Raw genomic sequence first — 115,343 nt, 5'->3', positions numbered from 1 at the left:
ACAGGCGGGATTTTTCTTTTATGTCTAGCTGAGTTCAGTCCTACCCAAGCACAAAACGTCCCAATTGCAGATATGACCTTACCTGTTAATTCGGTGGTTAGCCCCCCCAAAGACAATATCACCACTATCACTGGGGGAACCGTGGCGGGTCGCAACTTGTTCCACAGCTTTCAGCAATTCAATATTGACGAAGCACAAAAAGCCGATTTCGTTAGTCCTAGCGCAGCTATCGAAAATATTTTAATTCGGGTGACGGGTGGTAGCCGCTCCCAGATTATGGGAACTCTCGGCACCTCTGGTCTTTCTAATCCCAACCTATTTCTAATTAACCCTAAAGGGATTGTTTTTGGTCCGAATGCCAAACTGGACATTCGTGGTTCGTTTGTAGCGACGACAGCTAATGCCATCGAGTTTAGAAATCAGGGCTTTTTCAGTGCTTCTGCTCCTAATAATCCTGAATTACTGATGGTGAATCCTTCTGCTTTTCTATTCAATCAAATTGCCAATCTGCCGATTAATTCTATTCAAGTAAATAGAGCATCTCTATCGGTTGATAATGGTCAGAATTTGTTGTTACTGGGCGGCAATGTCACCTTGGATGATAACGCAACTTTGGCTGCACCGGATGGTCGAATTGAGTTGGGAGGAGTCGCAGGATCAACAACAGTAGGGCTAAATGTTGAGGCTAATACTCTAGGTTTAAATTACCCTGCACAAGTGCAACGAGCAGATATATTACTTACGAATAGATCTCAAGTTAGGGTAACTGGCAAAGGAGGAGGTAGTATTGCAATCAACGCACAAAATTTAGATGTTTTGAACAACAGTAGTCTTGAGGCTGGGATAGAAAGTAATTTAAAGTCAGATGGCAGTCCAGCAGGAGATATTACGCTTGATGCTACAGAAGAAATGAAAATTTCCGGAAGCATGATCGAGAATGACGTGCAATATGGAGCCGTAGGTAACTCTGGCGGTATCCTAATTAAGGCAGGGTCGCTCTCCTTAACCGATAACGCTATACTCAGCACCACCGTCCAGGGCGTGGGGGAGACTAAAGGTATATTTGTGCAAGCTGATAAGTCTGTATCTATTGCAAGAAGTTTTATTACTACGAGTCTAGATGAACACACTGGCGTTGGCAATAGTGGTAACATCAATATTCAAACTGGGTCGTTAGACTTAACCGACGGCTCTGAACTGGATACCACCACCTCTAGAGAAGGGCGTGCTGGGAACGTGATTATTGATGCTCGAAATACCGTCTTTGTTGAGGATAGCTTAGTCTCCAGCGACACTTTTGGGTTAGGAGATGGTGGCGCGATCAATATCACGGCTGGGAAACTTACCTTAACCAAGGGTAGTGAAATATTGTCCAGAACCACTGGAGAAGGGAATGCAGGCAATATTAATATCTATCCCGTCAATGCTTTTAGCTCTGTCAACATTTCTGGGGTTAATGCAGATCCAAATCAAGGATACTCTAGCGGCTTGGTGACTTCTAGTGAGGACAAAGGCACTGGTCAGGGTGGCGATATTAATGTGACTACTGGGGAATTGCGCCTATTAGACGGAGGAGTTTTGACTGCGCGAACTAGAAGCGCATCCCCAGGTGGTAATATCACTGTTAACGCCAACACCCTTGAGGCTACTAATGGCGGACAAGTCATCACCAGTACCTTCAGCACCGGACGTGCAGGTGACATCACGGTAACAGCCACTGACAGCGTAAAAATTTCTGGGAGCGATCCGACTTACTTTAATCGGTTTGAGCAGCAATCCGATCCGACTATAGTTGATAATGATGGTTCTGCCAGTGGTCTGCTTGCTAGCGTACGAGGTAAGGAAACTGCTAATGCAGGTAATATTCGGGTACAGGCTCGCTCTATCAACTTAGACAACCAAGGAGTAATTTCAGCTACAACCACATTAGGCGAGGGCGGTAATATCGAGTTGCAACCGCAGGACTTATTGCTACTGCGCCGCAAGAGTGAAATTTCTACCTCAGCAGGCACTAATCAACAGGGTGGAAATGGCGGTAATATCATCATCAATGCCCCTGACGGCTTTATCGTCGCCAAACCAAATGAAAACAGCGACATCACCGCCAATGCCTACAATGGTAGAGGGGGAGCAGTCAGAATCAAGGCTACTAAGATTTTTGGAATTGCGTTACTAACTAGCGAAGACCTTAAAAGGTTGCGCCCTACTGATCCAGATCCAGATCCGGGTCAACTTCAGACAAATGATATTACGGCAATTTCTCAAATAAGGCCTAATTTAAGCGGCATTGTAAAAATTAATACCCTTGATGTTGACCCCTATCGAGGATTATTAATTAACTTACCAGCCGTACCAGTTAATATTCAAGTGTCGCAAGTCTGTCAAGCGGGTACAGCACAAAATAAGAGCAGTTTTACGATCACTGGACGTGGCGGTTTACCCCGCAATCCCTATGACCTTCTTTCTCCTAATGCAGTTCTGGTAGATTGGGTAACTCTCAACCCAAGGAATGAAAACCCCGTTAGTACAGATGTTTCTACTCAGGCAACTAGCCCGACACCAGCGCCGATTGTGGAAGCGCAAGGGTGGGTGAGAAATGCAAAAGGAGAGATTGTACTAATGGCTGATGCGCCCACAACCACGCTTCATAGTTCGTGGCAGAAACCAGCTAATTGCCGTAGCGATTTTTAGATTTTAGATTGCGGAGTGGGTAGTTGCTCTGTGACCATCAATTATACAACTAGCTCGCAAAATGAAATTTCACCATCTTGAGAATATTCAGGTTGTTGACAAACCTCATGATCACAAATCTGGTTGTCCAGTCCCAAGTCCCCAAGTCTCTTTCTTGAATAACCCTCTCCCCATTCCCCCTAAAAGGGGAGAATAGGGTTAGAGAGGATAACTCAAGGTAATTGCTAGTTTTCGGAAGTTTCCTGAGAGAACTTCTTATGGATAGTTTTAGTGGATTCCCCATCAGCAGCTACCGTTATCAGATAGTCCATTAAACCATCTGAAAAGGGGAGACGTAAGTGGAAAGTACCATCGGGTTTGATTTTGATAGTATGACCACCAATGTTTACATTTGTATTTGGTTGGGTTGCTCCGTGAATAATCAACTCAGCATCTGCCACAAACCAGAAATCTTCGTGGGAACGACTGAAAACGCGAACGTTAGGTGAACGGGCGATGAATAACCAACGATCGCCATCAGCCATATAGCCAATTTCAACCATGTAGTCGCGATCGCTCACCGGAATAGCCACAAAGCGTCCCTGTACTACCTCTTCAGATTCATACTGTTGTACAAGTTGGGGACTTTGATAACTCAAATCAATCTCAGTCACATTGTAGAGCCGCACTAGCAATTGGGAGCCGCCCTGTTGTTGCAGTGCTTCCTTCTGAGTCTTGGAAATATACCAAGAGACATAAGCCCACTTGGGAGTGCGGGGTGTGAGCGCAACACTGCTCTCTTCTTCACTGCTCTGTTGTTGGGTATCTACCAAGCCAATAGCTGTTTGGCTTGTTAACGCTACATTTTCAACGGTGGGAGCTGTTGTGGGATCTGGATGAACAGCACTAAAGACACGAACGATCGCAGAACGGGCGATGAATAACCAGCGTAGTTTACCGCCGTAGGCATCGCCATCAGCGACATAGCCAATTTCAGCTATGTAGTCGCGATCGCTGATGGGAATTTCCACAAAGCGATCGTGTGCTGTCTCTTCACATTCATGCTGCTGGACAAACGGAGGACTTTGATAACTTAGGTCTATCCCAGTTGCATCATAGAGCCGCACTGCTAATTGAGAGCCGCCCTGTTGACGCATCGCTGCTTTCTTGGTTTCGGAAATCTCCCAAGAGACATCAGCCCACTGGGGAGTGCGGGGTGTGAGCACAATACTGCTCTCTTGATCGGCATCTACCAAGCCAATAGCTGTTTCATCCGCAATCGGCACATGATCAACTATGGGATCTGGATGCACAGGACTGAAGACACGAACGATCGCAGAACGGGCGATGAATAACCAGCGTAGTTTACCGCCGTAGGCATCGCCATCAGCGATATAGCCAATTTCAGCTATGTAGTCGCGATCGGTGACGGGAATTTCCACCAGGCGTTCGTGTGCTGTCTGTTCCAATTCATACTGCTGTACTAGGTGGGGAGTTTGATAACTTAGGTCTATCCCAGTCACATCGTAGAGCCGCACTACCAATTTGGAGCCGCCCTGTTGTTGCAGCGCTGCTTTCTTGGTTTCGGAAATCTCCCAAGAGACATCAGCCGATGTATAAGTATGCGGTGTTAGCAGAATACTGCTCTGTTCATCTGCATCTACCAAACCAATAGCTGTTTCGGCTGCTGCTACGCCCGTCGTAGACATCGGCTGATGATCAATTAGGGGATCTGGATGCACAGGACTGAAGACACGAACAATCGCGGAACGAGCGATGAATAACCAGCGTAGTTTACCGCCGTAGGCATCGCCATCAGCGATATAGCCAATTTCAGCTATGTAGTCGCGATCGGTGACCGGAATTTCCACCAGGCGTTCGTGTGCTGTCTGTTCAGATTCATACTCCTTTACTAGGTGAGGAGTTTGATAACTCAAGTCTATCCCAGTCACATCGTAGAGCCGCACTACCAATTGGGAGCCGCCCTGTTGGCGCAGCGCTGCTTTCTTGGTTTCGGAAATCTCCCAAGAGACATCAGCCGATGTATAAGTATGCGGTGTCAGCAGAATACTGCTCTGTTCATCTGCATCTACCAAACCAATAGCTGTTTCGGCTGCAATTGGCACATTGTCAACCGTAGTATCAGTTTCTCCTTGGGCAGCTGATCCAATGGTAGCCCAGGCTCCAATCCCTGCGCCTGCTGCTAAAGCCGCAGCGGCGGCAAAATCTGTGGAGTCTTCAGCAATACCTTCCCCAACAGTCGGCTCTGCTGGAGATTCTTCCTCTGGCAAATCGGCAGTCGGTTCAGATGCGTCCGCTACCAGATTCAATATATCTTCTGGAAATTCTGGGAAATCGAGCAGTGAGGATGTTTGTGCCGCTGAGGATTCTATATCCGTTGCCACTTCGCCAGACTCTGGTAACGGCAATTCATCTACTGAGGCTGTATCTTCAGTTGAGGTGATACTCTCTAGCCAGTTCAATTCTGCCTGGAGTTGCTCATCTATCGGATCTTCACTAACTTCTGTGTCCCAATAATCAAAATCAGATGTTACTTCTGGCACATCTGGGAATTCGGGCAGTGGGGCTATGACATCAGATGCCTCTTCTGGAATATTAGCCAGGTGAGGATATGAAGTATTTACTACAGCCGCTGGGGCTTCTATGTCCCATGCAACTTCATCAGACTCAGGAGTGTTTGTCCCCGGATAATTATTTACTTTGTCTGTCTGAGCGATCGCATCTGTTTCTGTTTCTTTGTTGGTAAAGGCAGACCAGGTAGCCGTCCCGATGCCCGTTGCTAGAGCCGCACCACCGGTTAAAGCTGCGGCTCCTAAGTTGTTATTTTCTGATCCATTAGTTACGCCTGAGGTTGTGCCTTCATAGAGCTTAGAGGAGCCATTAGTTGCCTCTTTTTCTGAGCCATTAGCTACGCCTGAAGTTGTGCCTTCATAGAGGTTAGAGGAGCCATTAGTTGCCTCTTGTACTAAATTAGATGTCCCCTGAGTAGCATTCTGGGTCAGGTCAGATTGTGTTTGAGCATAGATGTTGAAAGGAGTGCGCTCAGGGGTTTCTTGCTCTTGGAAGTGTGGTACTGGCTGCTCTTCAAGCATCGCTCCGTTAAGGGAGGGATCTGTGCTGGCATCAAGCACCGCCATATCTACATCTTCTGTGCTGGGTGGACGAGGATTTGATTCTGGTAAGTTGTCTGTTTTCTCAGTGGGCAATGGGCGTTTTCCTAGAATCCACCATAGTAACCCTCCACCTACAGTAGTAAAAAACAAAGGTAGCAGCAACCAAAAAGGTGTTCCTTTGTTTACAATTGGACTGTTTTGTGCAGGTGCAGCCACAAACGGCTGTTCGCCAAATACAGAAGTAGTGGCACTAGGGGAAGGCGTCGCAGCAGGTGTCGTCTGGGCACTGGGGGAAGGCGTAGCAGCAGGTTGTTGTGATCCGCTGGCTGCGATCGCCTTTGCTTCAGCAGTTCTAGCTTGTTCTATAGCTTGCTGTCCTGGGGGTGCAAGGGTAAAGCCGAGAAAATCTACTATGGTTAAGCTAGGATTTTTTTTGTAAACGTAAACTAAAGGTTGCGAGAAGGGATATTTAGCATCATCTGGCAAGGCTTGATGTAATTGCAGAACTCGCACGCCTTTCAACTTCGATACCTGATTAGCTAATATATAGCTGATGCCGTCTTTGCCCAGTTGTTTGATGATTTCTGCGGTATTATCCTCACTTATTTGGGTAGCATTAGAGCCTGTAGCAAAGTCAGCAGTTTTGAAAGCTGGATAAGTACGAAGAGTATCGCGAGTTTCACTAGTGTTAGGGTGATCGATAAACCGAATCTTAAGAGAAGACCCTCCCAATTGTGACCAATTTGTAATTTGTCCCCGGAAAATCCGGGCGAATTGCTTACTAGTCAAGCTTCCTTTGAAAGGATTATCTGCACCAACCACGATCGCAATCTTCTCACGGCGCAAGCGAACTTGCTCTAGTCCTTGGGCTTTTTCTGCTGGCGTCAATCCACGCCCCATTGCTGCTATGTCGATTTTGCCAGCTAGCAAATCTTTTAGTGCGGTACTAGTGCCGTTAGCAGCAACTTCAACCTTTGTGCCGGAAAATTGTTTTTCAAAACTTTCTTTCAGGCTTTGGTTGATCGCAGCCAAGCTACTTGAACCGTCAATCCGCACTGTCGTCCCATTCTGCACTGTTTGTGGCAGTGAAAAAGAGGGAGCTTTAGGTGTAGATTGTGCCAGTATCGGTGCTGATACCACCATTACTGCCATCGGGGTTGTAGCTAAGGCAACCCATAATACCAGCCTGACTATCGAAGTATCTTTTTTTTCTTGTTGCCACATATGCCCCTTATTAAAGTAAAAAGTAGAAAGCCTGCCAGTCCTAAATCGCTATCTTTTTAGAGATTATGGAGGAGACGCGCTAATTATACATCTGAGTTATCTTTACTTCTTATTTCTTCAAACCACTTGTATTGATTGATACTTTGCTTTAGCTCGGATAGCATGATAATTTATACTCTAATTGCCAGAGTCTGTTTAATATAAATTTTTCCAAGTTATATTGCAACTTATACCAAGTTGGTAGCTTATGGCCACAATTATGAATTATTGAATTACTAAAACTGGTAAAGTGTAGCAAATTCAATATTATTTAACAATATTATTTTCAGGATTGCTGAGTACTGAGTATCCTTATGTTTGAATTGAGTACTGATTATTCAGCACTCAGCGGAATCTACTAGATTTTTGAGATAACAATGACAATCTGGCTTATCAATCAGTGACTCAACCAAAGCATTTAGGGCAGTAGCAGCTAAAGCGCCACCTCCTAAAGTCCCTTCAACTGTAATAAAAGGTATCCCTTGTTGCATCAGTTGTCGCTTGGCTGCGGGAGCATGGCTAAAGCCAATAGGCATTCCAATTACTAATGCAGGCTGAATTTTCTGGTTGGCAATCGCAACTGAAGCTTCCAGAAGTACTGAGGGAGCATAACCAACTACTAGGACACAACCCTTACTTACTTGCTGCAATTTTTCTAGCCATTCTCGATGCTGCCAAAAGGCAAGTTCCGCCTCTGTAGCGGTGGTAATATGGGGATTATCAATTAAGGTTTCGATGCGGCATCCCAAGTGAAGTAATCGGGTTTGATCCAAAGCAGCAGCAACCGTTTGGGTATCGACAACAATCTGACAGCTTGAAGATAGGGCTTCTCGACTAGCTGCGATCGCATCTCGACTCAACTTGATAAAGGACACCAAACTGACATCGCCACAAGCCAAAACCAACTGAGAAATTAAGTGCTGTTCAATTTCCGAACGGTGAGACAAATCAGGTAGTAAACGTTGTAGCGATTCTGTAAAAGCTTCCGAGTGGGTATGAATTTCGGCATCCAAGCCACTCCACAGGTTTTCCAATCCCCCCAATCCGGCTTGAGTTTCGACATCGAGTAACTTGAGTTGTGCCAAAACTTCCGCCTGGATAATTTGACAATGGCGATCGCGCCCCAATAATCCTTCTAGTGCTGATGCAGTTTGTCGCAGTTGGGAAATTTGTTGCATCACCGCCCGATATTGCTGCTGGAGTTGTCCCATGAGGTTAACAGTTGTGTCAGCTTCTGGTTCCACTTCCAAAATATTGCGGATATGGTTTAGCTGAAACCCTTGCTGCTTGAGTGCGACAATCCTTTGCAACCGGAGAACATCTTTTTTGGTGTAGAGACGGTAATTACTAGGCGATCGCACAGGTTGCGGTAATAGTCCCAATTGATGATAATGCCGTACCATGCGCGGAGTTAAACCGCCGCCCACTGCATCAGTGAGTTCTTTAATAGTTAAGCAACTAGCGTTCATAAGTTATTTAATAATGGTAAAAGTCTTTGTAATTCTTCACAAGCAGCTTGGAGAGATGGCGGTGCATTGTCATCCAAACTCCCTTGAGAACACTGGTTTGCTAATTGCTCAACACCAGGTTTACAAATTGCCTCATTTTTAGGGAATTTTGGATATTTGGATTTTTCTTCTTCTTCAACAACTTCTCCTGTTCGTAAATAATGTATCCAAGTTTCAATATTTCTTTTTGGCACGAAGATTGCTATTTTCTCATCAGGCTTACGAAGTTCCTGTGAATCTTCTATCAGTGCATCATCTAATTCTTTCAGTGTTGCCTTTACTGTTGCCGTATCTGCATCAATCAACACTACTAGCATTCCTGAAAGATAGTTTTTGCTGCGATATGCTTTGACCTCTGCGGGATAACGCTTTCTAACAAAGTGCTCTCCTGCACCTTTACCTTTTGGAGAAGTCCTAATTGTGAGGTTTTTTGGATTTATATTAAAGCCTCGCTTTTTCAAAAAATGATATGCAAAAACTTGCTGTTGTAGATCCTCACACAAGATTACTATCTGTACTCTATTCTGGGTCATACAGCCAGCCCCGCGCAATCAGTTCTGAAATTGGTAATCCAGAATTTTCAGTTTCTTCATTATTAATTGGTTTCACTCGTACAGGTGCATTACTTTGACGCTCAAACCAATAACCTATAGATGAAGCTAAAAGATAATTAATTGATACAGGATGATGGGAGATTAGTAAAGCTTGTATTTTTCCGTCAATACAGAAATCATAAAGTTGAATTAGCCAAGGTTGAATTTCCGGCAGTGCTAAAAAATTATCGGGTTCATCTATACACAATGTGTAGTCTTCAGATTCGGTACAATATAAAAGCGTATATAGTGCAATCAGCACTTTTTGTCCATCAGATAGTTCATTAAAGTAATAATCAATAATATTTGTCCGATCTGCATTTGTTGTAAATCGTAATTTTAAAGTTCGATAGCCTTCTCTAAACTGGTCAAATTTAAAACTTACAAAACCGTCTAAGACATCTTTCAAAATATTCATTAGTTCAGCAACTTTGCCTTGATCTTGTGAAATATAGCGATACCAAGAAACAAAATTCTCCATTCTAGGAGTCAATTGTGCTTCTTCTTTTTCACTACTATTAATTATTAGGTTAGGAATAATTTGTACAATAATAAATCGCTCCATGCGCTGTTTGAACCAGGTCAGTTTTGTGATGTCATTATTTGCCAGCAATAAAGGTAGTATGGACTGAAACCAATTAAAAGGAGGATATTTCGTCGGACTGACTAAATGATTGTCATAAAAAATTTGAACTTCGCCCATCTCGAACTTTAATAAAGGTTGGTTATCAAACCATAAACGCTCATATTGTACCTGGCTATTTTCTCGATTGTGTTCAATAGCAAGTTCATATTTATAATTGCCATCATTTCCATCAATTTCTATTTCAAAACGCTGAATTGGTAAAGTTTGCCAGCGAGTGCAGTCAAAAAATGGGAAAATTCCTTCTACCTTAGCAACGCCACTTATAAAAAGTTGAATTCTCCGTAAGACTTCAAAAACAGTTGATTTACCTGTTCCATTACCACCAATAAACAGGTTAATCGAGTCAAAATTCATCTCAAAATTTACCAAGCCGCGAAAGTTATCAATATATATTCGCTTTAGCATAAATTTTTTCCTCCTAGTGCAACTTTAAACCTAACAACTAAATCGTCGCATTTACCCACATCCCGCTTTTGAAAAACGCTCTCAGAAGACAGATAAAAATTCAACTTTGCGTACCTTTGCGCTTCCCTCAGCGCCCCTACCCTGCGGGAAGGCGAAGCGCCTATGCGTTTCAAAATCATTATAAACCTTGACATTAACATTGATGTCAAGGTTTAGCGTGAGAGAGTCCCTGTAAATTCATCTCTCATGCTCTATCCCCAACATTTCAGCCAATTTACCAGAGAACACGCAGATACCGTAGCAGCCCTTTTATGTGGGTTGCTACTATTTCTCGGATGGTTCGCCTTGCATCTTGGCGCTTTAGGATTAGCACTGCTGCTGCTACCTGCTGCTTACGTGATTGGTGGTTACGAAAGTGCGCGGGAGGGATTGACTACTCTTTTCAAAGAAAAAGAACTCGATGTAGATTTGCTGATGATTGTGGCGGCGATTGGTGCTGCTAGTCTCGGCTTATGGCGAAGAGAATATCATCTAATTATTGATGGGGCAATTTTGATTTTGATTTTTGCCATCAGTGGTGCATTAGAAGGCTATGCCATGCAGCGAACTGAGCGGAGTATCCGCAGTTTGATGAGTTTGACACCAGATACAGCACGGGTTTTGTTTCAGGGAAGAGAAGAGGAAGTTCCGATCACTCAGCTAAAAGTGGGTGATGAGATTGTCGTCAAACCCGGAGAGCTAATTCCTACCGATGGGATAATTTTATCTGGTTACAGCACGCTTAATCAAGCTGCAATCACAGGCGAGTCTTTACCTGTAGAGAAAACAGTGGGCGCAGAAGTATTTGCCGGCACACTCAACGGCTATGGTGCATTGCAAATTAAGGTACACAAACCAGCCCAAAGTAGTTTGATTGTGCGTGTGATTCGTTTGGTAGAACAGGCACAGACTGAAGCACCTCCTTCGCAAGAGTTTATTGATCGCTTTGAGAAGGGATATGCCAAAGTAATTGTAGTAGCCGGGATATTACTGGCAACTTTACCGCCATTTCTTTGGGGTTGGGATTGGGAAACGACGATTTATCGCGCTCTTACTTTCCTGGTGGTGGCTTCTCCCTGTGCGCTGATGGCTGCAATTATGCCCACCCTGCTTTCAGGAATCGCTAATGGTGCAAGACAGGGGATTTTGTTTAAGAATGGGGCACAGTTGGAGAAGATTGGCAAAGTCCGAGCGATCGCATTTGATAAAACTGGTACTCTAACAACAGGACAGGTGCAGGTATTTCAGGTAATTTCCGCTAGTGAATACACTCGAACAGATGTATTAAAAGCCGCTGCTAGTGTGGAATCTTCTTCTGAACATCCCATCGGTAAGGCAATTGTACAGGCGGCTGGTGATTTGGATTGGGTTGGTGCAATCCAAGTGCAAGCTATACCTGGACAGGGAATTGTCGGAATCGCTCAAGAACAACAGGTAATTGTGGGGAATGCCGTTTTTGTGCAGCAGTATGTCACAAATTTACCTGAAGAATTGCGAGAAATGGCTCAATCTTTGGAGCAAGAAGGTAAAACTGTGGTTTGGGTAGCGAAGAACCCCACCCCGCAAGCTCTTAGGGGAGCCGGAGCCGGGGTAAGGTGTTTTGAGGTGATGGGTGCGATCGCGATCGCAGATGAAGTAAGAGCGCAAGCAGCCGCAACTATTACCCGCTTAAAGAAACTGGGAATTGAGAAAATTGTCATGTTAACTGGGGATAATCAGGAAACTGCTCATAGTGTCGCTAAAGCAGTAGGAATTGATCGGGTATATGCTCAACTTCTGCCAGAAGATAAGCTGGATGTTATCCGCCGTCTACAGCAACAATATCAAACTGTAGCAATGGTAGGCGATGGTATCAATGATGCACCAGCTTTAGCGCAAGCATCTGTGGGTATAGCGATGGGAGTATCTGGTAGTGATGTGGCATTAGAAACCGCAGATATAGTACTGATGACAGACAGGTTAGAAAAAATTGCCGTGGCGATGCATTTGGGTAGGCTATCGCAAGTCATAGTCAAACAGAATATATTCGTAGCGTTGGGTTTCATTATGTTGCTTTTGGTGGGCAACTTTCTAGGAAATATTAACCTACCCATTGGCGTCATTGGCCATGAAGGTTCCACAGTGTTAGTTACCCTCAGTGGACTAAGATTGCTGAAATAAAACACTCTTCTCTCTTTTCCACCGAAGTTATAATCTAAGGAAGCCTGAGCTTCAGACTTCTCTGTGTGTCTTCTGCGTCTGGAGCGGTTCGTTAAAATTTGAACGCAACGGAGTTCGTAGCTTGATTAATCAGTATCAAAGACTCATTAAAGGAGTTCTGAACCTCATTAATTTAGTATCAAAGACTCGTCAACAGAGTTATGAGTTTAAATTTCTGATGCCGTTGCACTTTTGTCTAACTGTTTAATTAGCTCCATTTGCAGGAGATTCCACTCATTTTCAGAATAGGGTGTGCTAAACCAGGCATCTAAATATTTCTTTAGCGTAGGCGTAGCCCATCGTAGACATCGCTTCTGTAGTAGCACGTAAACTTAATACAAGGATAAATATCTGCTAATCTAAATCGTATAAGTTAGGCTATTTCTTCTAACTGTTGACTTCTGTTTTAGTTTTCCTTTGAGAGTTAAACCAGTGCCTAAAGCGCCAAAAGCTAGTAGAGCGAATGTGGAAGTAGATTCGGGAATTAATTTAGAAACTGGATCGGCACGGAAAACACCCGTGATAGTCTCACCACTGTCATCTATAAGCTCTGCAAAGAAGGGGATTTGACCTTAATTATTAATACTACCACTGAAAAAAAGATTCGTCACAGTGCCGCCTAAAAGAGAGTCTCCGATGCCAATCACCTTATCTGCAATGGGGTCTGGCCCTGTGAAGATGCCGTCGGTAAAAACCTTTTCTGCCCCATCACGTAATGTTGCACTGAAAGCTACTTCATTGTTGTCATTAATTGCGTTACCAATAAATCTACTAAAGGAGCTACTGGTGTCGGCAATAGTGGTAATTGTTTTACCATTGCCTGTAAATATTCCTTCTTTGCCGTCCTCTCGAAAAGCGTCAAATATTACTGTTCCTGTATTGTTAATGCTAAGCTTAACAAATCCACCCAAAAAGAGACTAGTATTATCAGCGATCGTTGTAATTTTGCCATCTTTGCTCGTGAAGACACCTTGTTTTCCATCTTTTAATGTAGCTTGAAAACCCACTACATTAGAGTCATTAATCGCAGGGGGTTGGTCGAAAAACTTAAATAGTCCGCTAGTGTCCACCACAGTTGTCAAAAGCCCACCATTGCCAGTAGCAATAGTATCGCCATTATCAAAGTCCTTTAAAAGACCGAAAACTAATGTGCCACTATGATTCAACGTGTCGGATGATACATTATTGAAAAATAAACCATCGCTTGGTGTAACAACTCTGGTAACGTTATCGCCGTTACTTATATAGAGTCCTTCTGGAGGATAACTATTAATATTTCGGAAGGCTACTGTATCACTATTGTTAATTGCAAGACCATTGATAGCATATGAGTATTGTGGGTACGGTTTGAGTGCAGTAGTAAACGCTCCGCTGCCGTTGCTAGTAAATATGCCTTGACCTGAAGATGTCGTAGCAACAAAAGCTACTGTGCCATTATCGTTGATGGGGCAACCATCGATATTGAAGAAGTCCTTATTATCCCTATTGTTAACGATTGATGTAAAGGTAAAGTTGCTAGCTTGTGCTAAGTGAACGTCTATCGTTACTAAACTTAAGAAAGTACCAGCTATAGCAGCTAAAATTTTTGGAGAACTATTCATGTCAATAATTGCTTTTTTTGACCAAATTACCTGATCAGAAAAGTAGAGATATAGTTTATATTCCGACAGTAGTAAAACGGTGATGTCTCCAACACCGATTCTAGCAGGGTAGCATTCAAATAGCCAAACAAATCAATATTACTAAATCAATTTGACAGTAAACATCATCAGAAAATGGCTAGATAGAAATTTAGCATTGGTAGTTATCGATTGGTAAAAATATTAAAAGCTCCGACTACCCACTTCTTCAGGAGCAGGAGTGATAGGAGCGTTATTGCTTAGGCTGAGAATCCCGGAAACAACAATTTTGTCCCCAGTTTTTAGTCCTTCGATAACTTGATAATTATTTCCCTGAATAACTCCCAATTTCACGGGCTTTTGTTGAGCGACTAAAGATGGCGCTCCAGCTTGAGGCTTTTGTGCCGATGCTTCAGCTTGAGGCTTTTGTGCTGGCGCTTTAGCAGCCACAAACACAAAAGTTTCCCCACCCAAGCGAGATATTGCTGTAACTGGAATTAAAATTCCTGGACGTTCATCCCAGATTACTCTGGTTTGCACTGACTGAAGATTAAGCAGTCGATTTCTCGAATTGCCAAAATTGGCTTTCACCAAAACTGTCTGCGAATCTAAACTAGCATTTGGGGAGATAAAACTCACCTTACCCCTTGCTATGGGTTGGCCTTGGGCGTTCAGCATTTGCACAGGTAAACCCAAGCGCAGCTTTTTGGCTTGATTTAGCGGAATGGATATATTCAGGTCTAAAGAGTCGTTTTTGGTCAATGTGGTGAGTTGATCCCCTTGTCCTACATACTGTCCTACCTTGACTGGGATATTACCAACAATACCTGTGAAAGGAGCTAGGACTTTTGTGTATTGCAGTTGGACTTGAGCCGACTGGACTTCAGCCGCTGCTTGGCTTACTTGCGATCGCCCTTGGGCAATATCTTCTGGGCGGTTGCCGTTCACCTGTTGCCTATAGAATTGTTTCTGTTGTTCTAAGGCAGCACCTAGCTGCTGGATATTAGCAGTTCTGTTTTTGCGGAGTTCCTCTAAGTTTTTCTGGGCTGCAACCACTGCCGCTTCAGCACTAGCTTTGTTTTTGACGTATTCATCTAGGGTATCTTGGGAAGTTGCCCCTTGTTTTGTTAATTCTTCGTATCGCTTTGCTCGTGCTTGTGCTAGTACTAAATCGGATTTGGCGGAATTAACTTGAGCTTCAGCCTGCTGAATTTGCTGTGGTAGCGATCCAGATACGGCATCTTGATATTTTGCTTGGGCCTGATCTAGCTGGGCTTTGGCTTGGAAAACTACTTCTGTTCGAGTCCCTGCTTTGAGTTCGGCAAGATTTGCCTGTGCTTGTTGTAGTGCTGCTTGTTTTTGTCGTAGCAGGGCTTGGGCATCATCACTTTGCAGGCTAATAATGACTTGCCCTTGTTGAACACGGTTGCCCTCTTGGATGAAAATCTCGGTAACTCGCCCTCCAACCTGTGGCTTGATTGGTACAGAGAGTGATGCCTCTAAGGAGCCAATAAACTCCGAACTTTCCTGCACAGTTTCATTTTGCACTGTTGCTAGCTTGACGGGAATTGCCATAGGTTGACCAGCACCTGCTCCAGCACCATCGGGTGCATTCCTAGCATTACTAGTTTGCCACCAGCGCCAACCAAAACCAACACCTGCAATTAACAAGATAATTCCCAACACCAAAGGCCAACGCCGCTTTCGAGGTGGCTTAGGCGATCGCTTTGGCAATGGTTGCGACTCTTGACTAGAATCAGTAACAGCAGGCTGTTCTATTTCAACCGGAAGGTGAGAGTCAGGGAACTCAGAATGGGACATCTTTATTTTCTCGTCTTGTGGATTTAAACTTGGGCAATCTACTCTTCGCTAAAAAAGCATTATTTGAATAGTTTGTTAGCCCTTTTTTCTCTATGTTGGTGACAAATATATTCTTTGGGTATTTGGGCGATCGTTGACGATATCCAGCACCTTAAACGAATAAATATCGTTCACCACACTATGGTTAATTTGTATATTGCCTAACTCCTATAAATTATTTATAAGTGTAATTTATGAAACTTAATTAATAAGTATAAACCCTTAACAATGGCTCAGAGATCAAGCACACTTAAATGTCAGGTTTATCTTGTTGCAGGCGAATCAACTGAAACTCCAGCCTCCTTCAATGGCAAACTGCTAATACCGCGTACAAATAAATTCACACAAGTTTCAATGTAGCATTCACGACTATAGCCTAGTGTAGTAGGTGTATCGCTAAAACGCAGCCTTCTGTACACAACTAGTTGTTCGGGCAGCGATTTGTCAGTATCGTATAAGATCAGACGGGCGGCTTGGGGATGTCGCTTTGCTTCTCCAATAAATATCCGAATTAGGTCTTCATGCTCCTCCATCATCTGGTTGCAAAGCCTTAGATCATTCTTGAGGTCAATGTATAGGTTTTGAGTCCAGTTGTCGTGATCAGCTAAGGCTTGGGCCTGTAAAGCGATCGCTTCAGTAATCACAGCAGCTAGTAGTTGCTCTTTGTTCTGGAAATGACGATATAAAGTTACCTCATTGACCGCAGCAACACGAGCAATTTCTCGCGTTGTAGCTCCGGTTAAACCTGCCGTTGCAAACACCTTAGTTGCTGAATTGATCAAGCGTGCACGAGTTTGTGCCCTCCTTGATCCTAAGTTTTATCTGAGAGTTTGCAAGCGCTTGCTTACATCTGTAAGTGTTTGACTGCATTATAACCACATAGGGGAAAATATTGGTATAAGGTACAAATGAGTTTATCGCTCTTAAGTTATAGTGAATACTGATCTTAGGGAAGAAAAAGGCATGGAGCGATGCCTTTTCTACAAGACGCTACGCGTAGCTTGCTTCCCCATAGGGGTACGGCGGGCTACGCTTACGCTGATTAATTCAGCTTTATTAATCAAGGTTGCGAGTTTCATTGAGTTATCCTCACCAAGAACGACGTGCAATCAATCAGTGTACTCTAGAGTCCTATTTTTCAGCAGTCTTAACTTCCTACACTTAGGTCACCCGATCGGTTGATTTTTAACTCACCCGAATGGGTGATTTAATTTATCCTAATCAGGGTTGTGGATGTGTAGCCGAGCCAGCAATCCCTAATCTCCTTCAACCATCTACAACTGATTTTTTAGAATCCAATTTTGGTAAAATACCCACAGTTGATTTTCGGTTAGCAACAATATGAGAAAAGAGCCACTCATACCGATCAAGTGCTTGCTCCAAGGAATAGTTTTCTTCGGCAAACTGTCTTCCTGTGTTACCTAGCCTCGCCCCGAGAGTAGGATTAGCATATAAATCATGCACCGCAGCAGCCATTGCATCAGGTGATTCTGGCTCAACAATTATCCCACCACCACTAAGTTGGATTGCTTTAGCAGCAGTACCAGTGGCGGGAACTGAACCCACAATCGGGCGACCACTTGCCAACAGCAGTGGTATTTTTGAAGGCATATTGAACGAAATCACATTGCGCTTTTGCACAATCAGCCCTACATCAGATGCTGCTAGCATTTCGGGTAGTTTGTCTCGCGACTGCAACGGTAGCAGCAAAACATTATCTGCACCATTTAATAAACAATATTCTTGCAACCTTTGCAATGCTCTTGATTCGCCAACGATGACAAAGACAATCTCCCTGATATGACGCAAGCAAACTGCTGCTTCTATTACTGTTTCTAAACCTTGCGTTAGAGCAATGTTGCCTGAATAAAGTACTACAAATTTACCATCCAGTTGATGGCTAGATATCCAGGCGTTGTTCTCTTTTGGTAAAGGGCGGATGAAATTTACATTCACCCAATTGGGAATACAAACGATTTTATTTACAGGTACTCCTTTATTGACTAAATTCTCACGAAACCCATCAGCGATGACACTAATAGTGTGTGCAGTCCGATATGCAAATTTCTCTAGGGCTGCAAGAGTTCGGATCATCCACTTGTTTTTCAATAGCCCAATACGCACGGCAGCTTCTGGTAGAATATCCTGCACATTCAGAACTACTGGGCAGTTGTATAACCAACCAAATATTGTTGCTGGTAACGTACCGAATAGAGGCGGAACTGTTAAGATAATCACATCGGGGCGTCCGCCTTTAAAGGCTTGGGGTAAGCTGGTAAAAACAAAGCTTAACTCCAGCAACAGCCGATCTAAGAGGTTAGGTTTAGACTTAATTCGGAGGTAACTTCGTTGAATGGTGACACCATTTTTTTGTTCAGTAAGGAACCATTTACCCCGATACTCATCGTAAATCTCACGCTGAGGATAGTTGGGCATTCCGGTAATCACCCGCACTTGGTGACCTCGCTTTACTAGTCCTTCTGCCAATTCAGTCATTAAGGGAGCAATTCCAATCGGCTCTGGATGATAATTGTAGGAATAGATCAGAATGTGCATGAGCTATTTGTGAATTTCGTGAAGACAGCCTCAGATGAGCGGATTTATTGCTAATTCCAGTAGGCGCTGCTACTTTTATTACTTAATTTAGGTTATGAGCAGGTCATGATTTTTTGAAACCACAATTGCAATCAAGACTGTTTAAGACTTTTTAAGGTGAATTTTAAGAGTGATCAATTATTAATTATTAGTTATCAGTTACCAATTACCAGTGTTCACTGATAACTGTTGACTAATTTAAGTCTCTTAGCATACGCATAACAAGTTTTCACTAATTTGAAGAAGAATTCAGAATCAATATAGTAGAGAATTCAGCGGAAAGTCAAAGCTGCGGCTGACGCCGATTTAAACTTTCCACTCTAGATTCGCTACTATCCTAGAAAGTGACGCTCCTACGTCGCTAACGCTGTACTAACAGATGCCTGCGGCAAGCAACAAAGCTTATATGAAGGAAGCCTCCGCTCTGACTTGGCGCTAATTGTAGACCACCAAATTTTCAATTTGGTGGGGGACTTAAACCCGTTTATTCATCCGTCAGTCACACATAATACAAGCAAGATAATTCTGGCTACTGACTCCTGAATTCTATTTTGTTAAGAGTGAATCTAATGCTTAAATTTAGACTTAAGGGATTGTAGCATTATATTTCATCTCGTGCATGAAACCCACATTCCAGCTTCTAAAGTGGCACATGAAGTATTTTTAAGCAAGTCATCAGTATTGAATTTATTAGTGAGCATCCCACTTTTTTGAGTAGTTCAAAGGCACTAACTATTCAATACTAGCGTCCTGCGTAGCTTCGGATTTGAAGCTGTTAGCAAAGAAAAAAACTGCGATGCATCACAACATCACCTTGCCAGTTAAACTTGAAATCAACAGCTTTCACTGGGCTGTAGCCACCAGCAGCGATGCCTGCGGCGGTCACTGAGCTTGTCGTACCACTTCCCTACGGGACGCTCCGCGAACGTGGAAGCAAGCTACGCGCAGCGTCTAGTAGAGAAGTGCGGGCTACACCTATGCAACAGTAAAAATAGCACTGATTGCTGTGGTAAGGGCGATTTTGGCGAAAATCTTTTTCATTGTCATGACTCGAATACTTATGTCAATAAGTATTCGAGCGATCGCCAACCGATAGGTTAAATGATAAACTCACCAGTTCATTGAACTATTGGGGCTAGAATAGAGATCTATTAAACTAAATTTGGCAACCTCTGACTAGGAAGCCCTACTTTCTAACAAGAGGCTTGCTTTTTCTTCAGAGTTGAACCTACACCCAACATCCCAAATGCCAGTAAACCCAGGATAGAAGCAGGTTCAGGGACTTTAGCTACGTTAAAATAACCAGAATTTTGATCTAATATTGTTGAGTTTCCTTGTTGATCGATATCCTGAAGTAATTGCAAAGAGTCGCCACCCGTTCCAGAAAAGAAGTATTCTCCCATTGCACCCGTTCCTCCTCCTATATCTATGGAATCAAACAATGTCTGAGTGGAAGTATCAAAGTTGAAAACGAAGAAATCAGATTGTGACACCCCACCACTAACGGTGTTATAAGTTCCCAGAAGATTTTTAGATGGGTCTAAGAAGGAGACATTCAAGGATTGTAAAAAATTGGTCGTTCCACTACCACTTTCTGAAATAATTTTCGGTGCTGTAGCCTGGTCGTAGCTGAATGAACCTATTGCAGAATAACCAGCATTACCTTGCCAGTTAAAGTTTAAATCAATAGCTTGAGCTGGGTTGTTAGCACCAGCAGCGATCGCAACACTAAGAGCAGCACTGGTTGCTGTGATCGTGGCGATTTTGGCGAAAATATTTTTCATGGTCATAACTCCAAAGTTGATTGACATCATGCAGATATCAATTTATAAACAGAACTAACTTTACGATAAAAATATGTATAAGTAAATACTGCATGAAACTACGGAAGGAAATGTAATAAATCAATGAAGAAAAACACTTTTTTTGTGAAGTTTTTCATAAAATGCCAAGTCTATCTAACAAACCTAAGCTCGACTTTATCGATTTTAGAGATGTATGTGGCAAGGCTTACTAAGTGATTTTCCAGCTTGGTCAACTGTTTACGATTATTTCTGGAGGTGGAGCAAAGATGCTACATACATAGTTAAAGATTCACGAGAAACATCCAAGCTGTAGTACCGCAAGGCGGAAGTCAAAAGTATTATGGAATAAGCTCTTTAGGGCTTTTCAATGGTCTGCTTATTTACGCCGTGCTGTACTAGTTACCTAAAAATCACGAGCGATCGCCAGATAATAACTGATAAAGTTGAGCTACGCAAAGTTGAAAACAGTGTCTTATGCCTGGGTTTCTATTAGAAGTTGGTACAGAAGAACTACCTGCAAGTTTTCTCAGTGATGCTTTAGTGCAATGGCAGGAACGCATTCCCCAAAGCCTGGAAGCAAACAGCCTCAGGGGCGAAAGTGTCCAGGTGTACGGTACTCCCCGGCGGCTGGCGGTAGTGATTAAAGGTCTACCATCTCAGCAACCAGACCGAGAAGAAGAAATTAAAGGGCCCCCCGCCCAAGCCGCCTTTAAAGATGGTCAGCCGACAGCAGCAGCAGCAGGCTTTGCCAAAAAGCAAGGCGTGGAATTGGATGCGCTGTTTGTTCGCCCCACTGACAAAGGGGAATTTGTCTTTGTGCAAAAAAGATTTCCCGGTCGTCCTGTGGCGGAAATTTTGACAGAACTTGTCCCCCAATGGATTTGGGGTTTAGAAGGTAAGCGGTTGATGCGTTGGGGGAATGGGGATGCGAGGTTTTCCCGACCAATTCGTTGGCTGGTAGCTTTGTTAGATCAAACGGTGCTACCCCTAGAATTAGTGAATGGTTCTAAAACAATTCAGAGCGATCGCATTTCCCAAGGTCATCGTGTCTTGCATCCTGAACCTGTGACAATTGCCCAAGCTACTGATTATGTTACCGCCCTCAAGTCTGCTTATGTCACCGTTGACCCAGAAGAACGGGCAAATCTGATTAAAAAGCAAGTAAATGCAGTAACAAAGAATTTAGGCGGGTATACAGTAATTTACCCCGATTTGTTAGAAGAAGTAACTAACCTTGTAGAACATCCTTCCACAGTTGTCGGTAAATTTGAACCAGAATTTTTGGAATTACCGACTGAGGTAATTACTGAAGTTATGGTTACTCATCAGCGTTATTTTCCTGTATTCAAACCAGATAGTTTTGAGCAAGAATTATTGCCCAATTTCATCACCATTTCTAACGGTGATCCCAAAAAATCAGATATTGTTGCTGTAGGGAATGAAAGGGTAATTCGTGCCAGATTAGCTGATGGCAGATTTTTCTACGAAGCTGATTTAACTAAGCCTTTAGAAAGCTTTTTACCACAGTTAGAAAAAGTCACTTTTCAAGAAGAATTGGGTTCGGTGCGTGCCAAGGTAGATAGAGTAGTCAAGATTGCCGAGCGAATAACCACTCAATTAGAATTAGAACAAGACCAAAGCCAAAGAATCCAACGTGCTGCTTTATTATGTAAAGCAGATTTGGTTACCCAAATGGTCTATGAATTCCCAGAATTGCAAGGTATTATGGGAGAAAAATATGCCTTAGCCAGTGGTGAAGATGCCGAAGTAGCAAAGGCAATTTTTCAACATTATTTGCCAACGGGAGCGGGTGACATTTTACCCGCAACACTCACGGGTCAAATTGTCGGTTTGGCAGATAGATTAGATACTTTAGTGAGTATCTTTGGTTTAGGTTTAATTCCCTCCGGTTCCTCTGATCCCTTCGCCTTGCGTCGTGCTGCCAATGCTGTAGTTAAAATTACTTGGTTTTATAATTTACCCATAAAACTAGATGATTTATTGGCACAAATAGCCACAGACTTTGCAGCAACATATCACAAAGATCAGGCATCATTAACCGCAGCATTACAAGAGTTTTTCTTACAACGCATCCGCACTTTACTGCAAGAAGAAAAGCAGATTGATTACGATTTGGTAAATGCAGTTTTGGGAGAAAATGACCCAGAATACACAGAACGGACGTTAAAGGATTTATTGGATGTACGCGATCGCGCCTTATATCTACAACAAATCCGCAACGATAGTACCTTAGATAACATCTACGAAACTGTTAACCGTTCCACACGATTAGCCGCGCAAGGTGATTTGGATACAAAACAGCTAGAACCGACAGCCGTAATTCGTAAAGAATTATTCCAAAAGCCCTCTGAAGAAGCTTTGTATAATGCCCTAATCGAATCAGTACCCCAAACTCAAGCAGCACAGCAGACACGAAATTATCAACTGTTAGTAGAAGCATTAACAAAAATTGCTCCGACAGTTAGTAACTTTTTTGATGGCCCAGATAGCGTTTTAGTTATGGACTCCGATCCAGAAGTTAAGCGTAATCGATTATATCTGCTGGGATTAGTTCGCAATAATGCCCGTGTTTTAGCTGATTTTGGCGCGATCGTCAAAAATCTGTAGCGTAGGTCAACAAAAAATTGTGTAATTTTTGCCAATAGACGCTACTATAGGGAGTGCTTAACCAGGGACTCTGCTGCAATCTATGCCTAGAGCTACTGTAATTGGATTAGGAAAGTCCGGTGTTGCTGCGGCAAGATTGTTGAAACGGGAAGGTTGGGAGGTAGAGCTAAGTGATGGCAACACCTCCGAAACCCTCCTACAACAACAACAACAACTTGCTGCCGAGCAAATAACCGTTAAACTTGGCCAATCCCTAGAATTGAATGGTGGTAATTTACCCCAATTAATAGTCGTTAGTCCTGGCGTGCCTTGGGATATTCCTGTATTAGTTGAGGCACGCCAATTAGGTATTGAAACCATTGGGGAAATGGAACTCGCTTGGCGAAATTTGCGATGGCTACCTTGGGTAGGAATTACTGGCACTAACGGCAAAACTACTACCACAGCTTTAATTGCTGCCATTTTCCAAGCAGCAAAATTAAATGCACCCGCGTGTGGTAATATTGGCTACGCCGCTTGTGAAGTCGCCCTATCTTACAGGACAGGGACAGAAACTCCAATCCAAAATCCAAGTTGCGCTGGAAGCGCACCAAAGGTGCGACCTAAAATCCAAAATTGTATTGATTGGGTGATTGCAGAAATTAGCAGCTATCAAGTAGAATCTTCAAGTACTCTTGCACCACGTATCGGTGTTTGGACGACTTTCACACCCGATCATCTAAGTCGCCATCAGACTTTAGAAAACTATTACAACATCAAAGCCAAGTTGTTGCGTCAGTCCGAGTTGCAAGTGTTCAATGGCGATGATGCCCACTTGAGTAAGCTAGGTCTAAGTGCTTGGCGTCATGCCTATTGGACAAGTGTGAGAGGAAAAGATTTTTTGATTAGCGAAAAAGGCTTTTACATCGAAGACGACTGGGTTGTGGAAAAATTAACTGCAACCTCTGCACCAGAACCGATTGTGAAAGTATCTACTTTGCGGATGGTGGGAGAGCATAATCAGCAAAATCTCTTGATGGCAGTAGCAACGGCAAGATTAGCCAGAATTAATCGTGATGCGATCGCGCGTGCGATTCGAGAATTTCCTGGCGTTGCCCATCGTTTGGAGCATATCTGCAATTGGGAAGGTATTGATTTCATTAACGATAGCAAAGCCACCAATTACGATGCTGCGGAAGTTGGTTTAGCATCCGTGAAAAGTCCAGCGATTTTAATTGCTGGTGGAGAAGCTAAAGCAGGTGATGATACTGCTTGGCTAGCAAAAATTCACTCCCAAGCTGCTGTCGTTTTATTGATTGGCTCTGCTGCGCCAGCGTTTGCCAAACGTCTCCAAGAGGTGGGTTATTATTCATACCATATTGTGGAAACTATGGAAAGGGCAGTCCCCAGAGCGGCGGAATTAGCCAAGGAGTATCAAGCGCCTGTGGTGTTGCTATCTCCGGCTTGTGCGAGTTTTGACCAGTATCCGAATTTTGAGGTGCGGGGCGATCGTTTCCGTCAATTGTGCCTGGCTTGGGCGGGAGGAGAGAAACTGCAACACCCGATTCTTTCATCCTCCCTGCATAGTGCTAATTAAGTGATTTTCTATAATCATGTTTTGATGTAGTTTGCAACTTCAACCTCATGAGCGATGCTTGTAGGTTTAGGAATAGGTAAACCATCTTCTAGCATTCCTTGTAGATGAAATTCAATAGCTTCTGCAATCATCTGCTTAACTTCTTCTAAAGTTTCACCCACAGCTATACAACCTGGTAAATCAAGGACATAAGCGCCGTAGCTAGTTTCTCCCTTTTCAATCACAACTGTATAATGCATCAGTCTTCCTCCAATTGAGCTTGTCTCCAGATATTTTTAAGAGTACTAATTGGCACATTTACATTTGGCTTACCAGACACTGTTACAGTACTGGGTTTATCTGAATGTTTGAACTGTCGATGACTACCTTTGGTTCTAGCAAGATACCAACCATCAGCTTCTAGTTGTTTAATGACTTCGCGTACTTTTATGGTAATACTTATCTGTAGAGTCGAAATTTCTGTTACAGATATCGCTAATTGAGAAGTCAAAAGTCAATCAGATTTCCTATTTTCGGGAAATTTCCTCATTTAGGGAATATTTTATAGGGTGCGTTACACTTCGTTAACGCACCTTTCTACTGCAAACGCAGCCCAATCAAACCGTTGGGGCAGTTGAGTTTTTAGCGATGCCTGTGATAGTTTAGAAATAAATTGGCTCGAAAACGCTTCAAGGTAAGTCGCCAGCGTTAAAACTTTGTTGTTTTTACAACAAAGTTATTATTGATGTCTAGCGACCCCGTGGCGGATGAAGACTTGAAAGTGCAAAATATGGTGAGCTAGGCGCAGTTTTGCAAAAAAGATACTTTTGCAAGCAGCGTGTTGATTTTTTATCCCTCTTCAGAATCTCCAGATCTCTAAAGTGAATAATCAAGCTTTTCCAGAGCTACATTCCCTCTCTCACAGATAAAATTTATATATGAACGCTACACAAGAAAAACTAAAAGTTCAGCTTGAACAGGCTTTAGTCGCGGCTTTTGGCGCTGACTTCGCTGGAGTAGATCCAATTTTGGTTCCTGCTAGCAATCCTAAATTTGGTGATTATCAGGCGAATGTGGCTTTATCCCTGAGTAAAAAGTTAGGAAAGCAACCAAGAGCGATCGCAGCTGCGATCGTTGAGAAACTAGATGTATCCGAAGTCTGCGAACTGCCCCAAATCGCTGGGCCAGGATTTATTAATCTGAAACTGAAAACGGCATACCTGCAAGCACAACTGAACGAAATTCAAGCTGATCCCAGACTGGGAGTTCCAGCCGCGAAAATGCCAAGAAAAGAAATTGTGGATTTTTCCAGTCCGAATATTGCTAAAGAAATGCACGTCGGACACTTGCGTTCTACGATTATTGGTGATTCCATCGCCCGGATTTTAGAATTCCAAGGACACGATGTGCTGCGGTTAAATCATGTGGGTGATTGGGGTACGCAGTTTGGGATGTTAATCGCCTATCTCCGGGAAGTCTACCCAGACGCGCTTACCACCGCTAATGCTTTAGATATTGGTGATTTAGTCTCTTTTTACCGCAAAGCCAAACTGCGGTTTGATACAGATGAGGCTTTTCAACAAACAGCACGGCAAGAAGTCGTCAGATTACAAGCAGGTACAGAGGATACAATCCATGCTTGGAAACTGCTGTGCGAACAGTCGCGGCAGGAATTTCAAATAATTTATGACTTGCTGGATGTCCAGATAATTGAACGCGGGGAATCTTTTTATAACCCTTTATTATCTGGCGTTGTAGAAGATTTAGAAAAATCTGGATTACTGGTAGAAAATCAAGGGGCAAAATGCGTTTTTTTGGAAGGATTTACAAATAGAGAAGGTGAACCTTTGCCCTTAATTGTGCAGAAATCAGATGGTGGTTATAATTACGCCACTACGGATTTAGCATCCCTACGCTACCGAATTCAGCAGGATGAAGGAAAGCGGATAATTTATGTAACAGATGCTGGACAAGGAAACCACTTTGCTCAAATTTTCCAGGTTGCACGCAAAGCCGGATGGATTCCCGATGATGTGGAATTAGTGCATGTTCCCTTTGGGTTGGTATTAGGAGAAGATGGTAAAAAACTCAAAACTCGTTCTGGGGATACTGTGCGGTTGCGGGATTTATTAGATGAAGCTGTTTCTCGTGCCCATGCAGACCTAAAAACTAGATTACAAGAAGAAGAACGCCAAGAAACTAAAGAATTCATTAATGAAGTTGCTAGAGTAGTTGGGATCAGTGCAGTTAAGTATGCAGACTTAAGCCAAAATCGCACCAGTAACTACATCTTCAGCTACGACAAAATGCTGGATTTTAAAGGTAATACTGCGCCCTATATGCTATATGCTTATGCGCGGATTCAGGGGATTAGCCGCAAGGGTGATATTAACTTTGAGGAGTTGGGAAACAATGCCGTCCTATTGCAGCATGAAACAGAATTAGCACTGGCAAAATATTTACTTCAACTGGATGAAGTTATTAGTAGTGTAGAGCAAGATTTGCTGCCTAATCGTTTGTGTGAGTATTTGTATGAACTGAGTAAAAAGTTTAATCAATTTTATGACCGCAATCAGGGAGTTCAGGTGTTGGATGCACAGGAACCGCAGCGAACATCTCGCTTGGTTTTATGTGATTTGACTGCTAGAACCCTGAAGTTTGGACTATCTTTGTTGGGAATTCAGGTATTGGAGAGAATGTAATATTTTTTTAACGTAAAGGTACGCTGAGGTAACGCAAAGGTACGCAGAGTAAGAGTTAAGTTAATTTCTTCTTGGTGTCCTTTGTGTGCTTTGCGGTTCGTTAATCATAATTTTTGGACTTGGAGGCGATCGCAAATGGTACGGACACCATCAAAAAACATAACTTTGGCAGAGTTTCTAATATTACCGGAAACTAAGCCTGCTAGTGAATACATCGATGGCCAAATTATTGAGAAACCTATGGCACAGGGAGAACATAGCACTATTCAGGGTGAACTAATTATTTTTATTAATGCTGTCTTGAAACCCCAAAAAGTTGCACGAGCATATCCAGAACTGCGGTGTACATTTGGTGGCAGATCAATTGTCCCGGATGTAGCAGTATTTACTTGGGAGAGAATACCTCGCAAAGAAAATGGCAGGGTAGCAAATTTATTTTCAGCAGTTCCCGATTGGACTATCGAGATTCTATCGCCTGACCAAAGACAAACGAAAGTTACAAAAAATATTCTACATTGCCTGAATTATGAAACACAAATGGGTTGGCTGATTGATCCAGAAGAACAAACGGTATTTGTGTACATCCGCAATCAACAGCCAATTATGTTGGATGAACTACAAGCTTTACTGCCTGTGCCAGATTTTGCAAGTGAGTTGCAGCTGACAGTAGGAGATTTATTTGGTTGGCTGTTGGAGTAAACCCAAGCATGTCAAACCCTGACGAATTGAATGAGGAAATAGACCAAGTGCAACCGATTTTATGGGTTGGAATCGGTTGTAAACGGGGAACCTCATGGCAGTTGATTGATCAGGCAATTAGGCAAATATTTCGAGAGCATCAACTTTTTCAAAGTGCGATCGCAGGTATTGCTACCATTGACACTAAAGCTTCGGAAGTTGGTTTAGTAGAACTTTGTCGCCTACGCAGTTTGCCCTTAAAAACCTTTTCTGCCCAAATCCTCCGCTCTGTCTGTGTCCCCAACCCTACCACAATTACTGACCACAAAGTAGGTACACCGAGCGTAGCAGAGGCAGCTGCTATTCTTGCAGCCGCTCAACTCAGATCGTTGACTGTTTTCCCCTTTACAAGCATAGAGGAATTGCGGCTGAGGTTCTTAGTTCCTAAACGAATTTTTCAGGTACAAGGGCAACCAGGAGCGGTAACGCTAGCTGTTGCCCAAGCCTCAAATATGATCAGTACTACAGAACTTCACTAATTTTTCTAGTCAACAACTCTCAACAAATAGTTAATTATGCTAGAAACAATAGCTAGCACAATTGAACCTAATAAAGCAGGTAAAAAGCCCTGAATCTCAAAACCATAACCAGGAGTTAGGGCACTTGCCAGCCAAAGGGTTAAGGCATTGATCACTAATGTAAATAAACCAAAGGTGAGTAAGGTAATCGGAAACGTCAAAATCTGCAAAATTGGTCTAATAAATGCATTAACCAAACCAATAACAAGGGCAGCGACCAAGGCAGTCACAAAATTCTTGATAAAGAATCCCGGAACGATATTAGCAGTAAGAAATAACGCCACCGCACTACCGAGCCAAGTTAATAAAAAGTGTTGCATAAGTTTTTTTAGAGGAATTAGCAGTAAGTTGAATTAATTTCACTATTGGCAGTTGTGATCTGTAATACTATCAGGTGTCGTTGTGCTTGACTCCTAAAGTTGCTATCATCTTTTGTCAGCCAAAAAGCAATGTAATTTTTCAGTGCTGGCATAGAGAGATACTTCTAATCGGTATATCTTTATCGTATTGCAGGATGTACCGGATTAAATTCATAAAAAATGCTGGGAAGCACAAAACTCCTACAGAGGTTTCTCGAAGTTGAAAAACCTCTGTACCTTGGGGATTTCCAAGAAATAAGTTATTCAGTTTTGTCGGGTAAAGAGAAGTCTGTAGACGCTTCTGCGGTGAGGGGGTCACAGTCTTCTCTACGAGAAGCGGTAGCGACAGTGCGTAGCGTCTTGCGATCGCGTAGGGTGGCTCGGTTTCCGACATCAGAACTTCGGAGCATGTTGCCCACACCTTTGGTTACAGGCAAAAAAGACGCTGGCTATGCTCCCTAGTACTCCTAACGCCGCAAAAGAACCTCCCAGGTAGAGCCACCAACTACACCGTCAGCTTCTAAACCATAACGCTTTTGTGCAGCTTTCACAGCTGTCTCGGTTGTGACGCCAAAGTCTCCATCGGCATCGCCTTTCAAGAAACCAAGCTTTTTCAGTTGTTCTTGCAACTTAACAACTTCAGAACCACGTAACCCCATACGCAAAATTGGCAATCCTTCTGAGGTGTATTGAATACCAGGGGTTCGCTTAGTAGTTGTGTTTGACTGACTTTGAGTAGTTGATCTAGTACGATTCGGTGTTTTCTGTGTGCTTGAAGTTGTTGCTTTTCTTGGGGTAGCAGGTTTTGGCTCAGGGCTGGTCGCAACTTGTCTTACAGCTTTTTTTGGGGTAGCAGGTTTTGGCTTAGGGCTGGTCGCAACTTGTCTTACAGCTTGTCTTGGGGGGGTGGAGTTGGGATTTGCAACGTTGGTGACATTGCTAGGCTGGGTTGGAACCGGAAAATTCGTGGCTGAGTTAAATCTTGGCTGGGATGAAGGGATGGTTGATGCTACTATCGGTTCTTTTGGAAAAAGTCGTTGCCAAGTGCTGGCATCAACAATGCCATCTGGATTCAAGCCAGCTGCTTGTTTAAACCGGGCAACAGCACTGGCCGTATTTTCACTATATGTACCATCTACGGCACCAGAGTAAAAACCCAAAAGTTTCAGAGCTGCCTGAAGTTCAGACACGCGTTCGCCTTGGCTACCAACTTTCAGGATAGGGCGGTTGATGCTATCTCCAGGATTTATTTGGGCAATTTTTTGTGGTGCGGCTATTGATACTACAGAAGAGAAGGCAATCAGCAGAGGTGTTGTGGAGAACAAGAGCATTTCAATGGCTGATAAAGATTTAGACCTCTTTGGCCACCAACCCTTTTGCCGTTTTTCCATTCTACAGCGATTTACAGTTGGGTCTAGTAATTTTAAGTAACTCAAAATACTTGCTGTCAGGCTGCTTTGCATGGAATTTACTCCCAGAATATTCTCATGCTAATAGTACAGCCGCTTGGTCTAAAAAACAGCTGTATTTACGATGTCTTCAACGGGCGTAGCTGCGGCACATAATAATATGCTTTGCTTCAGAGCTCCTCTCTAACCCTGATAAAAAAGGAAGGAATTAGAGCAAGCCTATGCGTAGGCTCCGCCCGTCGTAGACATCGCTTGATTAATTGCTTCTTCTTGACCAACCAAAGACAAGTAAGGTGATTTTAAATACTTACAAGCTGCGGCGATCGCATCTTTGGCACTTACAGCCGCAATCAATTCTTGGAACTTTGTGTCAAAATCAATTCCTAAGCCTAAAATTTCATACCAGCCATATATTTGAGCAATTTGCCCGTTCGTTTGTTTACCCAAAGCGTACTGCCCCAAAATCTTGTTTTTAGCAGCTTGGAGTGCGCTTTCGGATACTTCCTCGGTACACAATAAATCTACTTCTGTACGCAGTACCTCTAAAGCAATGCTGGTATTTTCCGGTGCTGTACCCATGTAAACTACAAACGATGCTGGAAATAGCCTTGTGGAGTAAAAGGCAGATACTTCGTAAGCTAAACCTCGCTTTTCCCGCAATTCCACAAACAAGCGACTAGAAAGCCCATTTCCCAAGTAGGTACACAGCAACTTCAGTGGGGCGTAGTCAGGATAACTCACCGATGTTCCCAAATAACCAAGCATCACGATTGATTGTTGTGTCTGTAATGGCTTCAGCCTTACCTGCGGTTCCACCTTAATCTCAGATAAATTCAGTATTGGCGGTGCTTGCGCTGGCGCTTGCCAATCACCAAAAACTTCTTCCACCAACGCCACTGCATCTGTAGATGTGACTCTACCAGCAATACTAATTACTAGATTATCTGGACGGAAATAAGTCTGGTGATACTCCACTAAATCCGCACGAGTTAAGCGGCTCATGGTAGTTTCATCTCCCAGCACTGACATAGCATAGGGATGATTTTGGTACATTACCTGCCGCATTTGTTCAAAGGCGACGGTGAACGGTTGCTCTTTTTGGGAGCGAATATCTTGGAGTGCTAGACGCCGTTCTAGTTCCACTTGAGTTTCGGGAAAAGTAGGCGATCGCAAAATCCGCCCTGCCAATGTTAAAATTTCCCCAAAATCGGATGTTACCGTTTTGAAAGATAGCAAAAAATAATCAGTACTGGCATCTGCACTCAAACTCGCCCCTACAGACTCGACAATTTCGGCAATTTCCAAACTAGAAAGTCCATCGCATCCCTTTGTCATCACTGCTGATAGTAAATGTGCCAACCCTGCTTGCTCCCGGTTTTCCTGACAACTACCGGCACGCACAAAGATTCGCGCCGCAGTAATGTCCGCAGCCGGGTTTTCTGCCACCAGCACTACAATCCCATTGTTCAATACGGTGCGATGGATAGGCGATTTTTGCAGCAAGGTTGTCATTTGTCATTTGTCCTTTGTCATTTGTCATTTGTCATTTGTCATTTGTCATTTGTCTTTGGTTAATGACTAATGACTAATGACTAACAGGGCTTAAGTACAGTAACCGCGTAATTCTCTGGGGAGAGATACTGTTTAGCTAATTTTTGCAGTTCTTGGGCATCAAAAGACTGAATCTGCTGAGGATATGTCACAGCTAATTCAGCTTGGGCGATGGTATTGTAATATCCATAAAGCCCTGTAAGTTGATTTGGCGTTTCCGTAGAAAAGGCATACTCATTACATAGCAGCCTGCGTGTACGAGCAAGTTCCTGTTCACTAATTCCTGTAGTCTGCAAATCATCCAAATGAGCGCAAATTAAAGACTCAACTTCCTCCAAATTTTCTGGTTCCAACCAGGCACTAATTGTAAATAAACTCGATTCCCGTTGTAGAGAAAAACTACTGTAAATCCCCTGTACCAATTGCAAATTTTCTCGTAAATCACGTACTAAACGCGAAGTCCGCCCTTCTGCCAATAACACTGACAATAAATCTAAACCAAAGCCAGCGCGGATTTCTTCTACTCCAGGAACCAGCCACGCCATCAATAATCGCGCTTGTTCTATGCGTGGTAAATACAGTTCTTGACGATGAATACCTGTTATTACTGGCTTCGCCACTTTCTCAAACTGCGGACAATTCGAGCGTTCGGCAAAATCAGCAAATGAATGATTTACCATTTCCCAAGCTGGTTGCTGGGCTATACCTCCTGCAATTACCACCGTCATGTTTTCCGGCTGATAGTGAGTGCGGTGAAAACAGCGCATTGCTTCTGGCGATTGCTGCATCAGTTCTTGCTCAGTACCCAGCACCGAACGTCCATAAGGGTGATGCGGATAGATGCTTTGAATCAGCGCTTGAAAGCCTATCCAGTCAGAATCGTCCTGACAAGAGCGAATTTCTTCTAGCACCACGTCTCGTTCCCGGCTAAATTCATCTTCAGGAATTGCCGCATTGAGCAATATTTCTCCTAAATACGGTAGAGTATCTTTTAAATAAGGGGCAGCTGTGGTAAGGGAATAATGAGCATAATCATAGCTTGTCGCCGCATTACTCACGCCTCCTCGGTTTTCAACTTTGGAATCGAACATTCCAGGGGGTAGCGTCGCTGTACCTTTAAAAATCATGTGTTCTAAAAAGTGCGCCATGCCAAACCACGGTTCTGGCTCTAGGCTTGCTCCAGCACGCACCCAAACATCTGCCACAACTACAGGAGTAGTGGGAATTTCTTGATGAATAAACGTTAAACCACTGTCTAGTCGGAAGATCGAGGCTGGAAATACTGTATTAGTTAGTTGCTGTGACAATTTTCTGTAGCTTTAACCACAATTTTAGATAATTTTGTCATCTTAACTCTGAACGATACCTAATTTAGAATCAAGTTATACAGATTTTGTTTTTATCAGCAAGTATTGCTAAATTTAAGTCCTTTGTAGTGGATGCACAGATGTGCATTTGTGTCAAATTAAGGCGGAAACGTTTGTTGACAAAGATATAAGATACCCCAACCCCCTTAAAAAATATGACTGTTTCATTCTATCAGAGAGGGATTTTTTCAAGAGTATGAGCGAGAATTTCCGATAAAATTTAATTGAATATTCAATTAAATGAGCTTACCTTGAGATAAGACAAATGCAGATAAATAATCAGACTTTAGGAAATTTCATAACCATCATACAAACAAAAGACATCCAAAACTTTATTCCTCTTTTAAAGGAGTTAGAATTTGGAGATAAATTTACTTTATCAGTACTTCGTTGGTGTAGAATTAAAGAACGTCAGAAAACTCTCGCTTTTTGACAAGTTTATTTAGCAACCCTGGAAACAGAAACTATAGGTGTTATGGGTCTTTACCAGAGGGTGAATAACTCTCCCAATATTGTATGGGTCGGATGGTTTGGTTTACGTCCTAAATACCGACAGCAAGGGCTAGGAACAGTGATGATGAATCTATTAAAAAAATATGCATTAGAATTTGGATTTAAGCAGCTTTGGGTATTTACTAATACTAATAATTTTGCAGCCCTATCCTTTTATGAAAAAGCTGGATTTATTAAATTGGGTTCTGCTGAAGAAATTTGTCCAGATAAAACATATAAGTTGTCAGATATAATTTTCAAATATGAATTGGAAGAAGCTCATGAACAGTAGTAAAAGTTCAGGAGGTAGGGGTAGGAATATCTTCTTTTTAGACTGGGTTTTATACTATGATTAATTTGTACAGTACGTAAGTCGTAAATTAATAAAAATAGCCAAAATACTTAATTTGCGTCGGTTAAAACTTTTTGTTTTCTAGTTTTAAATTTATGATTTTTCCCATAAGCTTTACTGATTTAAACAATTAAAGCTCCTAAGTTCTAATTGAACTTTAGGAGCTAATAATTTTAAGTTCACCGCGACGCCGTTTTACCTAAGTTTATGACCTGGGTTTATCCAGGTGGGAACCTAAATTCCTCGTTTAAAGTTTCCGGGTACATGCCCGGTATACTGCCACGAGAACAGTTGACTCCCTTGTCATTAAAGGCATAGATCAAAAAACTTGATGGCAGTCACCAACGTCGTAGTGCAACTCACTCATTATAGCTTTTCAAAAGATGTTGTGTGTTGAACATCGAAAGTTTCTGAAAAATTTACCTGGGATACCAGATGGATTCTATAATGTGGGCGATGGCGATCGCTTGCTCTCTATTTTGATTATCCAGCAAAATGGTAACATGTCCCAACTTCCGCCCAGGACGTGATTCGCTCTTCCCATACCAGTGAAGGTGCGCCTGGGGAATCTCTGCTATTTGTTGACACTGGCTTTGGTAGTCGCTGTGAGAATTTTCATACCCCAAAAGGTTGACCATCACAGCACCAGCGCACTGCAAAGCTGGATTTCCTAAAGGTAAACCACAAACAGCTCTCAGGTGTTGCTCAAACTGAGAAGTTTCACAGGCGTCAAGGGAAAAATGCCCAGAGTTGTGAGTACGGGGCGCAATTTCATTTACCAGGATTTTGCCATCAGCACTGATAAATAGCTCAATTCCAAAAATTCCCACTACTTCTAGGCTATTTAATAGAGTATGTGCGATCGCTTCGATTTCTGCTAGTTGATTGGGCGTAATCTGGGCTGGCGCAATCACCCGCCGACACACTTGTTGTTCTTGTTGGGTTTCTACCACTGGATAAGTTACAATTTCTCCCTCTACAGAACGAGCTGCAATTATTGCTAGTTCTCTTTGAAAAGGGACAAATTCTTCTAACAAGAAAAGTGATTGATTTAAAGTTTTTGTTGTAGTTTCATAACTTAGCTTTTGCTCTAAAGTAGCAAAATCCGGAATGATGAAAGTACCCTGACCGTCATAACCGTGGCGTCGAGACTTAAGGACTGCTGGAAAACCTAGATATTCTATTTTTGATTTGAGATTTTCCGTCTGGTCAAGGGCGAAAAATTGAGGAACTGGTAATCCTAAATCGCTTAAATAGCAGCGCTGATGATATTTATCTAAAAGAGGAGCTAAAGCTTTTAATCTGGGACGGAAACAAGCACCTTGCTGTGCTAAAAGAGATAAAGCTTGCAGGTTAACAAATTCGTTTTCAAAGGTGATGACATCACATTTTTTAGCTAATATCTCTGTAGCACTGGCGTCATCTACCGGAGCGAAAACGATTTCCTGAGCAATTGACACAGCCGGGTCGTGTTCACTAGGAGTTTGTATTACTAATTCTACTCCTAGCTTTTGTGCTGCATCCGCCATCATCCAGGCAAGTTGTCCCCCACCAATTACACCAACACGTTTCATTGACATCCTAGAGAATCACGAGTTTGCACGCCTGTTTTGGAATTTACACCACTGGCTTTACCGCACAGTTCTTTGATTTGCGCCCTATCCAAAATTGCATCAGTAAAATCTGCACCGTCTATATTCACATCATTAAAGATGGCGCGGAGCAAAAGAGCTTCTTTAAAAACTGCATCGCTCAAATCTGCCTTAGTCAAGTTTACCTGATCAACCATTGCATTAGTTAAATCCGCTCCGTGGAGATTTGCTTTTGTCATCACCGAAGCACTCATGACTGCTCCTCGCAAATCAGCATTTGCAAAGTTAGCCAGTTCCATATTGGCGTTAGAAAACTCCGCAGCTTGCAAACTATCACCAGAAAAATCACGTCTTGACAACTCTGCATTGCTAAATGACAGTGGATGAGTCCAGTCTACTGCCAGTGCGGGATCAGCCACGCACCAGATAATAATCCCTAGAAGGAACGCCAACCCTTGCCGCCAAAATATATCGAGAGCCAATTTGGTGTCTAATCGCTGCATTTAAGCTTACCGCATTTGAATATTAGCAAGACTGGCTTATCCTAATTGAGACTCGCAGCCTTGCTACTGGACTTGGGGGATGTGTATTTCCCTTGCTTAATATTTTGTAACGCAAAAAGGGCAAACGCTTTTCACCTTAGCAAAATTATCCCTGCGACTTTAGGTAGACGACAATCTAGGAGCGATCGCACTCAATATATCAAGAAAGTTATTACCAACTACTGATGCCAATGACTAAGTAGGAGTTACTTTTGACCTCAGGCAAGCTTTAGCAGAACATAGCAAAGAGCAGAACCTATCGCTCTTGATAAAGGTCAAACTTGAAATTTCCAATTCTAAAGGAATAGTTTAGCCGGATAAAACAATGTCTACGACGGGCTATGCCTACGCTTGTTGATTTTTTAACAATTCTTCATTTTTAGATTTGAATTTCAGGATATAAAAAGTTTTATTGAGCAGTAATACTCACCGAATTATTTACAATTCTTGACTTTCAATTTTTCAAGTAAAGTTTATTGTCTTTTTAAAGTAACCAGCCACTATCGACTGCTAATCTTTTAATTAATGAAAGCAAGGATTGAGCCTAACTATATGTGTCTCAACTGCTTAACAAAGCTTAAAATTTTGATAATTAGCGTTAATTTTATAGCGGTTAGTTAGTTCTTCAGGAATCTCCAAGAGTTTACATTAACCAAGTACACAACTTCCACAAACCGAACTCTGAAAGCCGATGATGAATCACTACTCACTTCAATGGATTGAGGCATGGTGCCAAGAAAATGGCTGGACAGATTTATTTGTCGAGCGACGTAACAACTTCTGGGCTTTTCCTCCGGGTGGGGTAATGCCAGAACCAATCCCAGTTCATGTTCTCAGATTAATTAAAGCTGAAAAGGGATTGACTTTTGAAGAACGATTGTGGTCGATGTCCGCAGTAATTGGCACAATCCTAGCTGTTCTTTTTACCTTTTGGTTTCAGTCGCCGATGCCATTAGTTTTAGCTTTTGCTTTTAACGCCGTTACGGTGGCTCAATTTGAACTTGAAGATGCCTAAATTATTATTTTGGGCTGTGCAATTAAAAACTGCTCTTGTCTAGTTTCAGCAAGAGGAGTTTTTAATTTAAGTAAAAGTATTGCTTATTAGATATAACTTACTAGTATCTAGTTTTGTCTATGTCGTGGCACTTATGACAAAAATTCAGATCAAACTTCCAGGCGTTTAGGAGATGCAGATATTTTGTAACTCTTGTACCACAAGACTTTATGGAGTTTTCTTTCTTATATCTTCTGCCCTCTGCCTTCTGCCTTCACCATCACCAAAAGCTGACAAGACCCCATTTGGGCTTAATTTTTGTTCAAGTCCTAATAAGCAAAAAGTAAACAACTAAATTTTCGCGCCTTCCTCAAAAGCCTTTTTCAGCAATGCTTTCAGCAGCCAATGCTGTTTACCTTTCTTACGCGGCCGTAGTTAATTCAAACGCTCTTGCATAATTTTCCAATCAATCTGTGATAGATTAGGACTTAGGCATTGACAGAAAAGTCAAAATAGCAGTTACGATTTTCAGCGGTTCTAGCCTGATTTTTCTATTCCTCACCAAGCGCTCGCAACCAACGAACGGGCTTTATAAAAGCCTGAAATAACGTATTTGCGTTGATACACAAGATAATTCGTTTGTACAGTGCGTAAGTCCTATAGATATAAGTGTGAAGCAAGTTCTACTTTAAAAGATGTATGTAATTAGAAAGAAACGGACAACAAATCTACTTCTATTACTTATAATCACTAAGGATTAACTATGGACCCTATCACTACAGTTATTGTGGCTGCTGTTAATACTCTGGGCAAGGGTGTCATCGAGGACGGTTACAATGCCCTCAAAAATGCTTTTAAAAAAAAATTTGGGGAAAAAAGTGACCTTATAAATGCAGTCGATGGATTAGAAAAAAAGCCAGACTCTGAAGGTCGCAAAGCTACACTGCAAGAAGAAGTCGAAATTGCTAAGGTCAATGATGACCCGGAAATTCTTCAATTGGCTCAATATTTACTCGACAAGATAAAAGAACAGCCTGGCGGACAGGAGATAATCAAGCAAACTCAAACCAACACGGTGAGCGGCGTAAATGTTGGTGGAAACTTTGAATTTAAGCCAGTTCAAGAAGGCAAGAAGAGTTAAGGAAGCGGAATCTAACTTTAGATAAAACTTGACCACTTAAACAACGATTAGAAGGGGTGCTGGCTTTAGCTGAACCTACAGCATAAGTTGCCTCTTTGGTCGCTAAAGCATGGGAGATGCCACTACTATGATCGAACCAATTCCAGAGCGCCAATCTCAAGAACAAGATAACCTTGTTAAGGATACTAACATTGGTCGTGACTTGACCTTCGCACCGGTTCAGAACATCATCGAGACTCAGATCATCCAGTCTTCGCTTGAGGTGGTCACGCAGCGAAAACTGAATAAGAATTCACCTTATCAGGGACTCAAAAGGTTTAACTTTAAAGACAGAGATCGCTTTTTCGGTAGAGATAAGCTTATTACTAGATTATTTGAGGCAATGAATCGAAGCAGCCTGAGTTTGGTTTTAGGAGCTTCTGGGAGTGGCAAATCTTCTGTTGTGCGTGCGGGGTTAATTCCTGAGTTGAAGAAATCTCTGGAGTCTCAAATATTTTATGACTTCATCTTTACGCCCAATCAAGATCCCTTTGATTCCCTGTATCGTTGTTTACTCAGTGAGGAGAAGGACTATAGCTTCAGTAAATCGTCAGTCGAGGTTGCCCTAGAAGCAAAGGCAGATACCCTAACTAAAGTGATTAGCACCTTAAAGAAGGAGGAAGAACGGTGGCTAATTTTTGTCGATCAATTTGAGGAATTGTTCACTATTTGTGATGATGCAGACAAACGCAAAAACTTTATTTCAGGTCTTGTCCAGGTTGCCAAGTCTGGGAATAGTTCTGTCAAGATTTTACTGGCAATGCGCTCTGACTTTCTGGAGCAATTTAGTTTCTATCCCGATCTAGGTATTATTGCCAATCAAAATAATATTCATCTGGTGACTGAGATGTATCCAGATGAACTGCGACAGGCGCTCGAGCAGCCAGCACTCAAGCATGGGGTCGTGTTTGAAGAAGGGTTGGTTGAACAAATTATCAAGGTAACTCTATTGCAAAACCTATTGAAGCACACGTATATGGTGTCAGTTCACTGGCTATCAGCCCCGATGGAAAATACATCGTTACTAGCGGTCTAGATGGCAGAGTCAAATTGATAGATTTTCAGCAAAAAACTATTATAGATAAATTTATCCCTGAAAGCGATATTGTTTCGGTTGCTTTCAGTCCGGATAGTAACTCTATTGCCATTGCCCGTGGGAACACTGTGCAAGTGAGAGATTTGGAAGGGAAGTTGATTGGACAACCCTTTTTAGGGCATGACGAGAAAGTTACCTCAGTTGCCTTTAGCCCGCGAGGTAAAGATTATATTGTTACTGGAAGTTGGGACAAAACAGTACGGTTATGGAATCTCAGAACTCTCAACGAAGAAGTTTCTAAATCGGAAGATTATAAAGCTTCGTTAAAACTAGCGTGCAATAGATTACTTTTCCATTCTGTTCTTGTTAAAGCTGAAACTGAAGAAGCTAGAGATGCTAGCAAAGCTTGCCAGAAATACGGCTGGGACAACATCGAAACAGCCCAATTTTTAGTCAATCAGGGTAAAGCAATGGCACGACTTGGCAATCTTGCGAAAGCCGTGGATAGTTTCAAACAAGCCCAAAAGGTCAATTCTAATTTACGCATTGATTCAGAAGCCGAAGCAAAAGCACAACAACAAGCTGCTATGGCTTCAATTGATAGTGAAGAACAAAATAATACTGAAGTAGCTCTACCTACAATATCTAATTATGCAACTTATGGTCAACTGAAGCTCACTGATTTTACACTTAACAACAAAAGTAATGTTATAAGTGTTGCTCCTGGAGAAAAGATTAATGGATCTACTAATTACATTTATGATTGTCCTGAGTGTCAGCCGAGATCTATTAATCAAATTATTGTGGGTATCGTCGGTCAAAATAGCGCTCAAGCCTGTATTTACGATCAACTCGGTACTAAAGGAGCAGGCTCAAATAAATTCACGCTAACCGCACCTAATGAACCTGGAATTTACTACATTCGCTTCCGCTATGCCCAAGCTTATGGATGCGAGCAGGGGGCTTTAGGTTGGTGGCGAGTCGGTAATGAGCCTACTGCTGAAGCCAATATAGGAGCAATTGTTGTGGGACAAGGAGTAGTGTTGCGGAAGCTGTCATCAGGGGCAAAGCAGCCCTAAAGTCTTTCCTGGATAAGCCTTCAAACTTTTCAATGTAAATGGGCACGCAGTAGTGCCAGCTTTTAAAAATCCAGCTTTCACTCTTTTTCTGTACTTGCCCAAAAAGTACCGAATTTTCTATGGGAGTGTGTAAAACTTGTATTTAAATATACTTATTCTTATAAACTTGTGATGATCATTTCCTAGATGCTACCTTCTACAAGGTGACACAGGATTTGGAGTGTTTTTTTGAATCATGAAGCGCAGACACAAAGTAGCTTACAGCTTGACATCGCTAATCAGCCTCAATTTAATATCTAGCTTAGTTGCATTTGATAGAGCGATCGCCACACCACCGAGAACCCCAGACAAAAGTGTCAATTGCGAGATTTTAGTTGTAGGTGGTGGACTATCCGGCGTCGCCACAGCTTACGAGGGGTTGCTAGCAGGACGAACGGTTTGCCTCACGGAAATTACTGACTGGCTAGGAGGACAAATTTCTGCTCAAGGGACATCTGCGTTAGACGAACGCCCAACCCAGCGAGCTCTCAAATTCTATTCTCGCGGCTACCTAGATTTGCGAAACCGGATTGAGCGCAAATACGGTAAACTTAACCCCGGTAACTGTTGGGTAAGTGAATCTTGTTTTCTTCCTCGCGATGCTCACACTATTTTGACCCAGATGCTTAAAGATGCCGAAAAGCGGGGCAAAGGGAAGTTGCAATGGTTTCCCAACACGGTAATTAAGGATTTAGAAATCGCTGCTGATGGCAAAATAATTAATAGTGCGATCGCTATCCAACATCAACCAGCAAAAGGCGCACCACCTCTCAATACTTTTACTTTATCTCAAAGTATTGAAGATTCTTATAGCTACGAAAACTCATCTCGGTTTACTAAAACTATTTTTCGTTTTATCCCCAAGGCAGCGAAAGGGGATGCTCCAAAATGGTACGTCGTAGACACCAGTGAGACTGGAGAAATTATCGCCCTTGCTGATGTTCCCTACCGATTAGGCATTGATGCCCGTTCCTACCTGGAACCTTCTGCTTCTAGCACCAACAACGACCCTTATTGCCCTCAAGGCTTTACCTACACCTTTGCAATGGAGGCAACCAAGGAACCACAACCGCAGACGATGCCCCCATTTTATTCACAATACGCGCCATATTTCAGCTATGAATTAACCCGACTGGCTAACTTTGATTTGGTTTTCACCTATCGGCGCATTTGGAGTCCAAACAAAGGGAAACCAGAAAAATTTGGCGGTATAAATTTTACTGCTCCTACGCCAGGGGATATTTCCATGCAAAACTGGACTTGGGGTAACGACTACCGCCCCGGAACAGCCAAGGATAACCTAATTTATACTCGCCAACAGTTACAAGCTACTGGGCAGTTAAAACCAGGGGGCTGGATGGGAGGACTGCGAACAGAAACCCTCCGCAACGCTGAAGAAAATGCCCTATCTTTCTATTACTGGTTAGTAGCTGGAACTACAGATTCCCAACTGGGGGAGGGTGTAAAGCAGCAGCAAGCCAATAACCGCTTGTTGTCAGGGCTAAATTCCCCAATGGGGACAGTGCATGGCTTATCGAAATATCCCTATATGCGCGAAGGACGGCGCATCATTGGCCGCCCCAGTTGGGGGCAACCCGAAGGCTTTGGTATTTGGGAAATTGATATTTCTCGCCGAGATTACAATGATGAGTATTACTCCAAGACTCTGCCAGCAGATATGTATCGTAGACTACGAGCAGCACTTGCAGGTTTGGAAGCAGTATCAGTAATTGACGGTAAAGTTTCACCAGACAAAGCAATGCGGCGGACTCGTTCTACCGTCTTTCCCGATGCTGTGGGTATTGGTCACTACGCTATAGATTTCCATCCTTGTATGGTGAATAGTCCCCCGGAAGCCCCTGGTAATACAGAACATCCAGGTGAAAGACGTGGTGCTGGCCAAGCTTATCCCTTCCAAATTGCTCTGAGGGCAATGATTCCCCAGAAAATTGACAATTTGCTGGTAGGAGGCAAAAGCATTGCTACTAGTCATATTGCTGCTGCTGCCTATCGGGTACACTCTTTTGAATGGTCAGCTGGCGCAGCTGCGGGAACTGTTGCTAGTTTTGCGCTCAAAAATGCGATCGCACCTTACCAACTAGTCGATGACTTACCCAAACAAGAGCCACAACTGGAAGCACTCAAACGGCTTTTGCAACAAAATGGTAACCCGACAGCTTTCCCAGATACATCTATTTTTAACGAAAACTGGGATAATTGGCGATAGGGGCTGGGATTGGGTATGGGGCATTGGGGAGCCACTGCGTTGGGCGATGCCGACTTAAAGCAAGTGGCGTCATTGGGGCATTAGTTATTCTCCCTTGTCCCCCTTGTCTCCCTTGTCTCCTCATCTCTCTACTCCCCAGTTCACAGTCCCCAGACAATGGACTAAACTAATTGTTTGTAGTGTAGTTTTGTAAAATTATCTTGACCAATTGTTCTATGGTTACGACACTTTCAGCAGATGTTTACGGGATGGCCACAGCACCAAGTATAGCTCCTAAACAGTCTGATCAAGTTACCCGTAAGACTTATCCGAATTACAAAGTGATTGTATTAAATGATGATTTTAATACATTCCAACATGTGAGTGAATGTTTGATGAAATATATTCCCGGAATGAGTGGCGATCGCGCGTGGGATCTGACTAATCAGGTACACTATGAAGGTCAAGCGATCGTCTGGGTCGGTCCCCAAGAACCTGCGGAACTCTATCACCAGCAGCTGCGCCGAGCAGGTTTGACAATGGCACCTCTAGAAGCAGCTTAATTATCATGGGCAAACCCACCGTAGATCCCCTCCGAGCGGCTTCGCAAAAAGCTGGCAGATTGGTTTGGAATCACTCGACACACCTTTCTGGTCTCATTCCAATTTTAGAACGTCTTTGTCAGCAGGATGGCATCCAAACAGTGACGCCGGGAGTGATTGGACGGTCAAAAGGTCATTGTCCAAAAATGCAACTGCGTATTTCAGTACCAATTCGCGGCGGCTATAAAGTAATTGCACGGCAGGGGAAGACGGTACAAGAGGTGTTTATTTTGACCCCTTTGGCGCAGTCAGAACTGGAAACGGCATTAGCGATCGCGATGAAATCTTAATCATGCCCAATTCCCAATCACACCAGTTGCTATCATAGCGGGAACGCTAAGAGCGAACAAGTCGGGAAACCTGCCCTTCGCGCCTGGCTCCCCTATGCCCCATGACTATTCCTCAACACGGTGGACTGCAAATTTGTGTAGTGGCAGACTAACAATGCAAGAAAAAGTTAAAAAATATGACAGAGCAGTAGTTATTCTCAAAGTCATTATTACAGATTCCCAGTCGGGTAAAACTATTTTCTCTATACCAAAAGCTACACAGTAAACTAGCCAGTAAGTAAAGCTCATTCTAAATAGAATCTGCTCTGTTACTTCCACATCATTTTTTTGCTGCTTACCGTCCCACAGTAACACCAGTCCAATAATGCAAGCTACAAAGGAAACAGCAACTACAAATTCGTGACAAAATATATTTAACGAATGCATTTGTGTTTATCCCCACATTTTTCAGTTGAAATTCAGTCTAAAGGAATATTCCTTGCACAAATACAAAATATTTACAAACCTCAATAGAGTCATCCAGATGTAAACAAATACAACAAAAATTGTTGTTTTGCAAATCTAGATATTTTTAATGAAAATTAAATATTTTTGTTAAGCAGGCGATTGCAGATTGAAGCAGGAAATATCAATTCTGGGGTTCAACAAGCGATCGCGCTGCTAACAATTCCAGAGTTTCTAATCCGGTTTTAGTAGCCATTGACGCTCAGAATCGCATTTTATTTTAACTAAAGTTAGGTCAGCAGCCTTCTGGTTATAAAACAGCACAAAAAGCCCTGAATCGATTTCTTGAAGAAATAAAAAGAATTGTTGACAGTTTATGATTCAATCCGGTTTAGTTCAAGCCAAAAACCTGAAAAATGTGATCCATTGGATCACATTCTGCCGACTACCGAACGCCAAGTCAGACCTATGACTTGGCTGGAACCCCACGAACAACAAGAAGTGTGGCTAACAGCAGTTGAAGTTACTGGTGGGAAAGTTCCCACAGCTAGAATCGTCAAAGACGTAGTTCAACGGATCATGTAACGCACAAAAGTACCAAACACCTAACAAATTGGCGAAGTTTGCCAAATTTTAGCCAAGGACAATCCCGAACTCAGAGGTAGAGGTGGGTGGTGGGCGCGGTAAAATTGATAGCATTCAACTGGGTCTTCAAGATGTTTCGGCTCAGTTTTAAATTCCTCAAAAGCTGTATGGACGAGACAAAGAAGTGGCTATGTTACCAGAACGAATTGAAATTGCTAGATTAAATTTAATCGCGGATCAGAAAGCAAAAGCAGCAATCGCTTTCGATTTAGAGGCAGTGCTGAAAGCATCTCAGACGATTTCGAGTGAAATTGAACTGGATCAGTTGCTCCATTCTTTGATGCAGATATTAATTGAAATTGCTGGCGCGCAAACTGGATGCTTGATTTTAGAACGGTTAGGAGAATGGGTAATTGAAGCATCGACTGAACTCAACGGTTCTGATGTTGAGAATGCCTACACCACACAGGTGTTGCAATCCGTTTCAATAGAAAATTGCTTACCTAAATCAATCATTCAGTATGTAATTCAGACTCATGAACCTGTGATCTTAAATGATCCAACTCGCGAAGGTAATTTTATCCATGACTCCTACATTCAGCATAACCAAATTCAATCCATCTTCTGTTTACCGTTGGTGAAGCAGGGCAAGCTCGCCGGTGTGCTGTATCTAGAAAACCAATTAGCAACTGGAGTATTCACACCAAAGCAAGTGCAAGTGTTGCATCTGTTATCGACCCAAGCAGCCATTGCAAAAAAGACGGCACAGTGATAGATGTGGAAATTACGTCTAGCACGATTGTTTGGTCAGGAGTGGCTGCTCGATGTGTTCTGGTGAAAGACATTACTGAACGCAAACGCACCGAACGCCTGCTTTTTAATTACAACCAGACGTTAGAGCAACAAGTTGCAGACCGAACGGCAGCTTTACAGGAAAGCGGACAAGCGCTGAAGATTTCCATATAGTAAATTCATGCTTGTTGCAGAGTTTAACAAACTTATACCGCAGCATCGCTTTTTTTAAATCGACTGAATGGATGGATCAGCCAGACTATCCAAATCAATCGCTGCTGGCGATCGCTCCCGACGATCACTGGCAAGGTGCAATCGATGCACCTACAACCTTGATTGAGTATGGAGACTACCAATGTCCTTATTGTGCAGAAGTTCACAAGATGATTAAAACTATCCAACATCGACTCAATCATCAACTCTGCTTTGTGTTTCGCCACTTTCCTCAAAGGCAGTTTCATTTCCAGGCGCAAAAAGCAGCCGAGGCAGCCGAGGCAGCCGCCACCCAAGGTCAGTTTTGGCAAATGCACAATCTTCTGTTTGAGCGTCAGAGATTCCTCAATGATGGAAATTTATTGGAGTATGCCAGCGAGTTAGGGCTGGATCTCAATCAGTTTCTACGGGCGATCGCTGAACACCAGTATGCTGACCGAGTCGCTCAAGATATCTACAGCGGCAATCAATGTGGAGTCACTTCTACCCCCGCCTTGTTTATTAACAGAAATCGCTACAACGATGCTTGGGAAGTTGAGCGATTGACCACAGCCATTCAGAACCGAGAGATGTAATAGACATCTGGGAAAATTAATTAAATTATGCGTTCGCTCAAACTCTTGTAGAGACGCGAAATTTCGCGTCTCTACATTCTTTTCTGGAGATGTCTAATCGCGCTTTGCGAACAGCATTTCGCGATCGCATACTCAAGCACTCTCTAGCTGATCCAATTTCTGTGGGAGTGGTAGATTTGTTCACCCTAAAAAGGTGAATCAAGTGTTCTCTAAATTATAAGAGGTTTATGTCATGAAAATTGTTGTCATCGGCGGTAGTGGGCTTATTGGTAAGAAACTCGTGAACGGGCTACGTGAGCGCGGACACGAGGCAGTGGCAGCATCCCCTTCTGCGGGAGTCAATGCCGTCACGGGTGAGGGACTCACTGATGCGCTGGTGGGCGCTCAAGTTGTTGTTGATGTCACGAACTCACCGTCCTTCGAGGACGGGCCGGTATTGGAATTTTTCGAGAAGTCATCCCGGAACCTGCTTGCAGCAGAGGCGATCGCGGGTGTAGATCATCACGTTGCGCTGTCGGTCGTTGGAGCCGATCGCATCCCCGAAAGCGGTTACATGCGTGCGAAAGCTTCTCAAGAGAAGCTGATAAAGTCTGGAGGAGTACCTTATACAATCCTTAGTGCCACGCAGTTCTTCGAGTTCATGGGTGCGCTCGCCCAATCTGCCACCGATGGGCAAACGGTTCGCTTGCCGTCTGCCTTTATACAGCCCGTCATGTCAGATGACGTAGCTGCCGCGCTAGTCGATATTACCCTGGGAGAACCCGTGAACGGCATGGTTGAGCTAGCGGGTCCAAACCGATTCCATTTTGACGAACTCATCCGCCGATTCCTGAGCGCAAACCACGATCCCCGTCAGGTCGTCACAGACGCCCACGCCCGCTACTACGGCACAGAACTGAACAATTAATGCTCCCTCGGTTGGGGTTCCTACCACGCTCCACTGTCCGTCTTGCCATTCAATGCGAGAATCATTGCAGAGTAATCCCGCTTCTAGGCATTCTCGAAGAGCAACATGTCCATCGGCATTGAGATCAACGGTCTGTTGATTGATCAAAATTTCACCGTCTGGGGCATAACCAATACCACTCACAGCGTAGTGTTTATTACCTGTATAAATTGCCTGAACCGTCATTTGATTCTCGGTCAACGTCCCAGTTTTGTCAGAACAGATAACAGTTGTACTTCCCAATGTTTCAACAGCGGGCAGTTGGCGAATAATGGCGTGTTGCCGTGCCATTCGGGAAACTCCGAGCGCCAAAGTGACGGTGACGATCGCAGGCAATCCTTCTGGAATCGCGCTGACGACCAGAGCCACACTCGCTTTGAAAACATTAATCAAAGACCCACCCTGTCCTAATCCGACTGCAAATGTCAGGGCAGCCAACCCTAAGATGACGTAAAGTAAGGTTTTGCTAAACTTGTCGATTTTTCGGGTCAGCGGTGTTTTCAACCCGGTGCTGCCTTCAATTAACTGCGAGATTCGACCCGTTTCGGTGGTATCTGCGATCGCTACGACAATTCCTTCTCCTTGTCCAAAGGTGACGAAACTTCCCGTATACGCCATATTGCTTCGTTCGGCTAACGGTGTTTCGACATCCAACAATTGGGTTGCTTTCTCAACCGGAACGGATTCGCCTGTTAAGGCAGACTCGTCAACTTGCAACCCACGTATACTTAACAACCGCAGATCCGCAGGCACTTTATCCCCAGATGCCAGCAGTACCAAGTCACCCGGAACAAGCTCAGTTGAAGCCAGACGAGTTTTTTGACCATTGCGAATCACAGTTGCTTCGGTAGTGACAGCTTTGGATAGAGCAGCGATCGCCCCTTTTGCTTTCGATTCTTGAATGTAGCCAATGATCACGTTAATCAGTATGACAGCAAAAATTACTCCTGCATCTATCCAATCTCGCAGCAGCAGCGTCACTATTCCCGCCGTTAGCAAAATATATAGTAGTGGTTGATTAAATTGCTCTAGAAATCGTAGCCAAGGACTTTTTCCACCCTTACCACTTAGTTGATTTGCACCTATCTGTTGATGCCGCGTGGCAGCTTCTTCATGGGTCAAACCTGCTTCTGGATGGCTGGCTAAAGTTTTTACAATCTGTTGTTCAGCGAGAGTATGCCATTCATAGTTGAGTAAATCTTTTGTTGTTTGGGCAAAAGAATTTTTCGCGATCGTATTTGTTGCCATCTCCGTCTCCAAATTAAAAAAACCGTTTTCTTGAAAGCGTTATTTATAAAAATCTTTTGCTAATAGGATTTACGCAAGAACTCTAGTCGATCGCTGACTGAAGGGGCAAAGCTTACCGTTCAGTTTCAACCTCCGGGTACAGATGGCATGACCTTTCGACCTACAGTGCTTACGGTGGAACCCAATCGCAAATTGCGCTGGCTATTTCACTTTTTGATACCAGTATTTAACGGCTATAAAAGAAAAGTTACAGCATTATATAAAGCTTGTATAAACTTAATTTTTGCTTGATAATTGATGTCTTTAGCTTACATATAAAATTAAGTTATGTCTTTTTCAGTCAATCATATATCACAAAATTATTTCTGCTAGAAGAAGAAATTGCGTTTTTATCAAGAATAAAACAAAAGTTCACAAGATATCGAATTTTAAATAAGCGAACAAAATACATCTCTGCGAAGGATAAATTTTCGTTGATAAATATTTATACATATATTTAAATGTATTAGATTTTACAAAAATTCACATGTTGAAGATTAGGTAAAGCAGTTTTATTGACTTTGGAATAGTGATAAAAAAATAAGTGTGTTAACTAAGCTAAATAAAACACTCGAAAAACTAATTTAAATAAGCTGTTTCAATTAGTTTTTGTAAATTCTTCAAGTTCCTCAAATTTAGCCTTTAATTTAAAAGTGTCAACAACCAACGCAAATCACAAAGAGTAAAATTATGTCTGCACAACGAGCTAAATTTTATAATACGCTTGTTACAACTATTGCATTTATTGGCATCGGTCTTCCCCTCAACAGCCTGCTACTCGATAAGGCAGCAATGGCACAATCTTTAATACCTAATAAGGCAACTTATGGTCCAGTGACACTGAGTAATTTCACACTTAACAACAACAATAGTAATGTTGTAATTGTTAATCCTGAAGAAAAGATTAATGGATCTACTAATTATAATTACCTTGTGGGGGGACAAGCGGGATCTATTAATCAAATTATTGTGGGTATCGGAGGTCAATATAACGCTCAAGCCTGTATTTACAATGGTTCTACCCAAGGTTCCGGCTCAAGTACATTCACGTTAACAGCACCTAATGTACCTGGAATTTACTACATTCGCTTCCGCTATGCTCAAGCTTATGGATGCGACCAAGGGGCTTTGGGTTGGTGGCGAATCGATAGAGTGCCTACTCCTGAAGCCAATATAGGAATAATTATTGTCAGAGAGCCTACCGCAATATAATAGTGACAGGTTAAGAAAACTGCGCTTTTGTCAAGTGGGTATTGGGAAAAGGTGATAAATCTATTTTGGGTATAGGTTTTCGGATGGTTTTGACTACCCTTAAATCTTGATTTTCAGCGGAAGCAAAATATTTCACGTTCATCTGTCGCCTTGCCTTTGTTATAAGCAACGCTGAAATGGTACAAACCTCGATAGACCATTTCTAAAGAAATACGATCAAACGGTAGTTCCAATTCCGGGGCGATCGCGTCACCTAAATCGACCAAGATAGAGTTGTGTCGCTGTATATGGTCAGCGATTGCACTGCATCTTTTTGGGTATGGTGTCATTCAAACTCCTCAAGGTTTGTTTGACACCTCTACCACTACTAAATATTTAAGCAAAATTCCTGATTGACAAATAATACATAGCCTTAACCTGTCATGAATGATGTTCGCCAAGGGTTTGAAGCCATAAACCAAACATTGAAAACCAAGGCGGAACACATTTATTAATGTTAATCTACAATCTCATAGCGCACTAACTTCCTCACATCCTCACGAGGTAGCCCTAGTTCTTCGGCAATTGTCGCTTCTATCTGGCTAAATTCTATCGTTGGCAGTTCTAATTCCAATCGCTTCAGGATGGGATCTGCTGTTTTTACTTCAACCTGGGTAATTTTCTGAGTTCGGTTGACAGCAGCGTTAATCAGCAATACGTTGACTGATACCCGTGCCTCCAGTTGGGTATCTGACTGAAGTTTTGTCTCTGTAGAGTAGGATTGGCTTAACTGTTGAGCAGCTAGGAAACTACAGCCTAGCCAAAACACAACCGCCACCAGTGGCAAAGGCAACCAAAACTCTAATCCCAGTCCTCGCAGCCAACTTTTGCTAATCCGCCACACACTACACTTGCCTCTGATTTTGCCAAGTTATACTTACAGCTATTTTCAGGTAAATAGACCATGCGGTAGGGGCACAGCAATGCTGTGCCCTTACGACAGATGTGGTTCAAATACATTAAAACTGCTGTAATCACACATTCATTCTGACTGATGAAAGAAGTTCACATTGCTTCAATGCATTATTATTAATAAGCTCAATTGCACAAAGGTGATGAGAATCTTACTGGTCGAGGATGATCCGAAGCAATTAATGCCGCTGCAAACGGTTCTCTCCCAGGCTGGACACAAAGTTGATGGTGTCAAGGATGGTGAAACCGCTCAATGGCTTTTGGCTGAAAAAGAATATGACCTGTTGATTTTGGATTGGATGTTACCTCGGATTAGTGGGGTAAGTTTGTGTCAACAGTATCGGGCTGCCGGGAAAACCGCTCCCGTCTTAATGATTACGGCCAAAGATACCACACCTGATAAAATAACTGGATTAGATGCAGGAGCAGATGATTACCTAGTCAAACCAATTGATATTATGGAGTTCATGGCACGGGTGCGGGCATTGGGAAGGCGATCGCCCCTGTCTGCGATTTTAACCAATGCCCAAGTCGGGCTACTAATGGCGGCAGACCGTCCCCAGATTCATCCCTCACTGGAGAATATCATCGATAGCGCAAAGTCGATGAGTACCTTAGTTAATAATTTACTGCTGTTGGCTCGGCATCAAGGACAATTACCTCCAGAATCTCTCAAAAAGGTAAATCTGAATAGCTTGCTGGAGAATTTAGCTATTCATTACACTACTGTTGCTGCAAAAGAATCGCTTAAGTTGATCAGCCATTTACCAGAACAACAAATTGAGTTGTGGGCTGATCCCGATTTGCTCAGGCAAGCAGTCGAAAACTTGCTCAACAACGCCTGCAAATATACTCCGTCTGGGGGAACAGTCTGGTTACGCTTAGAACCTCACTCAGATCGAGTCGTGATTCAGCTGATCGATACCGGAATTGGCATTCCAGAGGCAGATTTACCTCACATTTTCAATCGCTTCTACCGAGTTGATACAGAACGGGCAAGAGAAAACGGCGGATTTGGGTTAGGATTGGCGATCGCTCAACAAATTGTTGAGGCTCATGGCGGTCACATCTATGTAATGAGCAATGAAGGTAAAGGCTCGACGTTCCAGATAAAATTACCGCTTAGGAGCCATTCTTAAATCACCTTTTCACCGACGACTATAGTACTATCTTTAAAAGAGAATCTGCGATCGCTGACAAGATTCTCACATTGAATGGTAGTGGCGATCGCAGCGTCTATGTCTGCCAGAATGCTGCGGTTTTTTCTGCAAATGGATCAATGTCATCCAGCAACTAGCGCAGCACACATCATAGTTTGCTAATTGCTGGATGAATTGCTGCGTGTTCAATAATCTCGGAAATTTTAACAATTTTCTGCTGATGTTTCACAAGCGCCAATACTCACCCAGCTGCTAGAACCATCTTCCCAATGTTCTTTTTTCCAAATGGGGGCTTGGTGTTTAAGAGTATCAATAGCATACTGGCAAGCTTCAAATGCCTCCCTCCGATGAGGACAACCCACTGCTACTAAAACGCTAATTTCTCCAACTTGCAAACGTCCGGTGCGATGATGAATCACTACCCGATTCACATCAGACGTAGATAAGCGAATATCAGCAGCAATTTGATAAAATATCCGCAATGCCATCGGTTCGTAAGCTTGATACTCCAGAGCAATTACAGGTTTACCATCAGTTTGATTGCGAACCACGCCACTCATCATAACCACAGCACCGTTGGCTGGATCGTCAGACTTGGCATAGATTTCTTCAATAGACAATGGTGCAAAGCTAATGGCAAAACTATCTTCGGCTCTTGGTTTAATAGCAGAGGCAAGTGTAGTCGTCATAACTGCGTTGATACTATGTAGGCTTTTTCTATTGTCTCTAAACAAAACGCTACTGGTGTATATTTAGTTGCTCTTAGTAATACTTTTAAAATAGATTTGACCACAAATTGTCAGGTAGGTATTACCCACAAAAGCCTATGTGATGGACATTTGAGATATTGGTGGCAATGCTCAACGCCAGTTGTTTTACTTAATGACTGGAGTTTAGACTAAGCAATGCAAAAAGACCCAGCACTGCTGAGTTAATAAGAAACTGGCAGAGAGTATGAATAATCTTTGATATTAAACAGCTACAGATGCTTCTTTCCGAGGTGGAGTTGCTGTCTTTTTAACTGTAGGGAAACGGTTTTTACGTAGACGAGGTTTTCCTGGTGTCCAGCCTGGGGACTTTCCGCGAGGTTTAGGTGGAAGGGCTGGAGTACCAATGACCGCGAAAACTCCTCCCATTGATTGAGCAACTCTTCCAGGGGTCAAATTATCGATTGATTTCTGCCAGGGTAAAGGGTTGTCAGTGACGATATCACGAGCTAACCACAACTCCCAAGTCATGAAAGGCATTAAGTCACTCCAGCGCTCACATTGTTTAGGAGTGCCTAGCTTCGGAACAGTCCAATGTAGACGTTGCTTTAAAAAGCGATACCAGTGGTCAATGGTAAACCGACGCAAGTAAAGCCGCCAAACTGACTCTAAGGGTGGTATTTGCTCTCCCACCCAAGCTAACCATAACCACAAAGGTTTTGATACCCTCAAGTTACCCTGAATGTCAAGACGTTCAACTCTGAACAGTGACATCGGACGTGTTGCCGCTTTACGGAAATGCAGATTTTTCCATAGGCTAACCCGTTGTAGTTTCGGATCATCTACCTCGAAGACAGATGCAGTTTTACCCCAGGTTGTTGGTTCATTCAACTTGAATTTATCACCATGTTTCTTGGGACAGCCCAAACCCTTATAAGCTCCTGGTTCGCCCCATAAGCAAAGATTTGAACGCAACCGTACAAGAATGTCACATGGAATGTTGGCCGTCTTCAAAATGAAAGGAGCGCAGCCATATTCACTGTCCCAAACTGAAATTGGTCTTGTACTGTATTCTTACTTACCTTGAATCTTTCTGCTACTTTCCGAATAGATGTATTTCCCGTTTCGTAAACGCTAATAATTTTCTTCCGCAGGTCTACTGAGTAGGGTTTCATCTGATTTTTTACTTTTATCTTCTCAACTACTGTACCAAACCGTTACACAAAGTGCTGTAAGCATCTTGGGCTTAAAGTACATTCCTGTTTCATTGCTACCAGAACCCCTAATGTAACTTTTTATTTTTCTTTCAAAAACGCATAATCAAAAATGAAAATATTAAATTGAGTTTTTAATAAGTTGAATATTTTCAAATATTAATTTATTATTCACCAGCCTCCGAAAGCTTGATTTATTTTCTGATTTTTCTAAAATTCAGTGACAACTGTATAAATAGGGAATTTATAAAATATGCAATTGAAAGTTATCGCAAGAAATTTAATAAAATTAAATCGGATCGCTACACTCCTAGCAGTTGGAATAACAGTTTCTACAGGAGTACCTGCATTAGCTTATTCAACAACTACGGATGTACCCAATACTTCTGGGCATTTTATTAAAGGTGGGACTAATCTTGGTAATACATTGTATATTTGCACTGCTCAAGTTAATGGGCAGGATACACCTGGAAAATACTATCCACCAGATCAAGCCTGCTACGTACCTTATGGAGGTAAAGAATTTTCCTTCATTAGCTCCATCACCTTCTACAAAAGTGATAACTGGAGATGGATAGCTTTTCAGGACAAGATCACTAATAAGAATGTTATTGGTGGCATGGATAATGATGACCCATTATATTTTTGCCGAGCAAAAATTTTCACAGGGGAGTATACACCAGGGAAATACTATTCACCAACTAAAACCTGCTACGTTCCTTATGGTGGACTAGAATACCAATTCACATACGGTTATTCAGATTTCCAGATTCTAATTGCAAACTAAATTAACTAGCTTCCAGACTGCCTAAAAAAAGCCACTAAGCACGTCCTACCCAATCAATCAATCCATTGGTCATTTTGCATGGCTTAGTCTAAACTCCAGTTGGTCAAGGATACAGTACAATTGCATGGATACCAGAGGATTCAGGTAGTTGGGCATTACCTTTGAGGCATGAGCGGATCACCAGTTGGGAAAATCCGATTGAAAAAGCAGTTTGGCAACTAAAACAGGTGTGTGAGCATTTACCCACCAGACCGATTTCAGTTTGGGACAGTGAGTATGGATGTGCGCCTTTTTTCTTAAAAACAGCTAACATTGCAGTAGATATTTTAGTCCGGTTGCGTTCAAATTTGTGTTTATGGGGTGAACCAGGAGCTTATTCTGGCAAGGGCTGTCCCAGAAAACATGGTGATAAATTCAAGTTGAATGAACCAACAACATGGGGCCAAGCAGCATCCGTCTTGGAGGTAGATGATCCGCAATTAAAACGGGTACGGGTTAGCCTGTGGAAAAATTTGCATTTCCGTAAAGCGGTGACACGACCGATGTCACTTTTAAGAGTTGAACGTCTCGATGCACAAGGTAACTTAAAAGAGTTAAAACCTTTGTGGTTGGCTTGGGTAGGAGAAGAGATGCCACCCATAGAACAAGTCTGGCGACTTTACTTGCGTCGCTTTACCATTGACCACTGGTATCGCTTTTTAAAACAACGTCTACATTGGACTGTTCCCAAGCTAGGTACTCCCAAGCAATGTGAAAGGTGGAGTGACTTAATGCCCCTGATGACTTGGGAGTTGTGGTTAGCCCGTGATATTGTGACTGACAATCCTTTACCTTAGCAGAAGTCCCTTGACAAATATTGTTTAGTCTAAACTCCAGTAATGAATTCCAAGCCTTTTTATCCAAAGCCTAGACAATGCAAGAATTATTGAAAACCCTATATGCAATTATTAGTCAATAGTATAATCTGCATTATCTAGACGATCACAGTCATATCTACCTTTAATCTCTTGATTGAAAAAGCTACCAACTGAGTCAGAGGAATGTAAATCTTCCCAAGTATCCTCGTCTACGCCTAAGTACTGATAAACAGATCCACTTTGAAACTCAACTTGCAAAATGTGTTCGTTGTGATCGTAGCCTACAGCCATAGCCATTGAAGAGACAACTGGTAGCATGACAATTGGTTCTTCTTCAAAGGGTAGTGCAGTCGTTTCAGTGATAACCTCGTTCAGTTCTTGCAATCCTTCATAAGCTTGTATCGGCGCGGGAATTTCCAAAAACTCCTGTTCCTCGCCTTGGTCGAGCAACAACTGCAAATATCCATCAGAGTGAGCGATCGCTACCAAACTGCTCAAGTCTACCTTAGATAGCTTCATTTATTTTTTGCTTTCCTGTTGGCATAGTCGGGAGTGTTAAAGTTTTATGCAACACTTAAGTGCCTTTATAGTACGAAAATACTATAAAGGCACTTTGCTGTCAAGTTTTTTTCACCAAGCGAGAATTTTAGGTGTGTAGAGACGCGAAAGCATTGCGGTACGTTAGCGTAGCGGGGCGTAGCGGGGCGTACTCCTACGGAGAAGCAAGCTAGCAAGAGCGTCTCGTAGAGAAGCTTAGTGCAATTTTGCCTCTCTACGGGATTTATCGGTAAGTGTATTTCTGATCTGAACTGTATTAGTCTAATGAAAAAGACCTCTCCCTGGTTTGACTACGCAAAACCGTCCCTCTCCGAGTCGGAGAGGGAAGATTTGAACTTTAGTTCAAGTCAGGGAGAGGTTAATCGAACTCACGTGTATTAGTCTATTGGCTTGCAACCAAAGGTATAAAAAGTTGTGATATCGTTCCAAATACCTTGTTGCGTTACCAATACTGCCAATTCTGCTTCAAATTCCGCCTTAAGTTTCTCCAATTGCCCAGATGAGAGTTGGTTCATGGGATTTGGAAATTGTCCAGGTGCTGGATGAGAACCTCCAGACCACATCCGCTTTGCCTGTTGTAGGCTAATATAACTACCGTCTTGCTCAGACTTAATTTCAATCGCCTCAAAGCCTGCTGTTTTTAGTAGGTCATGGCACTTTTCAATAGTGCCTGTCGGTTTACTGAATGCGAGTGAAACGCCATACTTTTGGGCGACTTTTTGCATAGTTACCCCTCCCACAAAAGCGGTGTCTGCGAATGCATGAAACCCAATTAGCCCACCAGGTTTGAGCAATTGATGCCAAAGGCGTAATGCGGCAAGAACGTCAGCCATCCAAATCAGGGCTGAGGAACATAGGACAACATCAAAACTGTTGGCTGGAAAGTGCAGTTTCTCAGCATCCGCGAGTACAAGCTCAAGATTATTCAGCCCCAACGCCTCAATCTTGCGTTCTGCCTGTTCAAGCATCCCAGTTGAAATGTCCACTCCAACAACTCGACCTGTAAAACCAACAAGCTGTGCTGCTTTAATCGCCACCATACCTGTGCCAGTTGCAATGTCTAAAACATGCTGTCCTTGGCTAATTTGTGCATGTTCAACCAGACGATGAGCAATTCGAGGATGCCAATCGCCCTGATCATAAGTTTGGCCTCTACAGCTGTATAAATCCGCAATCTGTTGTTTATATTCATTTAGATCAAGTTGTTGATTCATAATTCTCTTACAAACAGTGTTTTTTGTCTGACATAATGCTAGAACACTGATTCAAAGAGGTAAAGAACATGTCAGAACAGACTTTTATTCAAACCGACTTTGAGCTACCGCTGGACATTGAGCAGTTTCCTGGTGCTAAGTTTTTACCTCTAGCCGAGCCTGTATCACAAGGTTCAATACACCTACTGACAATGAAGGCGGGTACAACGATTCCTATTCATACTCATCCTTGTGATGAGTATGTTTATGTGATGAACGGAGTTGTGGAAACTGGGGGAAAGAGTTGTTCGGCTGGAATTTTTTGGTTCCTAATACCTAATTTTCAATACTAATACCCACTACCTTATGCCCAATGCCCTTAAAGCTTGCTTCTTGCATCAAGCTATGAGATATTGCATATAAATAACAGTAAATCTATCGAATTACCGTAGTTTAGAATTAAATGCTTCAGTCTTTAAGTATAAAGGAGTAATTAAAATGACAATTGCCCGACAAAACACAGCAGCATCCTTACCAATCACCATTCAGGATTCCGAAAGCGTGGATATAGGCAGCCTGTGGAAGCTTGTGCGACTAGGTGGATCACAACTAAAGGGATTTTGGTGGCGCACTAAGACATATATAACTATTCTGGGCGTTATGCTGCTGACCTTGGTAAGTTTAATTTTCCTAAGTATGCATTGGTCTTACCGCCGACTGTTCCCATTTATCAGCCATCAAGTCATTGGTAGTGATCATGGGATAAGCAATTAAAAATTAAAAGCTAGACATGAAGTTGGCTCGCCGATAGCGTTAGCGAGTCAGACGCTACGCACAGTCGCTAAGGCAATGCTTACGAGCGTCAGCATCTTCTCTACCTTGGGCTGCGCCAACGAGTCTTGTCTGCGACACGCTGTTCGCGTTCGAGCGTCACAGCCCATCGTCTTAATCGCCTGATTTTGCTTCCTTTACATTACTTTAGAGACAGTCTTTGAAAACTCAGCTTAATTCTTCTAGTAGAGGAGAGAGCTAATTAAAAATGCATATACTGCTTTTACCAAGCAATAGTTTGATCAGCTCCTAGTTAAAGACCTACTAGGAGCTTTTTTTTAATTGATTATCTACCTCAATGGAGGCATATATCAAAAAACCTGGTTGCGATTAAACTATTCCTTATGGATATTCATAATTAATTCTGATGGTAGATGGAGTCAAAAGATTAAGATTGCTAATATTTAGTTGTGAGTAAAAACGTTTTAGCGAATTAAAAACAATGAATATTCTTGCTTGGATTGTTTTAGGTCTAATTGCTGGTGCGATCGCTAAAGCTATCTACCCCGGTCATCAAGGTGGCGGAATTCTGGCAACAATCTTACTCGGAATCATCGGTGCTTTTGTTGGCGGTAGTTTAGGTGTATTTTTCAATACAGGAACGTTAGCTTTAGCAGCTCCTGGTCTTAGCATTCCAGGTATTGCCCTAGCAGTTGTTGGTGCAATAATTGCAGTTTTCCTATGGAATTTATTAACCAACCGCAGTGCTGTATAAAAACAAAATTGCGGACAATGAACTAGAAAAATTTAGGGAATTCATTTAACTATTTTTATCTGTGAATTAAATCAAAAAAATAGTGCTAGCATGTAATTAAGGCTGGCACTATTTTTTTAATTAGTGATAAATAAAATAATAATTGATGGTAATCTAATGCGGTGCGATCGCAGTTAAGAAATTTCCATTTAAAAAAATATCCATTAATCGTAGGGTGTGTTAGCGATAGCGTAACGCACCACGAAAGATTAAGATGATGCATGGTGGTCGATTACGAATTTTATTAAGAGTCTTAATTAGCTCTAAGAATTCCTATACCAGCTTCTCTTTCAATATAATCTGCTAAATTGATAAAATCTTCACGCGGGTAGCATCTTCCGCCAACCAGATCAAACGCTAATCTACTAGCAGGATTTTCTGGGTTTTCGAGTATATGTATACCCCAGTAGTAAAGTAGGTCGCTAGCCCGAATACAAACTTCTTCTGGATCTATACAATGAAACTTATTATCTATTTTGCTAATTTCCTTATAAGCATTAGAATAAACTACTTTTAAAAGCCTTAAACGCTTAATGCCAGGATCTTTAAAATTGTTAACTAGCACAAATAAATGAGCTACATTATTGATTTTACGTATTTGTGTAACAGTTTCTTGAATAACTTTACCATGCTTACTTATTCCTAGTGGATTGAAGGTTGTTGGGATAATACAATAATCTAATCGCTTAACTAGCTGCGGGGGATTACGTTCTAGTGCTGGTGAGCAATCGCAAATTACTATTTGACAGTCACGGGCAGCATCTTCATTCCAATCATCTCCATCAAACACTTGAATAGTTGTACCTATACCTTTAGGATTGGGAACAAAAACACCCTCACCTACTAATTTTTGCAGATTTTGTTCCGGGTCTAAGTCCACAAGCGCCACATTAAATCCTTGCAGCGCTAATGCTCCTGCTAAATGCCCTGCTACCGTTGTTTTTCCTACTCCGCCTTTACATGTAAAAACTCCAAAATAAACTTTTTTTGGCGTAGTTTCTTCGTTAAGCTTCGTATTATATCCGTCACCAATCTCGGAACCGCCATCAATGGCAACCAGCTTATTTTCATGGGCAATCCCACAGCGAACTTTAGTATCTTTACCCCAGGTTCTAATTAATGCCAATGCTGGGCCGCTAAATCCTTTTGTCGTTATGAACCAACCAAAATTAAATTTTTTGCTTTCGTCAGAATCTAAAAAGTCAGCAAACTTTAAAAGCTGCGGCGTTGTTACGTTAGCTTTTAGCCATTTAACCTGAACAACACCAACTAGGTTTCCTTTGGTGACCACTAGATCATAGCCAGGTTGATTGGTCTTTGCAGTTTCAACTGTCCAATCTGCTTTATGGAGCAGTTTTGCTACGTGCTGCTCAAAGTGGGTAAAATCCTGGATGAATTGTGGCTCTAATGGTGATGACATAAACAGCTTTAGGTGTTTTGGTTGAATCCGGTAGTATGTACTACAGTATACTCTACCAAAATAAACCCTGACCGTATAGTTGATTTATATACGTAACATGAATCACTACTCTCCTGTCTTTCAGAGAAATGCACTATACTCTCACATAAATTAACAGCATTACGTCTGATTTAAACTAGTATAAATACACTAAAATCTAGAGGTTTAATGAAATTTTCAAGAAGTTGCACTGGTCACTATACACAAATCGACAAATGTTCAGTTAAGCTGTAAGCGCTATGATTGAGCTTTATTGAACGTCTTATGCATTGGTTATTATCTGGGCCGTTGAGTATAGAGAAATTGACGGTTAACATTGCAGGTTTGCCTGCATCGTTACAAGGTAAGAAGCTGGTGCAGTTGTCAGATTTTCACTACGATGGTTTGCGGCTGTCGGAAGACATGTTAGAAAAAGCGATCGCAGTTACTAACGAAGCTGAACCAGATTTAATTCTATTAACTGGTGATTACGTAACAGACGATCCGACGCCGATTCACCAACTGGCACTTCGACTCAAACATCTGCAAAGTTGCAGTGGTATTTATGCTATTCTTGGCAATCACGATATATATTACAGACACGCAAAAGCAGAAGTTACACAGGCGTTAACTAGCATTGGAATTCACGTCCTTTGGAACGAAATTGCCTATCCACTAGGAAAAGAATTGCCACTTGTTGGACTGGCGGATAGTTGGTCACGGGAATTCCACCCCGCACGAGTCATGAATCAACTAAACCCTGACACACCCTGCATCGTTTTATCCCACAACCCAGATACTGCGGAGATACTGCAAGCATGGCGAGTTGATTTACAATTATCTGGTCATACTCACGGTGGTCAAATCGTGATTCCCGGAATTGGCCCTGCGGCGTTGTTTTACGAAAAGCTTGTAAAAAAAATACCCAAAAAAGTGCGGCGTCGAGTCCCATTTTTGCAAGTAAATGTTTCTGTAGTCAGCCATTGGGAATGGGTACAGGGTTTCCATCGGCTAGGAAAAAATCAGCTATATGTCAATCGTGGTTTGGGAACTTACCTCCCAGGACGCTTATTTTGCCGCCCAGAAGTTACTATAATCACCCTACAAGGTGAATGATCATGCAGGAGGTGGTCAGTGAGCGGCTAGTGAGCGCAGTCGAACCATACCGTACCACTTCGTGGAAGCAAGCTACGCGCAGCGCCTCGTAGAGAAGTGTAGAAGGAAAACCCTATAACTAAATTCAGGGATTTCAAATAAATTAATTAGTTAATTGTATCTGGAGTATCTGATATAAATTCTTGCAGTTTCTCAAGTTACATTTTGATTTTTGGTAAGCTGTAAGCGCTGGTATGAGGAGTATCGGTTGTCTTATGCATTGGTTGTTTACGGGACATTTAAGAGTAGATAAAATAACGGTTAAGATTGCGGAACTTCCAGCATCTTTACAAGGTACAACGCTAGTGCAGTTGTCAGACTTTCACTACGATGGTTTGCGGCTGTCGGAAGACATGTTAGAAAAAGCGATCGCACTTACTAACGAAGCTGAACCGGATTTAATTCTATTAACTGGTGACTACGTAACTGACGATCCGACGCCAATTCACCAACTGGTGCTTCGACTCAAACATCTGCAAAGTCGCTGTGGTATCTACGCCGTACTTGGTAATCACGATATCTATTACAGCCATTCAAAAGCAGAAGTTACACAGGCGTTAACTAGCATTGGGGTGCATGTGCTTTGGAATGAAATCGCCTATCCACTAGGAAAAGAATTACCATTGGTAGGACTAGCTGATTATTGGTCACGGGAATTCCACCCCGCACCAGTCATGAATCAACTAGACTCCGTTACACCCCGCATCGTTTTATCCCATAACCCAGATACAGCCAAGATATTGCAACAATGGCGCGTAGATTTGCAACTATCTGGTCATACCCACGGCGGTCACATCGTAATTCCGGGCATTGGCCCTGTAGTATTTTATTATAAAAAACTACTCAAACAAATTCCCAAAAAATTACGGCGTTGGGTAACATTTTTCCTGGGAGACTGCTCGAAAGTAGTGCGATATTGGGAGTGGGCGCAAGGGTTTCACAAAGTGGAAGAAAATCAACTATATGTCAATCGGGGTTTAGGAACTTATAAACCAGGACGTTTATTTTGTCCGCCAGAAGTGACTGTAATTACCTTAATTAGTCATTAACAATTCTGAACTTTTTAGCTAACTCAAAGCAGAAACCGCCTGAAGCTACGATGGATAAATATCAGCAGCTTGGGGCGGTTTCTTGAAGATTAGATAATTCAGAAGTAAATAACTTAAACTTTGGTGGACAGTATTCGCTATCGCTTTACTCAGAATTGCACATCCTTATATTCCAACTAGGCAGGCATTTTCTGGCTGTGCGTTCTAAAACCTCCAAAACAACTCATTGAACTCAAGGCAAAAACACATTCAATGGATGCTACAACTTCAGAGTGATGTCTACGACGGGCTATGCCTACGCAAGAATATTAGAGCAGGAGGCACAGGCTCTAACTTGAAAGTTTTCGTTTAACTTTTAACCTGTTTGTACCTGGCTCTTAATCTAGCATTCTGTTTGTTCAGTTACACCACATGTTTACTAAACTTGAATACCATTAATCTATTGCAACAATTCAGAAATATTGCTTAAAATTTTTCCCACTTGTTAGATGTTGGCGTTAATGCCAGCATTATCAAGTGGGCTGAAAGTTCAGAAGCCGTTATTGAGCAGAACCGCCTGTAGTACTATCACCTGCGGTAGAAGAACCGCTATTAGATTTACTATTTGACTGGTCTACTCCTTGAGGTGGAGTGGTTTTAGAGGTATCACTTTTCGTATCTGGAGCGACAGTCTTAGTAGAAGTATCGCCTTTGCCCTGCGAAGTCGGAGTATTACTCGTTGGACTCGTCGGGCTTTGTGTTGCTTTGGGAGTTGGCTGAGTTGCAGAAGGTGCTTTTTGTGCCGCAGGCTGCTGGGGTGGAATAGTAATGTTAATATCCGGTTGGCGAGGTGCAGATGGAGGTATAACCTGCTGTTGTGGAACAGGAACAAGAACAGGTACTTCCTTAGTTCTTTCGATTATCCTCGTTTGTGGTTGAGGAGATGCACTGGGGGTTGGACTACTCTTACTCGGTACAGGAACCACGACCGGCACAGTATTGTTAACCGCTGCGTTATTCTGCTGGTTAAAGTACCAGACCCCACCTATAACCAAACCAAGCAGGGAAGTAATGATAATACCCAACAGCAAACCACCACTAGCATTGTTATTGTCACGCTCGGCTAAATCGGCTTGCTGATTGCTACGCTCAGTATTTCGACCTTGTACGTAACCGTTAGCGTAAGAGTTGGGATTAGCTGTGCTGTTCTTGACTGTTTCAGTGGTTCGCGTCAAGTCAGTGTGAGTATTACCATTAATATCAGTGTAAGATTCTTGCTTAACTTCACTGTTTTTCCTTTCGTGTTCATTGGGAATAGACATAGCTGTTGATTTAACTCCTCAGATACGATATTGACAAACTAAAGCTTTGTAAGAACAAGAGGTTTTTAAGAGTTGAAAAATGTATGTTGCTGATAAATATTGAGTTTTATTTGCTACCCAATTGCTGGTAATTCTCAGGATAACCTCTGTAATCAGCAAGTGGCTCTACCTCTAGGGAGTTAATACTTAATCAAAAGAAAGAGTACCTCCAAAGATAGATGTTATTAAACTGCCAGGTGATGCATTGATAAAAAATCTAGTAATTTACTGAAATCATCTAAATTTTTAATTTGTCGTTAGACATCGCAGCGGCAAATTTTAATTGTCATGTCTCTACTACCACTAGCTAGGGTTTTGCCATCGGGACTGAAAGCGACAGAGTTAACCCAATCCGAATGGTTATCGAAAGTGTAAAGATTTTGTGCAGTGCTAACATCCCATAGCTTCACAGTATGATCTGCACTACCACTAGCAAGATGCTGACCATCGGGGCTAAAAGCTACAGACCAAACATAATTATGATGTCCCGCAAGTGTGTTAATTAGCTTACCTGTACTGATGTTCCATAACTTGATAGTCTGGTCATAACTGCCACTAGCTAAAATTTGCCCATCAGGGCTAATGGCAACACAAGTCACCCAACCTGAATGCCCGTTGAGACTTTGTAGCAATTTCCTACTTTTAAAATTCCACAGCTTAATGGTATTGTCTGCACTACCACTGATTAAAATCTGCTGCCTTGGGCAAATAGCAAGGGAGTAAACTAAGTAGGAATGACCTTTGAGGACGTGCAACAATTGTCCCATGCCTATATGGGAAATCTTGATAGTGGTGTCTCTACCGCCACTGAGGACAGTCTGACCATCCGGACTAATGATCACACAAAAAACTGGGGTTGAATGTACTTTGAGGGTGCTGAGTAATTTCCCGGTAGACACTTGCCAAATCATCATGCTCCCGTCATCACTGCCACTAACGAGAGTTTGGCTATCTGGGCTAAAGGCTAGGCATCTTACCCATTTTGTATGACCAGTGAGAGTATGTAGCAATTTTCCTGTGTCAAGATGCCAAATTTTGATAGTTTTATCAGTACTTCCACTAGCCAGAGTTTGCCCATCTGGACTAATTACAGTGGTAAAAACCCAATTCAGATGAGTTAGGGTGTGTACACATTTCCACGGTGAAGGTTGAGGTGGTGGTGTTGGTGGTTTTGGCGGTGATGATGCAGGTTTGGGTGGTGCTTTTTTCTCTTTCAGTTCCAGTTCTGCGGCATTTTTAAAATCAGACCAAGCTCTATTTTCATATCCTAGTTTTGAGCAAGCAAGCCCTCGGTATCTGTAGGCTTCAACGTAGTTAGGGTTGAGACGAATTGCTTGGGTAAAGTCTTCAATTGCTTCACTATATTTACCTCTTTGAGCTTTCTCCATTGCCTGCTTGTAAAAACTTTCAGCATTATATGGAGTGGAATCAATTTTGGTAGAAGTAGAAGTAGAAGTAAAAGCAGATTGATTTATCTCATTTGGCTGATAAGACTTTAACCTTGCATAAGCTTGATTAATTTCTTTGATTTTTTCTTCCGCTTCTAGCTTTTGCTGCGGTTCAAGAAAACAATCTGGATGCCAAGTCTTAGCCATCTGGCGGTAAGCTTGCTTGACCTCATTAACAGATGCACCTGGTTTCAACCCCAGGATATTGTAAACATAATTTATATCGAGGCGATCGCTCATACTCGGAAGACTAAGAAATCAGCAGCAAATCAAACTATACTTAGTATTCCCAAGTATAAGTATTATCTAACTCAAGATATGGTGTCGCCGTCTGAAGCAACACGCACTCTTGGGCACAGCAATGCTGTGCCCCTACGAATGATATATATTCCGCTTCTTATCTCCAACGTCGATTTAGCCGCAGTAAACTTTTTATCCTCTGACAAAATCTTTCTACCAGAGGTTTAGGTTTAGATCCAGGTCTAGCTGATCGTGAACTACGTGCAGCGCCCGGATTTTTTAACTCTTGTTCTATTTGTGCAGCTTTATTTAAATCTGAAGCGGCTCTATATTCGTATCCCAGTTGAGAGCAAACTAGCCCACGATATTTATATGCGTCAATATAGTGAGGATTGAGGCGAATTGCGTGGGTAAAATCTGCGATCGCCTCCTCATATCTTCCTTCTGTAGCATTCTCTACTCCCCAAGTATAGAATGTTTCTGCATCCCAACGATTGACAGATATTTTTGTGGGATTTGTAGGCGAAGATGAAGATGGATTTTCACTAGTGGAAGGCTCGGATGGACTTTCAGATTTGAGCTTGTTGTAAGCTGCGTTGATTGATTTGATTTTTTCTTCAGCTTCCTGCTTTTGCTCTTGTTCAAGAAAGCGATCAGGATGCCAAATTTTCACCAGTTGACGGTAAGCTCGCTTCACCTGTGCTGGCGACGCACCGGGTTCCAACCCAAGAATTTCATAAGCATGATTGAGATCAAGGTCATCGCGCATACTGAGAAATAGGCAACTATGTAAATCTATGTTAACTATTCCCCTAAATCTCCTTCAATCAACCCAAACCCCCCATTCTGGTTATCACTGGGATGGTAGTAGTCGCCGCTTCTTTGAAGGCTGGTATTACCGCGTCACTTTGCCGGAAATTGGGCAAACATTCGCCTTTATGTACTCCATTGAAGACCCCATCGGCGGTAAACCCCACAGCGGCGGTGCAGCCCAAATCCTCGGCCCGGATGACGAGTATTTATGCCGTACTTTTCCTGATGTAAAGAAATTTTGGGGTAGTCGAGATGTCCTGGGTTTAGGTCATTGGGGTAAAACGGATTTGCAAGTTTCTCCCCTATACCTCCTGCCAGCAGAGTTTGAGCATCATGTTCAAGAAGGATATCAAGCCACAGCCACCTTGAATCAGGGAATAATTAGCGATCGCGCCACCAATAATTATTGCCGTTGGCAGTATGAAATTCAATCAGTATACGGTTGGGGCAATCAAAATAGCATTCAGCAATCAACCGCAGGCTGGCTATCGTTCTTGCAGATTTTTGAACCGGGATGGCAAATTTTAATGGCTCACGGTTTAGCCAGTGGGAAGATTGACTGGAATGGCAAAATCTACGAATTCACCAATGCCCCAGCCTACGGCGAGAAAAATTGGGGTGGTGCTTTTCCCCAAAAATGGTTTTGGATAAATTGTGATTCCTTTGAGGGCGAACCCGACTTAGCATTAACTGCTGGCGGTGGACGGCGGGGTGTGCTGTGGTGGATGGAATCTGTAGCGATGATTGGCTTGCACTATCAAGGCAAGTTTTATGAATTCGTTCCTTGGAATTCCCAAGTAAACTGGGAAATTCAGCCTTGGGGTAGATGGCAAATGAAAGCTAGTAACTACAATTACGAAATTGAATTAACAGGAACTACGCATCTACCTGGTACACCTCTACGTGCGCCCACAGCAGAAGGTTTAAGATACTGTTGCCGAGACACCATGCAAGGAAAGTTAAATTTAGAATTACGAGAATTAAATGGCAGAAAATCTCAAATAATCCTGAAAGCAGAAAGTTTTCTTTGTGGTTTAGAAGTAGGCGGCGGCTCTTGGGATAATTGTTGGCAGTCTCGCTAAAAATACTGCTATGATTATATATGCTTCATAGTTGGGGTTGTAGCTCAGTTGGATAGAGCGGACGCCTCCTAAGCGTCAGGTCGTGCGTTCAAGTCGCACCAGTCCCGTAAGCAAAAAATCCCTAAGACCTTAACTAATAGCAGGTCATAGGGATTTTATTTTTTACTGTAGTCGCCAGAAAAGAGTAAAAGTATTCTAGATTTGAACCGCAATCCCCGCTAGGGGCGCACAGCTAGCTGTTCGCCCCGACAGTATGGTTTAATTACCTAAAAATTGCTGTAACAGAACTCTATATTCAAAAACACTCCAAAATTGTACCTAACAGTACCTTTTTTTGGATTAGATATTTTTATGATTGATAAGATAAACTTATTTTGTATCCGAAATTTTTGGAAGTATTACTTCTAGTAGTATTTCTGCTTATTTAAAATAAAATATCAGGATTGCCTTGTGCTAGATGAAACCTAGATATGAACAATTATCCGGAATACTGCTAATTTAGTTAGTATTTTGAGTTAGATGTACTTAAATTAAGGCAGAAATTTCCTAAAACCAATATATTTATTCAGTAGATTTTGTCATCCCCATTCCTGAGTGAACTCGATTAGTTATGCTCCTAGATTTAGAAAGATTTTATCAAGCTTGCAATCCGAGCAGACCTCTAATCATAGGAAATGCCAGCGATCGCCGATACTATATCGATTTTGCTGCGGTGCGGGGTGGTAAAATCATCGAAGCTTTGCAGCGCACGATCGCTCGAATCTCGCCGGATGCACCAACTTGTCAGCTATTTACAGGACATCTCGGCTGTGGGAAATCAACGGAGTTGTTGCGCCTCAAAGCTGAGTTAGAGGAGCAGCAATTTCATGTAGTTTACTTTGAGTCTACCCATGTCTTAGAAATGGCAGATGTGGATGTGACTGATATTTTGTTGGCGATCGCCGGTCAGGTGAGTGAAAGCCTAGAAGCGATGAAAATTAGGCTCAAACCTACCTACTTTACCAAGTTGTTTGGTGAACTTGTGGATTTCTTGCAAACGCCAATTGACCTTGGGGTAGAAGCAGAGTTGTCTGTGGGAATTGCCAAAATTACAGCTAAAACTAAAGAAAGCCCCCAATTGCGGCGGCGGTTAAGAGATTATCTAGAACCGCGAACAGCAAATATTTTACAGTCAATTAATCAAGAATTGCTAGAACGTGCCAACAAGGAACTGAAAGCCAGGGGTAAAAAAGGACTAGTAGTTATTGTTGATAATTTGGATAGAGTTGCAATTCGACCTTTACCATCCGGGCGATCGCTGCCAGAATATTTATTTATTCAGCGCGGTGAACAGTTACGCAAACTGAATTGTCATGTAGTCTACACTATTCCCTTAGCCCTGACTTTCTCCAACGATAGCGCCGAACTTCAACATCGTTTGGGGGGAGGAGTAGCACCAAAAGTGTTACCGATGATACCTGTGCGTCTGCGCTCTGGGGAGATTTTCCCGCAAGGGCTAACAATGTTGCGGCAAATGGTGCTAGCTAGAGCTTTTCCAGACATTTTGGCCAGCGATCGGTTAGGCTTAATTACAGAAGTGTTTGATAGTCTGGAAACCTTAGATCGATTGTGCTTGATTAGTGGTGGTCATGTGCGCGACTTGCTAGGTTTACTGTTTGACTGTTTGCGAGAACAAGATCCACCCTTTGAGCGGGAGTGTGTCGAACTGGTGATTCAAAGACAGCGGGATTACCGAACTAACGCCATCGATCCCCATGAGTGGGAATTAATCTTTCAGGTGGTGCAACAGCAGAGGGTTAGAGGTGATATAGAATACTACACTCTCTTGCGAAGTTTATTTGTATTTGAATACCGTGATCATCAGGGAGCTTGGTTTGCCGTCAACCCAGTTTTAGCAGAGACAGAAAAATTTAAATCATGGTTGAACGACACCCACAAGCAGATATAACAGCAGCTAACGAGCGGGCTCTGCGGAGTTTAGGGAGAGCAATTGCCCTTTCTAGCGGTCAATTCTCCCTGGTTTTGGTGTGCTGCAATTATCGAGTTTTGCAAGAGCTAATGCTGCAACAACTCGAAGAACTCTCTTCAGGAGTACACCAAATTCAAAAGGTAGTTCTGCCGCATAATGCTAGAAGCCTTTACACAAGTATTCATTTACAACTACTAACTAAAAATAATCCGCCATCGGCGTTGATGATCTTGGGTTTAGAGTCAGTAGATGGACTCGATGATCTACTTAGGTCTATCAATCATATTCGGGATGAATTTCGCAAACGCCACCCATTTCCAATGATTTTGTGGGTGAATGAAGAAGTGTTGCAAAAGGTGGTGCGTTTAGCACCAGATTTCGCTAGTTGGGCGGCTACACCGATTCAGTTTGAAATGACAACTCAATCGCTGCTGCAATTTCTGCAACAGGAAACTGACTCTTTATTTGCCACGGTGTTACCAACCAATGCTGCACCACACCAACCTCCGGAAGTTGCAAAGCATTATTCAACTGTAGAGCAAGTCTGGAAACATAGCTATGAACTCCACTTTGGCATTAGAGAGTTGCACAATCGTGGTATTACCCTAGAGCCAGAATTGCACGCTAGTTTAGAATTTGTTTTTGGTTTAGATAATTATATTAGCGATCGCATCAATACAGCTTTAAGCCATTTTCAGCAAAGCTTGCAAGTTTGGCAAAAGTTGGTGGAGACAGGGGATGAGGGAGCAGGGGAAGCAGGGGAAGCAGGGGGAACAGGGGGGGATGAAGAAGTATTTTCTTCCTCATCTCCTCCATCTCGCCCATCTCCCCTACTTCTGCGACAGGGAGTTTTACTGTTTTATATTGGGCTGTGTTATTGCCGTTTTGCAGAGCAAAATCAAACAGAAAACCGCCGCCATTGGTACACAGCTAAATCTTATTTTCAGCAGTGCTTGAATGTGTTACAGGTGGCTGGGCGTTCAGATATAGTTGCTGGATTTATTGGTCAACTCGCAGAAGTTTTACAATATCTGCAAGAGTGGGAAGAGTTGCAGACGGTTGCTCAAAAGTCTCTGGAGTTACATCAAACTTATGGTAGTCAAATCCAATTAGCTTGTGACTACGGTTTTCTGGCGCAAGTGGCTGTGCAGCAATCGCGGTGGGTACAGGCGAGTATATTAGCACACGTATCACTGCTGAAATTAGGTGAAGCGCAAAAGCACAACGACCCTTATAACTGCTTCTTTCCATTATTAATGGGGCAGATTTACTATTTAGTTTTAGCGAAAGCACAGCGAAAGTTAGGTGAGCTAGAAGTAGCTCGTGAATACCTGGACAAGGGGACACAAGAACTGCCGGCAGCCTTAGAAAGCAGTGCCCATCAATACGATGCCCATCGTTATATTCGCCTATTGCGGAGACTGCGATCGCTGTACTTTGAAGAAGGGCGCTATTTGGAAGCCTATTACATTCGACAGAAACGGCGTTCTGTTGAGCAGCAGTACGGTTTTCGGGCTTTTATCGGTGCAGGGCGTTTGCAACCGCAAAGACAGGCGACAAACCCAGCATTGATGTCATCTTCTGGGAGTAGCAGCGTTGCTTTAGAAATTGCTGCTTCTGGTCGGGAGCGTGATATTAATAACTTAATTGGCAGAATTAGCCGCGCCGATCAAAAGTTGACGGTGATTCATGGTCAGTCAGGGGTGGGTAAGAGTTCTACCGTGACTGCGGGTTTAGTTCCAGCACTGCAAAATCGAGCCATTGGCGATCAAATAGCCGTACCTGTAGTACTGCAAGTTTACACCGACTGGGCACGGGAATTAGGAAAATCTTTAAGTGAGGCGATGTCTAGTGACGCATCCCTTGCCATCTACGCTGACATCATACCAGAAGTAGCCATTGAACCGGAAGCTTTGCCCTACTCTGCTACACCTATTACCATCGTCAGAATTTTACAACAACTCCAAGAAAATGCTGATAACCATCTGATCACAGTTTTAATTTTTGACCAATTTGAAGAATTTTTCTTTGGTTATAGCGATCGCAATCAAAAGCAAGAATTTGATAAATTTATTAGTGACTGCCTCAAAATCCCCTTTGTCAAAGTTATCCTTTCCTTGCGAGAAGATTATTTACATCGGTTATTAGACTTTAAACATCTTTCGGCACTGGAAGCGATTAACAACAATATTCTCGACAAGCATATTCGCTACCAGTTAAATAATTTTACGCCAGAATATGCGAAAGCGATTATCCGAAAGTTAACTGGGCGATCGCAGTTTAATTTAGAACCTGCTTTAATTGATGCCTTAATCGAAGATTTATCAACAGAATTTGGAGAAGTCCGCCCTATTGAATTGCAAGTTGTGGGAGCGCAAATCCAAGATGAGCGAATTACTACACTAGAAGAATATCAGCCATATAGACCTAACAAACTTATCGAACGATATCTTAAGGAACTGATCAAAGACTGCGGCCCAGAAAATGAACGAGCCGCGTTACTTGTCTTATACTTATTAACAGATGAAAGTAATAACCGACCTTTTAAAACTCGTGCTGAGTTAGCAGCACAGCTAGCAGAGTTAGAAGATGCTAGCAAATTAGATTTAGTATTAGACATTTTAGTTAGCTCCGGTTTAGTAGTACTATTCCCTGATGTACCAGAACGCTATCAACTGATTCACGATTATTTAGTAGACTTGATTCGCTACCTGCAACAACAAGAATCGAGCTTACAAGTACAACTAAATCAGCTGCGCTACAAAGTAGAACAGAGTCAAGCTGAGATTGAGCGACTTAAGAGCGAACTTAGCCAAAAAAAGCAGCGTTCAAAATCGGTAGATCCTCATCCCCAACCGGGATTGGACTTATTAACAGAATTGCGGGAATTACAGAAACGCGAAGAATTGAGCCAGTTAGAAATTGAGCAATTGCGAGCTGAACTCAAAGAGAAAGAATTAACCGCTAAACTCGCAGAAAGTCAAAAGAAACAAAGGCTTAGTGAAGCTCAATTAAATCGTTCGCTAAAAATTGCCCTGACTGCTTCTGTTCTCGCCATATTAGGATTAAGTGTTTCTATAGTCACAGCAGTAGATAGCGAAATTAAAACCCTCAGTGCATCCAGTGAAGCCCTCTTTGCCTCGCAAAAAGGTATTGATGCTTTAAAGGAAGGTTTAAAAGCGGCGAGAAAATTACAACAAACAGTCTGGGTAGATTCCTATACAAGAGAGGAAGTACAGACGGCACTCTATCAAGCAGTTTCTGGGGTAAGAGAGTATAACCGCTTAGAAGGGCATATATCTGGGGTAAATAGTGTTACATATAGCCCTGATCGCTCTTTAATTGCCTCAGCCAGTGCGGACACTACAATTAAACTTTGGCGTCCTGATGGTAGCTTGGTCAAAACCTTGTCAGGGCATGAAGATGTAGTTAATAGCGTCAGTTTCAGCCCAGATGGTCAAATCCTTGCTTCCGCCAGTCAGGACAAGACGGTGAAACTTTGGAGTCGAGAAGGTCAATTGCTTGCTACTCTATTAGGGCATCAGGGTGTGGTGAATAGTGTCAGTTTTAGCCCTGATGGTCAGATTATTGCCTCCGCGAGTACAGACAAGACAGTGAAACTGTGGAGTCGGGATAACAAGCTGCTCAAAACCTTACAAGGACATGATGGTGCAGTTTTAAGTGTCGCTTGGTCGCCTGATGGTCAAACCATTGCTTCCGGGAGTGCTGACAAGACGGTGAAATTATGGAGTCGAGATGGCAAGTTGCTCAAAACCTTGCAGGGACATGATGATGCAGTCAAAAGTGTAGCTTGGTCACCCGATGGTAAAACTATTGCTTCTGCTAGTTTAGACCAGACAATCAAACTGTGGAATCTGGAGGGTAAGCTACTGCGAACCTTATCAGGGCATAGTGCTGGAGTCACCAGTGTCAGTTTTAGCCGTGATGGTAAGACGATCGCTTCCGCAAGTACCGATGAGACAATCAAACTGTGGAGTTCTGAAGGTGTGTTGCTTGGCACACTGAAGGGACATAATAATTGGGTTAACAGTGTCAGTTTCAGCCCAGACGGTCGTACCCTCGCTTCTGCAAGTCGGGACAAAACTATTAAACTCTGGCATTGGGACGATGTGCTGCTGCGAAAGCCCAAAGCTGATAATGATGACTGGGTTACTAGCATCAGTTTTAGCCCAGACGATCGCACCTTGGCAGCAGCAAGTCGAGACAAAACTATAAAACTTTTCAGTCGAGACGGGAAACTACTCCGTATATTCACGGGGCATAAAGGTCAAGTTTGGGGAGTTAGTTTCAGCCCTGATGGTCAAGCGATCGCTTCGGCTAGTAAAGATAAAACGGTGAAGCTTTGGAGTAGTGACGGTAAACTACTCAACACTTTACAGGGTCATAATGATGCCGTTTTGGGTGTTGCTTGGTCACCTAATGGTCAAATAATTGCCTCGGCTAGTAAAGATAAAACGGTGAAGCTTTGGAGTCGGGACGGTAAACTGCTCAACACCTTGCAGGGACATCAAGATGCGGTGAACTGGGTGAGCTTTAGCCCTGATGGCAAGTTGCTAGCCTCAGCCAGTGATGATAAAACCGTGAAAATCTGGAGTGTAGATGGTAAATTACTATACACTTTAACTGGTCATAGTCGCCGCGTAAATGGGGTTGCTTGGTCACCTGATAGTCAGGCGATTGCTTCAGTTAGTATTGATAGTACAGTGAAGATTTGGAGCCGGGACAGTCAGCTGTTAAATGATCTTGCGGGGGATGGCGATAGTTTTATCAGTGTGAGTTTTAGCCCAGATGGCAAGACTTTAGCAGCTAGCAGTGATGACAAAGTGAGGATTTGGAACCGCGAAGGGACGTTGCTGATTGCTTTGAAAGGTGATAAGCAAGAGTTAACCAGCGTCAGTTTCAGTCATGATGGCAAAACTCTGGCTGCGGGTAGTGGTAATGGCACAGTAATTTTCCAGAATTTGGCAGGTATCCAACTCGAAAATTTACTGGCACAGGGTTGCTATTTGCTACACGATTATTTGCAGACTAATCAGAAAGTGATGAATAGCGATCGCGCCTTGTGTTCTGGTAGGTGATGGAGATTTTGTTCCCATTCAGATCGTTAATTTAAAATGAACGTCAAGCTTTGAAATTACTTAAAGCAATTAGCACCCAAATTCTTCTCTAAGCCTGCGCCTTAAATCTCCAGAGATAGGTAGCCAGCTAATTTCTTGGCAGATATTATTACGAGTTTCCCCATTATTGCAAGCGCTGTCTATAGATGGCTATTAACAACGCTTCTAGACCAAACCTAGATAACATGTCAGCTGCCAAGCCTATTATTCCCAGCAGAACTATACCACCAATCATCCCTCCTGGCCCCAACATTGCTAAAGCTGCTGTAATAGCAGCAGCACCAGTAAGACCTGTAGTAGCCATTGTAATTAGAAGTATAATTACAGGCAAACCTATTCCAGCAGCTTTTCTTACGAATTCATCCATACTATATCCTCTGGTAAATACTTGTAAGCTGTTGCGTATTTAATTTGTATATGCGACGCGGGCAAGATGCCCGCACTACAATAATTTTACATTTTCGTCTTATACAATTTAGCTGCACATCAGCTTATAACAGACTCATTGGGGTTTCAAGTTTAGTGTTCCCCAAAATTTGTACGGCTCAACATTAAATAACAATTGTTCTATAGCGCAGTGATTTGAGGTTGGTTATGGGGAAATATTACAACAGTACAATTTCTAGCAGTTATAACTGTAATTATTTATCAGTATGCTTGTATTCTTTATTCATGGTGTCAACACTCAGAATTCTAGATATGCTGACGCACTCATAAAAAAAATCCGCAAAAAGCTAGCAACCCCTGCCAACTTTTACTCAAGTTTCTGGGGAAACTTATTCAACAATAAGAAACATCAAACTATTGAATGTCTTGAAAAAGATTTTTCTAGAGTTTGTGAACACCATAAAGAATATAAAGGTTCGTATGATGATATTTACAGATACAAAAAACGAAGAAATGATATAATCAATAATTTTTTAGGTGATTTTTTAATCTATCAAAATCCCGATCGCGGTAAAGCAATACGTAAAACTATCGTTGTACAACTGAGTCAGTTCTTAAATGACCACTCCAATCAACAAGAAATTCATTTGATTGCTCATTCTCTAGGTAGTTTTATTATGTGGGATCTGATTTTTTCAAATACTTTAGACAACGATGATCCAGCTTTTATTTTTCGTGAGAAACTAAATCTGTTAAATTTAGCTAGCATTACGACACTGGGTTCTCCTCTCTTATTCCTTAAGCAAATGCTAGATATTGATTTCTCAGTTATCAATTATTATTTTCAAAAATTTAATAAAGAAGAAACTGCTGGATTGCAAAAATTAAGATGGGTAAATATAATTCATTCCTCTGACTTAATTGCCTATCCTCTGAAAGCTGCGATAGAAGATGAAATTAGCTCGAATTTATTATTCTGCGATCAGTATGTGTGGCAGTATGCAAACGCGATGGAGAAAACATTAAAAAATATGGGTCAATCAGATATGGCAATGGTTGTTGGAGCAGAAGATGCTCATTCTTCGTACTTCTACGATAATCTGGATGGTGATATCACATCAGACATTATTGCATCTAATTTGTTAGGAAAGACTCAAAAACTTTTAGAAAGGTGTGTCCATCAAAGACCTATGGCATGATTGAAGCCATAGACAAAGCTGTACATCTTGGTAGCATTGAGTGAAGTACCTGTCAGCAAAGGAGCGAGGGCGATGTACGCAACCGTCACACAACCACTGACTTTTGAAGAGTTTCTTGCCTGGGACAATGGTTCAGGCAGAAACTTTGAGCTATTGGATGGGATTCCGGTGCCATCATCAGAACCAAATGCAAATCATGAGGATTTGATCGAGCGACTGTGTACCTACTTAGAAAATCACTGCCAAGAAAATGACCTGCCTTACGTGTCGCGCCAGTCCAAGCAGGTTCGGCTCAAAACAGCACCAGGAGAAAAGGAAAAAAGCCGGAAAGCAGATATTGTCATATTTGCTAGAGAAGAATGGCAGAGGATGAAAACTAGCTCTAGTTCTGCTGCTGCATATATTCCACCACCCGGAATCATTGAGGTTGTTAGCAACAACTGGAAGGACGACTATCTGACAAAACTTGCTGAATATGTTCGCGTAGCGTCTCGTTCGCGTAGCGTCTCCGACAGGAGAAGAGAGGACTTGGGCGTTTTAGAGTACATCATTGTGGACTATGCTGCTTTTGGTGGCATTCGGTTCATTGGCTCTCCCAAGCAGCCAACCATTACAATCTACCAACTTGAAGATGGAGAGTATTTACCCCCAAAGGTGTTTCGAGGGCAGGATCGAATTGATTTTAGATTGTTTCCGAACATTCCCTTAACGGCTGAACAGATTTTTGCAATGAGTCGCTGATTAGCATTTCAGTCTTAGATAATGTTAAAGCTGTCAGTTTAACTTCTGGCGGCTCCACATTCTCTATTATTGGAATTTCTGGATGATTTTCTGACATCAGTCAAATTCATGCAACATTTTGAGCTGATGGTTTATTTAGTTAGTTATCTAGTGGATTCGCTATTGCTCAAGTTCACACCAATGCACTGCTGTGCGCCTACCGTATATTGCATCCAAATGAGAACCACTATATAGCCGATTTCAGTTGTGTAGAATACAGGTCGTAGACGCACAATGGCAATTGACCCAATCAACTTTAGTTCAGAGTTACTTTGTAATCTACAACCCCATTGTGTATAAAATTATCCGGTCATGCAGATGATCGGGCAAAATATGCTTCAGCACAGCTCCAATTTTGGCATCTTGTCCAACGAGATAGCGTGTCTTGGGTTGTTTTGCAGTCAGCGCATGGACAACAGCCTGAGCAACAATATCCGCAGAAATTCCCTTAGATGCGATAATCTGCATTTTCTTCCGGACAATATTCATCGCCTGACCGTAGAGATTTTGTGCCCATTGTGGTAGATCCTGCTGTGCTATTTCAGATTGATTTAGGGATTTTTCCCAGATTGGAGTAGCGATCGCACCAGGTTCGATAATGGAAACGGAGATTCCCCAAGGACGTAACTCCATCCGCATTACATCATTGAGTCCAACGAGGGCAAATTTGGAAGCATTGTAAGCTCCCAGGAACGGCGTTGGACTTATACCAGCAATTGAACCCATATTGACAATTCGACCCCGACTTTGGCGTAATAGACCAAGAAATGCTTGTGTCACTGCTAATTGTCCGGTGACATTAACCTGCATCTGGTGTTGAAATTCTGCGATCGGTAATAATTCTAAGGGACCTGGGACAGCAATTCCGGCATTATTTACTAAACCTAAAATTCCCGCACCACCGACTGCATTTGTGACCTTATCAACCGCAGATGCGATCGATTCGGCGTCAGTAACATCTAAAAAAATCGGAATGAGCCTTTGTGAAGCTTTCTGTTTAAGTGTTTGAGCATCAATATCTTGACGCACGCCAGCAAAAACAGAGAAGCCCAACTGGTCTAAAAGCAAAGCACACGCCTGACCAATTCCTGTTGATGCTCCTGTAACCACTACTGTAGATTGATTTTCTGCAACCATTAACTCTCTCCGTACTATGATGAAACTGCTATAATTACGAATTAAAAATTACGAATTTAGTATCAATCTCTGCAAGTACCAGCGCGAAGGCAATCTTCGGTTTGGTCATCTCTAGCTGATATTTGCCACGGAAAGTGTGACTGAGTATTTGTGCTATAAACGATTAGAGCAGTTATTCTGGAAAGCTGGTTTTCGACAATTGACACGTCACTACTACAAATATTGCCTAGTTCAGCATTGTATAAATAAATAGGCAATGCCATTAGTCCAATGCAAATTGTCCGATTCATAAAACCTCAGCTAAAAATTTCCGATTGCGCTATGTATAGATGCCACCTTGATGAACCGGATTTTCAAAACTGAGTATTATATGTTGATGTTGTGTCAATTTACTCAGCGCTAGTAGCCGCAGAGACGTGATTTCTAAATTATCGGTTCCACCCTTTTTAAGGTTAGGCATTGCCTACAAGATGGCCTCCTACTAACTTATGCAGATGCAACCCCAAAAAACAGGACAAAAAACCCACAGCACCCAAAAACATATCTTGGTAACTGCATTCCCCGGATAAAATAATGAAGAGTGCTGAGTTAAAAGTGCTGAGTCACCGAAATAGACGATGACCGACAAAGAAAAGGATACAAGCCCATAAATAAATGATGCTGTTGGTCAATTAACTCTAAGTCTGACCCTTCACCACTAAACTTGGGGATTTGGAGGAAATATTTGCTCAAATTTTCTCCCCCTGCCTCCCCTGCCCTTGGTGTAACCCCCGATTAATTCGCCAACAACATCATAAATTTAGGGGATTGTTAATTTTGAATTTTGGGGAAGTTTGATCGGAGGTTTCCTCCGATCAAACTTTCCAAGACGAATGCGTGAATTTTGAATTCGGAGCGAAGCGACGTGACGCCTTCACAAGACGTAGATACTGTAAACGTTCCCAACATCGACCCAGAAGGATATGGCAACTCAGACACCGATCCTCTTGATGAGTTGCCAGGTGAAGTCGAAATGTCCCTTTTCGACCACCTAGAAGAGTTGCGACAGCGGATTTTCTATTCGCTGATTGCCGTAGCGGTGGGTATTATTGGCTGTTTCTTTGCCGTTAAGCCGATTGTCCAGCTACTTGAGGTTCCAGCACAAGGAGTAAAATTTCTCCAACTTGCACCTGGAGAATATTTCTTTGTCTCTCTCAAAGTTGCAGCCTATACTGGCTTCGTACTTACTAGTCCTTTCATTCTTTACCAGATTATCCAGTTTGTGCTTCCAGGACTGACTCGCCGCGAACGCCGTTTACTGGGGCCTGTGGTTTTGGGTTCAAGTGTGCTGTTTGCGGCGGGATTAGTATTTGCCTATTTACTCCTCATCCCCGCAGCTTTGAAATTTTTCATCAGCTACGGAGCAGATGTAGTCGAACAACTTTGGTCAATTGATAAATATTTTGAATTTGTGCTGCTACTGTTATTCAGCACTGGTTTAGCATTTCAAATTCCCATCATCCAACTGTTGCTCGGTAATTTGAATATTGTCTCCTCTGAGAGGATGGTTTCTGGTTGGCGTTACGTGATTATGGGAGCAGTGGTTTTAGGAGCCGTTCTTACACCTTCTACTGACCCCCTAACTCAAAGTCTCTTAGCAGGAGCAGTTTTAGCGCTTTATTTCGGTGGTGTTGGACTGGTGAAGCTCACAGGTAAATGACGATTGCATTGGTTCAATTCCAAATTCCAAAAAATCTCAACTTAGTTAATTAGTGCAGTTAGTAAGATCCTAACCACTATTTCCAACTCTTCGGTCACTCGATAAAGGTTGATTGCTTGCTCAATATGCTGTGTCTGTCGATATAATCTGCCAAATTGCCAAACATTACCTGTTGTTACTGCTCCTAATATTTCTGTTTGAGTGGAATCAGTCCACCGATCAAGAGCTATCATCTCAGTTGCCAGTTGTATAAATCCCCTATTTATATCTGCTTGCTTGGCTTCAATCACAATTAAATTAGTTTCTGTTCTGAGAAAATAATCAAAATTACCTTGAAGTCGATTATCAACTTTGATAGTGTATTCAATTCGTAATTTAGCGCGGGAATAGTGAATTAAATCAGTAACAATGGGCGCAATTAGCATTTCCCGGCGTGTAGCTTCATTCTCCAAATCTACATACGGTAAAACTTCCTCAATTCGCTGCTTGAGGTCACCAAGTCGGTCTAATGTGCCAGAATATTGTGGTAAATTAATAAATTTTCGCTCGAAGGAATAACCAAATTCCGCAACTAAATCGTCAACCGCAAACCCTAACTAAAAGTAATTACTAAAAATATATGAGCGATTTGGGTCTAGCAATGGTTGGCGGCTCATTTGAGTTTCCTCTAATTTGTCAAAGCAATAGCGGGTCATAATATCCATTCCGAAGAACGTTCACCCAAATCTAGAGGAATGCTAACAGCTTTACCGAGCCGAGGGCGATCGCGTGTTTGGGCAATAAATTTTTGTACCTGTGTTGACCCACCCAAGGCATGAAGATAATTAGCAATGCTATCAAGATGCTCTTGGTACTCTGTCTCGCTCAAGGGAAAAGAAGCTTGCTCCAAGTATTTCCACATTACTTGCAAAAATATCTTTCCCTGTGCCCGCCGGAACTGGACATCGTAAGAATATCCCCACTTATCAAGCAACATCTGGCGTAATTCCTGTCCTGTCATAGCTTTTCTCAATCAGATTTTACATTTAGTTATGATGTTAAGTTCCGTGACTCCAGTATGATAATGATATAAAGAAATGTAATGCTAACAGAAAAGATGCTAAATATATCTTGGAACAGAGAAGTATGGCATCGTTGTGAGCGCTAGCATTTCGACTTAGACAAGAGTTCCTCAAGTACTAGTACTTTTGTCAAAATGCTTAACAAAATACACAAAGAGCGCGTAGATTATGGCTCAATTTTCTGAATCAGCAGATGTGCCCGATATGGGGCGTCGTCAGTTCATGAATCTGCTCACTTTCGGGACTGTCACTGGAGTGGCTCTGGGTGCATTGTATCCCGTTGTCAAGTACTTTATTCCACCTGCAACTGGTGGTGCTGGTGGCGGTGTAACGGCAAAAGACGAGCTAGGTAACGATGTTAGCGTCGCTAAATTTCTAGAAAACCGGAATGCAGGCGATCGCAACCTAGTCCAAGGCCTAAAGGGAGATCCTACCTATATTGTGGTCGACAGCAAAGAGGCGATCAAAGATTATGGCATTAACGCCATCTGCACCCATTTAGGTTGTGTCGTCCCCTGGAACGTTGCTGAGAACAAATTTAAGTGTCCTTGTCATGGTTCCCAGTATGACGAAACTGGTAAGGTTGTTCGGGGCCCAGCACCTCTGTCTCTGCCTTTGGCGCATACCAATGTAAACGACGACAAAATCGTTTTGACCCCTTGGACTGAAACCGACTTCCGCACCGGTGATGCACCTTGGTGGGCTTAATAATTTTGTCCTTAGTCCTTAGTCATTTGTCCTTTGTTTAGGGCTTAATGACTAATGACTAATGACCAATGACTAATGACTAATTAAATCGTTGTCCTTATTAGAGATGAGAAATGTTTTCATAACAGCGAGGTTAACTCGCAGTGCTAGAGCGATTGTAAAAACATTGCTCATAGCGATCGCTACCGTGACATTTTTCTTCACTAGCGATGTAGCCCTTCCCCAATCAGCTGCCGCCTATCCCTTTTGGGCACAGGAAACCTATCCCGAAACCCCCCGCGAACCAACTGGGCGGATTGTTTGTGCTAACTGTCACCTAGCGGCCAAGCCTACAGAAGTGGAAGTTCCTCAATCGGTGTTACCTGACACTGTATTCAAAGCTGTGGTGAAAATCCCTTACGATCTAAGCGCCCAGCAAGTTGGTGCTGATGGTTCCAAGGTTGGCTTGAACGTCGGTGCTGTACTGATGCTACCTGAAGGCTTTAAGATTGCTCCCGAAGACCGTCTTTCCGAGGAACTTAAAGAAGAAGTTGGCGACACTCCCTTCCAACCCTACAGCGAAGACAAAGAAAATGTCGTCATCGTCGGGCCTTTACCTGGTGAACAGTATCAGGAAATCGTCTTCCCGGTTCTTTCTCCCAATCCCGCAACCGATAAAAACATCCACTTCGGTAAATATTCAGTTCATTTAGGTGCTAACCGGGGACGCGGACAAGTTTATCCAACTGGCGAAAAGAGCAACAACACTGTTTACAACGCTTCCGCTACTGGCACAATTACCAAGATTGCCAAAGAGGAAGATGCAGACGGTAACGTTAAATATCTAGTCAACATCCAACCGGAATCTGGTGATGTTGTCGTTGATACGATTCCTGTGGGGCCAGAACTGGTTGTTTCCGAAGGGCAAGCAGTTAAGACTGGTGAAGCTTTGACCAGCAATCCAAATGTTGGTGGATTCGGTCAATCAGATGCAGAAATCGTATTGCAAGACGCCTCTAGAGTCAAATGGATGATTGCGTTCATCGCTCTTGTAATGTTGGCTCAAGTTATGCTGGTGCTGAAGAAGAAGCAGGTTGAGAAAGTCCAAGCTGCTGAGATGAATTTCTAAATTCTTTGTTTGCTAAATCATTACTTCTGAGACAGGCAAGATGCCTGTCTTTTTTATGTGTTATGGTTCCAAGTCTGTATATAAAACTCAGAGGTTTATATGCATTTCCTGAAAGTATTGATAATCTGCTTGCAGAATGTGAGTTAGAAAATACTGGCGAGCAAAAAGAAGATTAAAATAAGTTAGACATCGCAAATCTCACTACACTGAAATCACACATTAAACTGATTAGCAAAACAATTATCCTCTACCTACCACTGATAGAATACTCAACCGAACGAGGGTTATCCATGCGTTTAGAAGCGTCTATTATTTCCAATCCTACTATGTTTCCAGCTTCGTCATAGTCTAAAATTATTCCTGGGTTATCTTCATCACTTTCTTCAATTGGCGTATTACTAAATATAATTCTTAAAACGTCAACATCTGGGTCGTAGGTAATCTTCATGGTTGTCTCCAATATTTATCAATTTTCGTAGTTCGGTAAACAGTAATTACAACTTTAGGATCAATATCATCTGCAACAATAACACGTAGTAAGAATAGTTTGCCGTTACCAAAGTCAACTTTTGATTGATATACTTTGCGCCCATCTCTTTCTAGTAAAATTTGCTGAGGATTTTCTAAAACAGATTCAACTAAAGAAAGAAAAATTCCTCGTCTTTGCATTTCTGTTTGCGCGTGACGAGAAATTTTGTATGTCATTTAATCTCTATATTAATAACTTTATCTATTCTGCGTTTAGCACAAGATTTACTTCTGCTATTGAAAGGGTCAAATTTATCTTTATGACGGCGATTTACCGTTATTGAGCCGTAATCGACTACGGGGCGTAGTTTACCGCCGTAGGCATCGCTACCTTAATTGGATTAATTTTATATCTTACAGTTTAGAAGTCTCGATGCGAGAGAAGATATCCAGTCCCACCCATGACCATTACCCCAATCTACGCCACCACTGTAGAGACTATTAAAAGTATCTACAGAATGAATATATAATGTCCACTTCCACACGGGGAGGTGTCCTTTTGGTACTTTTATATCAAAAGTAATAGTATTATAATTAACCCACCCACATCTCCATAACCCGCCTCTATTCTTCCAGCCTACAGCCTCACCAAACCCATCCTAAATCTCAAATGAGTGCGTCCTGCTTCCACCCAAACCTTGATAAATTTGCTTTTGCACAGAGAAACCAAAGCGCCCGTTGCTGTGTTCTACCCATAGCTGGTTAATAGTGCGGAGGTCTTCACAGGGAAAATTGTCAATATCTTGAACACGTAACCAACCTTCTTCTTCTCTTTTCGCTACTATGAACATCACTCGTTCTGTTTCTTGATTAGCTAATTTCCACTTCCCGGCTGCGAGTAAGTCCCATAATCGGCTATAGTCCATCCCCACAGATGATATTAGTTCAACATCATCTAATTTTGGTAATTTGGGATTTTGAATGGTAAATGTTGGATTAGGAAGATAACAAGTCTCGACGCGAGAGAAGAAAGCACCCAACCCGCCTCGACGCAACCAACAAACAGGGAGATGAGCGATAGGTGACAGCATTTGACAAACCCTTACACAGGCTAAGGCTTGCTCTGTTGTTGGTAAAATACTTGTACTGAGCTTTGCCGAAGTAAACGCTCTTCACTACTAATATAAGATGGGCAATGCCCACCTTACTGCTGTTGATTACTTTGTGTGAGACTATAGCGGACGGTAGACGCGATAGTTGATTTCGGGGAAGATATTATCCATTAACTCCACTTTTTCTAACCAACCACTGTCAATTTTGCCGATTTTCACGTCTTCATAGAGCTTATTGAACCGCATCAGGTGCGATCGCGTCCGTCTGACTGCATAGGGTACCATAGTTCCCGTCCGCATAATAAATGCCCAGTCAGAAGATTGTGCTAATAACAATTCCCGCGCTGCTTGATTCAAGGCTTTCCACCCCAGTTCATCCTCTGGTTCCAGGTGCGATATTTCAATCATCCGTTCAGCAGCTTTGTGCAAATGCGGATAAATCCACGCATTTGTTTCATTCAACCAATACTCGTGGAAACCCTTGAAACCCCAACTCGACTGCGAAGGACGACAGACTTGCTGACTTGGCTGATCTCGCAAATAGTCTGCTAAATGGGTCATTTGATATGTTTTTTGGTCATACCACGACTTGCGGAATAGGTAATCAATGAACCAAGGGCCTTCATACCACCAATGTCCAAATAACTCTGCGTCATAAGGCGAAACGATAATTGGCGGGCGCTGCATCATACCATAGAGATGCTCAGATTGCTGTTCTCGGTTATACATAAAGTTAGCAGCATGTTCTGCCGCCTTTTCCCGTGCCCAATACGGATCGTAGAGTGCCTTATCTGAAAGTCCTAAGCCACGCCCCGTAATTTTGTGATACTTAATGCCCGTATTTTTCCGCTGACCATTGGGCATAATGTAGGGCTTGATGTACTCATATTCTGCTTCCCAGCCCAAATCTTTGTAAAATTCTCGATATTCCGCCGCCCCAGGATAGCCCACCTCAGAAGACCATACCTGTTGAGACGATTCATGATCTCGACTAAAGACAGCAACACCAGTTTCTGTATAAATTGGCGCATAAGTGCCAAAGCGCGGACGGGGACGGGCGTAAAGGATGCCATGCCCATCAGTGAGGAAGTAGCGTAACCCAGCATCGGCTAGCATCCGCTCTAAACCTTCATAGTAGGCGCATTCCGGCAACCAAATGCCTCTGGGTGCTTGTCCAAAGGTTTGTTCGTAATGTTCGCAAGCTACCTGAATTTGCGCCCACACTGCTTCTGGATACATTTTCATCAACGGTAAATAGCCGTGGGTAGCACCGCAAGTGATGATTTCCAGGTTGTTACTGTTTTGGAACTGCTTAAAAGCTGTCACCAAGTCACCGTTGTAGCGTTCCCATAGTTGACGCGCTTCCTTAAACTCAGTAACGTAATGTTCGGCTAAATAACGAAGATGCCCGTTGTTGACATTATGTTCTGCTTCTAATTCTATAAGTTCTTCTAGTTGGGCTAAGTGTGCTTCATAGCGTTCTTGAAGCAGAGGATCACGAAGCATCGACACTAGAGGTGGTGTCATACTCATCGTGATTTTAAAGTCGATACCGTCTCGCTTTAAGCCTTCAAATACTTTCAATAAGGGGATGTAGGTTTCTGTGATGGCTTCATAGAGCCATTCTTCCTCCAGCACGTAGTCACTTTCCGGGTGACGAACGAAGGGCAGATGTGCGTGGAGTACAAGCGCGACGTAGCCGATAGCCATAGTGATTTTGGGGTGATACTTGTAAGTTGAAGGTCGAGAAGTTGGGCTGAAATTAACAATATTTTAAGACTTTATGGGGATCGTAAGGTAGATTTATAGCAGTTTTCAATTAATTTAAAAGCCTTGTGCCAATCTTTCAGTCCCTATCTTTAGATATGGGTTTTTCCCCTTGTCCTCTTTTGTGACCTTTGTACCTTCTAGTTTAATAATTATTATTTGAGCCACGTTCGCGTAGCGGACGCACCAGAAGGCACGTTAGCGCAGCCTCTTGCAGAAAAGAATTTTACTTTTGCCTTTTTTGGTGAAGTTGAGTTTGAAGAGCGATGCCTACGGCGGCCTACGCCTACACCAGAATTATACAAAAAAACGCTGAACTCGAACGCAGAAACCTGGTAACAATGGTGATGTGATTTCGTCATCAGCGAGCAAGGTTGCTATCAGTTTTAATTGGGCAGCTTCTCTGTGATAAACTTCTAGCTGCTGTAATTGCCAATTTGCAATCCAATATTCTTGGACTCCTGTGGATGAGTATAGTTTCAGCTTGGCTTCTCGGTCTCGACGTTGATTGGTTGTCCCAGGAGAAAGCACTTCTGCAATGAGTTCTGGCGCTCCTCTCAAATGCCCTTCCTCATCTAGCAATTGTGCTAAACGCTCACGACTGATCCAAACTACATCGGGTATGACATTATCGGCATCTGTGAAAATAATGCCGGGAGTTGTAATAGGTTCACCTAGTTTACTGGAGCGAGACCAAATTTCTAATTCTAAATAAATATTACCAGCAGTTCGCTGATGTTTCCAGTGAGGCGCTCTAGTCACAAATAATTCTCCGTCAATAATTTCATAGCGCTTCCATTCGTCAGTTGTGAGTAATTCTAAGTCTGAGGTTGTCCAATGGACTTTATCAGATATTGTTTGGTTCATAGCACTATTTTCCCATGCCTAGTTTAAAGATAAAATTCTATTTTCAAAATATTTGCTCAGGATCAATACCTGCGGTTCGCAAGCGTTCTGCCAATATTGCAGCCCGTTGACGTTCTTGTTCTAGTTGTTGATTTGCTTGCTTTAACTGTTGATTTACTTGCTGTAACTGTTGGTTTGATTCTGCCTCTGGCAACATCACCAGCTGCCTATCTGGTGTAAAAAAACGTAATTTGCCCAAATATACGATCCCAAGGGGGGTTCGTCACTATAGATGTCGCCTGGTGGCAAAATTATCCTCTCAGTGACATCTTGTAAACTAGGGGCTGAGACATACAAGATAGTTTTTCTGTTTATATCCATGCTATCGTGAGAAACTTTTATATAAAGGTGCGACGCCGATAGCGTACCCCTACGGGGAAGCAAGCTACGCGCAGCGTCTCGTAGAGAAGCGTTAGCGAGTCTTCTCCCTTGGCGCTAGCCTCTCCCTTTGGGAGAAGGGGAGACGCCAAAGGCGATAGCGCAGCATTAGCGAGTCATCGAGCGTCACGAGCGTCACAGCCCGTCCTAGAAATCGCACTCCTTATTCCTCATCCCGATATAACTCCTGCAAGTCCTGTAACTGAGTCTTGCGGGAAATTCGGCGATATTTTTTACTTTCTAGCTTGGGTTCATATTGACTCTGCCCTTTGCCTTTGCTTTTTAACTTCAAGGTGGATTCTGGATCAGCTTGTTGGTGCAGCTGAGTTTGATGAGCGATCGCAGCATCCAAAAATTCTAAATAATGTTCATATCGTTCCCAGTCTCCCCGCACTGCACACTCCGGCTCGTCTCGATGCAGACAATCACTAAACCGACAGCTAGCAACTGCTAACCGCTCTCTTGCTTCTGGGAAATAATGGATTAATTCTTCTGGGATACAATCCATGTCAGGCTGATTAAAGCCGGGGGTGTCTGCCAGCAAACCACCACTAGGCAACTCAAATAATTCTATATGGCGAGTGGTATGACGACCACGCGCTAGTTTGCCAGAAACTTTTCCCACTCGCAGCTCAAGAGAATCAATCAGCGAATTAATCAGGCTGGATTTGCCAACGCCGGAAGGACCAGCAATTACAGTAATTTTATTGCTCAAATATCTGGCTGCTTGGTCGGTATTTATGCCATCTTTGACGCTGATAAATATTGGTTGATAGCCCCAACCAAGTAGACGATCGCTAACTTGCTGCCGTTCGTGCTGTGAAATTAAATCACTTTTATTTAAGCATAAAAGCACATCTAAGCCAGTAGACTCAGCCTTAATTAGAAACCGACTCAGCTGATAAGGTTCCAAAGGTGGATCAGCGACGGCAAATACCAAGAGAATTTGGTTGACATTGGCGATCGCCGGACGATCTAACTCACTTTCGCGGGGTAAAACATCAGCGATCGCTCCCCGTCCTCCAGCCCAATCTGGCTCTTCTACCACAACGCGATCGCCTACCATTACCTGTTGCCCAATTTTTTTCAGGCGTGTTCTCCGGGTACAAAGCAGGAGAGGGGGATAAGAAAGATGAGAATCTTGCTCCCCCATCTCCCTCATCTCCCCCTGCTCTTGATCCAGCTGTACTCGGTAAAAATTAGCCTGCACGGCTAGCACCGTACCTAATAACTGTCCAGTTGCGGCAAAATTTTCCCCTGTCATTGGCCAGTAACTGGACGGCGCACTAACAGAGAAAAATAACTAGTGCAGTCTGTAATTTGTTCCACTTGATAACCTGCCATTGTCAGACTATCGGGAACCTGCTCAATCGGCTCACCTGGATCTAGCCAGACTTCTAGCAAACCCCCCAATGGCATTTTTTCTAGACGTAGTTTTGTCCGCACAAAATTAATTGGGCAAGGGGTGCCGCGTAAATCAAGTTGAGCATCGGGAGTTGAAATAAAAGAGGGCTTCATTACTTAAATAGATTTCCCAAGAATCCTTCTAGACCGCCTTTACCAGTGCGATCTCCCTTAATTTTAGCCAGCTTCTCCAACAGTTCCCTCTCCTCTGGGGTCACTTTATTGGGAATATCAATTAATATGTTCAGCATATGATCCCCACGACTTACGGGATTACCCAAGCGGGGTACGCCGCGATTTTCCAACTTCATTACCGTATTGGGCTGAGTTCCAGCTGGAATAATCAGTTCTACTAGCCCATCTACCGTATCTACCTCTAACCGACAACCTAAAATCGCTTGCAGGTAGCTAACTTTGATCTCCGAGAGAATATTAATGCCATCCCGTTGGAATTCCTCGTCCTCATTCACGAACAAGTAAACGTATAAATCCCCAGGAGGACCACTACGTTGACCAGCATCTCCTTCACTAGAAATCCGCAAGCGTGTGCCATTATCCACCCCAGCTGGAATGGTAATTTTGAGTTTCTTTGTGACTTGATTTGCACCCTTCCCATCACAGGCATCACATTTGTCTTCAATTACCATCCCTGTCCCATTACAGGTGGGACAAGTCGAGACTTGGGTGAAACTGCCAAAGGGTGTTCTGGTAACACGACGGACTTGACCCGATCCGCTACAAGTCGAACAAGTCCGAGGGCGGGTTCCAGGTTTAGCACCAGAACCGCTACAGACTTCACAATTTTCTAGATGCGAAATGCGAATTTCTTTTTCACCGCCAAACACCGCTTCCCGAAAGTCTAACTTCAGGTCTAGCCGGAGGTCATCACCCCTGGCAGGCCCACTGCGCCGTCTTTGTTGCGTGGGACTACCCATACCGCCACCAAAGCCACTAAAAATGCTTTCAAAGATATCGGCAAAACCACCCATATCGCCGACATCTTGGAAGCCGGCGCCAGCAGCACCTGAGACACCCTCTGGGCCAAAGCGATCGTAACGAGCGCGGGTTTCTGGTTCTGAGAGAACCTCATAAGCGCGGTTAATTTCTTTAAAGCGATCCTCCGCCCCCGGTTCTTTGTTCACGTCTGGGTGATACTTCCGGGCTAAACGGCGATAGGCTTGTTTGATTTCTTCTTTGTCGGTGTCACGAGAGACACCCAGGATTTCATAATAGTCGCGGGCCATATAGCAAAGGTAAAAGTTAGAAGGAAGAAAGCAGAAGTCAGTAGAACGTCACAATCACTTGCTACCCTACGGAAAAGCGTTTTGTCTACAGAAATGGAAGAGCAACACAGTATCCGTTTAGAAGGCGGCTTGCCGGAGGTCAGGCAGAAGATAAAATTAATTTTTGTTAATAACTGATTTTACCCTTTACCTTTTACAAAAATCACCGACAAATCTTGAGCAACAGGTGCTTTCCTCGTGGGAGACGACAAAAGCTATAGAAGTTAGGAGCTGGTTGTAAGCCTCTGCTCAGACTTCTCACTGCCGAGTCGGCTGTCTCTTTTACAATTGTGCTACGTAGGAGAGGAAAACCCCGCTCATCAACCAGAGGGGCTAGCCGCACCATTAGGTGTGGAAAACCACCCATATGCAATGGAAGTGCATCTGAACTGGCACACAGCCTAGCTCAAAGTAATTTGCTTCTACAATCTAGCAAACCGCTGGGGTCTTGTGAAACTTCGCTAAATTTATAATCAATATATTTAGATATATTAAAGTGTCTTAATAAAAATCTGCAAATCAGAGGAGTGGGGAGTAGGGAAGGCAGGGGAAGAAAACTATTGGTATTGACCAATGCCCAATGCCCAACCCCTAATCTATCGCCTCATAATCAGCCTGTGCGGTACTTTCTTCGTCAAAATCAAAGTTGAATTGTGGTATTAGTGTGCCATTCATTGGTGAGTCTACTTCTGGGGTAAAAAGACTAGCTGAAGCCTCCTCAATCTCATCACTTTGGCTGTTAGCTCGATTGTAGACATCAGCACCAATTGCCAGCAGGGTTTGTTGGAAGTCGTCTAAGCGCTGCTTAAATTCCACTGTGGAGATGCTGGAGTCAATCATTGCAGCTTGGAGTTGTGAAACTTTTTCACTGGCCAAGGTTTTCATCTGTTCGCCGATAAAGTTGCCATTTTCCTTGATGGTGGATTCGTAACTGAACAACAGATTATCTGCTTGGTTTTTGAGTTCGACCAGTTCTTTACGTTTTCTATCTTCTTCGGCAAACAGTTCAGCCTCTTGGCGCATCCGTTCGACTTCGTTGTTACTCAAGCCACCTGTATTGGTAATCCGAATACTCTGTTCTCTACCTGTACCTTTGTCTTGGGCAGAAACCTTCAAGATGCCGTTGACATCGATTTCAAAGGATACTTCAATTTGCGGCACACCACGGGGAGATGGGGGAATTCCTGCTAGCAGAAACTTGCCGAGACTCTTGTTATCTCGTGACATTGCCCGTTCACCTTGGAGAATGTGAATTTCCACCGAGGTTTGCCCATCAACTGCCGTGGAAAAAACTTGTGACCTACTCGTAGGAATTGTGGTGTTGCGTTCAATGATTTTGGTGAACACTTCACCCAAGGTTTCAATTCCCAAGGACAGAGGGGTGACATCCAATAGTAAGAGATTATCGACTTCGCCACCCAATACACCTGCTTGGATAGCCGCTCCCAATGCTACGGCTTCGTCAGGGTTGATAGAGCGATCAGGGGCTTTGCCATTGAAAAATTTAATTAACGCGTTTTGGACTGCGGGAATACGCGTAGAACCACCTACCAAAATAATCCGATCTATGGCTTGTGGTTTGAGATCCGCATCTTTGAGCGCTTGGCTCATCGGTTCGATGGTCGCTTCAATTAAATTAAGTGCGAGTTCTTCAAATTTAGAGCGGCTGAGTTCCATCTCCAGATGCTTTGGGCCAGTGTCATCAGCCGTAATAAACGGCAAATTGATAGAGGTATTCACCATGCTGGAGAGTTCAATTTTTGCCTTTTCTGCTGCTTCCCGCAAGCGTTGCAGTGCCATCTTATCTTGTGAAAGGTTGATTTTTTCCTCTTGCTGGAAGCGTTCCATCATCCAAAGCACGACCGCATTATCAAAGTCGTCTCCACCCAGTTGATTGTTACCACTAGTCGCCTTAACTTCAAAAACGCCATCCCCAAGTTGCAGGATCGATACGTCGAAGGTGCCGCCTCCCAAGTCAAATACTAAAATTAGCTGCTCTTGGTCTTGCTTTTCCAATCCGAAAGCTAAAGCCGCAGCTGTTGGTTCATTGATGATTCGCAGGACTTCTAGTCCTGCAATTGTGCCAGCATCTTTAGTTGCTTGTCTTTGGGCATCTGTGAAATATGCTGGTACGGTGATCACTGCCTGAGTGACCTCCTCACCCAAGAAGTTTTCCGCATCCTGCTTGAGCTTTTGCAGGATCATGGCGGATAGTTCTTGGGGCGTATAGTTTTTTGAGCGAATTTGGACATCAACGGTTTCGTCTCGACCTTTGATGCAGTTGTAGGGGACGCGATCGCGTTCTACTTCAGTGTCTTCCCAACGCCGCCCGATGAATCGTTTAATACTGTAAATTGTGTTTTCGGCATTGGTTACGGCTTGGCGCTTTGCCAATTGACCAACCAAGCGATCGCCACTCTTTCCAAATCCCACAATACTTGGAGTAGTTCGTCCACCTTCAGAATTGGAGATCACAAGTGGTTGACCGCCCTCCAAAACTGCGACGCAACTGTTAGTAGTGCCTAAGTCGATCCCAATAACTTTTCCCATGTTTAACAGTATTCTTACTGAGTTTTTCGGCTGTAATGTGTCGCATACTAACTTTTTTGCTACGAACAAAGGCTAGCGGATAACGTCTGTGGAACCCCTGCTGCTGGTAGCAACGCCAGAAGTTGAAACACACATTATCCAAAGCCTTGTCCAAGTTTTAGGTACGCGATGCTCGTCCTTGCTAGAACCCAGGCACTTTAGGTCAGCGAGGCAAGCGACTACAGCTTAACTGAAGGCTGAACTCGACTGATCTTCTGGTGCAGCAGGGCTATCTTCCTTGGGAGCAGCTACTTTGACCATTGCATGGCGTAGCACGCGATCGCCCAAGTAATATCCGCGCACTAACTCTTCTAACACTGTTCCTTCAGGATGTTCATCCGTAGGTTCCCGCATTACTGCTTCGTGCAGGTTAGGATCAAATTCTTGACCTTCAGGACGCATTGGTGATACACCCAAGCGCTTCAGGCTATCTACTAATTGTTTGTAAACGCCTTGGTAACTTTTGTGCATTGTCATTTCGCCATCAGATTGCGGTTTGAGGTGCGATCGCGCCCGCTCAAAATTATCGACCACTGGCAGCAATTCCAAAATCGTGTTCCGCTTCATCTGCACCTCTAGCTCTTCTTTTTCTTTGCTAGTGCGTTTACGGTAATTCTCAAAATCAGCGGCAATCCGCATATATTGAGTACTACGTTCTTCTAGTTGCGTTTTGAGAGACTCGATTTGTTGAGTCAGTTCTGCCAAAGCTGCTGTTTTTACTTCAGTTTTCTCAGTTGCAGCGACGCCATTTTCTTGATTGAGAGTAGCCGTATCCCCCGGTACATTGGTTTGGGCTGCCACTTGCTCTGTAACCTCGCTGCCAGATTCATTGAAATTAATTTGGGCTGGGGAGTCACTCTTCATTGCTTGCTTTACCTCTGTTGGTTCACCTAATTGCTGGCTTGGATTGTTTATCTGTTTATTTTCATCCATCATTGTCTACTCATTCCAGATGCTTTTTATGGCAGTGTATCTCCACAGCTTGCAACCGTAGTCATCCACACTTGCCACTGAGGCTGATTTTGTTGCCGACAAGTTCCTGGAAGTGATGTAACCGTCCTCTTATTGTGACAAATGGTGAACACGTTAGCGTAGACGCCATTAAGGCGGTAACCCGAACGAGTAGTCTACCTCTAGGAGTAAGTAATTTGGAAGAGTGGGGCTGAATGTGATTCGCCCCTCATCTTATTCATGAGTCAGTTTTTTAATAAATTACTACTTAAAATTTAACCATTTATCAAATATTGTCATTCCTTCGGAAGTGCTAACTGTTGAATGCTGAGTCAGATGTTTTGAATCTTGACTTTTCACGTCATGTGAAAAAATTAACGCGAAATCTCCAACCCTACAAGGGTTGAAGAACAATTTAAAGCCTCTTCCCTACTAGAGCATCGATTCAGTAATTAAAAACCTAACCCCCAGGTCCCTTCCCGACAAGGGAAGGAGGAGCCAAACTCCCTTCTTTGAAGCAAAGAGGGGTTGGGGGAGAGGTTCTTCCAGAATTACTGGATTGGTGTTCTAGAGAGAGGTTTTTTAGATAAGAGTGAAAAGTCAGGTTCTGAGTCTTGGGTTGTACCCCATAACTGAAAGTTTGTGGATTGAGCGAGTCAGGAGTTTCTATTTTCTCCACTACTACTTCTTTTTGACTCAGCACTTAGCGAGAACTCTGAGTGGCGGCTTGTGACACTCAGAAGTTCAGTGACTCAGGACTTTTTTGGTAAATGAGAATTCTGTCTCACAGTAGGGGAATACTTTAAGCAGAGGTTTCCCCTACTCATTCGCTCATTTATGACTTACTCGTCACCACAACGGCGCAGTACCGCTCTAACTACCAGAACAGAGTTTTCGCCCTTCGGCAACAAGCTAGTGCTATCTGGCTATGCCAATACCGAACAGATGAGGCAGGCACTAATTGAAAGCCGCAAATCTGGCAAACCCCTAACTGAAGTTCTAGAGTCAATCACTGGGCAACAACTATCACCTGAGTTGCTCAGGCAATACAAAAAACAGCAGCTATTTGAACTTAAAATACTATACGGTGTTGAATTCCTCGATCCGGAAGTCAACTCTGTTGGCAACACCATGATGGGGAACCTGATTGAAACCCTCATCCCAGTGGATATCTGTCGTCGCCATCGTTTAGTACCACTGTCGAAACACGAAGACCAAACCCCGCCCTCAGTTTTAGTGGCGATGGTCGCTCCAGATAATCTAGAGGCTTCCGATGACCTGAACCGCATCTTGCGCCCCCAAGGCTTGGCATTGCAGCGCATGGTGATTACACAGGAAGACTACCAACAGCTAATCAACCAATACTTGGATGAAATGGCTGTTAAGCAAAAGCACCTGGAACAAGCAAAATTTACAGATATTAATCAGGATTTAGAAAACCTCGGAAATCTCGATATTTCGGATGCTCCTGAAGAAATGGAGGCTGATCTAGGGGCAGCGATGAAGGGTGCAGAAGATGCCCCAGTCATTAACCTAGTTAATAGAATCCTGGCTAAAGCCTTGCATGAGGGCGTTTCTGACATTCATATCGAACCGCAAGAAGAAAATTTACGTATTCGCTTTCGGAAGGATGGGGTACTGAAGGAAGCCTTCGATCCCCTACCGAAAAAAATCATCCCGGCGGTGACAGCCCGATTTAAAATTATCTCCAATCTAGACATTGCTGAACGCCGTTTACCCCAAGATGGACGTATCCGGCGATTGTTTGAGGGACGTAAGGTGGATTTCCGTGTGAATACCTTACCCAGTCGCTACGGGGAAAAGGTAGTGCTGCGGATTTTGGATAACTCTTCAACCCAACTGGGATTGAATAAGTTAATTAGCGATCCAGAGACTTTACGTATTGTCCAGGATATGGTTAGCCGTCCCTTTGGTCTAATTTTGGTGACTGGGCCAACTGGTTCTGGGAAAACAACCTCGCTGTATTCTGCACTCTCAGAAAAGAATGATCCCGGAATTAATATCAGTACCGTAGAAGACCCAATTGAGTACAGCCTTCCAGGGATTACTCAAGTACAGGTGATTCGGGAAAAAGGGCTGGATTTTGCTACCGCTCTGCGGGCTTTCTTGCGGCAAGATCCAGATGTGCTGTTGGTGGGAGAAACTCGGGATAAGGAAACGGCAAAAACAGCAATTGAGGCTGCCTTGACGGGTCACTTAGTATTAACTACCTTACATACCAATGATGCCCCAGGAGCGATCGCTCGTTTGGGAGAAATGGGTATTGAGCCTTTTATGGTTTCTAGTTCCCTAATTGGCGTATTAGCTCAACGTTTGGTGCGGCGTGTATGTTCTGAATGTCGTATTCCCTACACTCCCACAACCGAAGAATTGGCTCGTTATGGTCTATCAGCTTCCTCAGATGTCGGAATCACCTTCTATAAAGCTAACAGCTTGACATTAGAAGCGATCACAGAAGCCAAAAGTAAAAATCAGCTTTGCCCAGCGTGTAACGGCGTCGGCTACAAAGGGCGTTGTGGTGTCTATGAAGTCATGCGAGTCACCGAAAACCTGCAAACTCTTATCAACGAAGATGCACCCACAGAACGGATCAAGGAAGTCGCAATAGAAGAGGGCATGAAAACCTTGCTGGCTTACAGTTTGGACTTAGTGCGTCAAGGTGCTACCACCTTAGAAGAAGTAGAACGGGTGACGTTTACCGATACGGGTTTGGAAGCAGAATTAAAAGCCAAACGCAAGACTGGTCTTACCTGCCGGACTTGCGATGCCACATTGAAACCAGAATGGCTCGATTGTCCCTACTGTATGACATCTCGGTTTCAAAATTAGGCAAGAGTTAAGAGTTATTACTTTTGAATTTGGACTAAACAAATAACATAAGGAAGCAGAACTATGGAAATGATGATTGAAGACCTGATGGAGCAGTTGATTGAAATGGGTGGCTCGGATTTGCATTTATCCGCAGGTTTGGCTCCCTACTTCCGGATCAGTGGCAAACTCACTCCTATAGGTGAGGAGGTATTGACAGGCGATCAATGTCAAAGGCTGATTTTTAGTATGCTCAACAATACCCAGCGTAAAACTTTAGAGCAGACCTGGGAGTTGGATTGTTCCTATGGTGTTAAGGGTTTAGCTCGCTTCCGGGTCAATGTTTATAAAGAACGTGGTTCTTATGCTGCTTGCTTACGGGCATTAAGTTCTAAAATTCCTAACTTTGAAAAATTAGGTCTGCCAGATATAGTGCGGGAAATGTGCGATAAGCCCAGAGGACTAATTCTAGTGACAGGCCCTACAGGTTCCGGCAAAACAACTACTCTAGCGGCAATGATCGACTTGATTAACCGCACCAAAGCAGAGCATATTTTAACGGTGGAAGACCCAATTGAATTTGTCTACGAACCAATTAAAAGCTTGGTTCACCAGCGGCAACTAGGAGAAGATACTAAGAGCTTTGCTAATGCTTTGAAAGCAGCTTTGCGGGAAGATCCAGATATTATTTTGGTAGGAGAAATGCGCGATTTGGAAACGATTTCTTTGGCGATTTCCGCAGCGGAAACAGGACACTTGGTATTTGGTACGCTACACACCAGTTCTGCCGCCCAAACTGTTGACCGGATTATCGACGTTTTCCCCCATGAAAGACAAACCCAGGTGCGGGTGCAATTGTCTAATTCGTTAGTGGGGGTATTTAGCCAAACCTTGGTGTCCAAGAAAAACCCTAAACCCGGTGAGTATGGTCGGGTGATGGCTCAAGAAATTTTGATTGTCACTCCCGCTATTTCTAACTTGATTCGAGAAGGCAAAACATCTCAAATTTACTCAGCTATTCAAACTGGCGGCAAATTGGGGATGCAAACTCTGGAGAAGGTTTTAGCCGATTTTTACAAAGCAGGAACGATCTCCTTTGAAGCCGCGATGTCTAAGACTTCTAAGCCAGATGAAATTCAACGTCTCATCGGTACTGCTACACCGCAAGCAGCTGCCGCAGGTGCCAAACCTGGTGCGGCTGCTAAAGCGCATTAAAGTAACTGGGGTTTGGGGAGATGAAGGGGATAAAAAACCCTTGACCGTACCAATTTTAGATTTTAGATTTTAGATTGAAGAATTAAAAATTATTTCGGTTCATGCCCCAATGCCACTTGCTTTATGCCGGGAAACCCATCCACCGCAATGGCTCCCCCTAGTGGGCGGAACAAATCCCAAATTTAAAATTTTTAAGCCCTGTAACCTTGTGGTCGGGGTCAATCCAAAATCAGCAATCCAAAATCCAAAATTGATTGACCATTCTAAATTTTTAATTCGGAATTTTGAATTTATTTATGCCAAACTACGTTGCCCGTGTTCGAGATTCTCAAGGAAAATCCCGAATAGAAAAAATTGTTGCCGAATCCTTGGTACAAGCTCGTACTAATCTCAGAGAACAAGGTTTTGTAGTCCAAGAGATTAAACAATCTCTTGGATTTCAGGCAAATTTTGACTTAAAGAAATTCCAGAATTCCTTAGTTAAGGTTTCTGTGAAAGACAAAGCCGTTTTTTCCCGTCAATTTGCCGTTTTGATGAATGCGGGAGTTGCGATCGTTAGAAGTCTGGGGGTACTTTCTGAACAGTGTAGTAACCCTAAACTGAAACAAGCTCTTATGGAGATTAGCATCGATGTTCAAAGCGGAATGAATCTTTCAGAGTCAATGCAGAAGCATCCTGACTGCTTTGATGGATTATATGTGAGTATGATTCAAGCTGGCGAAATTGGTGGTGTTCTAGACGAAGTATTGAATCGTTTAGCTAAGTTGTTAGAAGATGTTGCCCGCTTACAAAACCAAATTAAATCAGCATTGTCTTATCCAACTGTCGTGGGTTTTATAGCAGTTGCTATCTTTCTCGGCATGACAATTTTTCTTATTCCCATTTTTGCCTCGATTTTTGAACAAATCGGAATTACATTACCACCTCTAACGCAATTCTTGATGGATGCTAGTAAATTTTTGAGAAGTCCGAAGGCTGTGATTATTCTCGCTATTCTTATCGGACTAAAATTTGCTTATTCACAATACGGCAAAACTCCTAATGGTCGCATAACAATTGATCGTCTTTCCCTCAAGATGCCGTTATTTGGTGACTTAATTCAAAAATCTTCAGTTGCCCGCTTTAGCCGGACTTTTGGTTCTTTGACTCGTTCAGGTGTACCAATTTTAACTTGCTTAGAAATTGTCCGAGATACATCAGGAAACCAAGTGATTGCCAATGCCATAGATGCAGCCCGCATGGAGATTCAACAAGGAGGTATGATTAGCATTGCTTTACAAAAAGATGCCGTTTTTCCGGCTATGGCAATTCAGATGATTAGTATCGGAGAAGAAACTGGAGAACTAGATGCAATGTTGATGAAAGTCGCCGATTTCTATGAAGATGAAGTCGAGCAAGCAGTAAAAGCAATGACCAGCATTTTGGAACCAGTGATGATTGTAGTTCTAGGAGGAATGGTTGGAACCATTTTGCTAGCAATGTATCTGCCTATGTTTAAGGTATTTGAAAAGATGGGATAGAGGATTAAAAGTTAGAAGTTAGGAGTTAAGAGTTAGGAGTTTAAACTATTTATTTTTCATCCTTATTCTTAACTTTTAACTACTTTATTGTATTTCTAACTTTTCACTTCTGACTCCTAACTATTTAATAAACTATGACTGTGCAAAAATCTCATTACGAAGCGAGTTTGGCAGAGTACAGCAATCATCTAGCTGCGATCACCTTACTAAAGCAATATCGGCCATACTTGGAGATGATTCCCAGTCTGCGCCGTCCAGATGAAAGTGTCATCACTATACCCTTGCCAATTGTCCGTCTTCGCAATACTGCTACAACAGCCCCACAAACGATTTGCTTACCTTGTGATGTGGCAATTTTGATGTGCGATCCAGAGTGGAAAATCAAAACTGGAGCCGAAATTTTAGTCTTTATTCATCGTCCTCATGAAGACTTTTCTGATTTGTTAAGACGTTGGCGACAAACCCAAGTTTGGTTGGACAATGATTATGAGTGGTTGATGCCTCTTTGCCACAGTCATATTTTGAGTGAGGGAGCTAATACTATATATCCTCTGTTTGTCGTTTTTAGTGAGACTTTAGAACGCATCCCAAGAGGCCTCGTGGGAGCCGAACTCCCATTTATTATGCAAACACCAGATTCACTGCTTGAGGAGAATTTCACAGATATTTTCTCTCCACAAATTCCACCAGCCGAAAAAAGTGAGGAGTAAAGAAGTTAGGAGTTAAAAGTGAGGAGTTAAGAGTTTAAAATTGCAAATTCTGAATAAAGCTAGAGATTTTTAAGTCTCAAGTTTAGGTTTTTAACTCCTAACTCCTAACTCCTAACTATTACTTGACAAATTGGGGCATAATTTCGGCAGCGGTGAATATTCCATAGATACCGCGTTGGTGCAATTGCTTACCAGCTTTGAGATAGCCAAAGGCAGGGCCGCAGACATTGGCTGCCATACTGGTTTCATCTCCCAGAGTAAAGGTATGAGTGGAAATCTTCCCTTCAAAGGTGCGCCCTGTTACCTTAACGTTAGTGCTGAGGGGCTTTTTGAGATTGCGAGTATCAACTACACCACCAACAGTAACGCGATCGCGCCCCACTATTCCCGCTACCTCTAGCATCACATCATCAGCGTGTTCCATATTCGTCAAAGTAAGCACGCCATTAGTTTTATCTAGTAGTGCTTCTACTTCGGCATCAGTCATCGCCTTAGCAGTTTCCACTGTGTAACCAGGCATATGGCCAATATCTTCCCGAACAGTGGCGCGGTAAGCTTCCCAGTTGGCAATTCCCACGCCAAAGGTAATTTCGACTTGATGAATTTCGGCGTAGCTTTGGGCGGCTAAAGCGGCGGCGGCGGTTAACAGTCCGGGCGTAGCACCACAGCCTGTCATGTACGTAATTCCGGCTGCTTGCAGTTCTTCTTTCATTGCCAGTAGTTGTTCTACAGCAGTGGTGCGCTTAATCGCATCCACTAGCACCCCACGCCAACCAGATTTGATAAACTGCTTGGCTACAGAGGGAATAAAATCATTTGGTAGGTTGGGTAAAGCCAGAAAATACCCATCCACACTTTGAGCTATTTCAATTACATCCTGAATACTTTGATTTGTTAAGGTACCAACTGGCTCTAAATGACCTACCGAATCTTGGGACTGGTAGGTGGCGATGCATTCTTGAGTATTTAAACCATCAGCAGCGTAAGCGTAGCCTTTATGATCTGCTGCTGCAACTAAAATCATTTCCTGTTTAGCAGCAAGTACCTTGGCGGCGGCTTGTCCGAGTCCGCCGAAACCTAGTACTCCTATGCGTATCGCTGGCGAAATATTTGCTGTACTCATAGTTAATTACTTAAGTTGAATCACAATCCTTCAAACTTTACCATCTCAGCTTGTGGCTGATGGCTGACAGCTTTTAGTTATAAAGGTTAATTATGCTTCATTATCCTGGTTTCTTGCCCAAGCAAATCAGTTTTTTCACCAGAAATTCTTGCTGAGTGATTTAGGCTTGAGCAAATTTTCACGCGAAATAGCATCAAAAATCCAAATATACCTTAAAGCGATGCCTACGGCTGGCTACGCCTACGCATGATGGTAGTGATGAAAGCGATCGCATAATAGATATAGAGTAGAGAGCGAAATAATGCTAAAAACATTCAGAGCTTGGTTGAAAGGAAGTCGTTTAGAGTGGATTGATGATGTACCTACATTGGGAGAGCAACTAATCCCAGTTCATGTTACATTGCTGGAAAATGAATCACTCCTCAATAAAAAAGCACGGGGACGGAGAATGGCTGAAATATTAGAAAAAATTGCTGTAAGTCAATCTATGACTGATGTTAATCCAGTTATATGGCAGCAATAAACCCGGCAATATCGTTCACTTCCAGGACGATAAAACGTGCTGATCGATAGCAACATTATTATATATTCTGCTCAACCAGAAAACGCCCAATTGAGAGACCTTACTGAATTGTGTTGTACTTTTGGTGGACGTTCAGGAGTACCCAACATCGCTGTGTTTATTTTGAAGATAGTTTTGCGAAATATTCTTCATTGCTTGAAGCAAAATTAAACAGCCAAAGTGTTTAAATAGGAAATGATGTAACTTATAGTTGAGATATGCGATTCGATGAATTAGAAAAAGAACGTCAACGCAACCGAAGTCTTGCTCAAGAAAAGTTTTCTGAACGCATATCAGTTATAAAAAACTGTATTGATACACAGCATGAATATGCTGAATTATTTTTCGGGTTGCTTGAACACCGTCACCTTACGCAGCATGGTGATGCAGAAAAACCAATATTTTCAGCAGTAATCAAAAATGAAATTGCTCTTTACTCAAGCCTAATATTAACTTTAGACGGTTTACACGGTTCGGGTTTAGCTTTACTAAGATCAGTCTATGAAGCTTTAATGATTGCAAAGTTTGCTTCTCTACGAAAAAGTGATAATCTCATATCAAAGTGGATAGCTGGAGAAACAATTTATTTGTCAAATGCAATTTTGAAAAAAATTGTTACGCCAGAACTTAAAGAATTAAAAACTCTTTGGGGAACATTGTGTAACGTATCCCATGCAACTATTTATTGATATCAAGTATTAACCAGATTTGAAGATTTAGAAAAACAAATAGCAGTTAATATTGCTATTTTGATAATGTTATAAGGTTGCAACTTCCACTTAATAAATAAGCACTATGTCACCAAGGAAATGGCATATTTAGTAAAACAATATCACAGGAAAGAAGGCGAGTTTCAACGTTGCCGAGATGCAGCAAAAATTGCTGTCCAAACAGCTACAATATTTATTTTTGATCCGGCTCGGCAAGTTCTAAGGGAGTATTCTAGGGTTTGGCAACTAGCTCCTTCTATAAGTTCATAAATTTAAAATAGTATTTTTACTTATTGATTAGTTGTGACGTAGAGGTTATTTGCTACCGCCTACTTAATAAGTATGGAGTAGCTAGCGCTCTGACAGCATACGCTGCGCTCCATGCAACTGAACTGGAAACCTTTAATACAATAGGTAAACTTAATACTAATAATAAAACTTCTCAATAATTTCTACATTTTTGTAACTCACCTAGCTAGCTATACTACGTCTAATGCTTGTTTTTAGGGCTTTTGCAGCTTACTTAGAAAGCTCAGTTATTACCTTGACTAATCGATGAGGTTAAGAGAAACTAACTAAATACTGATGCGTCTACTTCTAAAATTAATAATTTTTGTAAAGATTTTGAGATATATATGTTGAAAGATGGAACATTATTTAACAAATGGCAAGTTTGTATCTAAGTAAAAATGTTCCTACGGCTATATTTATAGCCTTCTGCTAAGGCAGTACAATTTAAGCGTACTTATCGTGGTTGGCCAAGAGCATGGAGACATTAGAGTTCATAATCTATCCAGACGGTCGGGTACAAGAGAAAGTCACTGGCATTGTGGGTGCTTCTTGCGCTGAGGTTACAGCAGCAATAGAGGCACAGCTGGGGCAAGTACTTAATCATGAGCCAACTTCAGAATATTTCGCCGCGAAGGTGCAGCAATCTAATCTGGCGAATACACACACCACTTACAGCGATTGGTAAGTTTTCACAGTAGTTTAGTGTTATTAATTCACAACCACCATGTCACACTTTAGCCAAATTAAGACTCAAATCCGTAACCTTGATTCTTTGAAAGATGCTTTAACTGAATTGGGCGTAGACTGGAAAGCCGGCCCACGCGAAGTCCGTGGCTATCGCGGTCAAACCCATCCTGCCGAAGTTAGTATTGAGCAGGAAAATGGCTACGACATCGGCTTTAGATGGAATGGCAAAGAATATGAACTGGTGGCTGACTTGCAATATTGGCAGCAAAACCTATCTGTGGACGGATTCTTGCGCCAGGTAACACAGCGTTATGCTTATCAAACAGTTGTCAAAGAAACCGCTCGTGTTGGTTTTCAAGTCTCCGAGCAACAAAAAAATGAAGATGGTTCAATTCGCCTGGTAGTACAGCGCTGGAGTGCGTAATGGCTGATTTTCTGCCGTCGTCGGAAGAACAAGAAGACAACCGTTCCGGTTTGGAACCAGAATTAGGGGGTTTTTTACGGAATGCCCCAGAACGTTCTGGTTTAGAACCGGAATTGGGAGGTGTGCTGCGCCAAAATGGTGTTTATGTTGATGAAATCACCTGTATTGGTTGCAAGCATTGCGCTCATGTGGCGCGTAATACCTTTTACATTGAACCAGATTACGGGCGATCGCGCGTGGTTCGGCAAGATGGGGACAATGAGGAAATTATCCAAGAAGCAATTGACACTTGCCCGGTTGATTGCATTCACTGGGTTGATTACACTGAATTGAAAAAGTTAGAAGAAGAGCGCAAATATCAGGTAATTCCTGTAGTGGGTTATCCGGTAGAACATGCAGTTGCTGCTAGCGAACGTCGGCGTAAAAAACAAAAGTTAAAGACCAAAAAATCCCGTTATTAAGATAAAAACGTTAAATCAATATAACAAAAGGACTGGTATATCCAGTCCTTTTGTTTTTCGTCATATGGTTAATTTATGATGTGTAGATCAGATCAAATGGCAAAAGATAGTATTGTTTTGATATTCCTGAAACGGCTTTTTGGTAAAGTCTTTTAATCCCAAATTGGCAATCCAAAATTCAAAAAAAATCCAAAATGGGTATGACTGCCTTCATTTTAAATTTAGAGGATCGTGTTGTGAAAGCAACTTTTCTACTTTCGCTTCATCTAACCTAGCGGTTAATCTTCTAGTTTCGTGCAAGTCTCTAGTAGTTTTCGCCAAAGTAAAAGTTGAGCCAACAGAGAAGGCCATACCCATACCGATAAAGCCTTTCACCCAGCCATTTACAGGTAAGTTTACAATGCCGAAGGTGGTCATAGAAATAGAAATCACAAAAGCTGCCCAAGTTTGAATAACCCAAGCTGGACTGTCTTTTTGAGTACCAATTGTTTGCATATTTCCTACCTTTAATCTGTGTGATTTATACCAATTCGTAATTCGTAATGACGCTCTCTACGAGACGCTGCACGTAGCTTGCTTCTCCGTAGTAGTACGTAGACTCGCTAACGTAATTCGTAATTCGTAATTAAGAAGCATCAGATTTAATCTGGGTTTCCAGACTTGTATCTGTAGTTTGATTTGGGAGAATTGGTGTTAACAGTGATTGTATTGATTGGTAGGTTTACTGGTATCAATAGTAAGACTAGTTTGGTAACTGGACTCCAAAAGGCAAGCTTAAGAGCAATTGGAGTAAATAGAAACTGGCACAAGGTTTGTACCAGTTTTACAAATGGCATCAAACGGATTAGTTCATTTATTGATCTGGAAAAGTCTGTACCTTGCCATCAGGACTGAGAACAACTCGAATTCTGACATTTTGTCCGCGTTTATTAGCGGAAACAAAAGGTTTACCAACTTCAGGCATCCCAGCGCTATCAACAAATTCTCTTGCTGCCTTATTAAGGGGAAAAATTCGTTCAATTGTGCCGTCAACACTGACTATCAAACTGTACTCTAATGTTTGTCCTAGTCCAGTGGGTGGTTGCCAACGCTTTGTTAGATATTCTCTAGCTTCTGCTACTTGAGGTGTATCAAATAATGTGCCTGTAGCTACTTCTGTGGATGTGGGGGCTTTGCGTGCGTCCCCTAATTGATCGATAAATGGATTATTAGCAGCAGCCCCAGAGGAGGGAAGTTCTGAGGAGGGTTTATCTCCAGGAGAAGGTGGCTGTAGGGAATTAATTTTTTCCTCTAGCTGTTGTGAGTCTAGTGTGGAGGGTTGGGCAGGGGTATTGCCACGATTATTATTGGGTATGGTCTCTAGAGACGGGGGGGAAACTGGTGAGATATTGGATGAGAAGCTGCCTGTTGTAGAAGATAGCCTGGGTGGCAAATTCCGCCGCTGAGGGAGAGTACTAGCTTGGGGACTTAACCCTGTAGGGTTCTGTCCAAGATTTGGTAATATGGCAATTTCTTGGCCTGGGATTTTGCTGGATGGTGCGTTAGCGTTCGCGAAGCGTCTCGTAGAAAAGCTCGCCGTTGGCGAAGCCTCTCGTAGAGAAGGCATCGCTCGATTGCTGCCAAGGGTTGCAGTCTTGCCCTGAGCTATTGTTAGTGCATTATTTGGAAATAGAGGTGGCGGTGTAGAGAAACTGGAACTAGGGGCTATTAGGGGTGCTTGGGGCAAAGTAGATGTAGAAAGTGGAGGAGTGGAACCTAGCAAATTATCTGATCGAGTGGTGAGTCCGGGTTGAGGCGTGGGAAAGTTGAGTGAGGATGAAGGTTCTAAAGCAGTCTTTACTGCTGCTGAATCTGCTGTTTTGGCTGTCTGCTGTTGTTTTTCTCTAATATTGTTAGCATATTGCCAAGTCACTGGTAAAAAACCTACACCTAATACTAATACTGCCGCAACAGGCGCCCAAGTAGGGAACCTCAGACTCGTCGAACTCGTGCTGTTAAGAGTTGGGAGTGCCATGACATCAGTTGAGTATTCATCTAAAGCACTTGCCAAATCAAATAGTTGCAGCAGACTGAGTTGAATTACGCGGCCAGATGAGTGGTTGGCGAGAGAACCGAGAAATAAGTTGTGAGTTAAATAGCTGCTTGGTTCTAAGTATATATTTGCCCCTGGAAGCCGGGTACTAAAGGAATTTAATGTTTTTGTTGAGGACTTTAACTCTGGCTCATCCAGTGCTGTGCTTGACTGCTGAGTACCAGAGAAACTACCCGAAAAGCTTTCTGGAGACTGTTGGAGGAATTGCTGTATGTAGCTTGTGACGGCATCACATAAAGCTTCGAGTTGGTCGCGATCGCCCCGAATTGGAACTCTGTTTTCTTCTGGTAGTCGGGGATCATCAAAATGTAGCTCAAAGCTTAGGTGCTTGAGGACAGTTTTCCCCATCCAACGAGACAGAGGTGAGCTTTGCGCGAATACTTCTAGTGTGCAAGTCGGGGGTGTGTAGCGACGAATGACAGAATTTGATAGAGGCATGGCAGGAACTGCGAGGAAGACTATTTGGGATTTTGCAAAAAGTTGAACCAGTTGCTTGCAAAGAAAAGTTGGAAGGGCGGATTCCTCCACTCAGACCTTTGTCAGGTTATTTCCGTGATAAAAACTGGTGTTTAAGGAGGAAGCAGTGCTGATAGTGCATCGCCCACGAGCTAACGACCATCAAAAGGGTTTTCTGATCGAGCAAACTTTCATGAGCGAATTTTGGTTGAAGAATTTCAAATCTAAAATTTAAAATTTTGTTGAACGGTCTATAAGTGCTAGCCAGAGACGGCGATGCCCACCAGGAGCGCTGTAAAAAAGTAAATCTACAAGCAGTTTTAGGGCCAGGTTAGTTAGTAAATCCGTTGAGATTTTCTCGTCCTCTTCCATCCGCTCTTGGTAAGTGTTGCAAAAAGCATCAATATAGTCTCCAAGTAAAGCAGCCTGGTGAGGTTCCCGATTATTTTCTGCCATTTGTTCCAACAGACCGACAGCGCGGCGAATCAATTCCTGGTGCTGTTTGGCTAAGTAGCAGATGATCAAAACAAGCGATCGCGCTTCTTCGACATCTAGCTTTTTTCGCCCTCCTTGACCTTTGCGTAGGGGATTTGATTGGCGCAGTCGCCATAAAGCTACGCGGTCTGGCACTCTTGATTCTAAATTCAGATCAGTTGCCGCCGAAAGCATAGCCTCTGAACCAATCCCAGTTAAGGTTTCTAGCGCCAACAGCACCAAGTCTAATTGGGTTTTGATATTGTCCCATTGGACTGTGTTTGGGGCTGGAAGCTTGATTAAATCCTCCCACTGGGAATTTGGAGTGGCTGAGTTGGCGGCCGAGTGCATAACTTTTAGCATAGGTGATCAAGCTGATAGAGGATGTTGCTGTTACCCATTTTGAAACCAGACTCTCAAGCATCAAGCTTGGTTTCCCATTGCTATGAGCCAAAGGCTTCACCTAGATTTTTATGTGGTAAACAGTAGGTATCTTTGTCCTACTCTAGATGAAAATTTATTTTGGACAAAGGAGAAAAGTATCAATTCTAGTTAAGGTTTACCCGACTTTCGCTGCTAGCTCCGTACAAGAGTATAAATAAACTATTGTTTTGAATGTTAACCGCTAATTATCGCTAAATAATTATTTAGAATACCTCCTAATTTATTTGCAGTTTTAAATTTTGAAATTTCTTGATATTTATTACTTAGTTTTAATTTATACATATTTACTATATAAATCTTTTGCCTGTTTACTAAAAGGTGCTTCTTGCTGCTGTACATGATCCCACCCCAGTTTCGTTTATGTGCAGCCTGTTATTTCAGGACAGGTTGGGCAACATCAGGACGATTGATGCCTCCATGAAACTAAACACAAACTTAAAAATTTGATAAAGTCAGCATTTGAAGATATTGTCCAATTGATTTTTTCCAACTTGGTTGGTACTATAGCTCTAACCGCAAACCATGTACATATCAGAACTCATTTATAAACTTCATGGGTAGAAGTAATAGTTTAGACATTTACGAAAACCCATACTTAAGTATGGGTTACAGATATTTCACTTAGTAGTAATAGCCACGCAATAATATAACAACTATGAAAAAGCATTTTTTTGCCTTTTCACTGATAGCTTGTGCTGTCGGTGTCACTCTACCAACTCAGGCATTCGCGGTTAAGCTATACGCTGCTGGTAGTTTGCGGGATAGCCTCACAGAAGTAGGTAAATCTTTTAATCAGAAATATGGGATTCCAGTAGAAACGCGATTTGGCCCGTCTGGTTTAACACGAGAATTTATAGAACAAGAATTCTCCAAAACCGGAAAATCCGCAGATGTTTTTGCCAGTGCAGATATTGATAACCCTCAAACACTGTTTGAAGAAGGTTTAAGTGAACCTGTAGTGAACTTCACTAGCAACCGCATGACTGCTGTTGTCAGATCAGGACTTGGTATCACATCAGATAATTTGTTGGACTTTTTGCTAAAACCCGAAATCAAGTTGGGAACTTCGACGCCTGTGGCAGATCCATCTGGCACCTATGCATGGCAAATATTTGACAAGGCTAATCAGATTATACCTGGTAGCTCTCAAATTCTGAAGGATAAAGCTTTGCAGTTAGTAGGCGGTAATCCTAATGCTCCTATAGTTCCTAATAGCAAAAATAATTTAGTCTATTTTCTCGAAGAAACAAAACAAGCAGATATCTTTTTAGCTTATTACACCAGTGGAAAGACTGCCCAAGCAACAGAAGGTGGTGACAATCTGCAAATAATAGAGTTACCTGACTATTTAGCAACGAAAGCTAATTATGGATTGACTACATTGAAAAACGCCGATCCTGATGGTGAAAAATTAGCTGAATATATCCTCTCACAAAAAGGGCAAGAAATTTTGGCAAAGTATGGATTTAGCGCACCCTCTACTTCTATTCCCGAACATCAGGGTGCGGGTGGAATTTTACTGGCTGTAGGTGTAGCTTTAATTCTGAATAAAAAACAAGCATTAGTCAAAAAGCAATTAGTAAAATTAGACCACCACAGGTAGAAAACTTACTAATCTTGTCTTGTTCTGAATCAACCTGATAGTACATTCAATAAGGAAGCAGAATATGAATAAGCTCAATATATTTCCTTTTTGAGTAGCCAGTTCTGACAATTCAACTAAATCGGGCTACTAATTTGCTGTCTTATCCACGCACGAAATGCTTTCATTGTTGCATTTCTGCCATTGGTTTTACTCAGCATCAAATATTCGGGAATCACTTGGTAGATTGCAAGATTGGTGAAAATAGAACTGGTATTTGATCTTATATATTTACTATCGAAAAGCACGTTTATTTCTAACTTACTTCCATTCCATCGCCATAGTTCCGGTACTCTCAAAGCTTGATAATTATTGAAACGAGTGCGAGAGGTAATATCAATTTCAATAGCCAAATCTGGAGGCGGATCGGTTTCTAAATTAATTCTATCTTTGCCCCTAATTTTAGCTTCATTTTGGATATAAAAACAATCATCGGGTTCTACTCCAGCATCCATACTTTCTTTATCAAAAGTTGTAGAACCTAAACTCCAAAATTCCAGATCGAGTTCTTCTAATAAAACTTTTAACAAGTCCCCAATAATAACTTTAGCTACTTCATGCTCTGGTAATGGAGCCATTATTTCCAGCACCCCTTGACTGTAACCTATGCGAGAACTGCGATTGTCTCCCAATTCTGCTAATATGCGTTTGTATGCCGACCAGGAGACATCTTTAATCAACAACTGATGACCGGCTCTAACAATTAGTTGATTGAGTTCAAGTAACATGGCAAATTACCTCCTCTTTATTAATGGCAATACACTTGGTGTGATATTTTGCCCTGAAAGATCCCTTCAACCCATGCCAGTCCCTCCAGTGTGGAAACTAAAAAGAGAGGTCTATTATCTATAATATATATAGCGGTTCTCAATTGCATGGAATACAGACCTAACCCCTAGATTCTTCCCTAGTAGCGTTGGGGAGTAAGATTCAAAGCCTCTCTGCTTTTAGGTTACGGTGTACACTCAAGTCCTAAAATCATTGCCTGATAAGATACAAGCCTTAGTAGGCAAGGTTTTGAGTTTATCAAGCTATTGTCAATAGTGTCAATTTATTGATATAGGCTTAACGGAAAATCAAAGATTTTAAAAATAATTTTCCGTTCTTTTCCCCTATTTGATTTCCAACTCGACTTGTGTCTACACCGTAGCCTTTTAGGAAAGAGGAATGGAAGTGAGGACAGAGTTTATTGCATCCAAACGAGAAGCGCTATAGAACCCATTTGGGATCTATTCTTCCGTCTATAAGTCTTGTGTAAAGCTGGATTTCATACTTTTGCAGCAATTGCTCTATAATTTCCCGCCCTATGACTACTAGGTTGTTTAAAACAGCCTTCTGGCAACACTCATATGCCTAGAAAAGATATCAAATGGGTTCTATAGATGCTCTAGAAAAGAAGTAGCGAGGTCAGCGTACATATAAAATGATCTTGACGGGTCTATTACTAGCGAAAGACGATCTGATCGTCCCTTGTACGTATTCAGTGTTCCACCAAATGTCGTTCAGAAATTGGTTACTTTGCAACACAGTGTGCCAGTTTCCGTTAATGATTTGCACAGCGACCGTAATGCCTTGAATATTTGGGCCATATAAACCGTGTGGTACTGAAAAAAAGCCGTCGCTATTGGTTGTGGTTTGCAGAGTATAAGTACTCAACTTGGTTAACTGGGCTTGGGCGTATGCGGGTTTTGCTTCAAGTGTGGCGAAACTGGCAAAACTCAGACCAGTCCCAGTAGAAACAGGTATGGTCAGAGCGAAAGCTATAGAGAGTATTTTAGGGATTTGATTTTTTCTCATATTCCAAAAGAGATTTTTTTGTGGACAGTTGCAATAAGCTATCTAGCTAGTCCTCAATTTCCTTCAAAAAGAGGCAGGGCAGCAGGGGTTTATTTCGATGCGAAACAGCTTACCCCACGCTACCGCAAAGTCAAGAAAATGAGGATTTTACGAATCTTTTAGGACGTGCTGTAGCTAATTAGCTATGTCAAAGATTTTACTAAATCAACAATAGAATGTATAGAACGTTAAGGTTAAAATAAAGTTATATAATTACATTATTGAATTCTTATAGGACTTACGCACTCGTGACGAAAAACTAAGCCTTTGCGATTACTTCGCTTCGCTCGTAATGACGTAAAATCATAGTCCGTGCGTAAGTGACAAGACTAAAAGTGTGCATTAAAAAACTCTTGTCGGATGGGCGTCTCGCCCGTCCGGTGCGGGCTAGAAGCGCACACCACAAGAAAATTTATTACATCATTTTAGCCTTGCCATGCCACTAGCTATATTTATTGCCACTTTATTTGATGTGAGCAACGGTAACACCGGTGCCGCCATCTGCTTGTTCTGCTGGTTCGTAGTTATTGACTCTAGAATGCTGTTGCAAAAAGGCGTGAACTCCTTGCCGCAGCTTACCAGTGCCGTAACCGTGAATAATCCAGACTGGGCCTGTAGCTTCCGAGATGGCTTTATCTAAAATGTATTCGGCATCAGCCACCCGTTTACCACGCAAATCGATTGTATTTTGGGAAGTCCGAATTTCTGGGACACTTTGCGGTGGTGGCGTTACTGCTACTGGGGCTGGTTTGGGTTTAATAACTGGTTCAGGTTTTTGACCATCTAGAGATTCTACGTCTTGCAACTTCACAGTCATCTTCATTAGCCCAAACCGAACGCTTAACTCTCTATCTTCATTAGGGGCGGTGATCACTTCTGCTATCTGTCCCAGTTTGGGAACACGGAGCCGATCGCCTACTTTGGGCATAAACCCAGCTTTTGGTTTTGCTGGCACTGCTGGCTGATAAAGCTGGCCAATTTGATTCAAAGCATTGGTGGCTTGCTGGGCTTCTTGGGCTGTGGGCGTACCTTTCTGCAAGCGGCGAATCACTTGAGCAATTTCACCTTTTGCCTGGGCGATCGCTTGTTGGACTGCTACTTCCTGTGAAGCCCGTAAACTGCTTTCCCTCTCCTCCAAACTTGCGGCTTTTGCGGATACTTCTTTGTATAAACGTTCCGCTTGCTGTAACAAACTTTGGGCTTCGGCAGCTTTGGTTTCCTGACGGCGGCGTTGCGCTTCTAAGCCAGCAATTACCTGGTTAACTTCATCTGTGGCTTCTCCAACTTGAGTTTTCGCCTCTTCTACCACTTCTGGTTTCAATCCCAAGCGTAAGGCAATTGTTAAGGCGTTAGAACGTCCGGGTATGCCCCACAAGAGACGGTAAGTAGGCGAGAGAGTACTTTCATCAAATTCTACAGAGGCATTTTCAAACCGCTCATCTTCGTATTTCAGGGCTTTTAGTTCGCCAAAGTGAGTGGTGGCGATCGTTAGCTGGGCATGGTTAGCTAAATATTGCAACAAGGCGATCGCTAAGGCACTACCTTCAACTGGATCAGTACCTGCGCCAACTTCATCAAGTAAAACGAGTGCTGAGTTAGAAGTAGGAAGTTCCCCCTCTGCTTCCCCACTCCCCAATGCTTCTAAAATCCGACTAATCCGGCGAATATGACCAGAGAATGTGGATAAACTTTGTTGTAAGGATTGTTCATCGCCAATATCTGCCAGCACTTTATCAAACCAAGGTATTTCCACTGGTTCGCGGGCGGGGACAAATAAACCCACTTTGGCCATCAGTGCTGCCAATCCCAGAGTTTTCAAGGTTACAGTTTTACCGCCAGTATTTGGGCCGGTAATCGTCACTACCCGAATTTGCGGACTAATCAGTAAATCTACAGGAACCACTGGTTGCCCTTGTTCGTGCTGTTCTTGCCACACTAACAGAGGATGCCGTAAATTCCGCAAGGTAATGATTTCATTGTCTTTACGCTGGATAAATCGCGGGGGATTCGCTCCTAGCCAGAAACTATATCGTGATCTAGCGGTTGCCAGATCCAAAGTGGTAGCGATCGCTAACAATCTCTCTAAATCTGGTTTAACTGCGGCGACAAGTTCAGTCAAAACGCGGCGAACCGCTTCTTCTTCGGCTTGCTCTTTTCTGATGATCTGCCGCAGTTGATTGCCCAGAGGCACGATAGAATTTGGTTCCACATAGAGCGTGGCACCACTGGTAGAGGTATCGTGGACAATACCGGGGATGGCATCTTTTTGAGGTGCTTTTACCGGGATGACAAAGCGATCGCTGCGTTGCGTAATCAGTTGTTCTTGAACTGCCCCAGATTTTGCCTGTAAGATATTTTGCAGCTTTTGGGTAATTTGGCTGCGTAATCGCCGCAAGTCTGTGCGAATTTCTCCCAGTTTTTGACTGGCGCGGTCAGTTACCTGGGCCCGTTCATCAATACAACGGTGAATTTCCTGTTCTAGTTCTGGATAAGTCCGCAAATCGGCAACCAAATCAGTCAGTATCGGCAAATCTTCCTGATTGTCAATGACACGGCGCAAATTTCTGGCACCAGCAAGGGTGGTGGCGATCGCTAACAGTTCATCCCCTGTCAAAATTCCGCTGCGTTCTGCCCGTTCTAGGGAATCGCCAATATCTTGAATTCCCTCAAATGACAGTCCCGTGGTGAGGCGACTTTCGAGTTGGTAGACTTCTTTGGTTTGCTGTAACAACTGTTCGCTTTGGGACTGAGAATCGGGTATTTTCAGATGACGCGCAGCTGTCGCCCCCAGCTTAGTTGCCGCAAAGGTGGCAAGGTGCTGGCAGAGGCGATGCCATTCTAATAGTTCTAAGGTTTCAGATTGGATCAAGGTTTCAACATCTAATCTGAAATTATCGTAACAATTCTAGCTCCTAGATGGATAAATCTTAAAGGAGAAAATTTTGCTTTAGTCAAATTTACCAACTAGTGCGTGGCAATAACCAAGTAATAACTGACACATCAAGCTATCTTTCCTTAGAAACTACCCCAACACCAACTGTCATCGAAAACAACACAGGAACTAATTTAAGCAGAGACTATTTCCTTCACCAAAACGTAAGGCTGGACGATAAGAGTATTAAATCGCTTATTGCGATCGCCATTCCATTCTCCGACTTGTACTGTCGTGGGTTTGGTAATTAATTGCTGATCAATCCACTGTTCCACTGATGGAATGTTATCACTAGCGATCGCTACTCCAACATCCAGCAAGTTTAAATCAGGTGCCACCAAAATTACTGCATCTCGTTGTACATGAGGAATTAGCCACTCCCACTCTGCCTCATCCAAAATTTTTGTTAATTCCGCTCTTAAATCCGACATCATTTCCCAATTTGTCTTGGCTAACAAACTATTTTACATTAATTACTACTTTTTCACTTCTAGCTCATAACTAAACTTCTGATTTCATTTCATCAATTTCAAATAAAGATACAATTACTCCAGCGATTGGAATAGATATAAAAACACCTAATAATCCTGCTACTCTAGCGCCTACTAGCAAAGCAAAAAATATCACTACAGGATTAAGATTCAGCGCATTTTGCATAATTCGAGGCGCAATCAAGTTGTCTTGTATCTGCTGAAGGACAATACAAGCTATCAATACTTTCACTGCTAACCAAACACCTTGAGACAAGACAAATAGAGTTACTGTGCTTACTGCTAATGTTGCTCCTATACCAGGAATGATATCAACAATTCCGATGATCACTGACAATATTAAAGCAAAAGGTACTTTTAATATTAAAAAAACTAGAAAAGTCGTACTTGTGAGAAATGCACTTAATAACAACTGACCTCTAAAAAATCCCAGAAATGAGCGTCTGATTATATTTGTAAATCTATTGCGACGCTGTTTTGGTACTATTTTTATGATAAAACTCCACAGTTTTTCTCCATCTAGTAACATAAAAAAAGCCACAACTGCAATCAATATAAAAGTCAGAAAATTCGTCATGAATCCTTGTAAAACAGCCAAGCTAGTAACCAGACTAGATACAGCTTGATTTCGTAATTGTTCTTGAATAAAACTTAAATCTATCTGTAAATTACGGTTTTGCAAAAACCCTTCTAGTCGCTCTAATAGAGGTATTAAAGAATTTACAAAGCCAGTTATACTGTCAATTAATTGTTGTCCTTGAGATAAAACCGTTAAGCCTACGGTAATTATCAGACTGCCAATAATCACAATACTGAGCAAAAAAACTACACCAACAGCTACACTGTGGGGCAAAAAACGCCGCAGCCATTGTACAGGATAGCTGAGTAAAAAAGCCAAAATTGCAGCAAATGTAAAAATAACAATGACTGCTTCAAAGTAGGCTAAAAGTTGTACAATTGCCCAGCCAGAAGCAACTAAAAGCAAAAAGCGGACTAACGCCAGATTATTTAATCGCTCCCAAAAATTTTTGGCTTCAAAGCCGCTCATATGCTGTTTAGGGTGAAATTGATGGTAGATTTGCCTAGCAGTTGCATTTAAGCACAAAGTCTGAGAGCTGATTCGTAAACAAAAGCTTAAGATGCCATTCGCCTGACCATAAGACGAATCAATGATCCATAAATCATTGCTTCACTTAACTCGC

Annotated in this window: 98 protein-coding genes, 1 tRNA gene, 1 other RNA gene and 6 pseudogenes (1 of these 106 running past the window's edge); 49 read left to right on the top strand and 57 right to left on the bottom strand. The window is 42.6% G+C overall.

Translation table 11 applies throughout. The annotated features are described in order from the left end of the window. Nucleotides 1–2,691 carry the 3' portion of an S-layer family protein gene (locus tag V7K85_RS16430; RefSeq protein WP_334814692.1) on the top strand. It extends 30 nt beyond the left edge of the window, so the window shows 2,691 of its 2,721 coding nt (coding positions 31–2,721); the start codon falls outside the window, past its left edge; its stop codon occupies nt 2,689–2,691. A 224-nt stretch (nt 2,692–2,915) separates the two neighbouring features. Here V7K85_RS16430 and V7K85_RS16425 read toward each other — a convergent pair whose 3' ends face one another. From V7K85_RS16425 to V7K85_RS16410, 4 genes are all read right to left on the bottom strand, one after another. Then, nucleotides 2,916–7,028: a DUF4912 domain-containing protein gene (locus V7K85_RS16425; protein WP_334814691.1), complete on the bottom strand. Its 4,113-nt coding sequence runs from the start codon at nt 7,026–7,028 to the stop codon at nt 2,916–2,918. Between the two features lie 377 nt (nt 7,029–7,405). Beyond that, on the bottom strand, nt 7,406–8,536 hold the full coding sequence (locus tag V7K85_RS16420; protein WP_334814690.1) for a precorrin-8X methylmutase: 1,131 nt from the start codon (nt 8,534–8,536) through the stop codon (nt 7,406–7,408). Then, nucleotides 8,533–9,108: a hypothetical protein gene (locus V7K85_RS16415; RefSeq protein ID WP_334814689.1), complete on the bottom strand. Its 576-nt coding sequence runs from the start codon at nt 9,106–9,108 to the stop codon at nt 8,533–8,535. The genes V7K85_RS16420 and V7K85_RS16415 overlap by 4 nt, the downstream gene beginning before the upstream one ends. Beyond that, nucleotides 9,095–10,219: an AAA family ATPase gene (locus V7K85_RS16410; RefSeq protein WP_334814688.1), complete on the bottom strand. Its 1,125-nt coding sequence runs from the start codon at nt 10,217–10,219 to the stop codon at nt 9,095–9,097. Before V7K85_RS16410 ends, V7K85_RS16415 begins: the two co-directional genes overlap by 14 nt. Before the next feature lie 246 nt (nt 10,220–10,465). Here V7K85_RS16410 and V7K85_RS16405 point away from each other — a divergent pair, with 246 nt between their 5' ends. Further along, nucleotides 10,466–12,418 (top strand): heavy metal translocating P-type ATPase, encoded by a 1,953-nt coding sequence (locus V7K85_RS16405; RefSeq protein WP_334814687.1) that lies wholly within the window; start codon nt 10,466–10,468, stop codon nt 12,416–12,418. 611 nt (nt 12,419–13,029) lie between these two features. On the opposite strand, the gene V7K85_RS16400 is transcribed toward V7K85_RS16405, so the two are convergent. From V7K85_RS16400 to V7K85_RS16380, 5 genes are all read right to left on the bottom strand, one after another. Next, nucleotides 13,030–14,058: a DUF7453 family protein gene (locus tag V7K85_RS16400; protein WP_334814686.1), complete on the bottom strand. Its 1,029-nt coding sequence runs from the start codon at nt 14,056–14,058 to the stop codon at nt 13,030–13,032. Nucleotides 14,059–14,280: 222 nt separating this feature from the next. Then, the gene (locus V7K85_RS16395; RefSeq protein WP_334814685.1) at nt 14,281–15,897 is read right to left on the bottom strand and encodes an efflux RND transporter periplasmic adaptor subunit; all 1,617 of its coding nucleotides are present in this window, start codon (nt 15,895–15,897) and stop codon (nt 14,281–14,283) included. 302 nt (nt 15,898–16,199) lie between these two features. Next, complete coding sequence (locus V7K85_RS16390; protein WP_334814684.1) at nt 16,200–16,718, bottom strand: TetR/AcrR family transcriptional regulator; 519 nt, start codon at nt 16,716–16,718, stop codon at nt 16,200–16,202. Nucleotides 16,719–17,202: 484 nt separating this feature from the next. After that, complete coding sequence (locus tag V7K85_RS16385) at nt 17,203–18,492, bottom strand: glycosyltransferase family 4 protein (protein ID WP_334814683.1); 1,290 nt, start codon at nt 18,490–18,492, stop codon at nt 17,203–17,205. A gap of 1,232 nt (nt 18,493–19,724) precedes the next feature. Further along, complete coding sequence (locus tag V7K85_RS16380; RefSeq protein WP_334814682.1) at nt 19,725–20,315, bottom strand: PEP-CTERM sorting domain-containing protein; 591 nt, start codon at nt 20,313–20,315, stop codon at nt 19,725–19,727. 495 nt (nt 20,316–20,810) lie between these two features. Between V7K85_RS16380 and glyS the strand changes: the two genes are divergently transcribed. Beyond that, the gene (gene glyS, locus V7K85_RS16375) at nt 20,811–22,964 is read left to right on the top strand and encodes a glycine--tRNA ligase subunit beta (protein ID WP_334814681.1); all 2,154 of its coding nucleotides are present in this window, start codon (nt 20,811–20,813) and stop codon (nt 22,962–22,964) included. 82 nt (nt 22,965–23,046) lie between these two features. Further along, the gene (murD, locus tag V7K85_RS16370) at nt 23,047–24,540 is read left to right on the top strand and encodes a UDP-N-acetylmuramoyl-L-alanine--D-glutamate ligase (protein WP_334814680.1); all 1,494 of its coding nucleotides are present in this window, start codon (nt 23,047–23,049) and stop codon (nt 24,538–24,540) included. Nucleotides 24,541–24,554: 14 nt separating this feature from the next. On the opposite strand, the gene V7K85_RS16365 is transcribed toward murD, so the two are convergent. Together V7K85_RS16365 and V7K85_RS16360 are read right to left on the bottom strand one after the other, a co-directional pair. After that, on the bottom strand, nt 24,555–24,779 hold the full coding sequence (locus V7K85_RS16365; protein WP_334814679.1) for a type II toxin-antitoxin system HicB family antitoxin: 225 nt from the start codon (nt 24,777–24,779) through the stop codon (nt 24,555–24,557). After that, nucleotides 24,779–25,030 carry a type II toxin-antitoxin system HicA family toxin gene (locus tag V7K85_RS16360; RefSeq protein WP_334814678.1) on the bottom strand — a complete coding sequence of 84 codons (252 nt, stop codon included), beginning with the start codon at nt 25,028–25,030 and terminating at the stop codon, nt 24,779–24,781. Before V7K85_RS16360 ends, V7K85_RS16365 begins: the two co-directional genes overlap by 1 nt. Nucleotides 25,031–25,457: 427 nt before the next feature. Here V7K85_RS16360 and argS point away from each other — a divergent pair, with 427 nt between their 5' ends. The 3 genes from argS (at nt 25,458) to V7K85_RS16345 (ending at nt 28,438) form a co-directional block, all read left to right on the top strand. Next, the gene (argS, locus tag V7K85_RS16355) at nt 25,458–27,221 is read left to right on the top strand and encodes an arginine--tRNA ligase (RefSeq protein ID WP_334814677.1); all 1,764 of its coding nucleotides are present in this window, start codon (nt 25,458–25,460) and stop codon (nt 27,219–27,221) included. A 135-nt stretch (nt 27,222–27,356) separates the two neighbouring features. Next, a complete protein-coding gene (locus tag V7K85_RS16350) occupies nt 27,357–27,920 on the top strand; it encodes a Uma2 family endonuclease (protein ID WP_334814676.1) in 564 nt (187 codons plus the stop codon). An 8-nt stretch (nt 27,921–27,928) separates the two neighbouring features. Continuing rightward, a complete protein-coding gene (locus V7K85_RS16345; protein WP_334814675.1) occupies nt 27,929–28,438 on the top strand; it encodes a cobalamin biosynthesis protein in 510 nt (169 codons plus the stop codon). Between the two features lie 5 nt (nt 28,439–28,443). Here the strand turns inward: V7K85_RS16345 and V7K85_RS16340 are convergent, their stop codons facing one another. The 5 genes from V7K85_RS16340 to V7K85_RS16320 form a co-directional block, all read right to left on the bottom strand. Continuing rightward, on the bottom strand, nt 28,444–28,797 hold the full coding sequence (locus V7K85_RS16340; protein ID WP_300419014.1) for a phage holin family protein: 354 nt from the start codon (nt 28,795–28,797) through the stop codon (nt 28,444–28,446). Nucleotides 28,798–29,096: 299 nt separating this feature from the next. Next, nucleotides 29,097–29,246 (bottom strand): hypothetical protein, encoded by a 150-nt coding sequence (locus tag V7K85_RS16335; RefSeq protein ID WP_334814674.1) that lies wholly within the window; start codon nt 29,244–29,246, stop codon nt 29,097–29,099. A gap of 57 nt (nt 29,247–29,303) precedes the next feature. After that, a complete protein-coding gene (locus V7K85_RS16330; protein WP_334814673.1) occupies nt 29,304–30,299 on the bottom strand; it encodes a peptidoglycan-binding domain-containing protein in 996 nt (331 codons plus the stop codon). 165 nt (nt 30,300–30,464) lie between these two features. Beyond that, the gene (locus tag V7K85_RS16325; RefSeq protein WP_334814672.1) at nt 30,465–31,757 is read right to left on the bottom strand and encodes a M16 family metallopeptidase; all 1,293 of its coding nucleotides are present in this window, start codon (nt 31,755–31,757) and stop codon (nt 30,465–30,467) included. An 80-nt stretch (nt 31,758–31,837) separates the two neighbouring features. Then, complete coding sequence (locus tag V7K85_RS16320; protein WP_334814671.1) at nt 31,838–33,103, bottom strand: M16 family metallopeptidase; 1,266 nt, start codon at nt 33,101–33,103, stop codon at nt 31,838–31,840. A gap of 508 nt (nt 33,104–33,611) precedes the next feature. Between V7K85_RS16320 and V7K85_RS16315 the strand changes: the two are divergent. Further along, nucleotides 33,612–33,947: pseudogene (locus tag V7K85_RS16315) on the top strand (GNAT family N-acetyltransferase); the annotation flags it as partial. 235 nt (nt 33,948–34,182) lie between these two features. Here the strand turns inward: V7K85_RS16315 and ssrS are convergent. The 3 genes from ssrS to V7K85_RS16300 form a co-directional block, all read right to left on the bottom strand. Next, a non-coding RNA gene (gene ssrS / locus V7K85_RS16310) (6S RNA) lies at nt 34,183–34,366 on the bottom strand. Between the two features lie 60 nt (nt 34,367–34,426). Continuing rightward, the gene (locus tag V7K85_RS16305; RefSeq protein ID WP_334814764.1) at nt 34,427–35,581 is read right to left on the bottom strand and encodes a 5-(carboxyamino)imidazole ribonucleotide synthase; all 1,155 of its coding nucleotides are present in this window, start codon (nt 35,579–35,581) and stop codon (nt 34,427–34,429) included. Next, nucleotides 35,578–36,102: a pentapeptide repeat-containing protein gene (locus tag V7K85_RS16300; RefSeq protein WP_334814670.1), complete on the bottom strand. Its 525-nt coding sequence runs from the start codon at nt 36,100–36,102 to the stop codon at nt 35,578–35,580. Before V7K85_RS16300 ends, V7K85_RS16305 begins: the two co-directional genes overlap by 4 nt. A 730-nt stretch (nt 36,103–36,832) precedes the next feature. Between V7K85_RS16300 and V7K85_RS16295 the strand changes: the two genes are divergently transcribed. The 7 genes from V7K85_RS16295 (at nt 36,833) to V7K85_RS16265 (ending at nt 43,567) form a co-directional block, all read left to right on the top strand. Beyond that, complete coding sequence (locus V7K85_RS16295) at nt 36,833–37,156, top strand: hypothetical protein (RefSeq protein ID WP_180277395.1); 324 nt, start codon at nt 36,833–36,835, stop codon at nt 37,154–37,156. 742 nt (nt 37,157–37,898) lie between these two features. Further along, nucleotides 37,899–38,276, top strand: a complete 378-nt coding sequence (locus V7K85_RS16290) for a hypothetical protein (protein ID WP_334814669.1) — start codon at nt 37,899–37,901, stop codon at nt 38,274–38,276. Nucleotides 38,277–38,403: 127 nt separating this feature from the next. Next, a complete protein-coding gene (locus V7K85_RS16285) occupies nt 38,404–39,351 on the top strand; it encodes an ATP-binding protein (RefSeq protein ID WP_334814668.1) in 948 nt (315 codons plus the stop codon). Then, nucleotides 39,264–40,430 (top strand): hypothetical protein, encoded by a 1,167-nt coding sequence (locus V7K85_RS16280; protein ID WP_442940592.1) that lies wholly within the window; start codon nt 39,264–39,266, stop codon nt 40,428–40,430. The genes V7K85_RS16285 and V7K85_RS16280 overlap by 88 nt, the downstream gene beginning before the upstream one ends. A gap of 235 nt (nt 40,431–40,665) precedes the next feature. Then, nucleotides 40,666–42,696 carry an FAD-dependent oxidoreductase gene (locus tag V7K85_RS16275; RefSeq protein ID WP_334814666.1) on the top strand — a complete coding sequence of 677 codons (2,031 nt, stop codon included), beginning with the start codon at nt 40,666–40,668 and terminating at the stop codon, nt 42,694–42,696. A gap of 215 nt (nt 42,697–42,911) precedes the next feature. After that, nucleotides 42,912–43,238 carry an ATP-dependent Clp protease adapter ClpS gene (clpS, locus tag V7K85_RS16270; protein WP_334814665.1) on the top strand — a complete coding sequence of 109 codons (327 nt, stop codon included), beginning with the start codon at nt 42,912–42,914 and terminating at the stop codon, nt 43,236–43,238. A gap of 5 nt (nt 43,239–43,243) precedes the next feature. Next, nucleotides 43,244–43,567 carry a DUF2103 domain-containing protein gene (locus tag V7K85_RS16265; protein WP_334814664.1) on the top strand — a complete coding sequence of 108 codons (324 nt, stop codon included), beginning with the start codon at nt 43,244–43,246 and terminating at the stop codon, nt 43,565–43,567. Between the two features lie 105 nt (nt 43,568–43,672). On the opposite strand, the gene V7K85_RS16260 is transcribed toward V7K85_RS16265, so the two are convergent. Then, the gene (locus tag V7K85_RS16260) at nt 43,673–43,993 is read right to left on the bottom strand and encodes a hypothetical protein (protein WP_334814663.1); all 321 of its coding nucleotides are present in this window, start codon (nt 43,991–43,993) and stop codon (nt 43,673–43,675) included. Nucleotides 43,994–44,377: 384 nt separating this feature from the next. Here V7K85_RS16260 and V7K85_RS16255 point away from each other — a divergent pair, with 384 nt between their 5' ends. The 5 genes from V7K85_RS16255 (at nt 44,378) to V7K85_RS16235 (ending at nt 47,083) form a co-directional block, all read left to right on the top strand. Next, the gene (locus V7K85_RS16255) at nt 44,378–44,596 is read left to right on the top strand and encodes a hypothetical protein (protein ID WP_334814662.1); all 219 of its coding nucleotides are present in this window, start codon (nt 44,378–44,380) and stop codon (nt 44,594–44,596) included. Nucleotides 44,597–44,786: 190 nt separating this feature from the next. Next, on the top strand, nt 44,787–45,368 hold the full coding sequence (locus V7K85_RS16250; protein WP_334814763.1) for a GAF domain-containing protein: 582 nt from the start codon (nt 44,787–44,789) through the stop codon (nt 45,366–45,368). Nucleotides 45,369–45,373: 5 nt separating this feature from the next. Continuing rightward, complete coding sequence (locus V7K85_RS16245) at nt 45,374–45,562, top strand: hypothetical protein (RefSeq protein WP_334814661.1); 189 nt, start codon at nt 45,374–45,376, stop codon at nt 45,560–45,562. 71 nt (nt 45,563–45,633) lie between these two features. Continuing rightward, nucleotides 45,634–46,176 (top strand): DsbA family protein, encoded by a 543-nt coding sequence (locus tag V7K85_RS16240; RefSeq protein WP_334814660.1) that lies wholly within the window; start codon nt 45,634–45,636, stop codon nt 46,174–46,176. Between the two features lie 232 nt (nt 46,177–46,408). Next, the gene (locus V7K85_RS16235) at nt 46,409–47,083 is read left to right on the top strand and encodes an SDR family oxidoreductase (protein ID WP_334814659.1); all 675 of its coding nucleotides are present in this window, start codon (nt 46,409–46,411) and stop codon (nt 47,081–47,083) included. Here V7K85_RS16235 and V7K85_RS16230 read toward each other — a convergent pair. Beyond that, nucleotides 47,078–48,370: pseudogene (locus tag V7K85_RS16230) on the bottom strand (cation-translocating P-type ATPase); the annotation flags it as partial. The gene V7K85_RS16235 and the pseudogene V7K85_RS16230 sit on opposite strands and share 6 nt — an antisense overlap. Before the next feature lie 729 nt (nt 48,371–49,099). On the opposite strand from V7K85_RS16230, the gene V7K85_RS16225 reads away from it, so the two are divergent. Then, a complete protein-coding gene (locus V7K85_RS16225) occupies nt 49,100–49,621 on the top strand; it encodes a hypothetical protein (protein ID WP_334814658.1) in 522 nt (173 codons plus the stop codon). A gap of 10 nt (nt 49,622–49,631) precedes the next feature. Here the strand turns inward: V7K85_RS16225 and V7K85_RS16220 are convergent. Continuing rightward, a pseudogene (locus V7K85_RS16220) lies at nt 49,632–49,893 on the bottom strand (IS4 family transposase); the annotation flags it as partial. A 224-nt stretch (nt 49,894–50,117) separates the two neighbouring features. Next, nucleotides 50,118–50,504 carry a hypothetical protein gene (locus V7K85_RS16215; RefSeq protein ID WP_334814657.1) on the bottom strand — a complete coding sequence of 129 codons (387 nt, stop codon included), beginning with the start codon at nt 50,502–50,504 and terminating at the stop codon, nt 50,118–50,120. Between the two features lie 211 nt (nt 50,505–50,715). Between V7K85_RS16215 and V7K85_RS16210 the strand changes: the two are divergent. Both V7K85_RS16210 and V7K85_RS16205 read left to right on the top strand, forming a co-directional pair. After that, a pseudogene (locus V7K85_RS16210) lies at nt 50,716–51,075 on the top strand (response regulator transcription factor); the annotation flags it as partial. A gap of 39 nt (nt 51,076–51,114) precedes the next feature. Further along, a complete protein-coding gene (locus V7K85_RS16205) occupies nt 51,115–51,711 on the top strand; it encodes a sensor histidine kinase (protein WP_442940591.1) in 597 nt (198 codons plus the stop codon). A 224-nt stretch (nt 51,712–51,935) separates the two neighbouring features. Here the strand turns inward: V7K85_RS16205 and V7K85_RS16200 are convergent, their stop codons facing one another. The 3 genes and pseudogenes from V7K85_RS16200 to V7K85_RS16190 all read right to left on the bottom strand — a co-directional run. Beyond that, nucleotides 51,936–52,421 carry a molybdenum cofactor biosynthesis protein MoaE gene (locus V7K85_RS16200; protein ID WP_334796538.1) on the bottom strand — a complete coding sequence of 162 codons (486 nt, stop codon included), beginning with the start codon at nt 52,419–52,421 and terminating at the stop codon, nt 51,936–51,938. Nucleotides 52,422–52,703: 282 nt separating this feature from the next. Then, entirely contained in the window at nt 52,704–53,453 is a 750-nt protein-coding gene (locus V7K85_RS16195) for a hypothetical protein (protein ID WP_334814656.1), read from the bottom strand. 47 nt (nt 53,454–53,500) lie between these two features. Then, a pseudogene (locus tag V7K85_RS16190) lies at nt 53,501–53,614 on the bottom strand (IS630 transposase-related protein); the annotation flags it as partial. Nucleotides 53,615–53,906: 292 nt separating this feature from the next. Here V7K85_RS16190 and V7K85_RS16185 point away from each other — a divergent pair. Then, nucleotides 53,907–54,440, top strand: a complete 534-nt coding sequence (locus V7K85_RS16185) for a DM9 repeat-containing protein (RefSeq protein WP_334814655.1) — start codon at nt 53,907–53,909, stop codon at nt 54,438–54,440. Between the two features lie 161 nt (nt 54,441–54,601). Continuing rightward, nucleotides 54,602–55,276, top strand: coding sequence for a transposase (locus tag V7K85_RS16180; RefSeq protein WP_334814654.1), 675 nt, complete (start codon nt 54,602–54,604; stop codon nt 55,274–55,276). Nucleotides 55,277–55,387: 111 nt separating this feature from the next. Here the strand turns inward: V7K85_RS16180 and V7K85_RS16175 are convergent, their stop codons facing one another. Together V7K85_RS16175 and V7K85_RS16170 are read right to left on the bottom strand one after the other, a co-directional pair. Next, on the bottom strand, nt 55,388–55,816 hold the full coding sequence (locus V7K85_RS16175; protein ID WP_334814653.1) for a KTSC domain-containing protein: 429 nt from the start codon (nt 55,814–55,816) through the stop codon (nt 55,388–55,390). Between the two features lie 416 nt (nt 55,817–56,232). Continuing rightward, entirely contained in the window at nt 56,233–57,069 is an 837-nt protein-coding gene (locus V7K85_RS16170) for a class I SAM-dependent methyltransferase (protein ID WP_334814652.1), read from the bottom strand. Between the two features lie 68 nt (nt 57,070–57,137). Between V7K85_RS16170 and V7K85_RS16165 the strand changes: the two genes are divergently transcribed. The 3 genes from V7K85_RS16165 (at nt 57,138) to V7K85_RS16155 (ending at nt 58,594) form a co-directional block, all read left to right on the top strand. Beyond that, on the top strand, nt 57,138–57,401 hold the full coding sequence (locus tag V7K85_RS16165; RefSeq protein WP_334814651.1) for a cupin domain-containing protein: 264 nt from the start codon (nt 57,138–57,140) through the stop codon (nt 57,399–57,401). A gap of 145 nt (nt 57,402–57,546) precedes the next feature. Next, nucleotides 57,547–57,822 carry a hypothetical protein gene (locus V7K85_RS16160; protein ID WP_334814650.1) on the top strand — a complete coding sequence of 92 codons (276 nt, stop codon included), beginning with the start codon at nt 57,547–57,549 and terminating at the stop codon, nt 57,820–57,822. Between the two features lie 499 nt (nt 57,823–58,321). Next, on the top strand, nt 58,322–58,594 hold the full coding sequence (locus V7K85_RS16155) for a GlsB/YeaQ/YmgE family stress response membrane protein (RefSeq protein WP_334814649.1): 273 nt from the start codon (nt 58,322–58,324) through the stop codon (nt 58,592–58,594). Between the two features lie 292 nt (nt 58,595–58,886). On the opposite strand, the gene V7K85_RS16150 is transcribed toward V7K85_RS16155, so the two are convergent. Further along, complete coding sequence (locus V7K85_RS16150) at nt 58,887–60,053, bottom strand: nucleotide-binding protein (protein WP_334814648.1); 1,167 nt, start codon at nt 60,051–60,053, stop codon at nt 58,887–58,889. 303 nt (nt 60,054–60,356) lie between these two features. On the opposite strand from V7K85_RS16150, the gene V7K85_RS16145 reads away from it, so the two are divergent. Both V7K85_RS16145 and V7K85_RS16140 read left to right on the top strand, forming a co-directional pair. Then, nucleotides 60,357–61,187: a metallophosphoesterase gene (locus tag V7K85_RS16145; RefSeq protein WP_334814647.1), complete on the top strand. Its 831-nt coding sequence runs from the start codon at nt 60,357–60,359 to the stop codon at nt 61,185–61,187. A 254-nt stretch (nt 61,188–61,441) separates the two neighbouring features. Then, nucleotides 61,442–62,275 carry a metallophosphoesterase gene (locus V7K85_RS16140; protein WP_334814646.1) on the top strand — a complete coding sequence of 278 codons (834 nt, stop codon included), beginning with the start codon at nt 61,442–61,444 and terminating at the stop codon, nt 62,273–62,275. Nucleotides 62,276–62,814: 539 nt separating this feature from the next. Here the strand turns inward: V7K85_RS16140 and V7K85_RS16135 are convergent. The 3 genes from V7K85_RS16135 to V7K85_RS16125 form a co-directional block, all read right to left on the bottom strand. Continuing rightward, nucleotides 62,815–63,576, bottom strand: a complete 762-nt coding sequence (locus tag V7K85_RS16135) for a hypothetical protein (protein ID WP_334814645.1) — start codon at nt 63,574–63,576, stop codon at nt 62,815–62,817. A gap of 296 nt (nt 63,577–63,872) precedes the next feature. Beyond that, on the bottom strand, nt 63,873–65,303 hold the full coding sequence (locus tag V7K85_RS16130) for a DnaJ domain-containing protein (protein WP_334814644.1): 1,431 nt from the start codon (nt 65,301–65,303) through the stop codon (nt 63,873–63,875). Nucleotides 65,304–65,460: 157 nt separating this feature from the next. After that, nucleotides 65,461–66,072, bottom strand: coding sequence for a J domain-containing protein (locus V7K85_RS16125; RefSeq protein WP_334814643.1), 612 nt, complete (start codon nt 66,070–66,072; stop codon nt 65,461–65,463). Nucleotides 66,073–66,100: 28 nt separating this feature from the next. Between V7K85_RS16125 and V7K85_RS16120 the strand changes: the two genes are divergently transcribed. From V7K85_RS16120 to V7K85_RS16105, 4 genes are all read left to right on the top strand, one after another. Then, the gene (locus V7K85_RS16120) at nt 66,101–67,198 is read left to right on the top strand and encodes a tocopherol cyclase family protein (protein WP_334814642.1); all 1,098 of its coding nucleotides are present in this window, start codon (nt 66,101–66,103) and stop codon (nt 67,196–67,198) included. A gap of 33 nt (nt 67,199–67,231) precedes the next feature. After that, nucleotides 67,232–67,305 (top strand) — tRNA-Arg (locus V7K85_RS16115). Nucleotides 67,306–67,808: 503 nt separating this feature from the next. Beyond that, complete coding sequence (locus tag V7K85_RS16110) at nt 67,809–69,146, top strand: P-loop NTPase fold protein (protein ID WP_334814641.1); 1,338 nt, start codon at nt 67,809–67,811, stop codon at nt 69,144–69,146. Beyond that, nucleotides 69,116–74,266, top strand: coding sequence for an nSTAND1 domain-containing NTPase (locus V7K85_RS16105; RefSeq protein ID WP_334814640.1), 5,151 nt, complete (start codon nt 69,116–69,118; stop codon nt 74,264–74,266). The genes V7K85_RS16110 and V7K85_RS16105 overlap by 31 nt, the downstream gene beginning before the upstream one ends. Before the next feature lie 163 nt (nt 74,267–74,429). On the opposite strand, the gene V7K85_RS16100 is transcribed toward V7K85_RS16105, so the two are convergent. Further along, nucleotides 74,430–74,672, bottom strand: coding sequence for a hypothetical protein (locus tag V7K85_RS16100; RefSeq protein ID WP_334814639.1), 243 nt, complete (start codon nt 74,670–74,672; stop codon nt 74,430–74,432). Nucleotides 74,673–74,958: 286 nt separating this feature from the next. Here V7K85_RS16100 and V7K85_RS16095 point away from each other — a divergent pair, with 286 nt between their 5' ends. After that, nucleotides 74,959–75,891, top strand: coding sequence for a hypothetical protein (locus tag V7K85_RS16095; RefSeq protein ID WP_334814638.1), 933 nt, complete (start codon nt 74,959–74,961; stop codon nt 75,889–75,891). A 72-nt stretch (nt 75,892–75,963) separates the two neighbouring features. Beyond that, a complete protein-coding gene (locus V7K85_RS16090; RefSeq protein WP_334814637.1) occupies nt 75,964–76,632 on the top strand; it encodes a Uma2 family endonuclease in 669 nt (222 codons plus the stop codon). Nucleotides 76,633–76,950: 318 nt separating this feature from the next. Here the strand turns inward: V7K85_RS16090 and V7K85_RS16085 are convergent, their stop codons facing one another. From V7K85_RS16085 to V7K85_RS16075, 3 genes are all read right to left on the bottom strand, one after another. Beyond that, nucleotides 76,951–77,808: an SDR family NAD(P)-dependent oxidoreductase gene (locus tag V7K85_RS16085; protein ID WP_334814636.1), complete on the bottom strand. Its 858-nt coding sequence runs from the start codon at nt 77,806–77,808 to the stop codon at nt 76,951–76,953. Nucleotides 77,809–77,870: 62 nt separating this feature from the next. Next, on the bottom strand, nt 77,871–78,098 hold the full coding sequence (locus V7K85_RS16080; RefSeq protein ID WP_334814635.1) for a hypothetical protein: 228 nt from the start codon (nt 78,096–78,098) through the stop codon (nt 77,871–77,873). 29 nt (nt 78,099–78,127) lie between these two features. Further along, a complete protein-coding gene (locus V7K85_RS16075; RefSeq protein WP_334814634.1) occupies nt 78,128–78,268 on the bottom strand; it encodes a hypothetical protein in 141 nt (46 codons plus the stop codon). A gap of 444 nt (nt 78,269–78,712) precedes the next feature. Here V7K85_RS16075 and tatC point away from each other — a divergent pair, with 444 nt between their 5' ends. Then, complete coding sequence (tatC, locus tag V7K85_RS16070; protein WP_334814633.1) at nt 78,713–79,507, top strand: twin-arginine translocase subunit TatC; 795 nt, start codon at nt 78,713–78,715, stop codon at nt 79,505–79,507. A gap of 41 nt (nt 79,508–79,548) precedes the next feature. Here the strand turns inward: tatC and V7K85_RS16065 are convergent. Together V7K85_RS16065 and V7K85_RS16060 are read right to left on the bottom strand one after the other, a co-directional pair. Then, nucleotides 79,549–80,163, bottom strand: a pseudogene (locus tag V7K85_RS16065) (hypothetical protein). A gap of 35 nt (nt 80,164–80,198) precedes the next feature. Beyond that, entirely contained in the window at nt 80,199–80,507 is a 309-nt protein-coding gene (locus V7K85_RS16060) for a DUF3067 family protein (RefSeq protein WP_334814632.1), read from the bottom strand. A 229-nt stretch (nt 80,508–80,736) separates the two neighbouring features. On the opposite strand from V7K85_RS16060, the gene petC reads away from it, so the two are divergent. Continuing rightward, the gene (gene petC / locus V7K85_RS16055) at nt 80,737–81,276 is read left to right on the top strand and encodes a cytochrome b6-f complex iron-sulfur subunit (RefSeq protein ID WP_334814631.1); all 540 of its coding nucleotides are present in this window, start codon (nt 80,737–80,739) and stop codon (nt 81,274–81,276) included. A 106-nt stretch (nt 81,277–81,382) separates the two neighbouring features. Beyond that, entirely contained in the window at nt 81,383–82,384 is a 1,002-nt protein-coding gene (gene petA / locus V7K85_RS16050) for a cytochrome f (protein WP_334814630.1), read from the top strand. A 247-nt stretch (nt 82,385–82,631) separates the two neighbouring features. Here the strand turns inward: petA and V7K85_RS16045 are convergent, their stop codons facing one another. From V7K85_RS16045 to grpE, 11 genes are all read right to left on the bottom strand, one after another. Then, nucleotides 82,632–82,832, bottom strand: coding sequence for a DUF2283 domain-containing protein (locus V7K85_RS16045; RefSeq protein WP_334814629.1), 201 nt, complete (start codon nt 82,830–82,832; stop codon nt 82,632–82,634). Further along, nucleotides 82,829–83,089 (bottom strand): DUF4258 domain-containing protein, encoded by a 261-nt coding sequence (locus V7K85_RS16040; RefSeq protein WP_334814628.1) that lies wholly within the window; start codon nt 83,087–83,089, stop codon nt 82,829–82,831. Before V7K85_RS16040 ends, V7K85_RS16045 begins: the two co-directional genes overlap by 4 nt. A 422-nt stretch (nt 83,090–83,511) precedes the next feature. Continuing rightward, nucleotides 83,512–83,943: a GUN4 domain-containing protein gene (locus tag V7K85_RS16035; protein WP_334814627.1), complete on the bottom strand. Its 432-nt coding sequence runs from the start codon at nt 83,941–83,943 to the stop codon at nt 83,512–83,514. Between the two features lie 141 nt (nt 83,944–84,084). Then, the gene (locus V7K85_RS16030; RefSeq protein WP_334814626.1) at nt 84,085–85,674 is read right to left on the bottom strand and encodes a glycoside hydrolase family 57 protein; all 1,590 of its coding nucleotides are present in this window, start codon (nt 85,672–85,674) and stop codon (nt 84,085–84,087) included. Between the two features lie 354 nt (nt 85,675–86,028). After that, nucleotides 86,029–86,598 carry a Uma2 family endonuclease gene (locus tag V7K85_RS16025; RefSeq protein ID WP_334814625.1) on the bottom strand — a complete coding sequence of 190 codons (570 nt, stop codon included), beginning with the start codon at nt 86,596–86,598 and terminating at the stop codon, nt 86,029–86,031. A gap of 43 nt (nt 86,599–86,641) precedes the next feature. Continuing rightward, nucleotides 86,642–86,836: a hypothetical protein gene (locus tag V7K85_RS16020; protein WP_334814624.1), complete on the bottom strand. Its 195-nt coding sequence runs from the start codon at nt 86,834–86,836 to the stop codon at nt 86,642–86,644. Nucleotides 86,837–87,178: 342 nt separating this feature from the next. Next, nucleotides 87,179–88,279 (bottom strand): small ribosomal subunit biogenesis GTPase RsgA, encoded by a 1,101-nt coding sequence (gene rsgA, locus V7K85_RS16015; RefSeq protein ID WP_334814623.1) that lies wholly within the window; start codon nt 88,277–88,279, stop codon nt 87,179–87,181. Beyond that, nucleotides 88,276–88,533, bottom strand: a complete 258-nt coding sequence (locus V7K85_RS16010) for a sulfurtransferase TusA family protein (protein ID WP_334814622.1) — start codon at nt 88,531–88,533, stop codon at nt 88,276–88,278. The genes rsgA and V7K85_RS16010 overlap by 4 nt, the downstream gene beginning before the upstream one ends. Then, complete coding sequence (gene dnaJ / locus V7K85_RS16005; RefSeq protein WP_334814621.1) at nt 88,533–89,663, bottom strand: molecular chaperone DnaJ; 1,131 nt, start codon at nt 89,661–89,663, stop codon at nt 88,533–88,535. Before dnaJ ends, V7K85_RS16010 begins: the two co-directional genes overlap by 1 nt. Nucleotides 89,664–90,293: 630 nt before the next feature. Beyond that, complete coding sequence (gene dnaK / locus V7K85_RS16000; RefSeq protein WP_334814620.1) at nt 90,294–92,252, bottom strand: molecular chaperone DnaK; 1,959 nt, start codon at nt 92,250–92,252, stop codon at nt 90,294–90,296. A gap of 225 nt (nt 92,253–92,477) precedes the next feature. Continuing rightward, entirely contained in the window at nt 92,478–93,227 is a 750-nt protein-coding gene (gene grpE, locus V7K85_RS15995; RefSeq protein ID WP_334814619.1) for a nucleotide exchange factor GrpE, read from the bottom strand. An 852-nt stretch (nt 93,228–94,079) separates the two neighbouring features. Here grpE and V7K85_RS15990 point away from each other — a divergent pair. The 4 genes from V7K85_RS15990 (at nt 94,080) to V7K85_RS15975 (ending at nt 99,516) form a co-directional block, all read left to right on the top strand. Continuing rightward, complete coding sequence (locus V7K85_RS15990; protein WP_334814618.1) at nt 94,080–96,092, top strand: GspE/PulE family protein; 2,013 nt, start codon at nt 94,080–94,082, stop codon at nt 96,090–96,092. A gap of 63 nt (nt 96,093–96,155) precedes the next feature. After that, on the top strand, nt 96,156–97,286 hold the full coding sequence (locus tag V7K85_RS15985; RefSeq protein WP_334814617.1) for a type IV pilus twitching motility protein PilT: 1,131 nt from the start codon (nt 96,156–96,158) through the stop codon (nt 97,284–97,286). A 296-nt stretch (nt 97,287–97,582) separates the two neighbouring features. Beyond that, nucleotides 97,583–98,806 (top strand): type II secretion system F family protein, encoded by a 1,224-nt coding sequence (locus V7K85_RS15980; RefSeq protein WP_334814616.1) that lies wholly within the window; start codon nt 97,583–97,585, stop codon nt 98,804–98,806. A gap of 134 nt (nt 98,807–98,940) precedes the next feature. Next, nucleotides 98,941–99,516, top strand: coding sequence for a hypothetical protein (locus V7K85_RS15975; protein ID WP_334814615.1), 576 nt, complete (start codon nt 98,941–98,943; stop codon nt 99,514–99,516). A 118-nt stretch (nt 99,517–99,634) separates the two neighbouring features. On the opposite strand, the gene bioU is transcribed toward V7K85_RS15975, so the two are convergent. After that, the gene (gene bioU / locus V7K85_RS15970) at nt 99,635–100,639 is read right to left on the bottom strand and encodes a (S)-8-amino-7-oxononanoate synthase BioU (protein ID WP_334814614.1); all 1,005 of its coding nucleotides are present in this window, start codon (nt 100,637–100,639) and stop codon (nt 99,635–99,637) included. Nucleotides 100,640–100,940: 301 nt separating this feature from the next. Here bioU and V7K85_RS15965 point away from each other — a divergent pair, with 301 nt between their 5' ends. The 5 genes from V7K85_RS15965 (at nt 100,941) to V7K85_RS15945 (ending at nt 103,774) form a co-directional block, all read left to right on the top strand. Further along, on the top strand, nt 100,941–101,162 hold the full coding sequence (locus V7K85_RS15965) for a hypothetical protein (RefSeq protein ID WP_334814613.1): 222 nt from the start codon (nt 100,941–100,943) through the stop codon (nt 101,160–101,162). 257 nt (nt 101,163–101,419) lie between these two features. Then, on the top strand, nt 101,420–101,890 hold the full coding sequence (locus V7K85_RS15960) for a hypothetical protein (RefSeq protein ID WP_334814612.1): 471 nt from the start codon (nt 101,420–101,422) through the stop codon (nt 101,888–101,890). Between the two features lie 787 nt (nt 101,891–102,677). Further along, nucleotides 102,678–102,887, top strand: a complete 210-nt coding sequence (locus V7K85_RS15955) for a DUF2997 domain-containing protein (protein WP_179067273.1) — start codon at nt 102,678–102,680, stop codon at nt 102,885–102,887. Between the two features lie 39 nt (nt 102,888–102,926). Continuing rightward, nucleotides 102,927–103,313, top strand: a complete 387-nt coding sequence (locus tag V7K85_RS15950) for a DUF1257 domain-containing protein (RefSeq protein WP_292820798.1) — start codon at nt 102,927–102,929, stop codon at nt 103,311–103,313. Next, on the top strand, nt 103,313–103,774 hold the full coding sequence (locus tag V7K85_RS15945) for a ferredoxin (RefSeq protein WP_334814611.1): 462 nt from the start codon (nt 103,313–103,315) through the stop codon (nt 103,772–103,774). The genes V7K85_RS15950 and V7K85_RS15945 overlap by 1 nt, the downstream gene beginning before the upstream one ends. Nucleotides 103,775–103,984: 210 nt before the next feature. Here V7K85_RS15945 and V7K85_RS15940 read toward each other — a convergent pair whose 3' ends face one another. The 3 genes from V7K85_RS15940 to V7K85_RS15930 form a co-directional block, all read right to left on the bottom strand. Continuing rightward, nucleotides 103,985–104,269, bottom strand: a complete 285-nt coding sequence (locus V7K85_RS15940) for a YiaA/YiaB family inner membrane protein (protein ID WP_334814610.1) — start codon at nt 104,267–104,269, stop codon at nt 103,985–103,987. Between the two features lie 358 nt (nt 104,270–104,627). After that, complete coding sequence (locus V7K85_RS15935; protein ID WP_334814609.1) at nt 104,628–106,304, bottom strand: DUF4335 domain-containing protein; 1,677 nt, start codon at nt 106,302–106,304, stop codon at nt 104,628–104,630. Between the two features lie 249 nt (nt 106,305–106,553). Then, nucleotides 106,554–107,159, bottom strand: coding sequence for a DUF3038 domain-containing protein (locus V7K85_RS15930; RefSeq protein WP_012406938.1), 606 nt, complete (start codon nt 107,157–107,159; stop codon nt 106,554–106,556). Between the two features lie 736 nt (nt 107,160–107,895). Here V7K85_RS15930 and V7K85_RS15925 point away from each other — a divergent pair. Next, nucleotides 107,896–108,843 carry a molybdate ABC transporter substrate-binding protein gene (locus tag V7K85_RS15925; protein WP_334814608.1) on the top strand — a complete coding sequence of 316 codons (948 nt, stop codon included), beginning with the start codon at nt 107,896–107,898 and terminating at the stop codon, nt 108,841–108,843. A gap of 116 nt (nt 108,844–108,959) precedes the next feature. Here V7K85_RS15925 and V7K85_RS15920 read toward each other — a convergent pair whose 3' ends face one another. From V7K85_RS15920 to V7K85_RS15905, 4 genes are all read right to left on the bottom strand, one after another. Then, on the bottom strand, nt 108,960–109,610 hold the full coding sequence (locus V7K85_RS15920) for a Uma2 family endonuclease (protein ID WP_334814607.1): 651 nt from the start codon (nt 109,608–109,610) through the stop codon (nt 108,960–108,962). Nucleotides 109,611–111,181: 1,571 nt separating this feature from the next. Further along, nucleotides 111,182–113,587, bottom strand: coding sequence for an endonuclease MutS2 (locus tag V7K85_RS15915; protein WP_334814606.1), 2,406 nt, complete (start codon nt 113,585–113,587; stop codon nt 111,182–111,184). A gap of 197 nt (nt 113,588–113,784) precedes the next feature. Continuing rightward, nucleotides 113,785–114,081 (bottom strand): DUF2288 domain-containing protein, encoded by a 297-nt coding sequence (locus tag V7K85_RS15910; protein WP_334814761.1) that lies wholly within the window; start codon nt 114,079–114,081, stop codon nt 113,785–113,787. Nucleotides 114,082–114,151: 70 nt separating this feature from the next. Next, entirely contained in the window at nt 114,152–115,189 is a 1,038-nt protein-coding gene (locus V7K85_RS15905; protein WP_334814605.1) for an AI-2E family transporter, read from the bottom strand. Between the last annotated feature and the right edge of the window lie 154 nt (nt 115,190–115,343).

Origin of the sequence: Nostoc sp., assembly GCF_036917615.1 — a bacterium.
Taxonomy (GTDB): domain Bacteria; phylum Cyanobacteriota; class Cyanobacteriia; order Cyanobacteriales; family Nostocaceae; genus Nostoc.
The sequence above is the reverse complement of the archived record's forward strand: the minus strand, read 5'-3'. Positions and strand labels throughout refer to the sequence as shown.

Excerpts from the sequence above, each read along its gene's own strand:
- V7K85_RS16265 (WP_334814664.1), top strand. The coding sequence starts at position 43,244 with ATGGGCAAACCCACCGTAGATCCCCTCCGAGCGGCTTCGCAAAAAGCT.
- clpS (WP_334814665.1), top strand. The coding sequence starts at position 42,912 with ATGGTTACGACACTTTCAGCAGATGTTTACGGGATGGCCACAGCACCA.
- V7K85_RS16145 (WP_334814647.1), top strand. The coding sequence starts at position 60,357 with ATGCATTGGTTATTATCTGGGCCGTTGAGTATAGAGAAATTGACGGTT.
- V7K85_RS15965 (WP_334814613.1), top strand. The coding sequence starts at position 100,941 with ATGCTAAAAACATTCAGAGCTTGGTTGAAAGGAAGTCGTTTAGAGTGG.
- grpE (WP_334814619.1), bottom strand. The coding sequence starts at position 93,227 with ATGATGGATGAAAATAAACAGATAAACAATCCAAGCCAGCAATTAGGT.
- V7K85_RS16410 (WP_334814688.1), bottom strand. The coding sequence starts at position 10,219 with ATGCTAAAGCGAATATATATTGATAACTTTCGCGGCTTGGTAAATTTT.
- V7K85_RS15950 (WP_292820798.1), top strand. The coding sequence starts at position 102,927 with ATGTCACACTTTAGCCAAATTAAGACTCAAATCCGTAACCTTGATTCT.
- V7K85_RS16085 (WP_334814636.1), bottom strand. The coding sequence starts at position 77,808 with ATGGTTGCAGAAAATCAATCTACAGTAGTGGTTACAGGAGCATCAACA.
- V7K85_RS16045 (WP_334814629.1), bottom strand. The coding sequence starts at position 82,832 with ATGAAGATTACCTACGACCCAGATGTTGACGTTTTAAGAATTATATTT.
- argS (WP_334814677.1), top strand. The coding sequence starts at position 25,458 with ATGAACGCTACACAAGAAAAACTAAAAGTTCAGCTTGAACAGGCTTTA.
- V7K85_RS16395 (WP_334814685.1), bottom strand. The coding sequence starts at position 15,897 with ATGTCCCATTCTGAGTTCCCTGACTCTCACCTTCCGGTTGAAATAGAA.
- V7K85_RS16235 (WP_334814659.1), top strand. The coding sequence starts at position 46,409 with ATGAAAATTGTTGTCATCGGCGGTAGTGGGCTTATTGGTAAGAAACTC.
- V7K85_RS16175 (WP_334814653.1), bottom strand. The coding sequence starts at position 55,816 with ATGAAGCTATCTAAGGTAGACTTGAGCAGTTTGGTAGCGATCGCTCAC.
- V7K85_RS16260 (WP_334814663.1), bottom strand. The coding sequence starts at position 43,993 with ATGCATTCGTTAAATATATTTTGTCACGAATTTGTAGTTGCTGTTTCC.
- V7K85_RS16330 (WP_334814673.1), bottom strand. The coding sequence starts at position 30,299 with ATGCAAAGCAGCCTGACAGCAAGTATTTTGAGTTACTTAAAATTACTA.
- V7K85_RS16125 (WP_334814643.1), bottom strand. The coding sequence starts at position 66,072 with ATGCGCGATGACCTTGATCTCAATCATGCTTATGAAATTCTTGGGTTG.
- V7K85_RS16075 (WP_334814634.1), bottom strand. The coding sequence starts at position 78,268 with ATGCCTAACCTTAAAAAGGGTGGAACCGATAATTTAGAAATCACGTCT.
- V7K85_RS16325 (WP_334814672.1), bottom strand. The coding sequence starts at position 31,757 with ATGACAACCTTGCTGCAAAAATCGCCTATCCATCGCACCGTATTGAAC.
- V7K85_RS16285 (WP_334814668.1), top strand. The coding sequence starts at position 38,404 with ATGATCGAACCAATTCCAGAGCGCCAATCTCAAGAACAAGATAACCTT.
- V7K85_RS16425 (WP_334814691.1), bottom strand. The coding sequence starts at position 7,028 with ATGTGGCAACAAGAAAAAAAAGATACTTCGATAGTCAGGCTGGTATTA.
- V7K85_RS16120 (WP_334814642.1), top strand. The coding sequence starts at position 66,101 with ATGTTAACTATTCCCCTAAATCTCCTTCAATCAACCCAAACCCCCCAT.
- V7K85_RS16135 (WP_334814645.1), bottom strand. The coding sequence starts at position 63,576 with ATGTCTATTCCCAATGAACACGAAAGGAAAAACAGTGAAGTTAAGCAA.
- V7K85_RS16335 (WP_334814674.1), bottom strand. The coding sequence starts at position 29,246 with ATGCTCCGAAGTTCTGATGTCGGAAACCGAGCCACCCTACGCGATCGC.
- murD (WP_334814680.1), top strand. The coding sequence starts at position 23,047 with ATGCCTAGAGCTACTGTAATTGGATTAGGAAAGTCCGGTGTTGCTGCG.
- V7K85_RS16250 (WP_334814763.1), top strand. The coding sequence starts at position 44,787 with ATGTTACCAGAACGAATTGAAATTGCTAGATTAAATTTAATCGCGGAT.
- V7K85_RS15980 (WP_334814616.1), top strand. The coding sequence starts at position 97,583 with ATGCCAAACTACGTTGCCCGTGTTCGAGATTCTCAAGGAAAATCCCGA.
- V7K85_RS16130 (WP_334814644.1), bottom strand. The coding sequence starts at position 65,303 with ATGAGCGATCGCCTCGATATAAATTATGTTTACAATATCCTGGGGTTG.
- bioU (WP_334814614.1), bottom strand. The coding sequence starts at position 100,639 with ATGAGTACAGCAAATATTTCGCCAGCGATACGCATAGGAGTACTAGGT.
- V7K85_RS15975 (WP_334814615.1), top strand. The coding sequence starts at position 98,941 with ATGACTGTGCAAAAATCTCATTACGAAGCGAGTTTGGCAGAGTACAGC.
- V7K85_RS16030 (WP_334814626.1), bottom strand. The coding sequence starts at position 85,674 with ATGGCTATCGGCTACGTCGCGCTTGTACTCCACGCACATCTGCCCTTC.
- V7K85_RS15930 (WP_012406938.1), bottom strand. The coding sequence starts at position 107,159 with ATGCTAAAAGTTATGCACTCGGCCGCCAACTCAGCCACTCCAAATTCC.
- V7K85_RS16420 (WP_334814690.1), bottom strand. The coding sequence starts at position 8,536 with ATGAACGCTAGTTGCTTAACTATTAAAGAACTCACTGATGCAGTGGGC.
- V7K85_RS16040 (WP_334814628.1), bottom strand. The coding sequence starts at position 83,089 with ATGACATACAAAATTTCTCGTCACGCGCAAACAGAAATGCAAAGACGA.
- dnaJ (WP_334814621.1), bottom strand. The coding sequence starts at position 89,663 with ATGGCCCGCGACTATTATGAAATCCTGGGTGTCTCTCGTGACACCGAC.
- V7K85_RS15985 (WP_334814617.1), top strand. The coding sequence starts at position 96,156 with ATGGAAATGATGATTGAAGACCTGATGGAGCAGTTGATTGAAATGGGT.
- V7K85_RS16185 (WP_334814655.1), top strand. The coding sequence starts at position 53,907 with ATGCAATTGAAAGTTATCGCAAGAAATTTAATAAAATTAAATCGGATC.
- V7K85_RS15955 (WP_179067273.1), top strand. The coding sequence starts at position 102,678 with ATGGAGACATTAGAGTTCATAATCTATCCAGACGGTCGGGTACAAGAG.
- V7K85_RS16095 (WP_334814638.1), top strand. The coding sequence starts at position 74,959 with ATGCTTGTATTCTTTATTCATGGTGTCAACACTCAGAATTCTAGATAT.
- petA (WP_334814630.1), top strand. The coding sequence starts at position 81,383 with ATGAGAAATGTTTTCATAACAGCGAGGTTAACTCGCAGTGCTAGAGCG.
- V7K85_RS16010 (WP_334814622.1), bottom strand. The coding sequence starts at position 88,533 with ATGAAGCCCTCTTTTATTTCAACTCCCGATGCTCAACTTGATTTACGC.
- V7K85_RS16160 (WP_334814650.1), top strand. The coding sequence starts at position 57,547 with ATGACAATTGCCCGACAAAACACAGCAGCATCCTTACCAATCACCATT.
- V7K85_RS16150 (WP_334814648.1), bottom strand. The coding sequence starts at position 60,053 with ATGTCATCACCATTAGAGCCACAATTCATCCAGGATTTTACCCACTTT.
- V7K85_RS15990 (WP_334814618.1), top strand. The coding sequence starts at position 94,080 with ATGACTTACTCGTCACCACAACGGCGCAGTACCGCTCTAACTACCAGA.
- V7K85_RS16340 (WP_300419014.1), bottom strand. The coding sequence starts at position 28,797 with ATGCAACACTTTTTATTAACTTGGCTCGGTAGTGCGGTGGCGTTATTT.
- V7K85_RS16295 (WP_180277395.1), top strand. The coding sequence starts at position 36,833 with ATGATGAATCACTACTCACTTCAATGGATTGAGGCATGGTGCCAAGAA.
- V7K85_RS16225 (WP_334814658.1), top strand. The coding sequence starts at position 49,100 with ATGTCTGCACAACGAGCTAAATTTTATAATACGCTTGTTACAACTATT.
- V7K85_RS15960 (WP_334814612.1), top strand. The coding sequence starts at position 101,420 with ATGCGATTCGATGAATTAGAAAAAGAACGTCAACGCAACCGAAGTCTT.
- V7K85_RS16080 (WP_334814635.1), bottom strand. The coding sequence starts at position 78,098 with ATGAATCGGACAATTTGCATTGGACTAATGGCATTGCCTATTTATTTA.
- V7K85_RS16275 (WP_334814666.1), top strand. The coding sequence starts at position 40,666 with ATGAAGCGCAGACACAAAGTAGCTTACAGCTTGACATCGCTAATCAGC.
- V7K85_RS16365 (WP_334814679.1), bottom strand. The coding sequence starts at position 24,779 with ATGCATTATACAGTTGTGATTGAAAAGGGAGAAACTAGCTACGGCGCT.
- V7K85_RS15925 (WP_334814608.1), top strand. The coding sequence starts at position 107,896 with ATGAAAAAGCATTTTTTTGCCTTTTCACTGATAGCTTGTGCTGTCGGT.
- V7K85_RS16140 (WP_334814646.1), top strand. The coding sequence starts at position 61,442 with ATGCATTGGTTGTTTACGGGACATTTAAGAGTAGATAAAATAACGGTT.
- V7K85_RS16300 (WP_334814670.1), bottom strand. The coding sequence starts at position 36,102 with ATGCAGCGATTAGACACCAAATTGGCTCTCGATATATTTTGGCGGCAA.
- V7K85_RS16350 (WP_334814676.1), top strand. The coding sequence starts at position 27,357 with ATGGTACGGACACCATCAAAAAACATAACTTTGGCAGAGTTTCTAATA.
- V7K85_RS16415 (WP_334814689.1), bottom strand. The coding sequence starts at position 9,108 with ATGACCCAGAATAGAGTACAGATAGTAATCTTGTGTGAGGATCTACAA.
- V7K85_RS16165 (WP_334814651.1), top strand. The coding sequence starts at position 57,138 with ATGTCAGAACAGACTTTTATTCAAACCGACTTTGAGCTACCGCTGGAC.
- V7K85_RS16380 (WP_334814682.1), bottom strand. The coding sequence starts at position 20,315 with ATGAAAAATATTTTCGCCAAAATCGCCACGATCACAGCAACCAGTGCT.
- V7K85_RS16170 (WP_334814652.1), bottom strand. The coding sequence starts at position 57,069 with ATGAATCAACAACTTGATCTAAATGAATATAAACAACAGATTGCGGAT.
- V7K85_RS15945 (WP_334814611.1), top strand. The coding sequence starts at position 103,313 with ATGGCTGATTTTCTGCCGTCGTCGGAAGAACAAGAAGACAACCGTTCC.
- V7K85_RS15935 (WP_334814609.1), bottom strand. The coding sequence starts at position 106,304 with ATGCCTCTATCAAATTCTGTCATTCGTCGCTACACACCCCCGACTTGC.
- V7K85_RS16240 (WP_334814660.1), top strand. The coding sequence starts at position 45,634 with ATGGATCAGCCAGACTATCCAAATCAATCGCTGCTGGCGATCGCTCCC.
- V7K85_RS15920 (WP_334814607.1), bottom strand. The coding sequence starts at position 109,610 with ATGTTACTTGAACTCAATCAACTAATTGTTAGAGCCGGTCATCAGTTG.
- V7K85_RS16205 (WP_442940591.1), top strand. The coding sequence starts at position 51,115 with ATGGCGGCAGACCGTCCCCAGATTCATCCCTCACTGGAGAATATCATC.
- V7K85_RS16305 (WP_334814764.1), bottom strand. The coding sequence starts at position 35,581 with ATGAAACGTGTTGGTGTAATTGGTGGGGGACAACTTGCCTGGATGATG.
- V7K85_RS16385 (WP_334814683.1), bottom strand. The coding sequence starts at position 18,492 with ATGCACATTCTGATCTATTCCTACAATTATCATCCAGAGCCGATTGGA.
- dnaK (WP_334814620.1), bottom strand. The coding sequence starts at position 92,252 with ATGGGAAAAGTTATTGGGATCGACTTAGGCACTACTAACAGTTGCGTC.
- V7K85_RS16060 (WP_334814632.1), bottom strand. The coding sequence starts at position 80,507 with ATGACAGGACAGGAATTACGCCAGATGTTGCTTGATAAGTGGGGATAT.
- V7K85_RS16090 (WP_334814637.1), top strand. The coding sequence starts at position 75,964 with ATGTACGCAACCGTCACACAACCACTGACTTTTGAAGAGTTTCTTGCC.
- V7K85_RS15910 (WP_334814761.1), bottom strand. The coding sequence starts at position 114,081 with ATGTCGGATTTAAGAGCGGAATTAACAAAAATTTTGGATGAGGCAGAG.
- V7K85_RS16405 (WP_334814687.1), top strand. The coding sequence starts at position 10,466 with ATGCTCTATCCCCAACATTTCAGCCAATTTACCAGAGAACACGCAGAT.
- V7K85_RS16100 (WP_334814639.1), bottom strand. The coding sequence starts at position 74,672 with ATGGATGAATTCGTAAGAAAAGCTGCTGGAATAGGTTTGCCTGTAATT.
- V7K85_RS16200 (WP_334796538.1), bottom strand. The coding sequence starts at position 52,421 with ATGACGACTACACTTGCCTCTGCTATTAAACCAAGAGCCGAAGATAGT.
- petC (WP_334814631.1), top strand. The coding sequence starts at position 80,737 with ATGGCTCAATTTTCTGAATCAGCAGATGTGCCCGATATGGGGCGTCGT.
- V7K85_RS15940 (WP_334814610.1), bottom strand. The coding sequence starts at position 104,269 with ATGCAAACAATTGGTACTCAAAAAGACAGTCCAGCTTGGGTTATTCAA.
- V7K85_RS16155 (WP_334814649.1), top strand. The coding sequence starts at position 58,322 with ATGAATATTCTTGCTTGGATTGTTTTAGGTCTAATTGCTGGTGCGATC.
- V7K85_RS16035 (WP_334814627.1), bottom strand. The coding sequence starts at position 83,943 with ATGCTGTCACCTATCGCTCATCTCCCTGTTTGTTGGTTGCGTCGAGGC.
- V7K85_RS16345 (WP_334814675.1), top strand. The coding sequence starts at position 27,929 with ATGTCAAACCCTGACGAATTGAATGAGGAAATAGACCAAGTGCAACCG.
- V7K85_RS16290 (WP_334814669.1), top strand. The coding sequence starts at position 37,899 with ATGGACCCTATCACTACAGTTATTGTGGCTGCTGTTAATACTCTGGGC.
- V7K85_RS16105 (WP_334814640.1), top strand. The coding sequence starts at position 69,116 with ATGGTTGAACGACACCCACAAGCAGATATAACAGCAGCTAACGAGCGG.
- V7K85_RS16025 (WP_334814625.1), bottom strand. The coding sequence starts at position 86,598 with ATGAACCAAACAATATCTGATAAAGTCCATTGGACAACCTCAGACTTA.
- V7K85_RS16110 (WP_334814641.1), top strand. The coding sequence starts at position 67,809 with ATGCTCCTAGATTTAGAAAGATTTTATCAAGCTTGCAATCCGAGCAGA.
- glyS (WP_334814681.1), top strand. The coding sequence starts at position 20,811 with ATGCCTGGGTTTCTATTAGAAGTTGGTACAGAAGAACTACCTGCAAGT.
- V7K85_RS16400 (WP_334814686.1), bottom strand. The coding sequence starts at position 14,058 with ATGAATAGTTCTCCAAAAATTTTAGCTGCTATAGCTGGTACTTTCTTA.
- rsgA (WP_334814623.1), bottom strand. The coding sequence starts at position 88,279 with ATGACAGGGGAAAATTTTGCCGCAACTGGACAGTTATTAGGTACGGTG.
- V7K85_RS15905 (WP_334814605.1), bottom strand. The coding sequence starts at position 115,189 with ATGAGCGGCTTTGAAGCCAAAAATTTTTGGGAGCGATTAAATAATCTG.